Raw genomic sequence first — 115,343 nt, forward strand, 5'->3', positions numbered from 1 at the left:
CAGGAAATTCCACCACCCTCTGCCCTACTCTAGCTTGCCAGTTTTGGATGCAGTTCCCAGGTTGAGCCCGGGGATTTCACATCCAACTTAACAAACCACCTACGCGCGCTTTACGCCCAGTAATTCCGATTAACGCTTGCACCCTCTGTATTACCGCGGCTGCTGGCACAGAGTTAGCCGGTGCTTATTCTGTCGGTAACGTCAAAATCGTCACGTATTAGGTAACGACCCTTCCTCCCAACTTAAAGTGCTTTACAATCCGAAGACCTTCTTCACACACGCGGCATGGCTGGATCAGGCTTTCGCCCATTGTCCAATATTCCCCACTGCTGCCTCCCGTAGGAGTCTGGACCGTGTCTCAGTTCCAGTGTGACTGATCATCCTCTCAGACCAGTTACGGATCGTCGCCTTGGTGAGCCTTTACCCCACCAACTAGCTAATCCGACCTAGGCTCATCTGATAGCGTGAGGTCCGAAGAGCCCCCACTTTCTCCCGTAGGACGTATGCGGTATTAGCGTCCGTTTCCGGACGTTATCCCCCACTATCAGGCAGATTCCTAGGCATTACTCACCCGTCCGCCGCTCTCAAGAGAAGCAAGCTTCTCTCTACCGCTCGACTTGCATGTGTTAGGCCTGCCGCCAGCGTTCAATCTGAGCCATGATCAAACTCTTCAGTTCAATACTGCTTGGGTTTTGAGAAAACCCTAAACTTGGCTCAGCAATCTCAAATGACTATGTGATTTCTCGCATGGCCACTTACGTTGCTGATAATCTGTTGACTCTCAGTCTGACAGCGCAAGCACCCACACGAATTGCTTGATTCAATTGTTAAAGAGCGGTTGGTTGAGCCTTTCGCTTCAACCGAGGCGCGCATTCTACGCTAACCTCTTGTTCTGTCAAGCATTTATTTTCAGAAGTTTCAAACTCATTCAAAACTTCGAAACGCTAGAACCGAACAGCGTGCCGAGCATCTTTCGACTAACTCGTCAGCGGGAGGCGAATCTTACAGCATCCTAAGTTGCTGTCAACTGCCTTTTTCACCGCCGGAGCCAGGAGGCTCGCACCGCCTCCAACCCTTTCTGAACTCCTAACTCGTTGATTACCAAGGAGTTTCTCGTTCATTCCGCGTTGGAAGTGGTGCGCATTATAAGGACATCTGAAACCCCGTCAACCGTTAATTCCATTTTGTTTCAAAATTAAATAACTGCGCATTATATTGCGCACTTCTGCATTGTTACGCATCATGCTCATCAGTGATCCATCCTTATCCTGTTCGAGCCTGTCATGACCACTTCATCCCGTAGCCTCGCCCCCCTACTCTTCCCGCTGGGATTGCTGTTGATCGCGATGGCTTCGATCCAGACCGGCGCATCCCTGGCCAAGAGTCTTTTTCCTGCTGTAGGCGCACAAGGCACAACGACTCTACGCCTGATATTCGCCGCCATCATCATGATCCTGGTGCTGCGCCCCTGGCGTGCGCGTCTTACCGCCCAGTCCATTCCGGCCATTATTCTTTATGGCGTGGCGCTGGGCGGAATGAACCTGCTCTTCTATATGTCGTTGCGCAGCGTACCGTTAGGCATTGCCGTGGCACTGGAACTTACCGGCCCGCTAACTGTGGCGCTGCTCGCTTCGCGCAAGCTGGTCGACTTTCTCTGGATCGGCCTGGCGATTCTTGGCTTGCTGCTGCTTATACCGGGTAGCGAGTCAGCCGCCAGCCTTGATCCATTCGGCGCCGCCTGCGCACTGGGTGCCGGCGCCTGCTGGGCAGCTTATATCGTGTTCGGCCAGAAGGCCGGTGAGCATAACGGCGTGCAGACTGCCGCACTTGGGGTAATTGTGGCCGCGATGTTCGTTGCCCCGTTCGGTATCGCGCATGCCGGCTCTGCATTACTGGATATTTCACTACTGCCTGCGGCCATCGGAGTGGCCATCCTCTCCACAGCCCTTCCTTATAGTCTGGAGATGGTCGCTCTGACCCGCATGTCGGCGCGAACCTTTGGCACCCTGGCCAGTCTGGAGCCGGTATTTGCCGCACTTTCCGGCATGGTCTTTCTCCATGAGCAATTGTCACTGCTGCAATGGTTGGCCATCGGCGCCATTATCCTGGCTTCTATAGGCGTCACGCTGTCGACGGCCCCGGACCAGCCCAAACTGGTACCGGCTGACTGAGTGCCGAGCATGCAGGGCTAGTATTTATCTCGCACATGAGACATGTTTAGGCCATCTCTGGTACGGTTTATTCATATGGATGAACTGACCACGGTGAAAGCCATCGAATGTCCACGCCAGCTTCAATGCAGGCTCAACCAGGTGACCGGTTAAGGAGCGGGATGAAATACATCGTTATCGTACTGGCGCTCGTGGCCGTGGCAGGCTGCGCAGCCACCAGCGCACCGGTCAAGAAGACCAAACGCGGCATTCATATCAATTGCTCGGGCCTGTCGTCCTCTTGGGACAGGTGCTACGAACAAGCGACCAATGTCTGCGAGTCGACCGAGTACCGGGTCATCGCCAAGTCTGGCGATGCCGTCGAAGATCCAGGCGATTACCCCTTCGGCCTCAATCCCGCCGGCTACACCAGCCGCAGCATGATCATCATCTGCAAGAAACCCCGCCTTTAGTCTGGCGGTGCCGCTGTCTCAGACAGCGGCAGTACGCGCCCTCAACCATGCCAGCCCAGCCCCCTGCAGCAAGGGGCTCAGCCGCTCGTTAACGTGAGCATGGTAGGCATTGAGCCAGCCTTTTTCTTCAGCGCTGAGCATACCCAGGTCCAGGCAACGGGTGTCGATCGGGCACAGGGTCAGGGTTTCAAAACGCAGGAACTCGCCAAACTCGCTTTGCCCCGCCGGCTGATTAATCACCAGATTCTCGATTCTCACGCCCCACCGCCCCGGCCGATAAGTACCAGGTTCAATGGACGTAATCATGCCCGGCAGCATGGCGGTCTGCGGCGTCGCCGGTGCCTGGTAGGCGATCACTTGCGGCCCTTCATGAACGTTCAGGAAGTACCCGACCCCGTGCCCGGTTCCATGACCATAGTTCACCTCATCAGCCCAGATGGGCGCCCGCGCAATCGCGTCCAGCAAAGGCGACAGGATGCCTTTGGGAAAATGCGCCCGTGACAGGGCAATCACGCCCTTGAGTACTCGACTGCAATCGCGCTTCTGTTCGGCACTCAGCCGACCGACAGGAACCATCCGGGTAATGTCGGTGGTGCCCCCCAGGTACTGACCACCCGAGTCGATCAGCAACAGGCCATCGCCTTCGATCTGCGCAAACGCCGCCTCGCTGGCGCGGTAATGCGGCATGGCCCCATTGCCATTGAATCCGGCAATCGTGGCGAAGCTGGGGCAGATGTAACCAGGACGACGCTTACGGGCCAGACTCAGTTGCTCATCGATATCAAGCTCACTGACCGGCTCACGCCCCAGCGCCCCGTCCAGCCAGGCAAAGAATTCGCACAGTGCTGCGCCGTCCTGCTCCATGACTCGACGAATATGCCGCGTGTCCTCAGCGTTCTTCTGCGCCTTGAACAGGGTGGTCGGGTTCAGCGCTTCGACCAGACTGACTTGTGCATCCAGATAGTCGAGCAGACCGCAGGTCACCTTCGCAGGGTCCAAAAGCAACCGCGCATCGCCCGGCACTTCACGCAAGGCCGCACCAATCTGGGTGTACTCCAGTAACGACACACCGTCGCGCTCCAGGCTTTCGCGCACAAACTTGCTGACCTTGTCGCCTGCGACAAACAGCGTGACGCTGTTCGGTCCGATCAGCGCAAAACAGATGAACACCGGGTTATAGGAGACATCCGAACCCCTCAGGTTAAACAGCCAGGCGATGTCATCCAGGGTCGCAATGAAATGCCAGTCGGCATCGCGTTCGAGCATGCTCTTGCGCAACCGCTCGATCTTGTCGCGACGGCTCTCGCTGGCCTGGGGCGGCAAATGCTCATACACCGGGTTGGCCGGCAGCGCCGGGCGATCCCGCCACAGCTCGTTGAGCAGGTCCATATCGGTACGCAGGCGGGCACCACGCTCATAGAGCTTGCTGGCCAACGCCCGCGAAGAGGCCACCGCCAGCACCGTACCGTCGACTGCTACCACACTGTCGGCGACCGCCTGATCAGCCAGCCACTCCAACGGGCCTTGCTGGCCGGGCAACAGCTTGACCAGTTCGACGCCACTGCCAGCCAGCTCCTTTTCGGCCTGCTCCCAGTAGCGACTGTCGACCCACAACCCGGCGAAATCATGGGTGATAACCAGCGTGCCAACCGAACCGTTGAATCCGCAAAGCCATTGCCGGCCTTGCCAGTAGCCCGGCAGGTATTCAGAGAGATGCGGATCAGCCGACGGCACCAACCACGCGTCGATTCCTTCACGACTCATCAACGCCCGCGCGCTGGCCAGACGTTGCGCCGCCACTCCCTTGGCATGGGTTTGTGTACTCATTGCTACTCCTGCTGACCCGTTCGATTCAGGTCAGATAATGGAGCAGGTCTTAGAGGGTGTCTACAAAATGGCTGCGCTCGCCGATTCTGTAGCCTCCCGCTCAGGCATGGGCAACCGCCCAGAACGGCGCCGGCCGCAACGCATCGCGAATCAGCCCGGCAACCCGTTCGATATCCGCCGCCTGGGTGAAACGCCCCAAGCTCAGGCGGATGGTCTGTGCAGCGCGCTGCGCATCGTATCCCAGCGCCGACAAGACATGGGACGGAGCGCTGCTGGCCGAATTGCACGCCGAGGTCGAAGAAAACGCCAACGATTGCCCCAGTGCGGCGACATCCAGGTCCAGATGAGTAAAGGTCAAGCTCAAGGTATGCGGTATACGTTGCTCGCGGCTGCCGTTAATGACCAGCCCGGGAACGTCTGCCAGCAATTCGCACAAGCGCCGGTTCAACTGCCATGTGTCGGCAATCTCCTGTTCCAGATGTTCGCCAGCCAGAGCGAAAGCGCTGCCCATTCCGGCAATCTGGTGGGTCGCCAGAGTACCGGAGCGCAAGCCCTGCTCATGGCCGCCACCGTGAATCTGCGCCAGTACCCGCTGCTCGGCACGCGGTCCGACATACAGCGCGCCGATACCTTTGGGCCCGTAAATCTTGTGCGCTGAAAACGACATCAGATCGACCTCCAGTACGCTCAGATCAATCGCCAACTTGCCCGCCGCCTGAGCCGCATCGACGTGCAGCAAGGCGCCATGGGCGCGCACCCGGCGACCGGTCTCGGCGATGTCATTGACCGTGCCCAGTTCATTGTTGACCAGCATCAGCGAGACCAGCAGCGTGTCTTCACGCAGCGCGGCGCTGACCGCCTCGGGAGTGATCAGCCCGTCCGCGTCAGGGACCAGGTAAGTCACCTCAAAGCCCTGCCCCTGAAGGTAATGGGCAGTATCGAGAATGGCTTTGTGCTCAATCTGGCTGGTGATGATATGCCCGCCGGCGCGACCCTGGCGCTGACACCAGGCTTGCGCTGCGCCCTTGAGTGCCAGATTGTTGGATTCGGTGGCCCCGGAGGTCCAGATGATCTGGCCGGCGCTGGCGCCCACCAGTGTCGCGACCTGTTGGCGGGCCATTTCGACCGTTTGCCGTGCTGCCTGCCCGAACCGGTGAGAACTGGAAGCCGGATTACCAAAGGTGCCTGATTGGCCCAGACACGAAACAATCACCTGAATGACCCGCTCGTCCACAGGCGTGGTGGCGGCATAATCGAAATACAGTGCGTTATCGCTCATGAACATCCCTCTAGAATGCACGATCTGGCTCGGCAGATCGTTTCCAGGGCCGGCTCACGTTACAGAGGTTGCGTGATACCCGACCCATCTAACCATGGGCTCATGATGCACCAGACCAAATAGAACTAAAAATTATTAATTTGAATTAATTAATAACCAAATCACATATAAAAATACTCATTATCCCGCCAACTTGATCAACAGACCGATTCAAGGCGTACCGCAAGACTGTCAAGTCATCAATAAAACCGGCAGTAAACCGGACAGTTAAAAGTCGACACAGGGGCGCCAAAAAAACAACACATGTTTTTTGACACCTTTAAAATCAATCGGTTACCTGAAAGTCATGTTTTTTATCAGAAACAAAACAGGATTTTGACGAAATAATTTGACAGATCCTCAGACGGCCCCAATATATAGGTCTGTCTGACCACACCTGGCTTGTATGCCAATGCCACAGAGCATTGCATTGATGTGGTCGTATTGACCCCTACATGGTTGTATTCCCGTATTCCGGTTGTTTCCAGGGTGCTATTGGCGCCACTGGATGTCTGTCAACTCGCATACCCCTTATTGAACTGCTGACTCTGTTCGGTGTGGCGGTAGCTTTGCCTGGAGTTTTCCCATTGCTCGGACATTTCTGAGCGATTGACAAGGACTGGTTACACCTATTCACGCCTCCCCCCGAAGCATTGAGCTTCGGGCGGTAGCGTGCCCAGACAAATGCTCGATGAACCAGGCCATGGCGCCAATGTATTTGGTTTTTCGCCTCCTCCTACCCAGAGGTGTGAACGAATGCCGTCTACTTTTGCAGCTGTTTCTGAACCGATCAGACAATTGGCCCGCAGCATTGATACTCAGGGCTACGCCTGTATCGAGAGTCTGTTGAGCCACGATGACCTGACACAACTGCGCGCCTTTACCGACCAGCAGGCCCAGCGGCATGCCGGGGAGTATTTCGCCTGTCATGGAGAACAGGCACTGGCAGGTTGTTCACTGCTGCAGATGTGCTCCAGCCCGACCCTGCAACAATTGCTCGCCGACCTTTACTGCCTGGCTGCCGGCCAGCAAAGCGTAGGCCAGAGCATCTTTCCGGTCTTGCGTTGCGTGCAAGGCAACCAAGGGCGTCGGGAGTCGAACTGCTTTCACTTCGATGCCAGCCTGGTCACGGTGCTCATCCCCATCTACATCCCGGATGAAGGCCAGCAGCGTGGCGACCTGATGATGTTTCCCAACCTGCGCAGCGCCTCGCGTTCGTTGCTGGTCAATGTGCTGCACAAGATGCTGCTGCAAAACGCCATAACCCGCAGCTTGCTGGCATGGGCAATCCGCCTGGGCTGGCTCAAGCCGCTGATCGTGCAATTGGTCCCCGGCAGCATTTACCTGTTCTGGGGCTACCGATCGCTGCATGCCAACCAGCCGTGCAGCCCCGGCGTTATCCGCGCCACCGCCATTTTGCACTTCGGCGACCCGCACCACGGCAGCCTCATTACCCGTCTGATCCGGCGCATTACCGAACGCCGGGCCATGCGGGTCAGCGCTCAGGCCCTCAGGCCTGACGCTTCTTCAGCCCGACAACACGGAGGTTCAGATGATTAACGTGACCAAGACGTACCTTGGCGACATCGACAAGTTCAAGCGCTACGTCGAAGGGATCTACAGCCGTGGCTGGCTGACCAATCACGGGCCACTGCTGATGGAACTGCAAGCCCGGCTGCGCGACTACCTGGGCGTGCGTCACGTGATCCTCACCAACAACGGCACCCTGGCCTTGCAAATCGCCTACCGCGCACTGAACCTGACCGGCAGTGCCGTCACCACCCCGTTCAGCTTCGTCGCCACCACCAGCTCATTACAGTGGGAAGGCATCCGCCCGTTATTCTCCGATATCGACCCACAGACCTGGAACCTCTCCCCGGCGCACATCGAACAAGCCATCGAAGCCGACACCAGCGCCATCGTTGCCACCCATGTGTTTGGCAACCCGTGTGACGTCGAGGCGATTGACAGCATTGCCCGCCGGCGCAACCTGAAAGTCATCTACGACGGTGCTCATGCCTTCGCGGTGCGCCACGCCGGGCAATCGGTGTACCGCTGGGGTGACATCAGCACCTTGAGTTTTCATGCCACCAAGCTGTTTCACACCATCGAAGGCGGCGCCATCGTCACTGACGATGACGAGGTGGCGCGGCGGGTCATGCTGCTGTGCAACTTCGGCATCGCCAATGTCGACCGCATCGAGGGCATCGGCATCAATGCCAAGCTCAACGAATTCTCCGCCGCCATGGGCCTGTGCATCCTCGACGATATCGACAACATCCTTGAAGCCCGTGCCGAAATCGCCTGGCGCTATAACAGCCGCTTGCGCGACTACATGGACCTGCAGAGCGCCCAGGCCGACAGCCAGTTGAACAACAGCTACTTCCCGGTGGCCCTGCGCGACGAGCAGCAACTGCTCAAGGCGCGTACGGCGCTCAACGCCAACGGCATCAATCCGCGCCGTTACTTCTACCCCAGCCTCGACACGCTGGAATATCTCCAGCCACAAGCCGGCCAACCCATCGCCCGCGCCCTGAGCGAGCGGGTGCTATGCCTGCCGATCTACCCAGGCCTGCACCCGCAAGAGCAGCAACAAGTGATCCAGACCCTGCTCGAAACCTGCAGTCCAGAGGCTGCCGGCTCCGCCGTGGCCCAGGTCGGGTGACAGCCATGTCGGTCATGCGCAATACGCTGTTCAACTATGCCGGGCAAGCCTACGTGCTGCTGGTCGGCATTGCTGTAATGCCGTTCTACCTGGCGCATCTGGGGGCAGAGGCCTATGGCCTGATCGGCTTCTTCACGGTGTTGCAAGCCTGGTTGCAATTGCTGGACGCCGGCCTGTCACCGAGCCTGGTACGCGCCGTTACCCAACAACCGGCAGACGCAGCCGGTCGCCAGGCAAGCGGGCGGCTGCTGCGCTCGTTCGAGCTGCTGTTCGTGCCGCTGACCGTCGCTTGCGCGCTGGCCGTGCACCTGGCCAGTGCGTGGCTGGCCAGCCAATGGCTGAACGCACAAGTGCTCTCGGCGCAGACTGTCAGCGACTGCATTAGCCTGATGGGCGTGATTATCGCGCTGCGCCTGTACGCGACCCTGTATCGCAGCGGGCTACAGGGCCTGGAACAGCACGCCTGGCTGAACGCCGCCAATGTGCTGGTCGCGACCCTGCGTTATTTCGGTGCCCTGCTGCTGGTCAGCCTGTGGTCGCAAGAGGTACGCGATTTTTTCCTGTTCCAGGTACTGGTCAGCCTGCTGGAAAGCTTGCTGTTCGCGGTGCGAGCCTGGCGGCAAATGCCTGCCGGCCTGGCCGGTTTCGATGCCGCGCTGGTCAGGCCGCTCATGCCGTTCGCCGCCAGCCTGTCGTTCACCGCGATCCTGTGGATCGTGCTGACCCAACTGGACAAGGTGTTGTTGGCCGAGCGCCTGCCGCTCGATGAATACGGCTACTTCGCGCTGATCGCACTGATCGCCACCGGCCTGCTGACCCTGACCAACCCGCTGGTGCAGACCCTGCTGCCGCGCCTGGCACGGTTGATGGCCGAGAACCGCGAAGCGGACATGCACCGGCTGTTTCTTGATGCCCACCGGTTTGTCTGCACCCTGCTGTTTCCTCTGGCCGGGATCATCGCCCTGCATGGCCAGGCGCTGATCTATGCCTGGACCGGCGACCTGCAGGCCGCCCGCTGGAGCCAGCCGGTGCTGGGCTGGTACGTGCTGGGCAGCGCGATCATGGCCATCAGCGGCTTTCAGTTTTACCTGCAATACGCCTACGGGCAGATCCGCCTGCACGTCACCTACAGCCTGGTTTGCGCCGTCATCAGCGTGCCGCTGACGGTCTGGGCCATCCATGAACTGGGCGTGCTCGGTGCAGCGCTGAGCTGGGCCGGCCTGCGTCTGGTGTCACTGGCGATCTGGCCGCTGATCGTCCACCGCCGCCTGGCGCCTGCCCTGCATGGGCCGTGGCTGCGCGACCTGCTGCGGATCAGCCTGATGACCTTGCTCGGCCTGACGCTGAGTGCGCCGCTGTTCAAACTGATTGCCGGCCCTGATCGTTTCAGCGTGGTCCTTGCGCTGGCGCTCTGCGGTTTGCTGACCCTGTTGCCGGTGACCCTCAGTCATCGCCCGCTGCTGCACAAGATCTATCTAACGTTGAGCAAACCGAGTACCTGAGCCATGGATGCCATTGCCCGTCATACGCGCCACGAATCGTCCCAGCCACCGTTGTTGAGCATTGTCTGCCCGACCTATAACCAGGAAGCGTTCATCGCCCAGACCCTGGATGGATTTCTGGCGCAGCAGACCGATTTCAACTTCGAGATCCTCATCAACGACGATGCCTCGACTGACAACACCGCGCGGATCATCGCGCAATACGCCGAGCGCTATGCGCACATCATCCGGCCGTTTTATCAGAGCGAAAATCAGTTTCGGCTCGGCAAGCCCTGTGTGCCCGAATTGTTTGTCAAAGCGCGGGGCCGCTATATCGCGTTCTGTGAAGGTGATGACTACTGGACCGACCCGCGCAAACTGCAGTTGCAGGTGGATTTTCTGGAGCGCCACCCCGACTACGTGATCACCTACCACGACGCGATTGCCTTCGATGACAAGGGCCAGTACGGCGTGCAACTGCAAGGTAAATTGCGCGGCGATGCCACTGCGCTGGAGCTGCAAAAGGCCCGGCCCATATCGACCCTGACCACCTGTTTTCGCAATGTGCTGAGCAGCATGCCGCCAGAGTTGCAGATGCGCGTCGCACCGCTCAACGACCTGTGCTGGTGGTCGCTGCTCGGCGCCTATGGCAAAGGCAAGTTCATGGCGCAAATCAAACCGGCGGCCTACCGCCTGCACCCTGGCGGGATCTTTTCGATGCGTAGCGACAAGCGCAAGTTGCACATGAGCCTGCAGACCAGCTCAAGCCTGGCCAACTACTACCACCGCCTCGGCAACCAGGCGCTGTATGAGCACTTCCTGATCCAGAGTGTCTGCCTGTCGCTGTCTGCCTTGTCGCCGCGCCACAAGGTCCAGGCCCTGCTGCGGGTGGCACGCAACTTCGTTGTCAACCTTGGCCGGCGCCTGCGTCCACAACCGGCCAAAGCCCATGTTCAGTGAACTGCTGGTGGTCTGCGTCGGCAACATCTGCCGCAGCCCCATGGCCGAGGCCATTCTGCGTGACCGGCTGGCAGACCGGCCGATCTCGATCCGCTCGGCCGGCCTGCACGCGCTGACCGGCGCACCGATCGATGGCCTGGCCAGGGAAGTACTGGACCTTCACGGCCTTGAGTTGCCCGGCCATCGCTCGCAGCAGGTGGACCGGCAAATGTTGCGCCGTGCCGACCTGATCCTGTCGATGGAGCAACCGCACCTGGCCAGTCTGTTTCGTCTGGCCCCGGAGGTGCGCGGCAAGACCTTCCTGATCGGCCAGTGGCAGCACGCGGCAGAAATCGTCGACCCCTATAAGCGCCCCAGAGCGGCGTTCGAACAGACCTACACGCATCTGTCGCGCTGCGTCGATGACTGGCTTCCTTATATTCAGTCAGGAGATCCGAACCAATGACTGTCATGAACCGCTCCACCCTGGACCACTACCAGGACACCCGGATCGACCTGACCACCCTGTTACACCTGTTGCTCGACCACAAGCGCCTGATTTTCTGGCTGACCGGCATGTTCTTCGTGCTCGGCGTACTGTACGTGGTGCTCGCCACACCGGTGTACCAGGCCTCGGCGATGATCCAGATCGAACCGCGCAAGGTTGGTATCGAAGGCGTGCCGGAGGTCAGCAACAAACCGATGTCGGCCTCCCAGGCCACCACCGAGATCGAGCTGATCAAATCCCGCGCGCTGCTGGTCAAGGTGGTCGATGACCTGCGCCTGAACATCGAGGCAACCCCCGACCACGTGCCGGTCATCGGCGCCTGGCTGGCGCGTAATTTCCAGCCCCAGTACCAAGGGCAACTGGCCGAACCGCTGTTTGGCCTCGATAGCTATGCATGGGGCGGGGAGAAGCTCGATATTTTCCAGCTCACAGTGCCCGAGGCGTTGCTGGGTGAGGCATTGAAACTGGTGGCCGGCAAAACCGGTGAGTACAGCCTGTATGACGCCGACGGCAATCTGCTGCTCAATGGCGCGGTACGACGCACCAGCCTGGGCCATGGTGTGATCATGCAGGTCGCCGAACTCAACGCCCGTCCCGGCACCGAGTTCAGCGTGTCGCGTCAGCGCACCCTGAGCAGCGCGCTGCTCTGGCAGGATCGCCTGAAGATCATCGAGGCCGGCAAGGACTCGGGCATCATCTACCTCTCTCTGCAGGACCCGGACGCCGAGAAAGCCAACCGCATTCTCAACGAGGTCAGCCGCCTGTATGTGCGCCAGAATGTCGAGCGCAGTTCGGCCGAAGCCGCGCAGCGGCTGGAGTTTCTTCGCTCGCAATTGCCGATGGTGCGCAAGCAACTCGAAGAAGCCGAGACCGCTCTGCAGAAATTCCAGACCAGCGCCCGCTCGGTGGACCTGTCCATTGAAACCAAAGGCGTGCTCGATCAGGTCGTGGAGATGGACAACCGGCTCTCGGAGCTCAAGCTCAAACGCGTCGAGCTGGAGCGCCTTTACACCCGCGAGCACCCCACCTACCGCAGCTTGATGAGCCAGATCGGCCAACTGGAAGGCCAGAAGCAGATCCTGCTGAAAAAGATCGACAGCCTGCCCCAGTCGCAGCAAGAACTGTTGCGCCTGACCCGCGACATGCAGGTCATCAGTCAGACCTACACCCTGATGCTCAACAAGAGCCAGGAACAGGACATCCTGCGCGCCGGCAGCATCGGCAACGTACGCATCATCGACAATGCCGACACCAACATCGAGAAACCCGTCAAGCCAATGAAGAAACTGCTGGTGCTGGTCGCCACCCTGTGTGGCGCCCTGCTGGCGGTGATCATCATTTTTATCCGCCAGGCGTTCTATCGCGGCATCGAAAACCCCGATCTGATCGAAAACCTCGGCATGCCGGTGTACGCCTCGCTGCCGTTCTCGCGCCAGCAAGAGCGTCTGGATAAAACCGCCAACGCGGCGGGCTTGCCCCGCGAGTCGCGCCTGCTCAGCACCCGCGCCCCGGAAGAACTGGCCCTGGAATCCTTGCGCAGCCTGCGCACCAGCCTGCATTTTGCGATGCTCGAAGCGCGCAACAATGTGCTGATGATCACCAGCCCCCTGCCCGGCGCCGGCAAGTCGTTCGTCTCCGCCAACCTGGCGGTGATCATTGCCCAGACCGGCAAGCGGGTCCTGCTGATCGACGCCGACATGCGCAGGGGCTACCTGCACAAGGTACTGGGCCTGCAACCGCGCCACGGGTTGTCTGACACCCTGGCAGCAAGGCTCAAGTACACCGAGGTCATTCATCACACCGAAGTCCGTCACCTGGACTTCATTTCCTGTGGCTTCGCGGCGCCCAACCCGTCGGAATTGCTGATGCACGACAACTTCAACCGAATGCTCGGCGAGCTATCGCCGCAGTACGACCTGATCATCATCGACACCCCGCCGATCCTCGCCGTGACCGACGGCACCCTGGTCGGCCGCCAGGCCGGCACTTGCCTGCTGGTGGCACGTTTCGGCCTGACCACCACCCGCGAACTGGAAGCCTGCAAACGCCGCCTCAACCAGAACGGCATCGTCATCAAGGGCGCGATTTTCAACGCAGTGGTGCGCAAGGCCTCCACCGCCGAATACGACTGCACGACCTACGGCTACAGCTACCACCCGGTTCAAAAATAAACCGGCCTGCGACGAACAAGGAGCTTTACCATGACCAGGACCATCGCAATGATGCAGCCGTACCTGTTTCCCTATCTGGGCTATTTCCAGCTCATCGCCACCGCCGATGTATTCGTACTGGGCGATGACCTGCAATACATCCGCGCCGGCTGGGTCAACCGTAACCGTATCCTCTGCGAAGGCCAGCCACGGCTGATGACTTTTGCAGTCAAAAAGGACCGCTTCGAGCTGCCCATCATGCAGCGCCAACTGGCCGACAGTTTTTTCGAGAACGACGCGCCGCGGCTGGTCAACCTGCTCGTTCACAGCTACCGCAAGGCACCTTACTTCAGTGAGGTCATGCCGCTGCTGGAGCGGCTGATCCGCTTCCCCCAACACAATCTGGCCCTGTATGCAGAAAACGCCCTGCGTGAAATCTGCGCTTACCTACAGATCAGCACGCCGATCCTGCGCGGCTCAAACCTCACCCTTAGCGCCTGCACGGACAAGCAGGAGCGGGTCATCAACATCGCCCACACCTTTTCGGCAGGCACCTTCCTCAATCCGATTGGCGGCCTTGAGCTGTACGACCGTGAGCGCTTCGCCCGCAACGGCCTGCAACTGCGCTTCTTCACCATGAACCCGATCAGCTATGCACAGCTCAAGCATGAGTTCGTGCCCAACCTGTCGATCATCGATGTGCTGATGTTCAACAGCGTCGAGCAGGTGCAGGCGCTGCTCGGCAACTTCAGTGTGAGTGAGGGCGGTGCTGCTAACGACCCGTGCATGGACGCCGATATCGTGCCGTTCAGCTCACAGCTTGCCGGGGAGTGATTGCATGACGACTCTCGCCGTCCCCGCCCGCTGGTACCTGATCCAGACCCGCCCACGCCAGGAAGCCCGTGCCCTGGAGCATCTGCAGCGCCAGCAGTTCGAGTGCTATCAGCCGCTGACCAATAACACGGCCCGCCCCGAAACCCTGTTTCCCGGCTATCTGTTCATCCGCATGGACCAGATGCAGGACAACTGGTACCCGATTCGCTCCACCCGTGGCGTGTCGCGAATCGTGACGTTCGGTAGCCAGCCGACCCCGGTAAGCGATGAACTGATCGAACAGATCCGCCAGCGCCTGGCCGGTCAGACACCGCACTCAAGCTTCAACCAAGGTGACCCGGTGCTGATCCGCAGCCGCAGCTTCTGTGACGTGGAAGCCATTTTTCTGGCCTTCGACGGCACCGAACGGGCCGTGATCCTGCTTAACCTGATGCAGCGCCAGCACCGGGTCGTCCTGCCGCTCAACGAGTTGGCGCGTGTACCGGCCTGAAGCCTCTGGTTTTGCCGGCTGGATTGCTTCTCTGTAGGAGCGGCCTTGGTCGCGAATGCTATTGGCCAGGCGCCACAAATGTCGTGACTGCAATTGCCTCTTCGCGAGCAAGCTCGCTCCTACAGGCAAATCACCACTCTCGCCTTTACAACGGAATGTCCCATGTCCAAGCAGACCACGCTGGTGACCCTGACCTACGGGGATCGCTACAGCTATTTGCATACGCTGATCAGCCGCTCGCTGGCAAACCCCTTGATCGAGCGGGTCATTGTGGTCAGTAACGCCTCGACGGCGCCGCTGCACAAACTGACCGAACAGTGGCCCGAGCAGGTCCGGGTGATCCACCTTGAGCACAACACCGGCTCGGCCAACGGCTATGCCATAGGGATTCAGGCCGCGCTGCAGGCCGGTGGCGAGTACCTGTGGTTGATGGACGACGACAATGCGCCGACGCCCAATGCCGTGGAAGTGCTGCATGACCGGCTACAACGCCTGATCCAGGCGCACGACGCCGACAACACCGCAGTGCTCGGCTTTCGCCCTACCCATCAGGCCGACATTGCCACCGGCGTGCCGCAGCGTTTTGCCCTGCAGAAGCGCTCAAGCTTTCTGGGTTTTCATGTCGCTCAGGTGCCGTACAAACTCTGGCGGCGCTTGCCGTGGGGACGACCACGGCTCAGTGCTGGCCTGCCTTCGCTGGTGCAACTGCCGTTTGCCACGTACGGCGGTCTGCTGGCCCATCACAGCCTGTACCGCAAGATCGGCCTGCCGCTCGATGCCTTGAAGCTGTACGCCGACGACAACGAATACACCTGGCGCATCACCGCCAATGGCGGACGCTTGTTTCTGGTGCCCGAAGCGCTGCTCGACGACCTGGAGCATTCCTGGAACATCAAGCAACGCACCAGCAATGTCTACGAGAGTTACCTGCTCGGCGATTCCGACCTGCGCGCCTACTACGGTGCACGTAATCAGGCCTGGTTTGACAAGAACATCTGGGTCAGTTCGCCGTTGCTCTACCAGCTCAATCGCTGGTTGTTCCTGCGCCTGCTGCGGGTCTTCGCCCGCCGCTGCGATGCCGGCCCGCGTCTGAAACTGCTCGAACAGGCGATTGCCGATGGCGAGTCGGGGCTGTTGGGCCTGAACCGGTCCTATCCGCTATGAAGCTTCTGTTTCTCAGCAGCCTGTATGCCCCGGACATTGGCGGCGGTGCAGAAATCATCCTGCAACGCACTGTCGAAGGGTTGCAGGCGCGCGGCCATAACGTACGGGTGCTGGTCACGGGTGCCAAAGCCGGCCTGTATCAGGAAGAGGTCAATCAGGTCAGGGTCTACCGCGCCGGCCTGCGCAATTTCTACTGGCACTTCACTCAGCGCCGTCCAGGTCGGCTGGCACGCCTTGGCTGGCACCTGCGTGACCGCTACAACAGCGGCATGCGCGAGCACCTCAAGCGGGTCATCAAGCTCGAACAACCCGACCTGGTGGTCTGCCATAACCTCACCGGCTGGTCGGTCTCGGCCTGGGATGAAATCAGCCATAACAACCTGCCCATCGTTCAGGTGTTACATGACCTGTACCTGCTGTGCCCGAGCAGCACCATGTTCAAGCAAGGCCGTGACTGCCAGCAGCGCTGTGGAATGTGCGTGCAGTTTCGCAAGGGGCACGCCGAACGCTCGACGCAGGTCGACAGCGTGGTCGCGGTCAGCCGCTTCATGCTCGACCGGCTGCGTAACCATGGCTACTTCAAGGGCGCGAGCTGTCAGGTGATCTATAACGCCAGCCCGTTTCCAGCGCCCTTGCCGGCCTGGTCGCCGAGCCGCAGTGCGCAAGCACCGCTGCGCTTCGGTTATCTGGGCACGCTGTCAGAGCCCAAGGGCGTGGGCTGGCTGATCGAGCAGTTCAAGCGCCTGCCGTTCGACGCCACGCTCGATATCGCCGGGCGCGGCCAAGTGGCCGATGAACAGCGCTTCAAGGCCATGGCCGGCAATAGCGAGAGGATCCGTTTTGTCGGCTATCAGCAACCGGAACGGTTCTACGCCGGAATCGATGTGGCGGTGGTGCCTTCGACCTGGAGCGAGCCATTCGGCATGGTCGCCGTAGAAGCCTGCGCTCATTCGCGGCCGGTGATCGCCAGTCGTATGGGCGGCCTGACGGAGATCATCCAGGACCAGCTCAACGGCCTGCTGTGCAGCCCGGACGACCCCGACTCACTGGGCCTGGCGATGCTTAAACTGCACCAGCAACCGCAACTACTGGCCCGCCTCAGCGCTCAGGCGCGCAGCAGCGTTGCCGCGCTACTCGACCTGGAGTTGATGCTCGACAGCTACGAACGCCTGTTCATCCAGACCCTGCAAGGGCGCATGGCCCTGCCCCAGCCACATCCGATCTGACGCCCGCGACACAGCCCGTCAAGGCTCTGACATTCATCCGCTTCATCACTTTGCAGGCCCCTGCGATGATCGTTATCAATGCCCGTTTTCTGACTCAGGACACCTGCGGTGTGCAACGCTACGCCGAGCAGATCTGCCTGGCGCTGCGCCAACTGCGCGACGATCTGGTCTTCGTCGCCCCGCACGGTATCAAAAACCACGCCAGCGCCCAGGCCTTGCAGGTGCAGTGCATCGGCCGCCACCAAGGCCATTTGTGGGAACAGCTTGACCTGCCGCTGTACCTGCGGCGCAACGGCAATCCGCTGCTGCTGTCACTGAGCAACAGCAACCCGATGTTCTACCGCAATCAGGTTGCCACCCACCACGACATCACCTACGTTCGCCATCCGCAAAGCTATAGCTGGCGCTATCGCGCAGCCTACCGGACGATCATGCCGATCCTGCTGTCGCGGGTCCGTGCACTGGTCACCAACAGCGAGTTCTCCAAAAGTGAAATAGCCGGATTTTACCGGCTGCCCAAAGAGCGCATCCTGATTCTGTCAGCCGCCGTCAGCGAGCAGTTCATGCCCGCCGCCAGCCAACCGGAACAGCCTTACCTGCTGGCGGTCTCCTCACCCAATCTGCACAAGAACTTCAGGCGCATGATCCAGGCGTTCCTGAGCCTGCGCGGCCAGCCAGACCTGCAACTGCACATCGTCGGCAGCGCCAACAGCCTGTTCGCTGACCCGGACCTGCAACAACTGGCCTGCCGCGACCCACGCATCCGTTTTCTCGGCCGCCTCGAAGATGCCGAGCTGATCGCCCAGTACCAGGGTGCCACGGCATTCGTGTTTCCTTCACTGTACGAAGGTTTCGGCATCCCGCCACTTGAGGCCCAGGCCTGTGGCTGCCCGGTGCTGGCGTCCAGCGCCGCGTCGATTCCGGAAGTGCTGCGCGACAGCGCGCTGTACTTCGACCCGCTGGATGTCCAACAGATGGCCGCCGCTATGCAGCGGCTGCTCAATGAGGCGGATCTGCGCCAGTTCCTGCGCCGCAAGGGCTTGGCCAACGTTGCGCGCTTCAGTTGGCGCCACTCAGCGCTGCGGCTGTCGCAACGGCTCGACCAGCTCCCCGAACCTGGCGTGCAACGCAGCAGCCTGCCGCGCACCTGACCCCAAGCCCTGAGATCCGGCTGCACGCTGTTCGCATCGCCGCTCACTCGCCACCGCTCAAGGAAGACCCATGAAAATCGCAATCGTCCACGACTGGCTGGTGACCTACGCCGGCGCCGAACGCGTATTGGCCTCGCTGCTCAAGGTCTGGCCGCAAGCCGATCTGTTTGCCGTGATCGACTTCCTCAGCGACCGGGACCGTGCCCAACTGGGCGGCAAAGTCGCCACCACCAGCTTCATCCAGGAACTGCCCGGTGCACGCAAGCACTACCAGCGCTATCTGCCGCTGATGCCGATGGCCATCGAGCAACTGGACCTGTCAGGCTACGATCTGGTGATCAGCAGCAGCCATGCGGTCGCCAAAGGGGTGTTGACCGGCCCGGATCAGTTGCACGTCAGCTATGTGCATTCACCGATTCGTTATGCCTGGGACCTGCAACACCAATACCTGCGTGAGTCAGGCCTCGACAAGGGGTTCAAGGGCACTCTGGCGCGGATGGTCCTGCACTACATCCGCATGTGGGACCAGCGCAGCGCTGCCGGGGTCGATGAGTTCGTTGCAAACTCGGCGTTCATCGGCGCGCGCATCGACAAAGCCTACCGGCGCTCGTCCACTGTGATTTATCCGCCTGTGGACACTCTGCACTACACCCCGCTGGGGCTGCGCGATGACTACTATTTCACCGCCTCGCGCATGGTGCCTTACAAGCGCCTGCCGATGATCGTCGAGGCATTCGCCAACATGCCGGACAAACGTCTGGTGGTGGTCGGCGACGGTCCGGAAATGCCCCGCTGCCAGGCCATCAACGCCCCCAACGTCACGCTGCTCGGCTACCAGCCGACGGCGGTAATGCTGGAGCACATGCGCGCCGCCAAAGCCTTTGTGTTTGCCGCCGAAGAAGACTTCGGCATCAGCCCGGTCGAGGCCCAGGCCTGCGGCACCCCGGTGATCGCCTACGGCAAGGGCGGGGTGCTGGAAACCGTGCTGGGGCTGGACCATCCAACCCCGACCGGGGTGCTGTATGACCGCCAGGACGCCGCGTCATTGATAGCCGCCGTTGGCCAGTTCGAAAGCACTCAGGGGCGGATCAGCGCCAGCGCCTGCCGCTTCAATGCCGAGCGTTTTTCCACGGAGCGCTTTGAACAGCAGATCAAGGCCCTGGTTGACGCCCGCCTGGCCAGTGCCCGGCAACAGCGCCCCAACCTGCTGGACTGGCGCGCAGCTTCGCCTGACAGCGAGCTGGCCGCCCGCGTCGTACCGATCAAATCGGTCTGAGGGTGAACCATGGACACTCCGCTTCGCGGCATCTTACATGCCCATCAATCGCTGCTGTCAGTCGCCCACCGCCTGCTGGATCTGCTGGTCATCGTGCTGATCGGCTATTGGCAACACCAGCAGCAAGCGTTGTTTGGGCCTACCGAAAGCTGGCTGCAGATTCTTATGGCGGTGCTGGGCTTTCACTGGCTCAGCGAATTTCACCAGTTGTACGGATCCTGGCGTGGCGAGCGTATTTTCGGCGAACTGGCCAAGGTCTTCACCTGGTGGTCACTGAGCTTTGTCAGCTTGCTCTCGATGGATTACCTGTTGCTCGACGGCCAGGCATTGCCAACGCCCCAACAGATGACCTGGTTCGCCTTGGTGCTGGCGACCCTGTGCGGTTATCGGGTGCTGATTCGTCAAGTGCTGCACGCCTTGCGCCGACACGGTTTCAATACCCGCCGGGTGGCCATCGTCGGCACCGGCCAGGTCGGTGCCAGCCTGGCCCGCTCGATTGCCGATGCGCCGTGGATGGGCCTGAAACTGCTGGGCTTCTATGACAGCCACCCGCAGCAGATGGACCTCGACAGCAAGGGTTCGCGGCTGCTGGTGCTGGGTGACCTTGAGCAATTGATCATTGATGCCCGTCAGGGCCGCATCGACAAGGTCTACATCACCCAGGCCGAACCCCACCTGCGCGAGCTGATTACCGGGCTGTCCGACACCACCGTCTCGGTGTACCTGATCCCGGATGTGTTCACGTTCGAGCTGTTGCATGCGCGCAGCGAGAGTATCAACGGCCTGCCCACCATCAGCATTTTCGACTCGCCCATGGAGGGAGCGCTGGGCCTGGTCAAACGTGCCGAAGACGTGATCCTGGCCAGCCTGATCCTGCTGCTGATCGCGCTGCCGCTGCTGGTCATCGCCGCTGCGATCAAGCTCACCTCCAAAGGCCCGGTGCTGTTTCGCCAGCGCCGCTACGGGCTGGACGGCCGGCCGATCATGGTCTGGAAATTTCGCAGCATGACCGTCCAGGAAAACGGCGACGAGGTCCGCCAGGCAACCCGCAATGACGCCCGTGTCACGCCGCTGGGCGGCTTTCTGCGGCGCACTTCGCTGGATGAACTGCCGCAGTTTTTCAACGTCCTGCGCGGTGACATGTCCATCGTCGGGCCGCGTCCCCACGCCGTGGCGCACAACGAGCAATACCGCAAGCAGGTCAGCCGTTACATGTTGCGCCACAAGGTCAAGCCGGGCATCACCGGCTGGGCTCAGGTCAATGGCTGGCGCGGTGAAACCGACACCCTGGACAAGATGCGCAAGCGCGTCGAGTTCGACCTGCAGTACATCCAGCAGTGGTCGCTGTGGCTGGACCTGAAAATCATCCTGCTGACCCTGTTCAAGGGCTTTCTCAACAAGAACGCCTTCTGACCCCACCCCACCGCGTATTCTCAGGAAGGAAACCTCCCTATGTATCGATCGCCCGTCGCCGCACTGCTGTTTGCCCTGCTCCTGCAAGGTTGCGCATTCGCCCCCGGCCAGCATATGAGCCTCAGTGATGTCGAAGCCGATGACCCTGACGGCCCCAAGGCCAGACTGGTCAACATCACCCCGCAGAGCCTGGCGCAGCAGCAACAGGTCGCCCTGGCCAATGGCAAGCCGCTACCGGCGCAGCTGTTGAACTACACCACCCCGGAGTATCTGGTGGGGCCGGGCGATACCTTGCTGGTGACCGTGTTCGAACATCCGGAACTGACCGCGCCGGGCTCGCAGGACCAGCTCGATGCCAATACCCGTGAAGTCCAGGGCGACGGTACTCTGTACTTCCCGTATGTCGGGCGTATCCAGGCAGCCGGCAGATCCGTGCGGCAGATCCGCGATCAACTGCGCATGGGCCTGTCGCCGCAGTACACCGAGGTCAAGGTCGATGTGAAGGTGCTGCGCTACAACAGCCAGCGGGTGCTGCTGTCCGGCTCGTTTCGCAATCCCGGGCAACAGTCGATCACTAACATTCCATTGAGCCTGGTGCAGGCGGTCAGTACCGCAGGCATCGACAGCAGCGATGCCGACCTGGCCAGCCTGACCCTGCGCCGTGACGGCACCGATTATCAGATCGACATCGACGCGCTCAACCGCAAGGGCTCGCAACTGGGGCGCATCTATCTCAAAGACGGCGATCATCTGCACCTGAACAGCAACTCGAAAAACCGCATCTATGTGCTGGGTGAGGTGCGCAACCCGCAGGTGCTGTCATTCGGCACCACCCAGGTGACCTTGCTGGAAGCCTTGGGCAACTCCGGCGGCCTGAGCCCGGACAGCGCCGACGGTGATGCGGTGTATGTGATTCGCGGCGTGGACAATCAGGCCAATGCCGAATCGACGGTCTACCACCTCAACGCCAAGAAGCCTACCGCGTACCTGCTGGCCCGCCAGTTCGAACTCAAGGCCCAGGATGTGGTGTTCGTAGGCCCGGCGAACATTACCCGCTGGAGCCGCTTCATCAGCCAGTTGCTCGGCTCGGCGAGTGTCGTGCAGACCGGCGCGGCGTTTCGTAACTGACCGGGCATTGCGTTAGGCGCAAGTGTTGCTGAGGCAACAGTGCTTCGACACTGCTGTGTTGCTCCAGCACCAATCCAGCCTGCAAACAACCCTCCAGCGGTCATGAAATGCCTTGTGTCAGCTCAGTGGCAATGAGTCTCGCAAGCTGGCACACAAGCTGCTTTGCGTATGGACGCTTATTGCAAGGAATCTCTCGATGTTGGTTGTTTCACTCTCAGGCAGTCCCTCTCCTACTTCGCGTTCGGGCGTGGTACTGGCACATGCCGGTAACTGGCTCAAAGCCCACGGCGTGGATGTCACCACCGTACGGGTGCGTGACTTCAATGCTGAAGATCTACTGTGGGCGCGCTTTGACAGCCCGCCAGTGCAGGCCTTTATCGAGGCCGTGCGCCAAGCGGACGGGTTGTTGATTGCCACCCCGGTGTACAAGGCATCGTTTGCCGGAGCCTTGAAGACGCTGCTGGATCTGTTGCCGGAGCGGGCGCTGTTGGGCAAGGTGGTGTTGCCGCTGGCGACCGGTGGCAGTATTGCCCATATGCTGGCGGTTGATTACGCGCTCAAGCCGGTGTTGTCAGCGCTCAAGTCCCAGGAGGTCCTGCACGGGATCTTCGCGATCGACAGCCAGATCAGCTACGGCGATGTGCCTGAGGGCGGCGTGCTGGATGAGGTGCTGACCGGGCGACTCCATGAAGGGCTGGAGCATTTTCTACGCGGCTTGCAGCATCGGTTGCATACGCGCAAAAAGGCGGTTGGCGCGCATTTGCAGCTGGCGCTTTGATTTACAAGAACTCTTTCGATCGATGGAAAATCCTTTATCGCGGTGGCTGGGCTGCAGGTTTCGCCCTGCTGGGCGAGTTCCTTTGTCTTGGCAAAGGAACCAAACCGCTTGCTCCGGTCTTGGCCCCGCCCTTGAGGGCGGGGTTCCCTCGCTCCGGCGCCCCATCACCGGTACGCGCTGATGTGCCCTCCATGGCACAGCAGCGCTTGCCAGGCATCCATGCCTGGCACCCGGTTCTGCGACACCTGCGCTCGGCCAGCGCCAATCGTCGCGTTCGGCGTCGTCTGTGCCATCTCGACTCAAAGATCAACAGCAACAGCAACGAGCTAAAGCCAGGCGTGGATCATCTGAAATGCAATCTCACAGACGCCGCCGAACGCGACGATTGGCGCAGGCCGAACGGAGGTGTCGATTTGGTGGGAAAGCCGGCAGGGAAGCCGCTGCTCTTTCTATAAGAAGCAGGTGCGCTGGGCAGGACGCCCATCGCGCCGACCGCCAAATCGGCCAAAGGGCGGGGCCAAGGCAGGAGCAAACGGTTTTGGTTACTTGCCACCAAGACAAAAGTGACCCGCTGTAAAAGCGGAAAAGTGACTCAAACCCAACGCCCCTGCGGCGAATGCACGCCACTCAAACCGCCAAACCGCCAAACGATCAGTGTTGTACCACCAGCGGATACAACGATAACACCAGTAGCAACGCCATCACGCCATTGAACACCCGCACCCGACGCGGGTCGCGCAATACGTTGCGCAGCAGGCTGCCAAACCCCGCCCAGATCCCCACCCCCGGCAGGTTGATCAAACCAAACACCGCCGTGATCACCAACACATTGGTGAAATACCCCTGCATCGGCGTATAGGTCGTGATTGCCCCCACCGCCATCACCCAGGCCTTGGGGTTGACCCACTGAAACAGCGCAGCGGCAAAAAACGTCATGGGCTCGCCGCGTGACGGCCCGTTGTCACCCACCGGCCCGGACGTCGCGATCTTCCAGGCCAGGTACAACAGATACGCACCGCCGACATACCGCAGCAAGGTATAAAACCATGGCCAGCTCTGGAACACACTGCCCAGGCCCAGGCCTACCGCCAGCACCAACACCATAAAGCCGATACTGATACCGAACATATGCGGCACCGTGCGGCGCAAACCGAAGTTCACCCCCGAGGCCAGCAGCATCATGTTATTGGGGCCCGGCGTGATCGAGGAGACCAGCGCAAACAGGGCAAATGCCAGAAGCAGATCGAAAGACATACGGCAATCCGTGCAAACCAGTGAGACAGGTCGCTCACCCTACCCAGACGGCGTCTGGAAACACACGGACAGCTAGAAGAAAGTTTTACCGGTACAGTTTTCGCAAATCAGAAAATCAGTGGAACTGTCAGAGTCGCATTAGCCCTGACGATCCCGGCTGACGACACCCGCGTCAACATTGACTTCGGCGCTGTGGTCAAACTCGCGCACTTGCTGCAGCTGCGGGTTGGCCAGCAACCGGGCCTTGCGAGCGTGATATTCGTCGAACGACAGGCCGCGACGATTAAGGTCTTCCAGCGCCAGTTGCAGGGTTTCTTCAGCGCTGTAAGGGCGTTGCTCGACGGCATGGTGGGTCGAGCAGCCGCTGATCACGGCAACAGAGAACAACAGGGCAAGAGCAGTAAAACGGTGCATGGTGACCTCCTTGGAAGGTTCGATTCGGGAATGAACAAAGGTTAATCCCGCCCCGCTTCCAGCAGAAATCACCGCAACTGATAGTGACTATCGGTGCATTGATGCCTGTTCGATCAACACCTCACGCAGGGCCTGGGCCGCCACCGACAATTGCTGGTCGGCCAAGGTCATCAGGCCAATGCGCCGCTCGATGCGTGGCCCCACCAGCGGGATGCAGCAGGCGCCCAGTTCGTGCATCTGCTCGATACACAGTGCCGGCACGGCGCTGACGCCCAGACCACTGGCAACCATCCGTCCCACTGTCGCCAACTGATGACTCTCGAAGGCCACCGCCAGCCGTCCATGCTGCGCAGCCACCGATTGCTCCAGCAGCAGGCGCACCGCCGAAGGTCTTTGCAAGGCGATGAAGTCCTCTTTGAGCAATTCACTCCAGTGCAACTCGGTACCTCCGGCCAGGGGGGAATCGGCAGGCACCACGGCAACGAAACGGTCTACGCAGAACGGCGTGAAATGCAGTGAGTGGCCAGGCTCCGGTTCGAAACCGATGCCCAGTTCGACCCGCCGTTGGCGGACCATCTCCAGCACCTCTTCGTTGATCACATCGTGCACCGCGATATTGACCCGCGGGTAACGTTCACGGAACACCTTCAAGGCCCCCGGCAAACGGTTGCCGGCATACGAAGGCATCGCCGCCAATGAAACCTTGCCCATTTGCAGGGTAAAACGCTGGTGCAGCAATTCTTCGGTGTTGTCCCAGTCAGCCAGCAACTGGCGAGCCAGCGGCAGCAGGGTTTCGCCTTCCGGAGTGAGGTTGACGCTGCGTGTGGTGCGAATCAGCAACTGCCCCCCCAGCGACTCTTCAAGCCCCTTGATCGTCAGGCTCAGGGCCGGTTGTGACAGGTGCAGGCGCTCACCGGCCTGGGCAAAGCTCAGGCATTCGGCAACCGCCACGAAGGCGCGCAGGTGTTTGACGTTCATTGTTTTGTCTTTCTTATCAAACCATCAGAAAAACAAAATTAACAAATCATTCGCCAAGACAGAAGATGTCAACAACGCGATTCAGTGACAGAGCAACTAGCCTGTTCATTGCAGCGACAACGACAACAACAATGACCAGAGGCCGACATCATGGCTGGACTCGACAAACGAGTGGCGACCTACGAGCAAGCCCTCGAAGGGCTGACCGACAACATGACCGTGCTGTGTGGCGGCTTCGGGCTGTGCGGCATACCGGAAAACCTGATTGCCCAGATCAAGCGCATGGGCACCCGTGGCCTGACCGTTGTGTCCAATAACTGCGGGGTCGACGGGTTTGGCCTGGGCATCCTGCTCGAAGACCGGCAGATCCGCAAAATGATCTCTTCCTACGTCGGTGAGAACGCGCTGTTCGAGCAACAGTTGCTCAGTGGCGCGCTGGAAGTCGACCTCACCCCGCAGGGCACCCTGGCCGAGAAACTGCGTGCCGGCGGTGCCGGGATTCCGGCCTTCTACACCGCCACCGGCTTCGGCACGCCGGTGGCCGAGGGCAAGCAAAGCCGTCAGTTCAACGGCCGCGATTACATTCTTGAAGAAGCCATCACCGGTGATTTTGCCCTGGTCAAAGGCTGGAAGGCCGACCACTTCGGCAATGTGATCTACCGGCATACCGCGCAGAACTTCAACCCACTGGTGGCCACCGCCGGGAAAATCACGGTGGTGGAGGTCGAAGAAATCGTCGAGCCCGGCGAACTCGACCCGGCGCATATCCACACCCCGGGTATCTACGTCGACCGGCTGATCCTCGGCAGCTTCGAGAAACGCATCGAAAAGCGCACCCTCAAGGCCTGAGAAAGGAGTTGCACCATGGCACTTTCCCGCGAACAAATGGCACAACGGGTCGCCCGCGAACTCAAGGACGGCTACTACGTCAATCTGGGCATCGGCATCCCGACCCTGGTCGCCAACTACGTACCAGACGGCATTGACGTGATGCTGCAATCGGAAAACGGCCTGCTGGGCATGGGCGAGTTTCCCACCGAGCAGACCGTCGACGCCGACATGATCAATGCCGGCAAACAGACCGTCACAGCCCGCCGCGGCGCATCGATTTTCCACTCCGCCGACTCGTTCGCGATGATTCGCGGCGGGCATGTCGACCTTACGGTGCTGGGCGCATTCGAAGTCGATGTGCAGGGCAACATCGCCTCCTGGATGATCCCCGGCAAGCTGGTCAAAGGCATGGGCGGTGCCATGGACCTGGTCGCCGGTGCCGAGAACATCATCGTCACCATGACCCACGCCTCCAAGGACGGCGAGTCGAAACTGCTGGATCGTTGCGAACTGCCGCTGACCGGCGCCGGGTGCATTCGCCGGGTGCTGACCGACCTGGCTTATCTGGAGATCGACAACGGTGCCTTCATCCTGCGCGAACGTGCGCCGGGCATCAGCGTCGAGGAAATCGTCGCCAAGACCGCCGGCCGGCTGATCGTGCCCGACGATGTGATTGAAATGCGTTTCTGAATCATCGAGGCCCCGTCAGGGGCCTCGAACGTTGTGCCTTCAAAAAAACAATAAAGAGGTATTGCTATGTCGTCCGCTTCCCTCCAGGAAAGCCGCTCCGCGCGCTTTGCCCTGCGCTGCTCGGCCTGGGCCGAGCGCTGGTTTCCCGATGCCTGGGTATTCGCCGCCCTGGCCGTACTGATCGTCACGCTTGCGGTGCTGGGCATGGGCGCCAAGCCTGCCGACACCGCCAAGGCATTTGGCGATGGCTTCTGGAGCCTGATTCCCTTCACCCTGCAAATGGCGTTCGTGGTGATCAGCGGCTACGTGGTCGCCAGCTCGCCACCGGCGGTGCGTCTGATCGACCGCCTGGCACGCCTGCCGTCCAATGGCCGCAGTGCGGTGGCCTGGGTAGCGCTGATCTCGATGCTCGCCTCCTTGCTCAACTGGGGCCTGTCGCTGGTGTTCGGCGGCCTGCTGGTACGCGCACTGGCACGGCGCAAGGATCTGAAAATGGACTACCGCGCCGCCGGTGCCGCCGCCTATCTGGGCCTGGGCGCAGTGTGGGCGCTGGGCATTTCGTCGTCGGCTGCGCAATTGCAGGCCAACCCCGGCAGCCTGCCGCCGTCGATCCTGGCCATCACCGGGGTCATCCCGTTCACCGAAACCATCTTCCTCTGGCAGTCCGGGGTGATCCTGCTGGTGCTGATTGTACTGTCGATCATCGTCGCCTACGCCACCGCGCCAGGCCCGGCCAATGCCCGCAGTGCCGAGGACTGTGGCGTTGACCCGGCTTTCAACCTGCCACCGCTGGCGCCACGCACCCGTCCTGGCGAGTGGCTGGAATACAGCCCGCTGCTGATCATCGTGATGGTGGCGCTGGGAGTCGGCTGGCTGATCAACGAGTTCAGCAGCAAACCGGCGATCACCGCCATCTCGGGCCTGAACACCTACAACTTCCTGTTCATCATGCTCGGTGCCCTGCTGCACTGGCGCCCGCGCAGCTTCCTTGATGCGGTGGCGCGTGCCGTGCCGACCACCACCGGGGTGCTGATTCAGTTCCCGTTGTACGGCTCGATCGCCGCGCTGATGACCACCGTCAAAGGCAGCGATGCGCAGACCCTGGCGCACCATATCTCGCTGTTCTTCACCAGCATCGCCACCCACGATACCTATGCGGTGCTGATGGGCGTCTACTCGGCCGTGCTGGGCTTCTTCATCCCCTCCGGTGGCGGCAAGTGGATCATCGAAGCACCCTACGTGATGCAGGTGGCCAATGAACTGCAGTACCACCTGGGCTGGGCGGTGCAGATCTACAACGCCGCCGAGGCATTGCCGAACCTGATCAACCCGTTCTACATGCTGCCGCTGCTCGGCGTACTGGGTCTCAAGGCCCGGGAGCTGATTGGCTTCTCGTTCGTGCAGTTGCTGGTGCACGCGCCGGTTGTGCTGTTTCTGCTCTGGGCGCTGGGCACAACCTTGAGCTACACCCCACCGGTCATGCCTTAAGGGCAGTTGCAAGCGATAAGCGTCACGCTCCAGGCTATGCGGTGTTGCCCTCAGTCTGCCGAAACCGGGGTCAACACCGGCTGGCCGGCAAAGAACGCCTGCAGGTTATCGCGTACCAATTGCACAGAGTCATGCGAAGCCTCTGGCGACAGGCCCGCCACGTGGGGGGTAAGCACCACATTGGCGAGGCTCTTGAACGCATCCGGCACGTTCGGCTCGTCATCGAATACGTCCAGCGCAGCGCCGGCGATGCGCTGTTCGCGCAAGGCGCCGAGCAGTTCCTGGGTATCGACCACGCTGGCCCGGGCGATATTCACCAGATAACCCTGCGGGCCAAGCGCCTGGAGCACTTCGTCATCGACCAGATGGCGGGTATTGGCGCCACCCGGCGTGGCCAGAACCAACACGTCGGAGGCCTCGGCCAGCTCGCGCACCGAGCGATACCAGACATAATCCACATCACTGCGTGCGCGCCGATTGTGATAAGCGATGGGCATGTCAAAGGCGGCTGCGCGCCGGGCGATGGCCTGGCCCACTGCGCCCAGGCCAAGGATGCCCAGGCGTTTGCCAGCCAGCGAGGGGCGCATCGCCTTGCGCCACTCGCCACGACGTACCGACGCATCGGCCTGGGGGATGTCGCGCATCACCGCCAACAGCAGGGCCATGGCATGGTCGGCCACGGTCGATGCATTGACGCCGGCACCGTTGGTGACCACGATGCCACGGGCCTGGGCGGCCGCCACATCGACCTTTTCATAACCCGCCCCGCTGACGCAGATGATCCGCAGGTTCGGCAGGGCGTCCATTTCTTCGGCAAACAGCCCCAGCGGCCCACGGGTCACTACGGCCTGGATTTCGTCGCCATGTCGGGCGATCGCCTCGGCACGCAGCTCGGGGGTCTGCGCACGGATCAACCGAAAACCGCTGTCTTCAAGTATCGGCAGATAGTCGTTGAGGTTTTCGACCAGTACCAGCAGGGTCGTCATGGAAATCAGTCCTCGGTCCAGAGAAAACACTGACAGTAACCCGAGAGGCTCTGCCTGCACAGTAACGGATCGCTAGCCCGGACGCCGATTGCGCTTTTTCGCGGCATACATGGCTTGATCTGCATGCCGAAACAACTGCGCCAGATCACTGGCATCATCAGGGTAGCGGGCGATGCCGATGCTTGATGAGATACGCCAGCTCTGCCCTTCCAGCAGGACCGGAGCCTTCAGCGCACGATCAATGACTTGCGCCACCTGATCGGCGTCAGCATCGTCATGAATGCGCTCAAGAAGCACCACAAACTCGTCGCCACCGATCCGCGCAACGGTGTCAATGGCCCGGACACAGGCTTTCAGGCGCCGGGCGACTTCCTGCAGCAAGGCGTCGCCGGCCGCATGCCCGAGCGTGTCGTTGACCTGTTTGAACTTGTCCAGATCCAGATACAGCACCGCCAACCGGTCACCGTGCCGGTCTGCCTGCTGCACCGCATGCTGCAAACGCTCGTTGAGCAAGGTGCGGTTGGCCAGCTGGGTGAGCGGGTCATAGCGGGCCATCGCATGCAGCCGTTCATAGAGCTGCTGACGCTCGATGGCGGTGGCCACGTGGCTGGACACCAGTTGCAACAAGTCCAGATCACGCGGGGTGTAAAGCGGCGCATCGAGCTCGCCCTTGATCAGCAGCGCGCCGATAATTCCGCTGGCGGTTTGCAGGGGTACGCCGAGCCGGTCGCAGCGCAGCACCGGCCGACCGCGGCTGAAAACCTCCGTGGCCAGGGCGCGGGCAGCGTCATGCGGTTCATCGTCGGGGTAGACAAGCGAGTAGCGTGCGGGCTCGCCTTGGCACAGAACAATCGACAGATAGCGAGCGCCGAGCAAACCTGCGAGGATCTTATGAATCCGCTCGAACAGGCAGGCAAGGTCGGTACTGCCATTGGCCGCCTCGGAAATTTCCAGCAGCGTGGCGCGCAGGCTGTCGGCGCGCTTGAGTTCAGTGATATCCCGGGCCACAGCGATACGCAGGTGGTCCGACGGCGACCAGCACGCCGACCACATCACATGCACGACATGACCGCTCTTGTGCAGGTAGCGATTTTCAAAGTGTAACTGGGGATTGCCGGCCATGATGTCGGCGGCGGCCTCAAGGGTCCGCGCCCGATCATCGGGATGCACCAGATCAAGCATCTGGGCACCGATCAGTTCCTGAGGGTGGTAGCCGAAAATCCGCTCGAATGCCGCGCTGATGTAGACATAGCGTCCCTCTGTGTCCACTACGCAAATCGCATCCATGAGCCTGTCGACGAACCCCTCCAGTACCTGGTTGGCGATATTTACCATAGGGAAATACCCGCAGATGTGGGACGGTCATACCCGCGACGCATTTGCTGCCCAGACTGACAGCCGATATTGTTCTGTTTCAGTCCAATAGTGCCCAACTAAAAGGCTTTTTGCCATCAGCCGCCTGCGAGGGTGACGGACGGCGAGTTACCGATAAGGAATCGCGTGCATGAGTTCATTTGCTTCGTTGAGCAGGTTACTGACGGTTACCACCCTGACCGGTACCATGCTGCTGTCAGCATCCGCCATGGCTTCTGGATCCCCCGGCAAAGCGCTGAGCGAAAAGGCCGGCCTGCCCTGGCCGGCAGTGATTGCCCATCGCGGCGCCTCATTCGATGCCCCCGAAGAAACCCTGCCGGCCTTTATCCTGGCCCGCGAGTTGGGTGCCGACTACCTGGAACTGGACCTGCAACGCAGCAAGGACGGGGTCCTGCTTGCCCTGCACGACGACAGCCTGGTACGTACCACCAACATCGCCGAGGTGTTCCCGGCCCGTGCCCAAGAGCCGGTAAGCAGCTTTACCCTGGCTGAGCTCAAGCAACTGGATGCCGGCTCGTGGTTCAACAAGGCCTACCCGGCGCGGGCGCGGGACAGTTATGCGGGCCTGAAGATCCTGACTCTGGATGAGGTGATCGACATCGCCGAAGGTGGCGCCAACAAGCCCGGCCTGTACATCGAAACCAAACAGCCGCAGCAATTTCCCGGCATCGAAGCCGACCTCAAGCAAGCGCTGGAGAAACGCGGCTGGCTGCGTGAGCGCCCTGCGGCTGCGCCCGGTCAGGTCAACGTCGCGCAGTTGCCCGGCCGGGTCGTGCTGCAAACCTTCGACAAAACCAGCCTGCAACTGCTGCACAAGGAAATGCCTCAGGTGCCCAAGGTCTTGCTGCTATGGATAGGCCAGGGTGCCATCGCGCCAAAATCCAGCGTGGCGTTCAAAGACTCGGGGTTCAAGGACAAAGCGGCCTGGTACGCCAGCCAGGAAGTCAAATCAGAAGCCGAGTTTGCCGCCTGGATCGACTGGGCAAAGGCCAATGGTGCAATCGGCACCGGCCCTGCGAGCCGGCTGGCCGACGGCGGTGAGCAGAGCTACATGGATCTGGTCAAACCGTGGATGAACACCATGACCCACGCCAAGGGGCTGATCATTCATCCTTATACCGTGGACAATGCTGTGGACTTCAACGCTATCAGCGCTGCCGGCGTCGATGGCTTTTTCACCAATCGCCCGGCGCAACTGCTGGAGTTCTACGCACGCCCGGCCAAAGAGACGGTCGATAGCCTACTCAAACGCAACGGCTATTGAGTCACTGTCCCGCAGGCCGGGTAGTCTGCCTGCCGCAATCGGCAGGTGGACACTGGCTTGCCCAACCATCACACAGCTTTTTTTAACCCAGCGACTTTTCATGGCAAGCCTGGTGTAAGCTCGCAGGTCGTCGCCAACCGAACGAGAGGCTTATGCAGTCCCCCTTCAGACGCTCGACCCTTGCCACGCTGTGCGGATTCGCCTTGCAAGACCAGGCAATCACTCTGTTGCCCACGGCCGCCGACTATCGTCGTTGCCTGCTGGAGAAAATCGCCTCGGCTACCCGGCGCATCTATATCATCGCCCTGTATCTGCAACAGGATGAAGCCGGTCAGGAAATCCTCGATGCCCTGTATGCGGCCAAGGTCGCCCGCCCCGGTCTTGAAGTGCGGGTCCTGGTCGACTGGTTCCGTGCCCAGCGCGGGCTGATCGGTGCCGGTCGCCAGCCGGGTAACAGCACCTGGTATCAGGCGCAGCATCTGGAATACGACGTCGAAGTTCCGGTCTATGGTGTACCGGTGCAGACCCGCGAGCTGTTCGGCGTACTGCACCTCAAGGGCAGCGTCATCGATGACGAGGTGCTCTACACCGGCGCCAGCATCAATAACGTCTATCTGCACAAGCTGGACAAGTACCGGCTGGACCGCTACCACCTGATCCACAACGCGCCATTGGCAGACAGTTTTGTCATGCTGGTACAGCAGGAGATCATCGGCTCGCCGGCAGTGCACCGCCTGGACCTGCCGCAACCGCCCAGCTCAAAGAGCCTGCGCGGTGAGATCCGCGCCTTGCGCAGCCAGCTCAAACGCGCCAGCTACAACACCGATGCAGGCAGCCTGGAAAATGGCGAAATGCGCGTCATCCCGCTATTGGGTGTCGGCCCGCGCAACCGCCTGAACCGCACCATCTGCGATCTGATCGCCAGCAGCCAGAGCCAGCTGACCATCTGCACGCCGTACTTCAATCTGCCGGTCGCTGTGACCCGTGAAATCAACCGCGCACTCAAGCGTGGCGTGGTGGTCGACATCATCGTCGGCGACAAGACCGCCAACGACTTCTTCATTGCACCTGAAGAGCCGTTCAAGGTGATCTCTGCCCTGCCCTATCTTTACGAAATCAGCCTGCGCCGTTTTGCCCGCAAGCACCAGACGGCAATCGCCCGGGGGCGGCTGAATCTGCACCTGTGGAAGCATGGCGACAACACCTACCACCTCAAGGGCATGTGGGTCGATCAACGTTATACCCTGCTGACCGGCAACAACCTCAACCCACGTGCGTTCAATCTGGATCTTGAAAACGGCCTGCTGATCGATGACCCCAAGGGGCAATGGCTCGCCCCGCGCGCAGCCGAGCTGGCCAGCCTGATGCAACATACCCGGCGGGTCGACAATTTCGAGCAATTGCAGACCCTGGCCGAGTATCCCGAAGGCGTGCACAAGTTCCTGCGCCGGGTCAGCCGGGTGAAGATCGAGCGGTTGCTGTACCGGATTCTCTAAAGAACCCGGTACGACTTGCCCGACGCACTCTGCAAGAGCGGCTTTAGCCGCGAAAAACGGTGCCGAGCATCGCGGCTGAAGCCGCTCCTACAGCAGCCCTGCGCTACGCAGCGCCTGTAGCGCTTGCAGCCAGCGTGGCTGGCTGCGGTAGTCGGTGCTGGCATGGCTCTGGCCACGCATGCGCGCCAGCCGGGGCGAGGGCTTGACCTTGAGGCGCTGCGCGGCGCTCAGGGCAAGTTCAGCGCTGGCGCGATCGTTGCACACCAGCCCCATGTCACAACCGGCGCTCAGCGCGGCTTCGATACGGCTGGCAGCGTCGCCCACCACATGGGCGCCAGCCATCGACAGGTCATCACTGAAAATCACCCCATCGAAGCCCAGCTCACCGCGCAGAATGTCTTGCAGCCAGCGCCGGGAAAAGCCCGCCGGCTGGTTGTCGACCTGCGGATAAATCACATGGGCAGGCATCACCGCGGCCAATTTCTGGCTCAGGCGGGCAAAAGGCACCAGGTCCTGGGCACGGATACTGTCCAGGCTGCGTTCATCGTTGGGGATCGCGACGTGCGAGTCCGCCTCAGCCCAACCATGCCCCGGAAAATGCTTGCCGGTCGCCGCCATACCGGCTTCATTCATACCCCGGATGAAGGCACCTGCCAGTTGCGCGGCACGTTCCGGATCACCTTCGAACGAGCGGGTGCCGACCACCGCACTGCGCTCATGATCCAGATCCAGAACTGGGGCGAAGCTCAGGTCCAGGCCCACCGCCAGCACCTCGGTCGCCATCAGCCAGCCGCAATGGGCTGCCAGCGCCTCGGCATCCGGACAGGCAGAAATGGCGCGCATGGCCGGCAGACGCACGAACCCTTGACGCAGACGCTGAACGCGTCCGCCTTCCTGATCCACCGCCAGCAGCAGGTCCGGACGCACAGCGCGAATCGACGCACTCAGTTCACGAACCTGGCGTGGATGCTCGATATTGCGGGCAAAAACAATCAGGCCACCGATTTGCGGTTGGCGCAGTAGATGACGGTCTTCAGCAGTCAGCCAGGTACCGGCGACATCGACCATCAAGGAGCCTTGCAGGCCAGAACTCATAGAAAACACCATTACCTTGGATCAAGCCGGCATGGTGCTTGATCCTGCAGCCCGGTGCAACGCAGCCGTACTCAGGCCTTGACCGCGGCGGTGTTGGTTACCGCAGCGACCTTGCTGCGCGGCCTGAGCTGGGCGGCGATCATCTGCGGATCAGTGACGCCGGTTTGCGCACGCATGCCGGCAGCCAGAAACGGCACCATCAGGCGCATGACCTGCTCGATCGAGGTATTGATGCCGAAGTCATTCTCGGAAATGGCCCGCAGCGCCTTGATGCCCGACATGCTGAATGCCGCAGCACCGAGCATGAAGTGCACGCGCCAGAACAGCTCGATCGGTGGAATGCATGGCGCGGCCTCATTGACCAGCACCATATACCGGCGAAACACCTTGCCGTACATGTCTTCAAGGTAACGCCGCAGATGCCCCTGGCTCTGGCTGAACGCCAGGCCCAGCAGGCGCATGAAGATCGACAGGTCGTTACCGCTGCGCGGCTGCACCGCCATGGCCTGCTCGACCAGGATACCCAGCAGTTCCTCAAGGTCAGGCTTGTGCTCCGGCTGGGCCTGACGGCGCTCCAGCTCACGCTCAAGGCTCGCGCAGAACGGCCCGAGAAAGCGCGAGAACACTGCCTGGATCAAGGCTTTTTTGGAGCCGAAATGATAATTGACCGCTGCGAGGTTGACCGACGCCTTGCTGGTGATCAGGCGCAAGGACGTCTCGGCGAAGCCCTTCTCGGCGAACAACTGTTCGGCAGCATCAAGAATACGTTCTACGGTTTCCGACTGGGCCATGGCTCTCTGCCTGACAAAACAATCGTTTGAAACATACGTTTCAGGCAGGCGGTTTGTCAAGCGGGCGGTTCATTTTGTGGCTGAACAGTCACGCATTCAAGCCACGCCGACGAGCGATCCATCCAGCCATGCGCCTGGCCGTTCGGCACAAAGATTCAAAAGCATGATTGCCAAGCCGCCTTCACTGTATATAATCCCAGGCACTGTACAAAAAGACAGAGCGCACGACATGATCAAACTGACGCCCCGCCAGGCCGAAATCCTGGACTTCATCAAACGTTGCCTCGAAGACAACGGCTACCCGCCAACCCGGGCGGAGATAGCCCAGAAGCTCGGCTTCAAATCACCGAATGCCGCTGAAGAACACCTCAAGGCCCTGGCCCGCAAAGGCGCCATCGAGATGACGCCGGGCGCCTCGCGAGGCATCCGCATCCCAGGTTTCGAAGCCCGCCAGGCCGACGACAGCAGCCTGCCGATCATCGGCCGGGTTGCCGCCGGCGCACCGATCCTCGCCCAGCAGCACATCGAGGAGTCATGCAACATCAACCCGACCTTCTTTCATCCAAGCGCCGACTACCTGTTGCGCGTCCACGGCATGAGCATGAAAGACGTCGGCATCCTCGACGGCGACCTGCTGGCAGTACACACCACTCGCGAAGCACGCAACGGGCAGATCGTGGTAGCCCGGATCGGTGACGAAGTCACAGTCAAGCGCTTCAAACGCGAAGGCAACAAGGTCTGGCTGATTGCTGAAAACCCTGAGTTCGCGCCTATCGAGGTCGATCTCAAGGAGCAGGAACTGGTCATCGAAGGCTTGAGCGTCGGCGTGCTGCGCCGCTAAGGGAGAACACCATGCAGTTTCATCCGGCCCCTCACACCCAATTACCACTGTTCGAAGCATTCCTGGCCCAGCCCATCGCCCCTTCCCTGCAGGAGCTGCCCCAGGCATTCCGGGAGACGGCACCGCAGGTGTTCAGCGAAGTGTCATTGCGTGGAGCGGCCGGAAGCTGCCTGAGCCTGCTGGCGCCAATTCTTAGAGATTTGAGTGAGGAGCAGGATCCACGCTGGCTCAGCCTGATCGCTCCGCCTGCCAGCCTGACCCAGGCATGGCTACGTGAGGCGGGCCTGAACCGGGAGAGAATCCTGATTCTGCAGCCCCGCGGCACACAAACCGCTCTGGCACTTGCTCGCGAGGCATTACGGCTGGGGCGCAGTCACACAGTGGTGAGCTGGCTCAATCCCCTCAGCGCAGCTGCACGGCAACAGCTGACGGCTGCGGCCCGTATCGGTGAAGCGCAAAGCCTGAATATCCGATTGGGCTGATCGCCCGACGGGCCTCAATGCAGAACCCGGGGTCCGTCTTCTTCTTTTTCCAGCACACCTTCGGCCAGACGGCCGGCCATCTGCACGCCGACGCTCAACATGGCTTTGGCGACTTCAACGTGCTGACCTTGCAGAAACACCTTGGCGTCCTCCGAAAAGTTCAGAGTGACCAGCGAGCCCTCATCCTCGGCACGACGCAGCTCGATACGGCCGTCAGGAAGCTCGACAATTTCAAGAAAAGAGGTAGGCATCAGTACAAATACTCCGCGAAAGGCGGGCAGTGTAACAGCCTGCACTGATGCGTACATCAAGCTTGTATCAGAACTCGTTCATCCCCTGGCGAAAACGCACCGCCAGTGACTTGATCGATTGCCGCCAGCTTTCCAGCTCGTCACGGGTCAAGCCCTGCTCCGGCTCTGGCTCATCATCCAGATTCACTGCCTGGATGATCGGCTGGGTGACATCGCCCTTGGGCTTGACCGGCGCACGTGGCGGCTCGAACAACGCTGCATAGGCCGCCAACAATTGACCCAGCCAGGTATGCCGGTTCTGCGCCAGCTCGATCAACTCGCCCAGCTCAGGGATGGCAACGCTTTCCAGCACCTCAGGCGCCAGCAACAGTTCGGCGCGTGGTGCCCCGGCTTGCGGCAGGCGGTAGTAACCGGCGATCTCGTGACACAGGCCCAGCAAAGCGCCGTACAGATGAAACAACACAGTTTCACGGCCAGCCTGGATCTGCGCCTGGGCATTCATGGCCTGGCCTTGCTCAGCCTTGCCCAGGGTTTCCAGAGCCAGGCCGGCGAAGAAAATCTTCTGATTGGTGCGGGTGTAAAGTTCTTGGGCCATGTCAAAACCTCCCTTGCAGCGTTGGCGAAAAACCGATCAAAGCAAAAAACCCCTTGCCTGGCTGGCAAGGGGATTTCAATCAACGCTTGTCTTCGACCTTCCAGGCGTTGCCATCGTGGAACGCGCGCCAGCCAGTCGGCTTGCCGTCCACTTCGGTCTGGACATACTGCTCCTTGGTCTTGCGGCTGTAGCGCACAACCGCCGGGCGGCCATCAGGGTCCTTGACCGGCGCATCACACAGGAAATGATACTTCGGATCGATTTCCTGTTTATGCGGCACCAGTTCCAGCACCAATGGCGCACGGGTTTCGCGATTTTTCGGGAACTGGCTGGCAGCCAGGAACAGACCTGAAGCACCGTCGCGCAAGATGTAGGTGTCGTCGACCTTCTCGCACTTGAGCTCCGGCATCTTCACCGGGTCCATCTTCGGCGGCGCCGCCTCGCCGCTCTTGAGCAGCTTGCGGGTGTTCTTACACTCGGCGTTGGTGCAACCGAAAAACTTGCCGAAGCGACCGGTCTTGAGCTGCATTTCACTGCCGCACTTGTCGCATTCCAGGCTCGGGCCTTCGTAGCCCTTGATCCGGTAAGTGCCCTCTTCGATTTCATAGCCGGTGCAATCTGGGTTGTTACCGCAAATGTGCAACTTGTGCTTTTCATCGAGCAGGTAGGCATCCATCGCCGTGCTGCAGATCGGGCAACGGTGCTTGCCGCGCAGTACCCGCGACTCCGATTCACCCTCATCGTCATCGGCAATCTCGTCGCCCGGCGTCAGGTTGACGGTTGCCTTGCAGCGTTCCTTAGGCGGCAGGCTGTAGCCCGAACAGCCAAGAAACACGCCGGTGGACGCAGTGCGGATCTGCATCGGGCGGCCACAAGTCTTGCAAGGGATATCAGTCATCACCGGCTGGTTGGCACGCATGCCGCCCTCAGGCGCCTCGGCGACTTTCAGCTTGGTCTGGAAGTCCTCGTAGAACTCGTCCAGCACGTTTTTCCAGTCCCGCTCACCCTGGGCAACGTCGTCGAGATTCTCTTCCATACCGGCGGTAAAGCCGTAGTCCATCAGATTGGAAAAGCTTTCGCTCAGGCGCTCGGTGACGATATCGCCCATCTTTTCGGAATAGAAACGCCGGTTGTGCAGGGTCACATAGCCGCGATCCTGAATGGTCGAGATGATCGCCGCATAAGTCGATGGACGACCGATACCGCGCTTTTCCATCTCCTTGACCAGGCTGGCTTCAGAGAAGCGCGCTGGCGGCTTGGTAAAGTGCTGGCTGGGGTCGATACCCAGCAAGTCGAGCTTCTCGCCCTCACCCATGTCAGGCAGCACACCGTCGTCACCCGGCTTGGCGATCTGCGGCAAGACCTTGGTGTAACCGTCGAACTTGAGAATACGCCCCTTGGCCCGCAGCTCGAAGCTACCTGCAGTCACGCTGACAGTGGTCGACAGGTATTGCGCCGGTGGCATCTGGCAGGCCACGAACTGGCGCCAGATCAGCTCATACAGGCGCTCGGCGTCACGCTCCATGCCCGACAGCTTGCTGGGGTGGGTGTTGACGTCCGAAGGACGGATCGCTTCGTGCGCCTCCTGGGCGCCTTCCTTGCTGCTGTAGACATTCGGCGCATCAGGCAGGTATTTCTTGCCGAACTCGCTCTCGATGTAGCTGCGCGCCATGCTCACCGCATCGGCCGACAGGTTGGTCGAGTCGGTACGCATATAGGTGATGTAGCCCGCTTCGTAAAGACGCTGGGCCATCATCATGGTCTTCTTCACGCCGAAACCCAGGCGGTTGCTGGCAGCCTGCTGCAGGGTCGAGGTGATGAATGGCGCAGAAGGCTTGCTGCTGGTTGGCTTGTCTTCGCGCTTGGCAATGCTGTAGCTGGAGGCCTTGAGCGTCTCCAGTGCCGCCATGGCCTGGGCTTCGTTAAGCGGTTTGAAAGCCTCGCCGTTCTCGCGGGCCACCTCAAAGCGCACTTTGGCGCCCTTGGCGGTGCCCAGGTCGGCATGCACTTCCCAATACTCTTCCGGGTTGAAGGCGCGGATTTCGCGCTCACGCTCAACCACCAGTTTTACCGCTACCGACTGGACCCGACCGGCCGACAGGCCGCGAGCAACCTTGGCCCAGAGCAGCGGCGAAACCATGTAACCAACGACACGGTCGAGAAAGCGACGCGCCTGCTGGGCATTGACCCGGGCGATATCCAGTTCGCCAGGCTCGGAGAAGGCTTCCTGGATGGCTTTTTTGGTGATCTCGTTGAACACCACGCGCTTGTAGCGCTCATCATCACCACCGATGGCCTCGCGCAGGTGCCAGGCAATGGCTTCCCCTTCGCGGTCCAAGTCCGTTGCCAGGTAAATGGTGTCGGCATCCTTGGCCAGCTTGCGCAGCTCTTCGATGACCTTTTCCTTGCCCGGCAGAATCTCGTACTTGGCTTTCCAGCCCTGATCGGGATCAACGCCCATTCGCGCCACCAGCTGGCGACGGGCCTTTTCCTTGGGGCTCAGCGCCGGAGCCTCGCCGGCAACCGCCTTGCCACGCTTGGCAGCAGGCTCCTTGGAGGCACTGGCCGAACCGCTGGTGGGCAGGTCACGGATATGGCCGATACTCGACTTCACCACGTACTGGTTGCCCAAATACTTGTTGATGGTCTTGGCCTTAGCCGGGGATTCCACGATGACCAGCGATTTGCCCATGGATCAGAAAATTCCTGAATACGATAAATGAAAGACAGACGCGAGCCTGTAAAGGCATCGCTATATATAGTGGCTACAGAGTGAGGTCAAGCCGCGCCAATGGTAGCGTTGCGCCTCACGGCCTGGAAAAAAGACTTTCTTCGGCCTGGACCAAAGCAAAGCGCGGCACGCGCTCGCCGTCAACCTCGACAGTTTCCTGAAACATTGTCAGAGGTCTTACCCACATACCGTAGTCCCCGTACAGCGCTTGATAAAAGACCACGTACTCTTCGGTCTCAGAGTGCCGCGCGACGCTGAAAACGCGGTACTGCGGCCCTTTGTAATGACGATAAAGTCCTGGTTGCAAGTGCATGCGGTAATCCCCGGAAAAAAATTACATATTTTGAAAAAAATGCCGTCGATAAAACGCAAAAGCCGGGGCACAAGGCCCCGGCCAATGCAATCAGGATGAATCAGACCCGCTCAAAGACGGTGGAAATACCCTGACCCAGACCAATACACATGGTTGCCACACCCAAGCGGCCGCCATTTTGTTTCATGACGTTGAGCAAGGTGCCCGAGATCCGCGCACCGGAACAACCGAACGGGTGACCCAAAGCAATCGCGCCGCCATGCAGGTTAACCTTCTCGTTCATCTTGTCGAGCACTTTCAGGTCCTTGAGCACCGGCAGCGCCTGCGCCGCGAACGCTTCGTTGAGCTCGAAGAAGTCGATATCAGCAATCGACAGGCCGGCACGCTTGAGCGCCTTCTGCGTCGCAGGTACAGGTCCGTAGCCCATGATCGCGGGGTCTACGCCGGCCACCGCCATCGAACGGATCACCGCCAACGGCTCCAGCCCCAAGTCTTTGGCACGCTGGGCAGACATTACGATCATGCATGACGCGCCGTCAGTAATCTGCGAACTGGTACCGGCGGTCACGGTGCCGCCCTTGGGGTTGAAGGCTGGCTTCAAGGCTGCCAGGCCTTCCAGAGTGGTCTCGGGACGAATGGTTTCATCCTGAGCAAACACCTTGAGGAAACCGTCTTCGTCATAGCCCTGCATCGGAATGATCTCGTCCTTGAAACGCCCCTCCACAGTGGCCTTGTGGGCCAGTTGGTGAGAGCGCAGGGCGAATGCATCCTGCTGCTCGCGGCTGATGCCATGCATCTTGCCCAGCAACTCGGCAGTCAGCCCCATCATCCCCGAAGCCTTGGCAGCATAGAGCGACAGGTGCGGGTTAGGGTCCACCCCGTGCATCATCCCCACATGGCCCATGTGCTCGACACCGCCGACCACGAAAACATCACCGTTGCCGGTCATGATTGCCTGGGCGGCCGTGTGCAGCGCGCTCATCGACGAGCCGCACAGACGGCTGACCGTCTGGGCTGCCGAGGTATGCGGAATCTGGGTCAGCAGCGAGGCCATGCGGGCGATGTTCCAGCCCTGCTCCAGGGTCTGGTTGACGCAGCCCCAGATCACGTCTTCGACTTCTGCAGGATCGACCTTGTCGTTACGCTCCAGCAGCTTGCTGATCAGGTGCGCCGACATGTCCTCGGCGCGGGTATTGCGGTGCATGCCGCCCTTGGAGCGGCCCATGGGTGTGCGCGCGAAGTCGACGATCACCACATCTCTTGGATTCAGACTCATGGGTTGTTACTCCTTGACTGGCGCTTGACCGAAGAAACGCTGGCCGGTACGGGCCATCTCACGCAGTTTCGCGGTCGGTTCATACAGGGCGCCCAGTTCGGCATAGCGGTCAGCCAGGGCCACGAATTCAGCTACGCCAATCGAATCGATGTAACGCAGTGCCCCACCACGGAACGGAGGGAAGCCAATGCCGTAGATCAGCCCCATGTCAGCCTCGGCGGCCGTCTCGACGATACCGTCTTCAAGGCAGCGGACAGTCTCCAGGCACAGCGGGATCATCATCCAGTTGATGATGTCCTCATCGCTCAGCTCGCGCTGCTCGTAGACAATCGGCTTGAGCACGTCGAGCACCTCAGGGTCGGTGACCTTCTTCGGCTTGCCCTTCTTGTCGGTTTCATACGCATAGAAACCCTTGCCGTTCTTCTGCCCAAGACGCTTGGCGTCATACAGGACATCGATAGCCGAGCGGCGGTCGTCTTTCATCCGATCCGGGAAGCCTTCAGCCATCACGTCGCGACCATGGTGGCCGGTGTCGATACCGACCACGTCCATCAGGTACGCCGGGCCCATCGGCCAGCCGAATTTTTCCATGATCTTGTCAATGCGCACGAAGTCGACACCGGCACTGACCAGCCGGGCAAAACCGCCAAAATACGGGAATAGCACCCGGTTGACCAAAAAGCCCGGGCAGTCATTGACCACAATCGGGTTCTTGCCCATTTTCTTGGCATAGGCAACGGTGGTTGCCACGGCTTGTTCGCTGGACTTCTCGCCACGGATCACTTCCACCAGCGGCATCATGTGCACCGGGTTGAAGAAGTGCATGCCGACGAAGTTTTCCGGGTGTTTGAGCGCCTTGGCCAACAGGTTGATGGAGATGGTCGAGGTGTTCGACGCCAGGATGGTGTTTTCGCCAACCTGTTCTTCCACCTCAGCCAGCACCGCCTGCTTGACCTTGGGATTCTCCACCACAGCTTCGACCACCAGATCGACGTGGCCGAAGTCGCCGTAAGACAGGGTCGGACGAATGGCATTGAGCGCTTCGGCCATTTTTGCCGGCGTCAGGCGGCCTTTCTCGACCCGGTTACCAAGCAGCTTGGACGCTTCGTTGAGACCCAGCTGGATGGCCTCTTCGCGGATGTCCTTCATCAGGATCGGCGTGCCTTTGACCGCTGACTGGTAGGCGATGCCGCCGCCCATGATGCCCGCGCCCAGCACCGCAGCCTGCTTGACCTCGCGGGCTTGCGCATCATAGGCCTTGGCCTTGCGCTTGAGCTCCTGATCGTTAAGGAACAGGCCAATCAGGCTCTGCGCGGCAGAGGTCTTGGCCATTTTGACGAAGCCTGCGGCCTCGACTTCAAGTGCCTTGTCACGACCGAAACTGGCAGCTTTCTGAATGGTCTTGATCGCTTCGACCGGCGCCGGGTAGTTAGGGCCGGCTTGACCGGCGACAAAGCCCTTGGCTGTCTCGAAGGCCATCATCTGCTCGATCGCATTGAGCTTGAGCTTTTCGAGCTTGGGCTGGCGCCTGGCCTTGTAATCGAACTCGCCGCTGATCGCGCGCTTGATCAGATCCAGCGCCGCTGCGCGGAGCTTGTCGGCCTCGACCACGGCATCGACTGCACCGACTTTCAGCGCATCTTCGGCGGTGTTTTCCTTACCCGAAGCAATCCATTCGATGGCGTTGTCGGCACCGATCAGACGTGGCAGGCGCACTGTGCCGCCAAACCCGGGGTAGATGCCCAGCTTGACTTCCGGCAGGCCGACTTTGGCACCGCTGGCCATGACTCGGTAGTCGGCCGCCAGGCACATTTCCAGGCCACCGCCCAGTGCAATGCCATTGATCGCGGCCACAGTCGGCACACCCAGGTCTTCAAAGTCGCTGAAGATCCGGTTGGCCTGCAGGTTGCCGGCGATCAGCTCGGCGTCGGGCAACTGGAAATTGTCGACGAACTCGGTGATATCGGCGCCGACAATGAAGACATCCTTACCGCTGGTGACGATCACCCCGGTGACCGACGCATCGGCCTTGAGGGTATCGACCACCTGACGCAACTCGTCGAGGGTAAGGCGATTGAACTTGTTGACGGACTCACCCTTGAGATCGAAATTCAATTCGACGATGCCACCTTCAAGAGCCGTAACCGTGATGGCTTTACCTTCGTAAATCATCAACTGATCTCCACGATATGGAAGCTGAACAATACACACCGGGCCTTACAGCCCGACGAGACCACGACGTCGCCGTCAATGAACACACCAGATCACAGGCTCACCGCCGACGTGGCAGTCCGAATTCTGTAAGAGCCGTCTGACACCAAACGCTCAATTCATACGCCCGTTTGACTTGGGTACGCACACCTTCATGCAAAACCGGTTAATTGTCAATTCGCCGCCCCGGTCATCAATACCGTGCTTCCGCCAGATGCCAGCCTTGCCTGGAAAACAGAATAGTCGCTGCCAGCCGCATTCCCCTGTTCGAGGGGCGGCGCGACGAAGTATGGGTCAAAGTTCATCCCTTGCCCGTGCACCGTCATGGTTCACTGCAATAAATAGTAAGGAAAGAAAGCGACAAAACAGAGCAAAGCGGCTAGAGTTCAGCCAGCGCTGAAGCGATGACCGTTAGAGGCACTGCAACCACGGCATTGCACCGTCAGCCCACTGAATTACCGGCCTGCCTGGCCACCCCCGGCCCGATATGACTATCGGGCTTTTTTATGGGCGCTGATCAGAGCCGGGCGAGCGCCTTCATCGCCTCATTAATATGCTGCAACACTTGAGCATCGCCACGCTCCCCCCAGTACAGGGAGAGCATCCGGGCATCCACCTCGACCTTGTAGACATCGCCCGGCAACCCTTGCAAATGGGCCATGACCCGCTCATCCACGCAAGGCTCACGCCAGCGATTGACCCACGTCCCCGGCTCGGTTTGCCAGTATTGCCATTGGCCAGGTTCTGCCGACCGGCGCGGGCAGTGATACTGCGCGCAGGAACCAGGCGGCTCGCGCAGCAACCAGTGCGGCCACTCTTCCCGTGCCAGTTGCATACCCAGCCCCAGGCGCCGTGCTTCAAGGCGCAGCGCCATTCTTGTGCTCTGTCTGCGTGATGGCAGCATCCACACCAGCGGGCTGAGCATCACACAAATGATTGACAGAATGATCCAGCCCGTCATATTTCTTGCCCCCGCGCTATCCAGACCAGATAACAATCATTAATAAAACGGCCGCTAGAAGGCCTGCCCAGACGGGCGCGAAAAGGCCATACTGGCTTCAACGCATTGTTCCGGAGGTTACTCTCATGCCGTATCAACACATTTTGGTCGCCATAGACCTGACCGACGAATGCGACCCGGTCATCAAGCGCGCTCGCCTGCTGGCCCAGGCCAGCGGTGCCACGCTATCTTTCGTGCATATCGTCGAACCCATGGCCATGGCCTTTGGTGGCGACGTGCCGATGGACCTGTCCCAGTTGCAGCAGCAGCAATTTGACCAGGCCCAGGCGAAGCTGGACCTTATCAAACAGAAATACCCGGAAGTTCTGGTCGGCAAAAGCCACCTGACCTATGGCCAGCCACGCCAGGAAATCCACAAACTGGCCAAGGAGCACGGCTGCGACCTGATCGTCGTTGGCAGCCACGGCCGCCACGGCCTGGCCCTGTTGCTGGGTTCTACAGCCAATGACGTGCTGCACGGTGCGCCTTGTGATGTGCTTGCAGTACGTTTGAACAAGCAGGACTGATACGACGTAGCCAGGCAGGTGCGCGCCCTGTGGCGCGCCCTGCCCGTCTGTCAGTCGTCCAGTTCAGCCCAGCGCTCCAACAGCGCATCCAGCTCAGCCTGGACCGTCTCGATCTGGGCCAGTACCGCCGTGACCTCGGTAGACGGCCGCTGATAGAACGCCGGTTGGGTGATTTGCTCGTTCAACGCCGCCAATCGGGTTTCAGTTTCGTCGATCCGGCCAGGCAAGGCCTCCAGTTCGCGCTGCTCCTTGTAGCCGAGCTTTTTCTTCGCCACTGGCGCGGCCTGCACCGGTGCAGCGTTTGCTGCCGGCTTGGGTGCGACCACGGCACTATTGAGTTCCGATTTGCCCGACTTGCTGTCAGTCACCCCCAACAGACGTGGCGAGCCGCCCTGACGCAACCAGTCCTGGTAGCCACCGACGTACTCACGGACCTTGCCACCGCCCTCGAAAACCAGGGTACTGGTGACCACGTTGTCCAAGAAGGCCCGGTCGTGGCTGACCATCAACACGGTGCCTTTGTAGTTCGACAGAACCTCTTCGAGCAACTCCAGGGTTTCAACGTCCAGGTCGTTGGTAGGCTCGTCAAGCACCAGCAGGTTGGCCGGCTTGCTGAACAGCTTGGCCAGCAACAGCCGCGCCCGCTCACCACCGGACAGCGCCTTGACCGGAGTGCGGGCACGCTGCGGGCTGAACAGGAAATCGCCCAGGTAACTCAGTACGTGGCGATTCTGGCCGTCGATCTCGATAAAGTCGCGACCTTCGGAAATGTTGTCGATGACGGTCTTTTCCAGATCCAGCTGATGGCGCAACTGGTCAAAGTAAGCGACCTCAAGCTTGGTGCCTGTCTGCACGTCACCGCCGGTCGCTTGCAGATCGCCCAGCATCAGTTTGAGCAGGGTGGTCTTGCCGGTACCGTTGGCACCCAGCAGGCCGATACGGTCCTCACGCTGCAGGACCATAGAGAAGTCCTTGACCAGCTCAGGACCGCCCGGATGGGCGAAGCTGACATTTTCCAGCACGATGACCTGCTTGCCGGATTTCTCCGCCGACTCGATCAGAATATTGGCCTTGCCGGTCCGCTCACGACGCTCACTGCGCTCGACACGCAACGCCTTGAGCGCACGCACACGACCCTCGTTACGGGTGCGCCGCGCCTTGATCCCCTGGCGAATCCAGACTTCTTCCTGGGCCAGACGCTTGTCGAACAGCGCATTGGCGGTTTCTTCGGCGGCCAGCATGGCTTCCTTGTGCACCAGAAAACTTGCGTAGTCGCCGTTCCAGTCGATCAGCCCGCCGCGATCGAGCTCCAGAATGCGGGTCGCCAGGCTCTGCAGGAAGGCCCGGTCGTGGGTGATGAACAAGACCGCGCCCTGGAAGTCCTTGAGTGCCTCTTCGAGCCAGGCAATCGCACCAATATCCAGGTGGTTGGTCGGTTCGTCGAGCAACAGCAGGTCAGGCTCGCAGACCAGCGCCTGGGCCAGCAGCACCCGACGGCGCCAGCCACCGGACAACTCGGCCAGGGTCTTGTCAGCCGGCAACTGCAGGCGGCTCAGGGTGCTGTCAACCACCTGCTGCAGGCGCCAGCCATCACGGGCTTCCAGCTCCTGCTGAACATGCATGAGTTTGTTCAGGTCGTCTTCGGTGACGCAGTTCTGGGCCAGATGGTGATATTCGGCCAGCAGTGAGCCAACCCCGTCCAGACCTTCGGCGACCACATCGAACACGGTGCGGTCATCAGCCGCCGGCAGCTCCTGGGGCAACTCGCCAATCTTCAGGCCAGGTGCGCGCCAGATACTGCCGTCGTCGGGCTTCTGGACGCCCTTGACCAGCTTGAGCATGCTGGATTTGCCTGTGCCGTTACGGCCGATGATGCACACCCGCTCACCGCGGGCGATCTGCCAGGAGACCTTGTCCAGCAACGGCATGGCGCCGAATGCAAGGGACACTTCGCTGAATTTGAGCAGGGTCATGAGCTTCTCCAAAAACCGGGCGCGCATTCTACCCGAGATAGAGCCCCGCTGTCGGCAGCAGGACGAAATGACTCGCTTACACCCCCGGTAATTATTTCCGGACACGTCACAGGCAGTCGCGCCACTTTCAACCCAAGCAGGCAAAAGGCTAAAGTAACGGCACTTTTCACGACTCAACAGCCCGGAAGTCCCATGCGCGGTCGTTTGTTCAGCCTAGTATCCTGTCTGCTTCTTTCCGCAACCGCCGCCATGCAGGTCCAGGCAGCGGATATCACCCAACAGCGCAAACTCTATGACGAGGCCAAGAGAGCCCTGGCCAAAGGCGACACCGGCCCCTACATGCGCTCTACAGCAGCGCTGGCCGACTACCCGTTGCAACCGTATCTGGAATACGACGAACTGACCGCCCGTCTGAAGAGCGCCAGCAACGCCGAAATAGAAAAGTTTCTCGCCGAGCACGGCGACCTGCCCCAGGCCAACTGGATGAAACTGCGCTGGCTGCGCTGGCTGGCCGAGCGCGGCGACTGGCAGACCTTCGTCAAGTATTACGATGAAAAGATGAATTTCACCGAGCTGGACTGTCTGTATGGCCAGTACCAGATCAACAATGGCCAGCGCGCCGAAGCCTACGCCAGCGCAGAAAAACTGTGGATGACCAGCAAGAGCCTGCCAGGCTCGTGCGATACGCTGTTCGCCCAGTGGGCCGCTGCCGGGCAATTGACCGAGCAGAAGCGTTGGCAGCGCGCCAAGCTGGCCGCCCAGGCACGCAACTACAGCCTGGCAACCACACTGGTCAACAGCCTCAATTCGCTGGCACCGCAGGGCAAGCTGCTGCTGGCCGTGGCGCAGAAACCGGACATGCTCGACAACCCGGCGCAGTTCAGGCCGGTGGACGAAGCCATGTCGGACGTGGTCGGACTCGGTCTGCGGCGCCTGGCCCGCCAGGATCCGCCGAAAACCCTGGCGATGCTCGACAGCTACGCCACCACAATGCACTTCTCCAAAGAAGAAAAGGTCGAGATTGCCAAAGAGATCGGCCTGACCCTGGCGCGTCGTTATGACGACCGGGCACTGGAGATCATGAGCCGCTACGACCCTGACCTGCACGATGACACCGTCAGCGAATGGCGCATGCGCCTGCTGCTGCGTCTGGGGCGCTGGCAAGAAGCCTATGACCTGGCACGCCGCCTGCCGGCCGACCTGGCCGACACCAACCGCTGGCGCTACTGGGAAGCGCGTGCGCTGGAGCTGGCGCAACCGGGCAACCCGCAAATTCCGGCCTTGTACAAACAAGTCGCGCAAGAACGGGACTTCTATGGTTTTCTGGCCGCCGACCGCACCCAGAGCCCGTACCAGTTGAACAACAAACCGCTGGTTCTTAGCCAGGCCACGATCAACAAGGTGCGCAACACCCCCGGCATTCGCCGTGCGCTGGAATTTCACAATCGCGGCGAGATCGTCGATGGCCGCCGCGAGTGGTATCACGTCAGCCGGCATTTCAACCGCGACGAAATGGTTGCCCAGGCCAAACTGGCCTATGACCTGAAATGGTACTTCCCGGCAATCCGTACCATTAGCCAGGCCAAATATTGGGATGATCTGGATATCCGCTTCCCGATGGCTTACCGCGACACGCTGGTGCGCGAAGCCAAAGTGCGGGGCCTGCATTCGAGCTGGGTATTTGCTATCACCCGTCAGGAAAGTGCGTTCATGGACGACGCCCGTTCCGGCGTGGGCGCCAGTGGCCTGATGCAGTTGATGCCGGCCACGGCCAAAGAGACCGCAAAACGCTTCAATATTCCGCTGGCCTCACCGCAACAGGTGTTTAACCCCGATACCAATATTCAGCTGGGCGCGGCGTTTCTGAGCCAGGTGCACGGGCAGTTCAACGGCAACCGGGTATTGGCGTCGGCGGCCTACAACGCAGGTCCAGGACGGGTGCGTCAGTGGCTCAAGGGTGCCAACCACCTGGCATTCGATGTCTGGGTGGAAAGCATCCCGTTCGACGAGACGCGCCAGTATGTGCAGAACGTGTTGTCGTACTCGGTGATCTACGGCCAGAAGCTGAATAACCCACAGCCGCTGGTGGACTGGCACGAGCGGTTCTTTGACGATCTGTAGGACCGGCCGGGCTGTCGTGCTGCAAACACGGCACCTCGCAGGAGCCGCTTTAGCTGCGAAGCCTTTCGCGGCCAAAGCGGATCACCGCCCGGCCGCTGCTACAAGATAACCATTAAAAATCAATTGGTTGTAATTTGTGTGATGAAAGCGGCGGTCCCCCAAACGGCCCCGATCCTACTCCAGAACTTCCACCCGCATCCCCACCTCCAGCCGCCCTTCGCCATCGCTGACCAGGTTTTGCCCGAACAGGATTTCGTTTTCGATCAGACGGTAGCTCTTGAGGGTATTGAGCGGTTCGCGGTCGGGACTGCGCTGGCCGGTGGCGGGGTCGATGGTGGTCAGGACACAGCGCGAGCAGGCCTTGAGTACCCGCAACTCCAGTTCACCGATGCGGATGCGCTTCCAGCTGTCTTCGGCATAAGGCTCAGCGCCGCTGATCACCAGATTGGGCCGAAAGCGCAGCATTTCCTGCGGCCGGCCGATACGCGCAGAGAGATCGTCCAGAGACCCCTGACCAATCAGCAACAGCGGAAAACCATCAGCGAACCCGACTTTGTCGTCGATCGTACCGTAACCATCGGGCAGCCAGCGTGCACGGGCCTGAGGGACATGCACCACCCGCACTGGTTTGCCAATGAAGGCACTGGCCCACTCGGCCGCCTCGTCACCGGCGTCCGGCACCTGCAAGCTGTCACGCCATACGGTGACACCGCGCAGGTTATCGGCCCGGTCTTCAGGCAACGCCACATCAAGCGCCGTGAAGCCTGGCGCTGAGAATGTCACGCCGCCAGAGGCATTCCACAGCACCGACAACTGCGACATGTGCGGCAATGCACGCTGGGTGAGAAAACGCCCGGTAGCGGCATCGACCAGCATCCAGCGCCGGTCGCCAACCAGCCCCAAGGCATCGAAAGCGGCGCTGTCGAGCACCTCGGGTTTGCACGACTTCAAGGGATAGCGGTAAAGCGCACTCAGTTGCAACATGGCCTGTTCCTGGTGGAGTTCAGGCCACAGATTACACTGGCCTCAGCCGTACACCATCACCAACCGTTCACGAACAACGTCGACCAGCTTGTCCGGCTGGAACTTGGACAGGAAGTTATCGCAACCGACTTTCTTGACCATCGATTCGTTGAAGCTGCCCGACAGCGAAGTGTGCAACACCACATACAAGCCCTTGAGCCGTGGGTCGTTGCGAATCTCGGTGGTCAGTCGGTATCCGTCCATTTCCGGCATCTCTGCGTCGGTGAACACCATCAGCAGCTTCTCGTTCATGTCCTGGCCGGTGTCGGCCCAGGCTTTGAGCATGTTCAGCCCCTTGAGACCATTGCTGGCGGTATGCAGCTTGATGCCGAGCTGCGACAAGGTATCGCGCAACTGGTTGAGTGCGACCTTGGAATCATCCACCAACAGAATTTCCAGACCCTTGGCGCGTTCCAGAATCGGATCCTCAAGCTTTTCGGTCGACACCCGGGCGTTGTAGGGCACGATCTCGGCCAGCACCTTCTCGACATCGATGACTTCCACCAACTGGTCGTCGACCTTACTGATTGCCGTCAGGTAGTGCTGGCGACCGGCGCTGGCCGGCGGCGGCATGATGGCATCCCAATTCATGTTGATGATGCGGTCCACGCCGCCCACCAGGAACGCCTGCACCGAGCGGTTGTATTCAGTGACGATAATCGTGCTGTTCGGGCCCGGCACCAGCGGCCGCATGCCGATCGCTTGTGACAAATCGATAACCGGCAGGGTCTGGCCGCGCAGGTTGACCACGCCACAGACGAACGAATGGCGTTGTGGCATGAGCGTCAGCTTGGGCAGCTGCAGCACTTCCTGAACCTTGAAGACGTTGATCGCAAACAACTGGCGGCCCGCCAGCCGGAACATGAGGATTTCCAGGCGGTTCTCGCCCACCAACTGGGTACGCTGATCCACTGTGTCGAGAATGCCAGCCATGTAGAACTCCTGAAGCGTTAATGACGATACGTCTGCCCGGTGTATCGGCCGAAGCCGCTCAGACCTTAGCCTGTACTCCCGGGCTTTATCGCGAAATGGCAACCCACTGACTCAACCCGACACCTGATCAGACAACCGCCGGCGATCATTGATATCATATTAGCATCATGCTTTACTGGCTTTACCTTGCCAACTGCCTTGACGATATATATGTCGTTACGGGTCAGATCTTTTTTCAAGTATCAAAGAATTTGATGCTAGGGGTAACCCTGAGTCCAACTCAGGGCAAACCTGATATTCGCCTTATTCAATAGATATTATTGTGACACCATTCTCAATACATGAATGGAGTCAGGCTGTTGTTGTGCGTGCAGGCTCAAGCCCTGCCCCATGCGCGGCCGCCAAGGGGCAATGAAGCAAGCCTGCGCATCAAGGATCAAGTCGACGGCTGAGATTTTCGGCACTGGCTGGCTAATGCGTGCCGATAGACATCATATAGCCACCGCCGAACAATATTCAGAATCCCCCTACAGACTTTCAGCTGAAATGGACATTAACTGTCTGGCATTCCCCGCGAGCGCTCTGTCTACGCGATCGATGAAGTACGGAGACCCAGAATGCTGAACAGTAATCAATGGCAGCAGCGACATGACCAGGTGCTGGATGAATGCCTGAGGTTGCTGGACCGCTCCGAAGACTGCCTGGCGCATCTGGAGATGATCGCCAACGACAAGGACGCTATCAAAGGCCTGCAAAGCACCTTGCGCTCACTCACCGAGAAAGCCGTCGGCGCAGCACTGCACAGTACCGCCAGCTTTGCTGGCCAGTTGCAGCAACAACTCGAAGGCCTGGGTGATGACATGTTGCAGCACGAAGCCCTGCGCACACTCAGAGACTGCCTGGGCCTGCTGGCCTGGCAACTGGAACTGATTGACCCGCAGACCGGCGAGCTGGGCATGGATGACAGCGAACAACACGAACTGCTCAACCGTCTTGCCGACCAGACCCGCGCAGCACCCAGGGCCGGTTGTTGATGCGGGGCAGACAAAAATATCCACACGCAACAAGCAAGCCTTACGCTATCAATCAGCACAAACGCATTGCCGATGGTTTCGATATCAGGCATATCTTCGTTCATCAATACGGTTAAGTATTGCATTGCGATAACAGTTTGCTTGTCTGTAGCGCCCCCATTGGGTCGCTGTCGCCGTGGACCACCAGCCAAGACTTTTCAATGATCGCCTTAATACCCCTGCGCAACCTGATCTCTCGCTTGCGCCCTACGGGCAACCGTTATGCCCTGATACTGACAGCCGCACTCGGGACAATCGCCATCCTCGTCAACATGCTGGTTTATTGGCGTACGCAGACAATGCCCGGCGCGTTGTTGCTGTTCAATCTGGTGACCTTCATCATACTCTGGCTGCCACGGCTGGGCGCACGCCAGGACGTTTGCCTGACCCCCGTTGAACTGGCCGAACACATGCTGCAGGTGCAAAAGACCGAGCGCCAACGACTCAGCCGCGAACTGCACGACGATATCGGCCAGATGCTCACTGCCGCCCGCCTGCAACTCGACTGGTTGCAACGGCGCCTGCCGGACGATTGTCACGAACAGGGACGATTGCTCAATCACACACTGCAAGAGACGCTGGACAAAATCCGCGACCTGTCGAGCATCCTCAATCCGCGCCAGCTCTCAAGTCTGGGGCTGGAAGCGAGCCTGCGCTCGCATCTGGTACGCACCCTGGCCGACAGCGAGGTACGCTGGACCTTCGACTGCCCGCAACCGCTCAATGGCATTGCAGAAGAGATCGCCGTTGCCGCCTTCCGGATTACCCAGGAAGCGGTAACCAACATGCTGCGCCATGCTCAGGCACGCAACCTGGTGGTGCGCCTGCAACGTCTGCCCCACGGCTTGTCGCTGTTCATTCAGGACGATGGCCAGGGTTTCGAGCCAGCCTTGAGCCCCGCCCAGGAAAACCAGCGCGGTATCGCCGGCATGAGCGAACGGGCGTGCCTGCTCGGCGGCGCCTGGTCGCTGCACAGCGAACCAGGCGTCGGCACTCGTATTGAAGCCGTTTTCCCGTGGGCCCCACGCAACCAGCAACGGGCCCGCCCGCACAAGACCTGATCATGACCTGCACACTCTTACTGATCGACGACCACTCCCTGATCCGTGCCGGCATCCGCGCCATGGTTGCCGACATTCCCGGCTTCAGCGTGATCGGCGAAGCCGCTGACGGTGACCACCTGCCCGAACTGGCCCTGAGCCTGGACCCGGATATCGTCCTGCTGGACATCTCGATGAAGCAGACCAGTGGCCTGGATGCCCTGCAACAGCTATTGCGGGCAAGACCGCACAGCAAAGTGCTGATCATCTCGATGCATACCGAACCGGCACTGATCATGCGCGCCTTGCAGACCGGCGCCCACGGCTACCTGCTCAAAGACACCACCGCAACCGAGCTGCAGCACGCGCTCCTGGCGCTGGCAGCGGGCGAGCGCTATCTCAGCCCGGCGATTGCCCACACCGTCATCAATCAGGCGTTGCTCGGGACGCCGAGCCTGCCTCTGAACACCCAGGACAGCCTCAACCTGACGGCCCGGCAACTGGAAATCCTGCGCCTGATCGTGCGCGGCAAATCCACCCGGGAAATTGCCTCGGGCCTGGGCCTGTCGGTCAAAACCGTCGAGACCCACCGCGCGCAAATCATGAAGCGCTTGCAGATCTACGACATCGCAGGCCTGGTGCTGTACTGCGTACGCGAACGAATCATCAGTCTGGACGACTGAGCCACGGCGTCTCACTGTCGCCCAACAGCGCCGAACCGGCTGGCAAATGCACCATCAAGGCAGCATGACGCGCCTCGAAACGCAGGTGCTGGCAGTTGAGGGGTTCGCCATCGAGGTTGATATCCAGCCCGTGGACTGACTTGAGCTCGATCCAGGGCAGGCGGGCCCGGACGAACATGTTCTCGATACCCAAGCCGCCGGCCAGCAAACCTTTCAGGGTGCCGACCAGTTCCTGTGGGGCCGGCAGGATACTGATGTCCAGCAAGCCATCGTCGGCCAGCGCATTGGGGCATAGCACATGACCGCCGCCGGCCTGTCGACCGTTACCGATGCCCAATGCCAGCAAGTCTCCGGCCCAGTGAAAGTCTGGACCGCTCAGTTCGCCATAGGCCGCATGCAGCTCACTGAAACGGGTCAGCCCAGTAAACAGGTATGCAGCGCCGCCGAGCACCTTTTTCAGGTCTTCGGAGGTATTGGCCGTCACCTGGCTGCCAAAGCCGCCGGTGGCCATGTTCAGAAACAGTCGCCCATCGACCTCGCCCAGATCGACGGCGCGCGCCGGCACGTCCAGCAGATCAAGTGCTGCATCGACCTCAAGCGGTACACCAGCGGCGTGGGCAAAATCGTTGGCAGTGCCCAGCGGCAGAATCACCAGGCTCACAGGCTGATCAGCCGTACGACTGAGCGCCAGCGCTTCGGCGATATCGCGCAGGGTGCCGTCGCCGCCTCCGGCGATCACCTGTCGATGACCGGCGGCCAAGGCTTCGGCAACCAGCCGCTGCGCATCACCGGCTTCCCAGGTCAGACGCACATCAAGCTCCCACCCCTGCTCGCGCTTGCGGGCAACCGCATCGCGGACCTGCTCGTTGAGCGACTGCTTGCCATGAAGAATCAGAATCGCTCTGCGTTGTGCCATGACACTCCCCTGTGTTTGATCAAAGGTTGCTGTCTATCCCGCGACTCTTGGTTCGGTGCATGACAGGTCTGCTTATGACCCCGGACGAAGTGAAAGCGCTCGCGGCTTCGAAGATTTTTTTATCCGGGCGCCATGGCCTCGTTGCCCCGTATTTATTGAGCCATATTGCCATCAGGCGCCTTGACACGCTCTAGCGCCGGCAAAACCCGGACGAGAAACTCCACGTTTTCTGTTGCATGAGCTTTACTGTCAAAAAAGCTGCTCAAGGAGGTTTGCGCTATGAATCAAGGACTCATCCCGCAACACAACGGTAATACGCCTACCGACCGTGCCCGGGCCAATGCCCGCATGACCTCCTCCTGCAGCCAGACCGCCACATCCTTGACAGACGCCAGACCAACCTCGACTTATTGACCCACACCGCTACTGATCAGCCATGGATCGATACCCAACCAAAGGATTAATAGCAGTGAGTGAGCGCTATGCGTTTACAACCCGTTGACAGTCTTTCCCTGACCCGTACCAGCCTGGTCGAATACTTCCTGTTTGGTATCCGTCTGGCCCATGGTCTGGCCTGCATTCTGCCAGGGCTGGTGATTCTGGCCCTCGACCCCGGAGCACCCGCAGATGCCGCCAAAGGGCAACTGGGCATGCTGCTGGTGTTCGGCATCCTCAGCGTGGTGGTATTCCAGGCCTTGGGGGTGTATTCCGAAGCGCTGTTCAGCAACTCGGTGCGCCTGCGCATGATCGTGTTTGCCTGGACCGCCGCATTCGGTCTGCTGCTGATCATGCACCACATGATGGATGTGCTCGAAGCGGTCGATCAGGACCAGCTGTTGCTCTGGTATCTGGCGACTCTGGGATTGCTGAGCATCGTGCGGCTGATGCTGCTGGTGCTGTTCCGTCAACAAATGAAAAAGGGCGTATTCCTGCAGACGGCGGTGATTCTCGGCGCGACGGAGAACGGCCTGCGGCTGGCCGAGTATCTGGTCGAACATCAGGACATCCGTTCCGGGGTCATCGGTTTTATCGACGATCGCATCGGGCGCATGCCCAAGACGGTCGCCAACCTGCCTTTGCTGGGCAACACCGGCGACCTGGAGCGGCTGATCCGCGAAGACAAGGTCACTCAGGTGCTGGTGGCGCTGCCATGGACTGCAGAAAACCGCATGGACTACATCATTCGCGAACTGCGTCGCCTGCCGGTCAATGTGTTGCTGGTGCCAGACATGATTGCCTTCCGGCACACCCACAACCGCATCACGGAAGTGGCCAGCCTGCCGATGTTCAACGCCTCCGATGTGCCGCTCAGTGGCTGGTCGCCGTTCATCAAGCGTGCCGAGGATATCGTTCTGTCGTCGCTGGCCATCCTGGCCCTGTCGCCACTGATGCTGCTTATCGCTGTCGCGATCAAACTCGACTCCAAAGGGCCGGTGCTGTTCCGCCAGAAACGCTACGGCTACAACAACCGCCTCATCGAGGTATTCAAGTTTCGCTCCATGCATCAGCACCAGGCTGATGCCTCAGCGGAAAAACAGACCACCCGCAACGACGCCAGGGTTACGCGGGTCGGGCGCTTCATCCGCAAGACCAGCCTGGATGAGCTGCCACAGCTGTTCAATGTAGTGGCCGGCAGCATGTCAATGGTGGGCCCGCGCCCCCATGCCACAGCCACCAAGGCGGCCGGCATTCTCTTCGAGCAAGCGGTGAAGGAGTACACCTCGCGCCACCGGGTCAAACCTGGCATTACCGGCCTGGCGCAGATCAAGGGCTACCGGGGTGAGACAGATACCGTCGAGAAAATCGAGAAGCGCGTCGAACTTGATCTTGAGTACATCGAAAACTGGTCCGTCTGGTTCGATCTCTACATCCTTCTGCGCACTGTTCCGGCAGTGCTACTCAACCGAGAGGTCTATTGATGAGCACCCTCATCCCCTGCATCGTCGCCGGTGGTTCCGGCACCCGACTCTGGCCGGTCTCTCGCGAAGCCATGCCCAAGCCGTTCATGCGCCTTCCCGATGGCGAAAGCCTGCTCCAGAAAACGTTCAACCGCGCCACCCACCTGCCGGGTGTCGAGCGCCTGCTGACCGTCACCAACCGTGAGGTGTACTTCCGCACGGTGGACGACTACCGCCCGTTGAACAAACAGCGGGCAAAACTGGACTTCATCCTGGAACCTGCCGGGCGCAACACGGCCCCGGCGATTGCCGCCGCGGCCTTGCATGTATCGACACTTTACGGGGCCCAAAGCCAGTTGCTGATTCTGCCGGCCGATCACCTGATCGCTGACGTGCCAGCGTTCGAGGCGGCGGTGGCCCGCGCCCGTGAGCTGGCCGAGCAAGGCTGGCTGGTGACCTTCGGTATTCTGCCCGACAAGCCGGAAACCGGCTTTGGCTACATCGAAAAGGGCCAGGCGCTCAACGGCGCCGGTTATCAGGTCGCGCGCTTCGTTGAAAAACCTGATGCCGCTACTGCCAAGGCCTGGGTCGATGGCGGTCTGCATCTGTGGAACGCCGGGATGTTCTGCCTGCGTGTCGATGTGCTGCTGGCAGAGCTGCAAGCCCATGCCCCCGACGTACTGGAAGCGGTGCAAGCGTGCCTGGACAAGAGCACCAGCAAGCAAGGCAGCAATGAATTGCAGCTCGAACTGGACGCTGAGCTGTTCGCTCAGGTGCCGGATATATCCATTGACTATGCGCTGATGGAGCGTTCGGCCAAGGTCGCGGTAGTGCCCTGCCAACTGGGCTGGAGCGATATCGGTTCGTGGCAGGCGCTGCGCGAGCTGACCCCGGCCGACGCCAATGGCAACCAGTTCAATGGCGAGACTGTTCTGCACGACGTGCATAACTGCTACATCGACTCGCCCAAGCGGCTGGTCGGTGCGGTGGGGCTGGAAAACCTGATCATCATCGACACCCCCGATGCGCTACTGGTCGCCGATGGCAACCGCACCCAGGATGTGAAACTGATCGCCCAGCAACTCAAGCGTCAGAACCACGAGGCCTACCGCCTGCACCGCACAGTGACCCGGCCATGGGGCACCTACACCGTGCTGGAGGAAGGCAAACGCTTCAAGATCAAGCGCATCGTGGTTCACCCGCAGGCTTCGCTGTCACTCCAGATGCATCATCACCGCAGTGAACACTGGATCGTGGTCAGCGGCATGGCTACCGTCACCAATGGCGAACGCGAATTCATGCTCGACACCAACGAGTCGACCTTCATCAAACCCGGCCACACCCACCGGCTGGTCAACCCCGGTGTCATTGACCTGGTGATGATCGAAGTACAAAGCGGTGAGTACCTGGGCGAGGACGATATCGTGCGCTTTACCGACATTTATGGACGAGTGCCGGCCCAGGCCAACAAGGCCTGACCCTGGCGAAATGCAGAATTGCCCGCACCACCCGGCGTGGGCAACCGGACAGCGTTGCATCCTGGAATCGGCAGACAGGGATTGTTGAGGTTTCACCAAGGCGATATTGAAACAGCAACAGCCCCGATGTCGACATGACTGTTTTTCCCCGTCAGGGAGCTGTATTCATGCATCAGAAACGTTCACGGCTCTTGCAGAGCTTGCTGGTGGCAACCAGCGTACTGGCACTGAGTGCCTGTAATACTCCGGCCAGGGTTGGCCTGCCGGAGGACCAGGCCGTGATCGAGGCTGCGCAGAATGCCGGCCGCGAACTGGCCGGCAAGCCGCTGCCGGCCCAGAAGATTCGCTCTGGTGACACCCTGCGGATCGTCCGCAACACCGGTGAACCACCGACCATCTCGGCGTTCACCGCCAACTCGATTTACGAGCTGACCCTGTTTCAGGTGCTCACCGATGGCACCTTCTCGTACCCCTATATCGGTACTGTGCAGGCCGCCGGCCTGACCGTGCCGGAACTGACCCGACAATTGCAGAGCCGTCTGGAGAGCGTGTACCGCGAGACGGCGCTGACCATTAATATTTCGCAAGCGCCGGGCAACACCGTGTTCGTCGGTGGTGCGGTGCGCAACTCGGCGTCACTGCCGGTGACCGTGGCCACCACTCTGGACCAGGCGATTGTTGGCGCCGGCGGCGTGGCACCCGACGCCGATGCCCGTCAGGTGGCGCTGCTGCGCCTGGAGGATAACGGCCTGTACAAGACTTACCTGTTCGATTACAGCAAGTTCCTCTGGGCCTCCGCCGAAGCCCCGCGAGGGCCTGTGTGGCTGCAACGCGGTGATGTGGTGTTCGTTCCCAAGTCCTCGGTCGGCAACAAGGTCGACGGTGTCAACCTGTACTTCAACCAGTTGATCCCTTTCGCCAAATCGATCGGTCTGGGCCTGAACTACGAGTTGCGTAGTCAAAATTAATCGTCAGGGAATCAGACATGATCAGTATCCGTTCCTTTCGCGACCTGCTGCGCCTGTTCTTTATTTTCCGGCGAGAGGTCCAGACCACCGTCCTGGTGAGCTTCATCATCGTCGTGCTGGGCGCTTTCATTCTGCCCAACCGTTATGAGTCCACTGCCCTGCTGCTGGTCAAGCCGGGCCGCGACAGCAGCACGGTGCCGATCGAATTGTCCAACCGCCAGGCCATCGTGGTGCCCAGCGCCATGCGCGACCCACTACTCGATGAAGAGCGCATGCTGACCGGTCGACCCATCACCCGCACGGTGGCCGAGCAATACCTGGCGAAAATGTCCGAAGCCCGGCAGGACGCGGGCTTCATGACCTCGGTGAAGAACCTGCTCAAGGACTCGGTGTATGCCGTGGTCGATACCGGCCACAAGTTTCTGGAACTGATCGGTCTGGTCGAGCGGCGCTCCCAGATCGAGCGGCTCGCCGAGTCCCTCGAAAAAGGCTTCAAGGTTCGCCACGATCCGGGCTCTTCGGTGATGGAACTGACCTTCACCTGGGATGATCCGGCCGTGGCCCAGGACGTGCTGCGCCACTGGATCGAGGAGTATCAGGTACAACGCACCAAGACCTTGGGCCGGGTCAGCCTGTATGCCTTCTTCGACACCGAGGTCAAGGAAACCGGCGCCAACATCATCGCCTACAAGCAACAGATCCAGGCCTACCTGAACCAGCTCAGTGCGGTGAGCATCGCCCAGCGTCTGGCCGACACCTCTCAGGGTCTGAACGATCTGCGCACCGAGCGTAACAACACCATCCGCGCCATCGCCTCGACCAAGGCCGGCCTCGACACCCTGAGCAAACAACTGGCCAGCCAGCCCAAGACCGTCTCGGCCGGCCGCGAGCTGTCACTCAACCCCAACCGCCAGGACCTGCAAAACCGGATCAACGCCAAGGAAGTCGAGCGCCAGGAACTGCGTCGTTCGTTCCGCGACACGGCGCCGCCGGTCAGGGCTATCAACGAGGAAATCGACAACCTCAAGCAACTGCTCAAAGAGCAGGACGCGACCATCCAGCGTTCGGAAAGCATCACTCCCAACCCGATCTACAACCGCATGCAGAACGTCTACGCCGACCAGCAGACCAGCTACGCAAGGCTGCAGACGCAACTGGCCCAGCAAGACGCGCAACTGGCGCAGCTGGAAAAGGACCGGCTGCTGGCCTTGAGCCTGGAGCCGGAGCTGTCACGCCTGCAGAACGAGCTGGATGCCGCCGAAAAAAGCTACGCGCTGTACAGCGACAGCCTGGAAAAGGCGCGCATCGACCGCGAGCTGGATAACAGCCAGATCAGCAACATCGCGTTGATCGAAGAAGCCACCTTCAACCCCAGCCGGGTCTTCCCCAAGAGCCTGCTGATGCTGGTGCTGGCCTTGCCGCTGAGCTTGCTGGTGGGTCTGCTGGCGCTGTACTTCTTCTACCTGCTCGACCAGCGCATCCACGATGGCGAAAAAATCGAGAGCCGCTTTGGCGTGCCGGTGTGGACCAGCCTGCCAGACCTGGAGCGCGCCCAGGAACGCAGCGCGGCGTTCACCTCGCACCTGCACCGGGTCTACGGCATCCTGCCGCTGGGCCAGGTCAAGGAGCGCGGCCTGGCGATCGGCTTTACCTCTGAACACAAGGGCGAAGGGGTGAGGTTCGTCATCGAGCGGCTTGCCGCCATGCTGGCCGAACATGGCCATACCGTGCGCACCGAAGGACCAGGGCCGGCCAGCCCCGGCGAGATCGTGCTGATCAATGCCTCGGGCCTGTATGGCAACGACAAGACCTTCGTACTGCTGCGTGAAGCCGACCTGATTGTGCTGATCGTGCGCGCAGAACAGACCACCGTGCCGATGCTCGAAGACGCGCTGACCACCCTGAACACCGCCTTCAAGCGGGTCGACGGCATCATCCTCAACCGCCGCCGCTTCGAAGTCCCGGAGAAAGTACTGAAGTTTTTCAAACGCATCGGGAGTCGTGGCTGATGCGCGTGGCCCTGATCGCCCCATTGCCGCCCGAGCAGAACGGCATCGCCGACTATGCCGGCCATTTGCGCAACGCCCTGCAGGCGCTGGACGTGGAGGTGGTCACGCCGTTGCAAGGCGTGGGCAACGATCCGCGCCAAGCCCGCCAACGCATCGCCGACAGCAATTGGCAAGGCATTGACCTGGTGCATGCCGAAATCGGCGGCGGACGGCTGGCCGAGTTCCGCGCCTTGCAGGCGCTGCGCGAGCGTTTCGCCCAACTGCCGTTGACCGCCACAGTGCATGACCCGGAACGGCTGGTGTGGCGCCTGGAAAAGCTGCCCTGGCCGCTGTCACTGGCCGAACACCTGCCCTCGCCCGTCCCTCAGGCAGCCACCCTGCTGGCTGACCCGTTGTGCCTGCGCGAGGAACGCCAGCTGGCGCGCAGCATGACCCGTCTGGTGACGCTGACCCGCGCCGGCAGCCAGAGCCTGCGCCAGCGCATGGGCTTGCACGAGCAACAAATGGTGGTGATCAACCACGGCAATCTGGCCATCGAGCCACAGCCGCTGCCGCCGCTCCAGCCGCTGCGGCTGTTGTACTTCGGTTTTATCTATCGCGGCAAAGGCATCGAAGACTTGCTCGACGCGCTGGCCAGCCTTTTTGTCAGCCAGCCGGCCTTGCGCGCCAAAGTGCGTCTGACCCTGGCCGGTGGCAGCGAGCCGGAAATGGCCTTCGCCAGCAAGGGCAGCTACCTCGAGGAGCTGCGCCTGCGCATTCGTCAGTTGGGCTTGAGCGACCTGATCGACTGGCAACTGGACCTGCCTGGCGACCAGATTGCCCCGCTGATCCAGGCCCATCATCTGATGGTGCTGCCGTACCGCGAATCCAGCAAGCTCAGGCTGCTGGGCGAATTGCGCGGCACCAGCGGCGCACTGTCGTGGGCAGTGGCATGCGGCCGCGGGGTGATCACCTCCGACGCCCGCTCGTTTGCCGAAGAGGTGTCGCACGGCAACGGCACGATCTACCCGCAAGGTGATGTGCAGGCGTTAAGCAAGGCCCTGGCGCAAGTTTGCAGCGCCCCTCAGTTGGCTGCGCAGTGGGCTGCCAGCGCTGCGCAACTGGGCCAGGCGCGGCAGTGGCAGCACACCGCCGAACGTTTCCGCGACATGTTCCGCCAGGCCTGCGGGCAGAGGTGAACCATGCTGAATGGCACATGCAAAAAATGGCTGTACTGCGCATTGCTGGCGGCAAGCCTGGCGCCGTCTGCGGCACTCAAGGCCGAAACGATCCTCAAGGCCTCGCGGCCGGTGGAGTGGCAGGATTTTCTCGGTGTCAATGTGCAGTTCCCGTACTTCACCCCGGACATCTACCAGCAACAGATGAATCGCCTCGACGCGCTGGGCCTGAACTGGGTGCGCCTGACCCTGCACTGGCCGCTGATCGAGCCACGCAAGGATCAACTGGAACTGGGCACCGTGGACGCCGCAATGAGCGCGATGCACGAGCGCGGTTACAACGTGCTGGCGTATCTGGTCGGCTCGGCGCCGTTTGCCAGCAGCGCACCGGCCAATGCCGAAGGCCGCGACCAGTTTCCGCCAACCGACTTCGGTCTGTTCGCCACCCGCATGGCCAGCCTCGCCCAGCGCTATCCACAGGTGAACACCTGGCAGGTGTGGAACGAGCCCAATATTGTCTGGCGCCCCAAGGAAGACCCGGTGGCTTATGCCCGTCTGCTGGCCGTCAGCACCGAGGCGATTCGCAAGGCCGTACCCGGCAAGCAGGTGGCCACCGCCGGCATGGCCTATTACAGCCAGATGCACAGTACCCCCGGCTACATGTTGCAGACCCTGGTCGAGGGCGGGCTGGGTCAGCAGAACGTGGTCGCGGCCTATCACCCCTACTCCGAATACCCTGAAGGCGACTCGCCAGCCGACCGGGATTTTCTGGTGCGCGGCAACGCCATGAACCAGTTGCTGCACAGCAATGGCGTGCAACAGGTGTGGGCCACCGAATGGGGCTGGTCGAGCTACGCAGGACCGGTGGAAATGCAGGCGCTTATCGGTTTGCGTGGCCAGGCCGACTACACCCTGCGGCGCCTGGCACTGATGAGCACGATGGACTACCAGCGCATTTTCCTGTTCAACCTCAGCGACCTGGACGAACGCGCCACCGCCCGTGACCAAGGCTATGGACTGGTGGACCTGCAAGGCAATCCGAAACCTGTGTACCTGGCGCTGCAGAACTTCCTGAAAATCACCGGCCCGCGCTTGTTGCCCGCCGACCCGCCGGCGGTCAGCAGCGTGCCCCGCGACCTGTACGCCGTGTCATGGAGCCGCCCGGACGGCAGCCAGTTACTGATGACGTGGAGCGCTTCGGCCGCCTCGCTGAGCTTCCCAAGGATTTTCGATGCGGTGCTGCACGACCCGCTGGACGGCACCCGCACCTCACTGGCCAACCGCCAGGGCATTACCCTGACGCTCAAGCCGTCCCTGCAGATTCTGGAGTGGAAGCCCTGACCATGCGCATCCTCTGGACCCTGCCCTATCTGCCGTGGCCGACCACCAGTGGCGGCAAGACCCGGGAATATCACCTGCTGCGCAACCTGGCTGCGCGCGGTCACCGGATTACCTTGCTGGTGCAATCCAAGACCGCCCTGGAGCAAGACTGCCGACAGGCCATGGAACCCTGGCTGGAACGCCTGATCGTGCTGCCGCGTCGACCGCTGCGCAGCCTGCGCACGCTGCTGGCCGTCGGCCTGGCGCCGGTGCCGATGCTGGCCAGCGTCAACGGCTACGCGCCGCAACTGGAGCAGGCGTTCGAAACCCTGCTGGAGGAACACTGGGACGTGATCCAGATTCAACACACCTACGCCTTCCAGCCGTTCGAAGCCGCGCTCAAGCGCAGCGGCAAGCCGTTCATTCTCACCGAACACAATGTCGAATCGGCGCTCGGTGCAGCCAGCTACGACAAACTGCCCGGCTGGCTGGCGCCCTTCACCTGGTACGACCGCTGGCGTTACCGGCGCTGGGAAACCCGGGTGTTCCGGCAGGCCAGCGAGTTGATCTCGGTGACCGAAGCTGACGCCAAGGCGCTGTCCAGGCTCAGTGGCAAACCGGTGTCGATCGTGGTCAACAGTGTCGATTGCGGCTACTACGCCAGCGTGCATCCCGACCGCGAGGGCAGCAACCTGCTGTTTATCGGCAACTATGAATATGCGCCGAACGTCGACGCCGTGCATTGGGCGCTGGACACCATCATGCCCCGGGTATGGGCGCTCAAGCCCGACGTGCGGCTGACCATCGCAGGCTTCGCCCTGCCCGCTGCATGGCGCGAACAATGGCCTGACCCGCGCCTTGAATGGCTGGGCTACGTTCCTGACCTGCGCGCCCTGCAAAGCCGCTCGACGCTGTTCTTCGCGCCGCTGCGCCAGGGCGGCGGCTCGAAGTTGAAAATCCTCGAAGCCATGGCCGCCGGCCTGCCGGTGGTGACCACTGCCCAAGGTGTCTCGGGCCTGGCGGTCAGGCACCAGGAACATTATCTGGGCAGTGAAGACCCCCAAATGCTGGCGCAACTGATCGCCGACTACCTCGACACGCCGCTGCGCCTGGCACAGATCGGCGAGGCCGGCCGCGACTATGTGCGCTCGCGGCACGACTGGTCGGTTTCAGCAGCCCAGCTCGAAGGGATTTACACCCGGCTTACGCCCCCGACGCCAGGAGTGCGCCCATGCGTATAGGACTCGATTATCGCGCCGCTGCGGGTTATCCCGTCAGCGGCATCGGCCGCCAGAATTTCGCTCTGGAAGATGCGCTGCGCAGCCATCCCGGCTCCAGCCTGCAACTGTTCGGCGTGGCGCCAAGCGACCACCCGGTGCGTCGGCGCCTGCATGCCCCGCGCTGGTCAACGCCAATCGACTCGGTGCATCGCCTGCCTGAGCGGTTCAAGTTCGAAGGGCTGTTTCTGCCTGGCGCGCTGCGCGACGCCGAGGTGCAGCTGTATGTCGCCAATATCAACATGGGCCTGCCGCTGGGCCGCAAGCCGCCAGGCTTGAAGTATGTGCTGCAATTGCACGACCTGTTCCAGTTAACCGAGAACAACCACCACGGCTCACAACTGAAGGCGCGGGTCTACCGGTTCACCGACCGGCTTTCGATCATCCACTCATTAAAGGTTGCCGATCAGGTCTGGGTGCCGTCGCAGTATACCGCCAACGAGACCCTGCGATTGTTCCCATGGGTGGCAGGCAAGCTGCGGGTATTGCCGCACCTGGTTGAGGGTTTTGCCGGGGAGCCGGCAGATATCAGCGCCTTGCAGTTACCCGAGCGCTATTGGCTATGCGTCGGTACCCGCGAGCCGCGCAAGAATATGGCCTGGTTTGTCGAAGCCTGGCAGACCGCCCGGCGGCGCTACCCGAACATCCCCGAGCTGGTGCTGGTCGGCGGTGATGACGCCCTGCATCCCAATCAGCGCAGCCTGGCCGGCCTGCATGTGCTGCGCGGGATTGGTGACGACCAGTTGCATGCCGTGTATCAGCAGGCCGAACGCCTGTGGCACCCATCGCGGGCTGAAGGCTTCGGCCTGCCGGTGATCGAGGCGCTGAGGGTCGGCACGCCGGTGGCGGTGGCCAGCGGCAGTTCGCTGGATGAAATCACTCCGCCCGACAGCCCGCGCTTTGCGCCCGCTGACTCTGACGCACTGATTCGGCTGATGGGCGTGCTCGCCAGTGCCGCCAGCGAAGACTCGCAGCCGCTCAAGGACTGGGCTGGGCGCTATGGCCGCGAGGCATTCAGGCAGCGGATTCACGCGGCCCTGGAGGAGTTGCGCTAATGCCCATTGCCCTGCCCGTCGGGCTGATCCTGGCGCTATTCATCGGTCTGCTGATCTGGCTGGCACCGGTGCCGATGGTGCTGTTGGTGCTGGCCGGGCTGGCCTCGGTCGTCACGGTGATCCGCCGCCCGACCCTGGGCCTGCTGCTGTTTTGTGTGCTGGGCACTTTCATCCCCTACTCCACCATCCAGATCGGCGTGCGGACCACGGTTTCCGAAGCGATGATCATGCTGACCTGGGCCAGCTACCTGTTGCAGGCGATGTTCTTCGACCAGCCCAAGCGCCCGCCCATGCAGCGCACTGAGCGGCTGCTGCTGATGCTGATGCTGTTCAGCGCCTTTCCGTTTCTGGTCGGTCAGGTTTCAGTGGTGGCCGAGGGCAATGGGCCGATCAACTGGGTGCGCTGGCTGTTCAATCTGTCGATCCTGTTTCTGGTGCCGCGGCTGCTGCTCGAGCGCCAGACTCTGGAGCAACTGATCATGTGCCTGATGCTCGGCACCCTGGCGATGTTGCTGATGTCGATTCCGGTGTTTCTTGCCGAGCGCAGTGCCACAGCGATGATCCCGATCCTCGGCGTACTGGGCTACAGCGGCGTGGATGTACTCAATAGCAGCCTGTTGGCGCTGGCTGACCGGATGGGCTCACCCTGGATGCACCCTAACGTGGCCGGCGGCGCTCTGGCAATGCTGTTGCCGCTGGCGTTCTGCTACGGCCTGAGCCGCAGCGGCGGCCCGCGCAGCATCGCCCTCGCCGTTGCCGTACTCGGCGTGATCGGGCTGCTGCTGACCGGCTCGCGGGGGGCGTTGATCAGCCTGGTCGCGGTGATGCTGTGGATGGCCCGCCGACGCATCCCGCACCTGGGGCGCATCCTGCTCGGCGGGGTGTTTGCCGGCACTGCATTGCTGCTGCTCTATCCACCGCTGCAAGACCGGATCATGAGCCTGTTCTCCGACGATGACGTCAGTACCGCGATCCGTTTTCTGGAGTACAGCCACTTCCCTGATGCCGTGGCCATGTTTCCGTTCGGCATCGGCTTCAAGGTCGACCCGCCGGTACTCAACTACACCGAATTCGGGATTTCCAACCTGTGGCTGAACTTCGTCTACAAACTCGGCCTGCCGGGCATGCTGCTGTTCATTGCCATCACCACAAGCTGGTGGAAGCAGGTGCGGCCGGCCAAGGGCCCTATCGTGCTGACCGCTGACAACTGCATTGCGCTGGGCACCACCTGCGGCGTGCTGGCGGCGCTGTTCAGCGGCCTGTTCGACCACTATTTCAGCTTCACACCGGTCCTGAGTGCGCTGTTCTGGCTGTTCGTCGGCATCAGCCTGCACGAGAACCGGCGCCTGCACCAACAGGCCATCGCCTCATTCAAATCCCACGTTGCCAGACCCGAACAGGGAGAGCGCCCATGAAACATCGCCTGATGCACTCGCACAATCTGCGACAGGCCCTGCCCGAATACGCCGAGAAAATGGGCGTCAGCCTTGATGATCTGCAAGCGGCTTATGAATGGATGCTGGCCAACGAGGTGTGTTTCGAGACCCAGGTCAAAGACACCACGCTGTCGTTCATCTGCTACCTGAATATCGAGCCGCGCATCGAGCATCCGTTGGCACGGCGGTTCTATCGCCTGCTGGCCAGTGAGATGCACGGCGCATTGATTCCGCTGTACGGCATCAACTGGCCGACCCTGCGCGACCGCATGCTGCGGGTCTGGGAGCAGCTCTACAACATGCTCATCTGCAAGCTGCCCAGCCATCATCTGCGCCTGGCCTGGTTGCGCCTGGGTGGCGCCAAGATCGGCAAGGGCTCCACCGTGTGGCGCAACACCGAAATTCTCGGCGTGGACAGCTTGCGCATCGGTAATGACAGCACCGTGGGCTGGCACTGTCAGCTGGATGCCCGCGGCGGGCTGATCATCGGTGACCACGTCACCATCGCCTCTCATGTGCTGATCATCGCCGGCGGTCATGACCTGAAAGAGCCGGAGTTCTGGGCGGTCGGCGGGCCGGTATGGATTGGCGACTACGCCTGGATCTGCAGCCGCGCACTGCTTTCGTTCGGCGCTGACATCGGGGAAGGTGCGGTGGTGGGCGGGGCCAGCGTGGTCTCCAAACCGATCCCGCCCTACGCCATCGTCAGCGGGCCGAATGCCGAGATCAAAGGCGAGCGCGCCCGCAACCTCAATTACAAGGTGGGCGGCAAAGGCCTGTTCACCTTGTTCCACTGACCCGCCGCAATGCTCGGTTCGACCCTGTGGCTGACCCTGGCCACCCTGACCGGCCTGGCGGCAGGTTTTGCCCGCGAGTGGCTGTTGGTGGCGGCCTGGGGGGCTGGCAGCCAGAGCGATGCATTTCTGGTGTCGATGTTCCTGCCCGAAGCCCTGCGCATGTCACTGGCCGGCGGCCTGCTCAGCGCCGCCGCCCTGCCGCTCTATCAACAGCGTGACGACCAGCAGCAACGCCGTTGGCTGGCAGCGCTGACTACCCACCTGCTGTTGGCCGCGTTGCTACTGAGTGGTTTGCTGAGTCTGGGTGCCGGGTTGTGGGTGCGTTTGATCGGGCCGGGCCTGGACACCGGAGCCTATGACCAGGCAGCCGGCAGCCTGCACTGGCTGGCCTGGTGCGCACCGGGTTTTGTCCTGCATGGATTGCTGTGCGTGCCGTTGCAGGCCAGCGCAAGGTTTGTCCTGGCCGGGCTGGGTTCGCTGTTGTTCAACCTGCCGCCGGTGGTGTATCTGGCGATCATGGGCCAGGCGGCAACGCCCGATGGCGTGGCGGGCGCCTGCCTGCTGGGCAGTCTGCTGATGCCCGGGGTGTTGCTGCCCAGCCTGTATCGCCTGGGCTGGCGACCGTGGCGCGGCGACGCAGAGCCCGGCGCACTGCGCGAGTTACTGCAACGGATGGGGCCGTTGCTGGGCAGCAACCTGGCCAGTCAGGGCCTGGCGTTACTGGAGCGGATGGTCGCCTCGCTGCTGGGCGAAGGTGCAGTGACCTGGATCAACCTGGCGCGCAAGTTGATCAACCTGCCGTTGATTGCGCTGATGAGCCTGAACCAGGTGCTGCTGGGGCTGATGAGTGGCAGCGCCGGTCAACAACGCCTGGCGCTGCTGCGCCGCGGGCTGGCCAGCGCCACCTTGCTGACCTTGCCGGCCGTGGCCGGGTTGATCGGCGCAGCCGGCGCGCTGGTGGTGTTGTTGCTGCCGCAACAGACCCACGCGGCGCCATTACCGGAACTACTGGCCTGGTTTGCCACGCCGCTGTTGTTCAACGCCTGGAATGCCTTGCTGGCGCGCTATGCCTACGCAGGCGGCGATACCCGTCTGCCGCTCGGTTGCGAGTTGGCCGGCAGCCTGTGCAACGCGCTGCTGCTGGGGCTGTTGCCGTGGTGGTTGGGCGTTGAGGGAATTGCTTTGGCTGCCTTGGGCGGCGCACTGCTGACCGGGATCTTGCTGTTACGCCGCCAAGGGCTTGGCCAGGTCGCGCCATGGCGCAGCCACTGGCCGCTGGCAGCGCTGGCGATGGGCGTTGCCGCGCTGCTGTTACATCCCTTGCAGTCGGTGCCGCTGCAACTGGGGCTCAGTACCTTGTATGGATTTTTGTTGCTGACGGGTATGGCACTGTGGCTTAAACCCTGGCGGGCGGATCTTGGTTAAAACCGGTTGCAGAGCAATCAGGTTTGCACGCGGCGCGCCTTCGGGCGATGGAAAATCCTTCATCGCGGTAACTGATCGGCATCCATGCCTCGCACCCAATTCTGCGGCGCCTCCATTCGGCCAGCGCCAATCGTCGCGTTCGGCGGCGTCTGTGCCATCTCGGCTCAAAGATCAACGGCAACGGCAACGGCAACGGCAACGGCAATGGGGAGCCTGTTCCCTAAACTGATCGGCATTACCCCGCAGAATCAGTCGCTTCTATTTTTCCCGCAGCGGCTACCGGCTTGCCCTGATACCCCGAACAGATCTGCTTCAATGTCTGGCGCAGCCAACGATGGGCCGGGTCTTTATCGAACCGTGGATGCCAGGCCTGGATGACCACCACTTGTTCCAGCTCCAGCGGCAGTTCGAAGGCGCGCATGCGCAGGCCCATGGTTTGCAGGCCCCAGATCACCGGCTCCGGCAACGGCAACAACAGATCGGAGTCAGCAATACCAAAGATCGCCGAGTGAAAATGCGGGGTGATCAATGCCACCCGCCGTTGCAGGCCCAACGCCGCCAGGGCCGTATCGATCGGACCACGGGCACGGCCGCGGCGTGACACGCTGACATGGTCGTAGGCAGCCAGGCTTTGCGGGGTAATAGAACCTGCAAAGATCGGATGCTCTTCGCGCGCCAGGCCGCAAAACCTCGAAGTGAACAGGTTCTGAACCTTGATTTCGGGACCGAAGTTACGCCGTGAGGCGATATACAGATCGATACGCCCTTCCCTCAAGGCATCGTCGTCATCGGCCCCCTCGGGCACAAAGCGCAAGGTGCAGCCTGGCGCGTCTTCACGCAGGGCATCCATCAGGCGGGCACCGAACGAGCCGAAAAATACGTCGTTCGAGCGCACGTTGAAGCAGCGCTCCAGAGTGCTCATGTCGACCTCGTCGCGGGCCTGGAACACTTGCGCAGCCTGTTCGACCAGTTCGCGGACCTGGGCTTGCAAGGCCAGCGCCCTGGGCGTGGGCACCAGCCCACGGCCGGCGCGCACCAGCACCGGATCGCCCAGCGCCTCGCGAATGCGCGTCAGGGTACGGCTCATCGCCGCCGGGCTCAGGTGCATGCGCCGCGCCGCACCGACCACGCTGCCCTCCTCGAGCAAGGCATCAAGTGCGATCAAAAGATTAAGATCCGGGAGCAGCATGGCATCATCCGTTGTCAGAGGCGGTGATGATAACGCGAAGCACAAGCCAGACGGGTCGCTCCCGCCACGCAAATCGCGCATCATGTGCAGTGTGCTGAATGGAGAACGTCATGCGCTTGATATCCACTGTAGTGCCGCTTGCGGCGTTGTCTTTGAGCCTGTCGTTCAGCGCCATGGCCAACGCCGGCGAAGAAACCCGCCTGCTGGAGGCGATCAACAGCTACCGCAGCCAGGTTCAGCCTTGTGGTAATCAGGCCTCGGCCGAGCTACCGCCGCTGGCGGCCGACCCGCGTCTGATCATGCCGGTGAGCAACACCAGCGATCTGCAGCAAGCCATGACCCGCGCCTCTTACCCGATGGTCACTGTACAGGCCATCACCCTGTCCGGCCCGCGGGATGCCGATGCCGCCATGCAGGCGGTGCGCGAGAGTTTCTGCCAGGTGGTACTTGATCCGCAGTTTGTCGATATAGGCGTGAGCCGTGAAGGTCGCGACTGGCGCATTGTTCTGGCTCGGCCACTGCTGACCGCACGGTTGCGCGACTGGCAGAGTGAAGGACAGGCCTTGTTGAGCTTCGTCAACACCGCTCGCAGCCAGCCCCGCCAGTGCGGTACCCAGGCCTTCGATGCAGCCCAGCCGCTGGCCTGGAATGCCAGCCTGGCCGGTGCCGCAGAGGGCCATAGCCGCGCCATGGCCAACAATAATTTTTTCGATCACAAAGGCCGTAATGGCGATACCCCGGGCGACCGGGTCGAGCTGGCGGGCTATCAGGCCCAGCAAGTGGGAGAAAACATCGCCGCAGGCCAGGATAATGCACGCAAGGTGGTCGACGGCTGGTTGGCCAGCCCCGGCCATTGCGCAACCCTGATGAATCCGGCTTATCGCGAAGTCGGCGCGGCCTACGCCGCCGATCCGAAAAGCGATGCCGGCATCTACTGGACCGCGCTGTTCGGCACGCCTTCGGGTAACGTCAGCGAATAATCTGGAAGGCCGTTGAAAAACGTAGGCGAGGCAGCCAGTGCAAGGCAAAAACAGGCGAGCAAGCGCAGTTTACGGGTTGTAAATGAGCATTTGACCGGGCTGGCGTTCCAGCCTGTTTTTAACGCAGCAATGGCGCGCGTAGCGCCGTCGGCGCCCAGCCAGCAGGTAGTTTTTCAACAGCCTGTTAGCGCCGCACCGCCATACTCTGCGGAGCCAGAAACGCCTCATTGAAATACGTGCGCACCACCTGCATCACCGGGCTCAATTCCCGTTCGCGGTGCCAGGCCAGGCCGACACTCATCGGCGGCACCCCGTCGCTGACCGTCCGGGTCTCGATGCGCTTGCCCTCCAGCGACCATGGGCGGTGCACCAGGTCCGAGAGAATCGCCACCCCGCTGCCATTGGCGACCATGCTGCGCACCGCCTCCACTGAGCTGGTCCGCACCCGCACATCGGGTTGTTGCCGGGCCTGGCGCCAATAACGCATGGCACTCTCTTCAGCCTCATCGACGGTCAGCAAGATAAACGGCTCGTGGGCGATATCGGCCAGGCTCACCAGCGGCTGCTCGCACAACCGATGACGGCTCGGCACCCACAGTCGGCGCTCGGAGTTGAACAGGGTTTCGGAAACGATATCGGGGTGCGTAAGGTTGGCGGTCAGCACCACAGCCATGTCGAAACAGCCGTCGAGCAGCCCGTGTTCGATGGCTTGACGCTCGCGCTCATGCACTTTGATCTGTACGGCCGGGTGCAGCTGTTCCAGACGTTGCAGGTGGTGGGGCAAAAAGTAACCGATCACCGTGTAACTGGCAGCCAGATTCAACACCCCCTTGGCACAGGCATTGGGCATCGGGCTGCTCAACGCATCATCGACACTGCGCAGAATCACGTAGGCATGATTGAGAAAGTGCCGGCCGGCGTCGGTCAGGCTCATGCCCTGGGCCGAGCGCTGGAACAGCAAGGTGCCGAGCATGCTTTCCAGTTCCTTGATCGCCGTGGTGACCGCCGACTGGGAAATATTCAAGTGTATGGCGGCCTGGGAAATCTGCCCGATTTCTGCGGTAGCGACGAAGTAACGCACCTGGCGCAAGGTCAGAGACATTCAGCCTCCCGGCATTAGCTATCTGTTTTTCAGATGACACCCCCTCTATTAATAAATCTTCCCAAGGGGGCGCTGCAAAATCTAACGTGCCAGCCATGCACTCACAAGGACAGGGAGCAATTTGTATGCAGTCAGTGGACTTCAATTCGGACATGGGTGAGAGCTTCGGCCCGTGGACCATTGGCGATGGGGTCGATAACGAACTCATGGCACTGATCAGTTCCGCCAATATCGCCACCGGTTTTCACGCTGGCGACCCCGGCACCATGCGCCGTACGGTCGAGCGGGCGAAAAGCCTCGGCGTGGGCATCGGCGCCCATCCGGGCTTCAGAGACCTGGTGGGTTTCGGCCGCCGCCACATCAATGCCCCGGCTCAGGAACTGGTCGACGACATGCTCTATCAGTTGGGCGCACTGCGGGAAATCGCCCGCGCTCAGGGCGTCGGCCTGCAGCACATAAAGCCGCATGGCGCGCTGTTCATGCACCTGGCCCGCGACGAGGAGGCCGCACGGTTGTTGGTCGAAAACCTGCAGCGCCTCGAACCTCAATTGCTGCTGTATTGCCTGCCCGGCTCGGTGATTCATCGGGTCGCGCAAGAGCTCGGCCAGCCAGTGGTGCGCGAATTCTATGCCGACCGAGAATATGATCTGAGCGGCTCGATCGTATTCACCCGCAACGTGCGTGCGTTTGATCCGGCGGTGGTTGCCGCACGGGTGCTGCGCGCCTGCCAGCAAGGTCTGGTGCGCACCGTCGAAGGTCAAGACCTGGCGGTTTCGTTTGATTCGGTCTGCCTGCACAGCGATACGCCCGGCGCGCTGGACCTGGCTGAAGCCATCCGGCAGATGCTCGATGAGGCAGGCATACAGGTAAGATCACCGCGCTGAACCGGCACGCTGGCAGATATCCAGATCTGGCATGCGACCTTGCGCTCAATCATTCCAGGAGGAACATGCATGGACCAACCGATCCGCTATAGCTTTGGTGCCGACGAGCACCTGTTTGCGGAAGTCAGCGAGAGCATGTCGCTCGAAGCGTTTTTCAAGGGCATGGCAATTACCCGTGCGGTGGAACGTCTGGAGCTGGACGGCGTACTCGACGTCTGTCTGGCCAACGCCTCGTTTCAGATCCGCTTCGACCCGGACCGGATTGCCCCACACACCCTGCTCGACGCCGTCAAAGGTGCCGAAGCCGGTGCCGTGGCCGAGCGCAGTCTGCACACGCGAATCATCGAAATTCCGGTGCTGTACAACGACCCGTGGACCCATGAAACGCTGATGCGCTTTCGTGACCGCCACCAGGACCCGGATGCCACCGACCTTGAGTACGCGGCACGCATCAACAACCTGGCCGATACCGAGGCGTTTATCGCGGCCCACAGCGGCGCGCCCTGGTTCGTCTCGATGGTCGGCTTCGTCGCCGGTCTGCCGTTCATGTTCCAGATGGTTGAACGCCAACGCCAGCTCCAGGTGCCCAAGTACCTGCGCCCCCGCACCGACACACCGAAACTGACCCTTGGTCACGGCGGCTGCTTTGCCTGCATTTATTCGGTGCGCGGGGCGGGCGGTTACCAGATGTTTGGCGTGACCCCGGCGCCGATCTACGATCCACAACAGCAATTGCCGTACTTGCAAGAGCACATGGTGTTCTTCCGCCCCGGTGACATCGTGCAGTTCAAACCCATTGACCGGCAGACCTACGATCAGGCGGTGGCCGATGTCGAGGCCGGGCATTTCGATCTGCGTATTCGCCCGGTGGAGTTTTCACTGGACGCCTTTCTCGCCGACCCGACCGGCTACCCACAGACGCTGCTGGAGGTGCAGGCATGATCAAGGTCCTCAAACCCGGCCTGGCCACTTCCGTGCAAGACCTCGGCCGCGAGGGTTACTACCATTTGGGTATCCCGCCCTCCGGCGCATTGGACCAGTATGCCCTGAGCGCTGCCAACCGGCTGGTCGGCAACCCGGCCAATAGCGCCGGGCTGGAGTGCACCCTGGTCGGACCGGAACTGCAATTCGAGCGCGATGCATTGGTGGCGGTGTGTGGCGCGCAGATGATGCCGCGTCTTGATGGCCAGCCCATGCATCCCGATACCGCTTTTGCGGTCAAGGCCGGTCAGGTGCTGCGTTTCGACTTTCCCACCGCCGGCGCACGGGCTTACCTGGCGGTTTCAGGTGGCATCGATGTGCCGGTGGTGCTGGGCAGCCGCGCCACCTATACCCTGGGCGCACTGGGCGGTTTCGCCGGGCGTTGCCTGATGGCTGGCGACCGCCTGGCACTGGGTGCGGAGCACGGCAAGGGCCGACCTGGCGCCAGCTTGCCCATGGCGCTGCGCCAGACCTTGGGCGGTGAAGTGGTGCTGCGCGTGGTACCGGGCCTGTATTACCACCGGCTGAGCAAAACCGCCGCCAGAGATTTCTTTGCCGACTCCTGGACCGTCGGCTCCGAAGCCGACCGTATCGGTTATCGCTTCAAAGGCAGCAGTGCACTGAGCTTCGAGCCTCGCGAACAACCGTTTGGCGCCGGTTCCGATCCGTCGAACATTGTCGACAGCTGCTACCCCATCGGGTCGATCCAGGTGCCGGCCGGGCTGGAACCGATCATCCTGCACCGCGATGCGGTGTCCGGTGGCGGCTACGCGATGATCGGCACGGTCATCAGCGCCGACCTGGACCTGGTGGGCCAGATGCAACCGAACCAGAAGGCGCGCTTTGTCGAGGTGACTCTGGAGCAGGCATTGGAGGCGCGGCGCTCGTGGAAAAAACGCCTGGCCTGTCTGGAGCAACTCTTCCCATCCTGAGCCCCGGCAACGACTGCGCGGGTGTCAGGCACTCTGCCGACGTCCCACGCATCGTCCGCGACAGTCCTGACTGCGTGCCGAAGCCTCAGGCATTTGTGCCTGGGGCTGCGCGGCCTCATCGACTTCCAGCCACCAGGTATCACCACGACTGGGGTATTGCAGGTAAAACGGCTGGCCCATCATGGGGGTGGTGATGTTGACGTTGTTCTCCCAGGCCAGCGCCAGAATCCGGTCGAAAGGCTCGTGCCAGGTGTGCATCGACAAATCAAAGGTGCCGTTATGGATCGGCAGCAGCCAGCGCCCGCGCAAGTCCTTGTGCGCCTGCAAGGTTTCTTCGGGCTGCATGTGCACCATCGGCCACTCGACGTTGTAGGCGCCGGTTTCCATCAGGGTCAGATCGAACGGCCCATACTGCTCGCCGATGCGTTTGAAACCCTCGAAGTAACCACTGTCGCCACTGAAGAAGATGCGTTGCTCGCCGTTGAGAATGCTCCAGGAACACCACAGGCTGCGGTTGCCATCCCACAGACTGCGCCCGGAAAAGTGCTGCGACGGCGTGGCGACGAACTCGATGCCGGCCACTTGCGTGGACTGCCACCAGTCCAGTTGCCGAACCTTGCTGGCCGGCACCCCCCACTCCACCAGGGTATCGCCCACACCTAACGGTGCCAGGAAATACTCAGTCTTTTCCTGCAAAGCCCTGATGCTCATGCGGTCGAGGTGGTCGTAATGGTTGTGCGAAAGGATCACAGCCTTGAGCGGCGGCAGATCCTGCAGGCTGATCGGCGGCTGGTGAAAGCGTTCGGGGCCGGCCCATTGCACGGGCGAGGCGCGGTCGGCAAACACCGGGTCGGTGAGCCAGAACTGGTTGCGCAGTTTCAGCAACACCGTGGAGTGACCCAGCCGATAGACACTGTTGTCCGGTGCCGCCAGCAGTTGCTGGCGCGACAGCGGCTGGAGCGGAATCTGCCCGGCAGGCCGGGTGCCGGCCGGTTTGTTGAACGCCTGATCCCAGAACACCCGCAGCGTACGTAGCAGGCTGAGCGGTTTCATCGGCGCATGGTTGCGGTAGCGTCCCTGTTCGCGAGACAGAATGGGCAAGCTGGAGACGTCCGGGTTTCGGTGGGTCTTGGCCATGATGCGCGGGCTCCTGGAAGCAGGTTTCACGTGACAATTACACTACACGGTGTAGTTTTAAGCTTGCAGGAATGATGCAGACAAGTAAACTGCCGAGTGTAATTTTCTCTAAACGCACGTTTGAAGCCGACCTATGACCGCCCCCGTACGCCTCACCGACCAGAAACGCGAAGCCATTACCCTGGCGGCGATCGCCGAGTTTCGCGACCGGGGCTTCGAGGTCACGAGTATGGACCGGATCGCGGCGCGAGCGGAGGTGTCCAAGCGTACGGTCTACAACCACTTCCCGAGCAAGGAAGAACTGTTCGCCGAAATTCTCCGGCGCCTGTGGAGTTGCGCAGCACCGGCACCGGACGCCAGCTACAGCAGCGAGCGCGGCCTGCGCGAGCAGTTGCGCGATCTTTTAAAGGGCAAGATGGCGACCCTCAATGACCCGCACTTTCTGGATCTGGCGCGGGTGGCGTTTGGCGCCACCATTCATTCACCGGATCGCGCCCAGACCTGGGTCAATCGCCTCAACGAGCGTGAAGAGGCGTTCACGGTGTGGATTCGTGCCGCCCAGCAGGACGGGCGGCTGAAGCCGCTGGAGCCGGAGTTCGCGGCTACCCAGATCCATGCCCTGCTCAAGTCGTTCGCTTTCTGGCCGCAGATCACTCTCAATGCGCCGCTGCTCAGTGCCGACAAACAACACGAGGTGGTGGAGTCGGCGCTGGATATGTTTCTGGGCTGGTATGAGCTGCGGGGCCAGGTTTTGTAGGAGCGGCCGGGCGGCGATCCGCTTTAGCCGCGAATTGGCCTTTAGAGCGATGGAAAATCCTTCATCGAGTTGCCTGAGCTGCAGGTTTCGCCCTGCTGGGCGAGTTCTTTTTGTCTTGGTGTATGGACCGGACACATGGTTGACGGGTGTACGGAGACATGGGCACCCCTGCCCAGCGCACCTGCCCTTCATATCAAGAGCAGCGACATCCATGTCGGTTTCTCCCCCGAATCGACGCCTACCCTCGGCCTGCACCCAAGTCGCGATTTGCGTCGTCTGTGCCAGTTCGGCTCGAAGATCAAAAGCAACGGCAACGGCAAATTAAGGCCGGACACTGCTGCTCTTGAAATGCGGTCTTGCAGGCGCCGACGATCGCGACGTTTGGTGCAGGCCGAATGCAAGCGCCGCGTAGGGGGAAATAAGGGCCATGGACGGCCCTTCGTGGCGGCCCCCGAAGCGGTGCTGGAATGAGGGTACCCCGCCCCAAGGCGGGGCCAAACCTGTCGCAATGGTTTCCCCCCTTTGCCGAAACAAAGGGGGTCGTCCGCCAGGACGAAACACGGCGGCCGATCAAGCACCATCAACCTTCAGGAATGCATCGCGACTAACGCCGCGACGATGCAAGTCGAAAGATTAGTGCCCGCCGCCCCCCGGCGGCGCAGCCTTGGCAGTGAACGGTGGTCTGGCGAACCAGACCAGCAGGATCAAGCCCATGAAGATCCACGCCAGCAGGTAGAAGTAGTCCACCGTGGACATCATGTAGGCCTGGCTGCTCAGGGTCTGTTCCATTTGCGCGTAGGCCTGTGGCCCGGCGCCGCCGAGGCTGTCGAGGGTCTGGCGGGTGACCGGGTCGTAGTTGCTGATATTTTCGCTCAGGTACGCATGATGCTGATCAGCGCGGCGGATCCAGATCCAGGTGGTCAGCGACGCGGCGAAGCTGCCGCCCAGGGTGCGCAGGAAGGTCGCCAGCCCCGAGCCATCGGCGATCTGCTGCGGCGGCAGGTCCGAGAGCAGGATGCTTAAGGTAGGCATGAAGAACAACGCCACGCCAATACCCATGAACATCTGCACCAGCGCAATGTGCTGGAAATCCACTTCGTGGGTGAACCCTGCACGCATGAAGCACGACAGCCCCATGGCAAGGAACGCCAGCCCGGCCAGCAGACGCAGGTCGAAGCGATGCGCGTATTTGCCCACCAACGGTGACAGCAACACAGGCAGGATGCCGATCGGCGCCACGGCCAGGCCGGCCCAGGTGGCGGTATACCCCATCTGGGTCTGCAACCACTGCGGCAAGATCAGGTTGATGCCGAAAAACCCGGAATAGCCGCATACCAGTACCAGGGTGCCGATGCGAAAGTTGCGGTAAGCAAACAGCCGCAGGTTGACGATGGGGTGGCGGTCGGTCATTTCCCAGATCACGAACACCGCCAGGGCGACCAGCGAGATCAATGAACCAATGACGATAAAGCCCGACTCGAACCAGTCCAGGTCGTTGCCCTTGTCGAGCACCACTTGCAAAGCGCCCACACCAATGATCAAGGTAATCAGGCCGACATAATCCATCGGCTGGCGGCTGGTGTTGACCGGCCGCCTGGCCATCTGGGTTTTGACCACAAAGGCGGCGAACAAACCGATAGGAATGTTGATAAAGAAGATCCACGGCCAGCTGTAGCTGTCGGTGATCCAGCCGCCCAGAATGGGTCCGGCAATCGGCGCCACTACCGTGACCATCGCCAGCAGCGCCAGGGCCATGCCGCGCCTGGCCGGCGGGTAGATGGCAATCAGCAGGGTCTGGCTCATCGGGTACAGCGGGCCGGCCACCACCCCCTGCAATACCCGAAAGCCCACCAGCTCGGGCATCGACTGCGAGATACCGCACAAGAACGAGGCCAGCACGAACAGCAACGTTGCCCAGATGAACAGCTTGACCTCGCCAAACCGTCGGCTCAGCCAGCCGGTCAGCGGCAAGGCGATGGCGTTGCTCACCGCAAACGAGGTGATCACCCAGGTGCCTTGTTCGGAGCTGACCCCCAGGTTGCCGGAAATGGTCGGCAGCGCGACGTTGGCGATGGTGGTGTCGAGCACCTGCATGAAGGTCGCCAGCGACAGACCGATGGTACTGAGCAACAGGCTCGGCGGGGTGAATGAAGCGGGAGCGTTCTGACTCATCGCGAATCCCTTGACACATGAACGGTGCCCCGGCCGGCTGGCCGGGGCATGGGGATCTTTCGATCAGCGCTGCGCGGTGGCTTTGCTGGCCGCAGCGCTGTTGTCGTGGATCAGTTGGGCGATTCGCGCATCGGCATCGGCCAGTTGCCGGTCATACACCTGGGTGCTGAAGCTCGGCTGCTTGGGCGGCTGCTGGGCCAGGACCGGGCCGTTCTGGTCATGCAGGTTGACCTCAACGGTGGTCGACAGCCCAATGCGCAGCGGGTGTTCGGCCAGTTCCTGAGGATTGATATGAATGCGCACCGGCACCCGCTGGACGATCTTGATCCAGTTGCCGGTGGCGTTCTGCGCCGGCAGCAAGGCGAAGGCACTGCCGGTACCGGCACCCAGGCTGTCAATGGTGCCGCTATAGGTCACGTCGCTGCCGTACAGGTCGGCGCGAATCTCTACCGGCTGGCCGATACGCATCTTGCCCAGTTGGGTTTCCTTGAAATTGGCATCAATCCATAGCTGGTCGAGGGGAATCACCGCCATCGTTGCGGTGCCGGGCTGAATACGCTGGCCCAATTGCACATTGCGCTTGGCCACATAACCGGTGACCGGCGCCACCAGCGTGGTACGTGCATTGGCCAGCCAGGCCTGGCGCAACTGCGCGGCGGCGGCCTTGACGTCAGGGTGCGAAGAAACGTGCGTATCGTCGACCAGCGCCACGCTGCTGGCCAGTTGTTGCTGCACGTTGTTCAGAGCACTTTGCGCGCTGATCAGATCATCCTTGGCATGCGACAGCTCTTCTTGAGAAATCGCCCCGCTGCTCGCCAGGCTGCGCCGCCGGTTGTAATTGTCCTGGGCCTTCTGCACCGCTGCACGCTGGGCTGCCAGTTGCGCCTTCATGCCATCGACATTGCTGTACAGTCCCCGCACCTGACGTACCACGCGGGCCAGATTGGCCTCGGCGCTCTGCAGGCCGACCTCGGCATCGCTGGGGTCGAAGCTGAGCAGCACCTGCCCTTCACGCACCAGGTCACCGTCATCGGCGCCGATGCTGATCACCGTGCCGGTGGTCTGCGGAGTAATGGACACCACATTGCCGTTGACGTAGGCATCGTCGGTGCTTTCCTGCCAACGACCATAGAGTTCATGCCAGGCCCAGACACCCAGGCCGCCGGCGACCACCAGGGCCGCCAGCCCCAGCAGCAACACTTTACGCTTGCCGGAAGCCTGATCCTTGGTGGTGGCAGTGGATGAAGATTCAGCAGCGGGAGTCGCCATGATGGTTACCTTGTCAGCAAAACAGTTAAAGGCCGGGGGCTCTGGCGCAAACCATGAGCGTTGCGCGGCAGGTCACGGTCCGGGTGCGGACTTGAAACTCAGGCGCGTCAGGGTGATGTGGTCATCGGCGGCCACCAGCAGCTTGGTGAGGATGCGCTGCAGGGTGTCGACTTCGTCCTTGTCCAGTGCCGCAAAGGTGTCATTCATCGCGTCGGCGGCGATGCTCGGCAGCAGGTCGGCCAATTGCTGGCCCTTGTCACTGAGCACCAGCCGTACCTGACGCCGGTCGCTGGCGCAGCGACTGCGCACCACCAGCCCCTTGTGCTCCAGACGGTCGAGCATGCGGGTCATCGAGCCGCTGTCCAGCGACAGGTGCCGACACAACTCGACCGGTGTGTCAGAGCTGAACTGGGCAATGATGATCAACACCTTGTATTGCGCGAATGTCACGTCATGAGGCAGCAGGTACTTGTCGAGCATCCGGTCTTTGAGAGCGTTAGTACGCCCGACCAGCAAGCCGATAAGACTGGAATCGAAGTTGTCCGCCGAGAAATGTTTCAAAGGATCACCCTAAAAGCTGCCTAGGCAGTTATTTCAAAATATTACTGCCTGAGCAGCTAATGTCAAACTATTCGTTAGCTTGCTTATCAACGCCCGAAAAAAAACGACCGGTTGTCAGCCGGTCGTTCTGTGAGGGGGGTGCCTGACGCGTCAGGCCGCGACGGGCACGCCGCTGTGAAAACGGAAATCTTCGTCCGGGCTTTCAATCAGGTCTTTTTCGGCCAGGCGGACCTCTTCGATCTTGGCATCGACATCGTCCTTGTCGCCGTACAGGTAGGCCAGCTTCAGATAGTCCTGAAAATGCCGCGCCTCGGATTTGAGCAGGCTGGCGTAGAACTTGCCGAGCTCCTCATCCAAATGCGGCACCAGCGCCGCAAAACGCTCGCAGGAGCGCGCCTCGACGATGCCGCCGACAATCAGCGCATCGGTCAGGCGATAGGGGTTGTGGTTACGCACCAGCTTGCGCAACGCGCCGGCATAGCGCGCCGAACTGACGTTAGCCATGGGGATGCCGCGTTTGCGGATCAGGCTGATGACCTGTTCGAAGTGACGCAGCTCTTCTCGGGCCAGGCGCGACATCTTGGCCTGCAGGTCAAACTTGTCGTTGTACTGGAACATGAACTGAAACGCAGCGCCCGCTGCCTTTTTCTCGTTGTTGGCGTGATCGATCAGCAGGATATCCAGATTGCGCGTGGCCGCTTGCACCCAGGCATCAGGGGTACGACACAACAGGAACGCTTCGATTTCAGGGATCGGGTACATAGGCTCACGAGGACGACGGGACAAAGCCGGGCATTATACGAGCGCCTGTTTCATGCACGCCAGCCCGCAGCCAAGTACAGGCGGACTATAGTCATGGCAGTGGTTGTGTTTGAACCGTCGTGATTGAGGAGCAAAACCTCATGCAATCGATCCGTAGCATTCTGGTGGTGATCGACCCCGAGCGTCCCGATAACCTGGCACTCAACCGTGCCCGCCAGATTTCCGGGGTCACCCAGGCTCATCTGCACGTGCTGATCTGCGACAGCAAGCACCCGCATACCCAGCAGCTCAACGAGCTGATGCGCGACCTGCACGCCGAAGGGTTCACCGCCAGCGCCCAGCAGGACTGGCAAGGGTCGACCTACAAGACCATCATCAAGGCGCAACAGGCTGAAGGCTGCGGACTGGTGATCAAACGCCACTGGCCCGACAACCCGCTGAAAAAGGCCCTGCTCACCCCCGATGACTGGAAACTGCTGCGTTATTGCCCAAGCCCGGTGCTGATGGTCAAGAGTGAGCGCCCCTGGAGCGGCGCGGTGGTGCTGGCCGCCGTGGATGTCGGCAACGCAGACGAGCCACACAAAGCCCTGCACGAGTCGATTGTCGACCACGGTTACGCCATCGCCAGCCTGGCCAAAGGCGAGCTGCACGTCATCAGCTCATACCCGGCGCCATCCTTGTCAGCAGCCGACCCGGCCAATCAGGGCGACGGCAGCCTGCAAGCGCGCTACCGCGAACAATGCGTCGACTTTGAGCAGCGCTTCGACATTGCCGACGAACGGCTGCACATTACCGAAGGCCCTGCCGATGTGCAGATTCCGCATCTGGCGCATCGGCTCGGCGCCGCCGTGACGGTGATCGGCACCGTGGCCCGCACCGGCATTGCCGGCGCGTTGATCGGTAACACCGCCGAGGTGGTACTCGATGCGCTGGAAAGTGATGTGCTGGTGCTCAAGACCGAAGCCATCGTCGAGCATCTGGAGGCGTTGCTGGCCCAGACCTGAGAGCATCAGAATAATCAGGCGCCGAGCGCGTCGCGCAGAAAAGACGGGGCGATGTAGCGCTCGTAATGAGCATCGGACAACAGAAAGAACTCGCGGTCGATGGCATCGCGCAGGTCCGGCAGGGTCCAGTAGCGGAACTCCGGCAACAGCACGAAACCGTAGGCTTCAACGTTGGTGATGACCCGTGCACCGCGGGCAATCAGTTGATAGGCCCAGCAATATTCGGACTGATTGGCAACAAAGCGGATCTTGCGCTGGGTCAGTTGCCAGCGCAGTTTGTCAGCATCGAAGACTTCGAGCTTGGCGGTCATGACCTGGACCAGCAACTGCTCAAGACGCAGCCATACGGCGCGCTTCTCGGCTTCGCCGTAGCTGTTCCAATTGACGATCTCGTGATGAAAGCGCTTGCAGCCCCGGCATACCCGGTCACCGAACACGGTGGAGCAAAGGCCGACGCAGGGCGTCTTGATGATCTGATCGGGCATGACGGGCAACGACTGGTGGAACGAGCGGCCATGTTAGCCCTTTGTCTAACAGGGGTCACCCCTCAAGATGTAGGGCCTAACTTACACTGTGCGAAGTTTTGCCGTAGAATCACCGGGCCTTTTAAAGGCGCAATGTCCGTCGGAAGCTGTTTTCAAAGCGTCACGAGCACAGTCAAGTTTTCCCGCAGCCCGGTGTCGTCTGGCCATTCCCTCATCACGAATGGCCGCCCGACCGCCCCACCCAGCCGGTCTGCAGGCGTAAAACTTTGAAAACAGCTTCGTAAGGAATTGCCGTTACCCTTGGCCAAAGTGCTCAAAAAGCATCGGCGCGCAGGGTGCGGATGATTTCTGGATGAGCGTCCCGGACACCCCAAGATGGGACCACTGATGAGGGTAATACTGTGCTTGAAGCCTACCGTAAACACATCGAAGAGCGTGCCGCCCAAGGCATCGTGCCTCAGCCGCTTAACGCCGAACAAACCGCAGGCCTGGTCGAGCTGCTGAAGAATCCCCCGGCTGGCGAAGAAGAAGTCCTCGTTGACCTGCTCACCAACCGCGTTCCACCAGGCGTTGACGAAGCGGCCTACGTCAAAGCCGGTTTCCTGTCTGCCATCGTCAAGGGCGAAGCCAGTTCCCCGCTGATCGACCGCAAGCGTGCCACCGAACTGCTGGGCACCATGCAGGGCGGCTACAACATTGCCACCCTGGTCGACCTGCTGGATGATGCCGAACTGGGCGCAGTGGCTGCCGAGCAGCTCAAGTTCACCCTGCTGATGTTCGACGCCTTCCACGACGTATCCGAGAAAGCCAAGGCTGGCAACGTCCACGCCAAGGCCGTTCTGGAATCCTGGGCGGCCGGTGAGTGGTTCACCAACAAGCCAGCCATCGCCGAGAAGTACAGCCTGGCGGTGTTCAAGGTCCCGGGCGAAACCAACACCGACGACCTGTCCCCTGCCCCGGACGCCTGGTCACGCCCTGACATCCCGCTGCACGCCCTGGCCATGCTGAAAATGGCCCGTGACGGCATCGTGCCTGAGCAACAAGGCGCCATCGGCCCACTCAAGCAGATCGAAGAAGTCAAAGCCAAAGGCTTCCCTGTCGCCTACGTCGGTGACGTGGTCGGTACCGGTTCGTCGCGTAAGTCGGCAACCAACTCAGTGCTGTGGTTCTTCGGTGACGACATCCCTTACGTGCCGAACAAGCGCGCTGGCGGTTTCTGCTTCGGCACCAAGATCGCTCCGATCTTCTACAACACCATGGAAGACGCCGGCGCTCTGCCAATCGAATTCGATTGCACCGACCTGGCCATGGGCGACGTCATCGACGTTTACCCATACAAAGGTGAAGTGCGCCGTCACGGCAGCGACGAGCTGGTGACCACCTTCGAACTGAAAACCCCTGTGCTGCTGGACGAAGTCCGCGCCGGTGGTCGTATTCCGCTGATCGTTGGCCGTGGCCTGACCGAAAAAGCCCGCGCCGAACTGGGCCTGGGTCCAACCGACCTGTTCAAGCTGCCGGAAGCGCCGGTCGACACTGGCAAGGGCTTCACCCTGGCACAGAAAATGGTCGGCAAGGCCTGCGGTCTGCCAGAAGGCAAAGGCGTACGTCCTGGCACCTACTGCGAACCGAAGATGACCACCGTCGGTTCCCAGGACACCACTGGCCCGATGACCCGCGACGAGCTCAAAGACCTGGCGTGCCTGGGCTTCTCCGCCGACCTGGTCATGCAGTCGTTCTGCCACACCGCGGCTTATCCGAAGCCGATCGACGTCACCACCCACCACACCCTGCCGGATTTCATCCGCACCCGTGGCGGCGTGTCCCTGCGTCCTGGCGATGGCATCATCCACAGCTGGCTGAACCGCATGCTGCTGCCTGACACCGTCGGCACCGGCGGTGACTCGCACACCCGCTTCCCGATCGGCATCTCGTTCCCGGCCGGTTCCGGCCTGGTCGCCTTCGCCGCTGCCACCGGCGTCATGCCGCTGGACATGCCTGAGTCGGTTCTGGTGCGCTTCAAGGGCAAACTGCAACCGGGCATCACCCTGCGTGACCTGGTACACGCCATCCCTTACTACGCGATCCAGAAGGGCCTGCTGACCGTCGAGAAGAAAGGCAAGAAGAACATCTTCTCCGGCCGCATCCTCGAAATCGAAGGCCTGGACGAGCTGACTGTCGAGCAGGCATTCGAACTGTCCGACGCCTCGGCCGAACGTTCGGCTGCCGGTTGCTCGATCAAGCTGCCTGAGAAGCCGATCGCCGAATACCTGCAATCCAACGTCACCCTGCTGCGCTGGATGATCAGCGAAGGCTACGGTGACCCACGCACCCTGGAGCGCCGTGCCCAGGCGATGGAAGCGTGGATTGCCAATCCTGTGCTGCTGGCGGCTGACCCGGACGCCGAGTACGCCGAGATCATCGAAATCGACCTGGCCGACGTCAAAGAGCCTGTCCTCTGCGCGCCGAACGACCCGGACGATGCCCGTCTGCTGTCTTCGGTACAGGGCGAGAAGATCGACGAAGTGTTCATCGGTTCGTGCATGACCAACATCGGCCACTTCCGCGCTGCCGGCAAGCTGCTCGAGAAGGTCAAGGGTGGCATTCCTACCCGTCTGTGGCTGTCGCCGCCGACCAAGATGGACGCTCACCAACTGACCGAAGAAGGCTACTACGGCATCTACGGCAAGGCCGGTGCACGCATGGAAATGCCAGGCTGCTCGCTGTGCATGGGTAACCAGGCACGGGTACAGACCGGCTCGACCGTGGTTTCCACCTCGACCCGTAACTTCCCGAACCGTCTGGGCGATGCGACCAACGTGTACCTGTCCTCGGCCGAACTGGCTGCGGTCGCTTCGATTCTCGGCAAGCTGCCGACCGTCGAGGAGTACATGACCTACGCGAAAGACATCGACAGCATGTCTGCCGACGTTTACCGCTACCTGAGCTTCGACCAGATCGCCGAGTTCCGTGAAGCGGCGGCAAGCGCCAACATTCCGGTTGTTCAGGCTTGATGGTGTAAACCTGCGTTAAAAAGAAACCCCGCCTTGTGCGGGGTTTTTTTATGCTCTTTTATTGCGGACGACCGCGTAACTCTGTAGGAGCGGCTTTAGCCGCGAATTGGTTTTTAGATCCCTGGAAAATCCTTCATCGCGGTGACTGAACTGCAGGTTTCGCCCTGCGGGCGAACTTCCCTCCGTCCGGCACCCAAGTCGCGATTGGCGTCGTCTGTGCCATCTCGATTCGAAGAGCAAAAGTAACGGGCATAGCAAATCTCGCTTTCCGCTTTCCGCTTGCAGCTTGCAGCTTGCAGCTTGCAGCTGGCAGCCAAAAAAAAACGCCTCTCACGAGGCGTTTTTTTCATCACATCAACTCATCAAACCGTACTGCCCTGCCCGCTCAGGGCCAGGTCCAGCAGCTCGCGGTTGGCAACCGCGTACATGGCGTAGTCGGTGCCGCTGGCGGCACGCAGTTCGACCAGCATGGCGCGCCAGCGCTCGACCATTGCCGCGTGCTGTTCCAGCCACAACGCCAGGCGTTCTTCGATATCCTCCGGCGCCTCCTGCATCTGCAGAACCGAGATAGTGATCGCCCGTTGCTGCCAGTCGATATCATCACGGAACGCTTCGCGAGCCAGTGCCTGCCAGTTGTTTTCCACTGGCAGGTTGCTGATTTGCTGCAAGTACCAGGTGATTTCCAGGGCGCTGCCCACGGCGAAGAAGGTCTTGGCGACGTCAGCGGCGTTGTGGCCGGTCACGTCAGAGGCTTCGATGATCGGCAGCAGGGTATACAGGTGGGTAGTACCTGCCACCATCCGCGCCAGCAGCTCAGGTACGCCTGACTCGACGTAAGCCTCGTAGCGTTCCTGCCAGACCGAACGGGTGCGACCTTCGAGCAGCTCGTCGAGCTTCAGGCCCAGGGCCGCGATGTGCGGACCGAAGTGCGCAACGTCACGACCGGCATCCAGTTCATTGCGACGGCTGCGCAGGAACCAGCGCGTGGCACGACGCCCCAGACGCATCAGTTCATCCATCAGGGTCAGCTGGATCTCGGCCGGAACCTTGTAGTCCAGCGCCTCGATCTGCCGGAACCAGTGCGGCAGGTGGAAGATGTCACGCACGATGACATAGGCACCGGCGACCGCCGCCGCGCTCATGCCGGTGGACTCCTTCAGGCGCTGTACGAAGGTGATGCCCATGTGGTTGACCAGATCGTTGGCGATCTGGGTGCTGACGATCTCGCGCTTGAGCCGGTGGCCGCGCATCGCTGCCGAGTAATCAGCACCCAGCGACGACGGGAACGCGGTTTCCATGTCCCGGGCCAGGTAGTCATCATCCGGCACACGGGACTCAAGCAGCGCTTCCTTGAGGTCGATCTTGCTGTAGGAGATCAGCACCGACAGCTCGGCACGGGTCAGGCCATGACCACTGGCAACCCGTTCGGCGATCTGCTCTTCGGATGGCAGGAACTCAATGACCCGGTCCAGTTTGCCGCGCGCTTCGAGGTCGTTCATCAGGCGCTTGTATTCGGCAATCCGGTCGTAAGCCCGGCGCGCCGCCAGCGACAGTGCCTGGGTCTGCTTGTAGTTGTTGCCCAACACCAGATGGCCCACTTCGTCGGTCATGCTTTCGAGCAGCTGGTTGCGCTGCTTTTGGGTCATGTCACCGGCCTGGACCACTTCGTTGATCAGGATCTTGATGTTCACTTCGTGGTCGGAACAGTCCACACCACCGGCGTTGTCGATGAAGTCGGTGTTGGTGGCGCCACCATGCAGGCCGAACTCGACCCGGCCGAGCTGGGTCATGCCCAGGTTGCCGCCCTCACCCACCACCTTGCAGCGCAGCTCATCACCATTGACCCGCAGCGCATCGTTGGCCTTGTCGCCAACATCGGCGTGGCTTTCTTCACTGGATTTGACGTAGGTGCCGATACCGCCGTTCCACAGCAGGTCGACCGGCGCCTTGAGCAAGGCGTGCATCAGCTCGGTCGGCGTCAGCTTGTCAGCCTTGATATCGAAGCGTTCTTTCATCTGCTCGGAGATCGCAATGCTCTTGGCGCTGCGCGGGAAGATGCCGCCGCCGGCAGAGATCAGGCTGGCATCGTAATCGGTCCACGCCGAACGCGGCAGGTCGAACAACCGCTGACGCTCGGCGAAACTGCTGGCCGGCTCCGGATTGGGGTCGATGAAGATATGCAGGTGGTTGAAGGCCGCGACCAGCTTGAGTTTGTCAGACATCAGCAAGCCGTTGCCGAACACGTCGCCAGCCATGTCACCGATGCCGATCACGGTGATGCTGTCTTGCTGGACGTTGATGTCACGCTCACGGAAGTGGCGCTGGACACCCACCCAGGCACCCTTGGCGGTGATGCCCATTTTCTTGTGGTCGTAACCTGCCGAACCACCCGACGCGAAAGCGTCACCGAGCCAGAAGCCGTAGTCGATGGCGATGCCGTTGGCGATGTCGGAGAACGTCGCGGTGCCCTTGTCGGCCGCCACCACCAGGTACGGATCGTCATCATCGTGACGCACCACATTGGTCGGCGGCACCAGCACGCCTTCCTTGAGGTTGTCGGTAATGTCCAGCAGGCCGGAAATGAAGATCCGGTAGCAGGCAATCGCCTCGGCCTGGACTTCATCACGACCACCGGAAGTCGGCAGCCGACGCGGTACGAAGCCGCCCTTGGCCCCGACCGGCACGATCACCGAGTTCTTCACCTGCTGGGCTTTTACCAGGCCCAGCACTTCAGTGCGGAAGTCTTCTTCGCGGTCCGACCAGCGCAGGCCGCCACGCGCCACGTTGCCGAAGCGCAGATGCACACCTTCGACACGCGGCGAGTACACGAAGATCTCAAACTTCGGCACCGGCTTGGGCAGCTCGGGGATCAGGCGCGGGTTGAACTTGAAGCTGAAGTAGCCCTTGTTCTGACCATTGGCGTCGGTCTGGTAGAAGTTGGTACGCAGCGTGGCCTTGATCAGGTCCAGGTAACGACGCAGGATGCGGTCTTCGTTGAGGACCTGAACATCATCGAGCGCGGTGAGAATCGCCTGCTCCAGGCGCAGTTGCTTGTCGTCCAGATCGTCCGAGCCCAGCTTGCGCGCCAGGTAGAAACGGGTCTTGAACAACCGGGTCAGTTCACGGGCGATATCGGTGTGGTTGTTCAGGGTGCTGGCGATATAACCCAGGTCGAAGCCCAGGCGGATCTGTTTCAAGTAGCGGGCATAGGCCCGCAGCAGCGCCACATCGCGCCATGGCAGGCCGGCCGTCAGCACCAGACGGTTGAACGCATCGTTCTCGGCGTCGCCGCGCACGATATGCACGAAGGCATCCTGCAGCACGTCGTTCAGCTGCTGGATATCCAGGTCCAGACCTTCAGCGTAAGTGAACGCGAAGTCATGAATCCAGAATTCACGGCCATCGACATGCTGCAGGCGATAAGGGAACTCGCCCAGCACACGCAGGCCAAGGTTCTCCAGGATCGGCAAGACATCGGACAGCGCCAGCGGGGTATCGGCGTGGTACAGCTTGCAATGCAATTGCTGACGACGCCCGGCCAGTGGCTGATAGAAACTCATCACCAGCGGATTGTCCTGCGACAGGCTCAGCACATGCTGCATGTCGACCACTGCCGAATGCGCGGCAAAGCGCTCGCGATAGCCGGCGGGGAAGCCTTTCGGGAAGTCTTCCAGAACGTTGGTGCCGTGGGCTTCGCCGAAGCTCTCGATGACCAGGCTGGCATAATCGTCTTTCCACGAGCGACAGGCCTGGATGACTTCGTTTTCCAGCTGGACCGGGTCGATATCCAGCGTGACTTTCGGGTCAACCCGCAGGATCAGTTGCACGCGGGCCAGGACCGACTCGGAGAAGAACGTCCAGAACTCGCAATCGCTGGCCTTCAGGCGCTCCATGAGCACCTGCTGGATCTTCTGCCGCACCTCGGTGGAATACACGTCACGCGGCACGTAGGCCAGGCAGTAGCAGAAACGCCCGTACGGGTCCTTGCGCAGGAACACCCGAATCTTGTTGCGCTCCTGAATCTGGACGATCGACATCACGGTGCCGAACAGTTCGTCCACCGGGGTCTGGAACAGGTCGTCACGCGGCAACACTTCGATGACCTGGGCCAGCTCCTTGCCCAGGTGCGCCTTGGCGTCGAAGCCGGAGCGACGCTCGACTTCCGCGACCTTGCGGCGAATGTAAGGAATGCGATGCACGTTCTCGCCATACACCGACGAGGTGTACAGGCCCATGAAACGACATTCCTTGACCACGCTGCCCGAGGCATCGATCAGGCGGATCGACACGTAGTCCGGATAAGCCGGACGGTGCACCCGGCTGGGCAGCGCGGCCTTGGCGAACGATAGCAGGGTCGGTTCCTGCAGGTATTGCACCGCATAGTCTTCGATATGCAGGTCTTCGTCACTGAGCCCGGCACGCAGCAAACGGGTCAGGCCCAGCAGGGACGAGGGGTCGTATTCGATGTGACCGCCATCGGCTTCACTGCGCACCGTGAACTCTTCATAGCCCAGGAAGGTGAAGTGGTTGTCCACCAGCCACTGCAGGAACACCTTGACCTCGGCCTTTTCGTCCGGATCGACGGCGTATTCACTGGAATCAATGGCCGCCAGTACATCGTTGACCCGGGCCTTCATCGGCTCGAAGTCTTCAACCGCCACCCGCACCTCGCCCAGCACCTGTTCCAGCTCACGGGCCAGGGCACTCAACTCGCTGGCATTGGAGCAGCGGTCGATTTCCAGGTACATCAGCGACTCTTGCAGCACGCCCTCGCCACTGGTGCCCTTGGGCAGCAGTTCGAGCAGCTCGCCCTGTGGGCCACGGCGTACGCTCAGAACGGTGGTCTGCAAGGTATGGATGCTGTAGCTGCGGCGATTGAGTTCGGTGCGTACCGAGTCGACCAGAAACGGCAGGTCGTGATGCAGCACTTCGACCACGGTATGGGTCGACTGCCAGCCATGGCGCTCGTAGTCAGGGTTGTAGACGCGTACTTGCGGAGTATCGTGTTCGAAGCGTTCCAGCAGTCGCCAGGCCGACAGCGTACAACCGGCCAGATCGGACAGGCGGCGCTGAGTCAGTTCATCCAGAGAAATGATGCCGAAAAATTGCTCGGCGAACAGGGCCACTTGTGGCAAGGCCTGATCGCTGATGTGCTGCGCCAGGGCCGCTTGCAGTTGATGCTGGAAGTCGGCCTTGCTGGCTGCGGTGAAGAACGCCATCGATGATACTCCGCTTTGGCTTTTTTAGAGGGCTGAGCAGCTTGTCGTGATCCGGTCGTCGACAGGATCGAGTGTAGAGCGAAATAGACACAACCTCGGGCAACGACACAATCGGTTGCCCATTTCCGGAAGTACGTCAGAAAAAGCCACGAACCGGCAACACGCCAGCACACAACCGTTCATCGCCTTTTTCCAGCTTAACGACAGCAGCGCGGCAACGGCTTACAGGGCTGCGACATATTCGGTCATCGACCAACAGGTACGATAACCACCCGACCGGCGCCAACCCGCCGCACCAGCAAAGTTCATCAGGTGCTGGCACAATTGCGCCCCGCCAGTAGCCCGGACCAGGAATCTCACATGCTGATCAACACCCTCTGCCTCATTGCCAATCCCTGCGACGACGAATACGACGACATGGCCATGCTCTGCTGCCATGGCGATAATGGCGATCTGTTTTCGCTGGGCCGCTTCCCGGATGAAGATCAGGTCGAGATCAGCCTGGGCGACGATAAAAGCCTGGAAGTCAGTAGCCTGAAGGTCACCCTTGAAACCGGCCGACTGCTGATCGAGCTTGAGCCAGCCGATGCCGCGCGCCTTGAAGGCCATGCGCGCTTTGAAATCCACTACGACAGTCAGGTCAGTGACCTGGCCGAAATCGACCAGACCCTGCGCATTATTCTGAGCAACAATGTCGGTACATATGTCAGCCAGATCAGCTGAGCTGAGCGGGTAAAGTCATGCGCCATCGCCCAGGAGGCCGCCATGACCACGCCACGTTTCGACGCTCATTGCCATATCTTCAACCCGCGCTATTCGCTCAAGGTCTGTAACCGGCCGGTGCCCGGCCCCTTCACCGTCGCCGACTACCAGGCCAGCGTCGCGCCACTGGGTTTTACCGGTGGCGCGGTAATTTCCAGCACCGCCCAGGGTTTTCACCAGGGCCACCTGCTTGACGCGCTGCGCTGGCTGGGTCCTGGCTACGTCGGCGTCACCCGCCTGCCAGCCACGGTCGCCGACGCCGAACTCGACACCTTGAACGGCTTCGGGGTACGCGGCCTGCGCCTGGCGCTTAAAACCGGCGAGCCGCTATTGCAGGAGCAGATACTGGCGATGGGCCGGCGGGTACACCGCCATGTGGGCTGGCATGTCGAGCTGGCAGTGGACGCCCGCGAACTGGCCGACCTTGAAGACTGCTTGTCGCAGCTGCCAGCGCTGTGCCTGGACCACCGGGTACTGAGCCGCAACGGTCTGCCGACCTTGCTGCGCCTTGCCGAACAGGGCGCGCACGTCAAGATCTGCGGCATTAGCGGCTTCAATACCACTTCCGTCGGGATGCTCAAGGACATCCATGCAGCCAACCCCAACGCACTGATGCTCGGCACCGGCCTGCCGTTGATCAACGCAACACCGGGCACCTTGCTGCGCGACCTTGAAATGCTCTTCGAAACCCTCGGCGACTCGGCAGTCCAGCGCGTGCTATGGAACAACGCGGCCAGTTTCTATCGACTGCAAACCAGTTGAGGCGGTAACCGCCGAAAAATACCCGTCGCCATTAGTCGCCAGGGGTCCGGATAGATTAAAGTAGCGCCCCCAGCCCAGGGTTCTGTTTTGCAGGCCGACTCCCGGTATCCGGTTCACCGGACTACTTGCAGGGCCTGACTCGCGACACTCGGGGCCGCCATTGCACAGCGGTACCACCTTGCCAGGAACCATCATCGATGGAACATCGTGAAGCGCTGATTGCGCTGCGCAGCTTTCTTTCAACCCAGATCCTCGGTCAGGAAAAGCTGGTCGACCGGCTGCTGATCGCACTGCTCGCCGATGGCCACATGCTGGTCGAGGGTGCGCCGGGGCTGGCCAAGACCAAGGCCATCAAAGAACTGGCCGAAGGGGTCGAAGCCCAGTTTCATCGTATCCAGTTCACCCCTGACCTGTTGCCGGCGGACATCACCGGCACCGAAATCTACCGCCCTGAAACCGGCAGCTTCGTGTTCCAGCAGGGGCCGATCTTCCACAACCTGGTGTTGGCCGACGAAATCAACCGCGCCCCGGCCAAGGTCCAGTCAGCCCTGCTCGAAGCCATGGCTGAGCGCCAGGTCAGTGTCGGGCGCAGCACCTACGACCTGTCGCCGCTGTTTCTGGTCATGGCCACCCAGAACCCTATCGAGCAGGAAGGCACTTACCCGCTGCCCGAAGCCCAGCTCGACCGTTTTCTGATGCACGTCAAGATCGGCTTCCCGGACGCGGCCGTAGAACGCAAGATTCTCCAGCAGGCACGCGGCGAGGCCTTGAACGGTGAAACCAAGCCCGAGCGTCGGGTCAGCCAGCAAGCGATCTTTGCCGCACGCAAGGAAATCCTCGGCCTGTACATGGCCGATGCCGTGGAGGAATACCTGGTGCAATTGGTAATGGCCACCCGCACGCCCGCCAAGTTCGACCCGGAACTGGCCGAGTGGATCGGCTACGGCGCCAGCCCGCGCGGCTCGATTGCCCTGGACCGCTGCGCACGGGCGCACGCGTGGCTGGCCGGGCGCGACTTTGTCAGCCCCGAAGACATCCAGGCGGTGCTGTTCGACGTGTTGCGTCACCGCATCATCCTGTCGTTCGAAGCCGAAGCGGCCGGTATCGATCAGGACCGGGTGACCCAGCGCATCCTCGACGTCGTCGCCGTCGCCTGACGCCATGCCAGCAGACCTGATTTCTCAACCGGGCATCCGGGTCAGCCTGCGCGAACTGATCGAGATGCGCCATCGCGTTCGTGAGGTGCAGCTGTTCTCCACGCCGAACCGGCGCAGCCCGCTGATCGGCCTGCACCATTCGAAGTTGCGCGGGCGTGGCGTGGACTTCGATCAGGTGCGGGTCTACCAGGCCGGCGACGATGTGCGCAACATCGACTGGCGAGTCACCGCCCGCACCCAGGAACCACATACCAAGCTGTTTCACGAAGAGCGCGAACGGCCGATTTTCATCATGGTCGAGCAAAGCCGCCGGCTGTTCTTCGGCTCAGGGCTGACCTTCAAATCGGTGCTGGCGGCTCAAGCGGCCGCCTTGATCGGCTGGGCCGCCCTGGAACACAACGACCGGGTCGGCGGCCTGGTGTTCGGTGACCGGGAACACTACGAAATCAAACCGCGACGCAGCAAGCAGAGCCTGCTGCAACTGCTCAATCGTCTGGTGCGGGTCAACCAGTCGCTGCACACCGAAATCGCCGCCGATCGCGACGCGTTCGGCACCGCATTGCGCCGCGCCCGCGAAGTGCTACGCCCCGGCAGCCTGGTGATCGTACTGTGTGACGAGCGCGCGCTCAGCGATGCGGCCGAGCAGCAGCTGAGCCTGTTGTCGCGACACTGCGACCTGCTCCTGCTGCCGCTCTCCGATCCGCTGGACCGCGCCCTGCCCGCCGCCGGGCTGCTGCGCTTTGCCGAACGAGGCGCCGAGCTCGAGCTCGATACCTTGAATGTCGAACTGCGCAAAAACTACCGGGCGCTGGGCGAAGCCCGCTGCGCACGTTGGGAACGTCTGGCGCAAAAGCTGCGGGTGTTGCTGATGCCCTTGAGTACCCAGATCGAACTGGTCGAGCAGCTGCGTGAGTTCCTCAAGGCCCAGCGTCCGGTGAAGCAGCCATGAACCCACTGGACCAGCTACAGCCATTGATCGCACCCGCGCCGCCGGGGCTGTGGCCGCCCGCGCCGGGCTGGTGGCTGCTGATCGCCCTATTGCCGCTGGCCGGCTGGGGATTATGGCGAGCCTACCGGCTGCTGCGGGCGCGCAACCCGTTGCCACGCGCCGAGCAACCGCTGGACCCGGTACGGGTGGCGGCACTCGCAGAGCTGGCCAGCCTGGCCAAGCCCTATGACGGTGCGCCGGCCGGTGCCTGGCTGCAGCAAATCAACGGTTTGCTCAAACGCCTGTGCCGCAACCACTATCCGTACAGCCAGAGCCACACCCTCAATGGCCGTAAATGGCTGGCGTTTCTCGATAACCGCTGCCCGGCCGCTGGCCTGACGCGCTGGATGGTGTTGGTCGAAGGCGCCTACAAACCCGAATGCAAACTGGACGACAAAGCGATCAACGGCCTGACCCAGTCGGTCGAAACCTGGATCCGCAAACATGTTTGAGTTCGCCTGGCCGTGGATCTTCGCCCTGCTGCCGCTGCCCTGGCTGATGCGCTGGCTGCTGCCGGTGGCCGACAACGGCGAGGCGGCGCTCAAGGTCAGCTTCATCAGTGAACTCGAAGGCCTCAAAGGCCGCCGCGCGAGAGCCAACCTGCCCGCCTGGCGGCAACGCGGCCCATTGCTGGTGATCTGGCTGTTGCTGTTGCTGGCCAGTGCCCGCCCGCAATGGCTCGGCGAGCCCTTGCCGATTGCCGCCAGCGGCCGGGACCTGCTGGTCGCGGTGGATGTCTCTGGCTCCATGGACTACCCCGACATGCAATGGCAGGGTGAAGAGCTCAGCCGTCTGGCCCTGGTGCAGCAGATGCTCGGCGACTTTCTTGAACACCGTGAAGGCGACCGGGTCGGCCTGATCCTGTTTGGCAGCCAGGCTTATGTGCAGGCACCCCTGACCTTCGACCGACGAACCGTGCGGGTCTGGCTGGACGAAGCACGGATCGGCATTGCCGGCAAGAACACCGCCATCGGTGATGCCATTGGCCTGGCCTTGAAGCGCCTGCGCCAACGGCCGGCCGAAAGCCGGGTACTGATTCTGGTCACCGATGGCGCCAACAATGGCGGGCAGATCGACCCGGTGACCGCTGCCCGACTGGCGGCCGATGAGGGGGTGAAGATCTACCCGATCGGCATCGGTGCGGACCCGGATAGCACCGGCATCCAGAGCCTTCTGGGCCTCAACCCGAGCCTGGACCTCGACGAGCCGACACTCAAGCGTATCGCCGAGCTCAGCGGCGGCCAATATTTCCGTGCCCGCGACGGCGACCAACTGGAGAACATCCGCAGCATCCTCGATGCTCTGGAGCCGGTCGCCCAGCAACCGACCCAGGCCCGCCCGGCCCTGCCGCTCTATGCCTGGCCACTGGCGCTGGCGCTGCTGCTCAGTGTGCTATGGGTGATTGTCGAGCTCTGGCCTGACAACGCACTGGAGCGCCTGCGCCAGGCCGCAGTCGAGCGACTGAACGCCCTGCGCCAGCGCCTGAAAAAGACCGGAGCCCGCAAATGAGCGCATTCTGGCCTTACTGGCTACGCCCGCTGTGGCTGCTGGTCATCCCCTTGCTGGTCTGGTTGCTGTACAAGCTCTGGCACCGCCAGAAACGCGCCGGGCGCTGGCAACTGCTGATACCGCCCGCGTTTCACGCAGCACTGCTCAACGGCGGTAACGGCCGGGGCAGCAAACAACCCTGGGTGGTGCTGGGTCTGGCCTGGCTGCTTGCCGTACTGGCCCTGATCGGTCCCAGTTGGCAACGCATCGAACAACATGGTCAGAAGCCGGTTGATCCATTGGTGGTGGTGCTTGAGCTCACCCCGCAGATGCTCGCCACCGACACCCCGCCCAGCCGTCTGGAGCAGGCCCGGCGCAAACTGCGCGACCTGTTGCAGGCGCGCAGCGATACCCAGACCGCGGTCGTCGTGTACGCCGGCAGCGCCCACACGCTGGTGCCACTGTCTGACGACCTGGCCACCAGCTACAACCTGATCGACGCCATCAAGCCGTCGATCATGCCGGCCGCCGGGCAGCGCGCCGACCTGGCGCTGGGCAAGGCTCTGGAGCTGCTGCGCCAAGCCGACCTGGGCCAGGGCCGGGTGCTGCTGATGACCTCTGCACTCAATGAACAGGAACGTCAGGGCATCCGCCAGCGGCTGGGCAACCAGAGCCCGTCGCTGAGCATCCTTGGCCTGGGCAGCAATGATGGCGTACCGGTGACCCAGGAGAATGGCGGTCTGCTACGCGATGAACACGGCGCAATCATGGTCGCCCGGCTCGACAGTCAGGGGCTCGCTGATTTCGCAGCACAGGTCGGGGGCAACTACCGTCAGGCGCGTCCTGGCCTTGACGATCTGCGCAGCCTGGGTCTGCTCGACAGCCCGCAGCAAATCAATCGCGATGGCCGCGTTCTGCGCCTGGACAGCCGCGCTGACCAAGGCTATTGGCTGCTCCTGCCACTGCTACTGCTGGCCGCCTGTGCGGCACGCCGGGGCTGGCTGTTCGTGCTGGCCCTGCTGTGTGTGCTGCCGCACAACGCCATGGCGTTTGAATTCCAGGACTTGTGGTTGCGCGCCGATCAACAGGGTCAGCGGCTGATGCAAAAAAAGCGCCCTGGCGAAGCAGCGCAACGCTTCACTGACCCGCGCTGGAAAGGCACGGCGCTCTACGCCGCCGGCGACTACGCCGCTGCGGCGCAACAATTTGCCGGCGGTGATACGCCCGCCGACCACTACAATCGTGGTAATGCCCTGGCCATGAGCGGTGAGCTGGAAGCGGCACTGGATGCCTATGAGCAGGCGCTGGAGCGCCAGCCTGACTTTCCTGCCGCACAGTTCAACCTGAGCCTTGTCCAACAGGCTCTGGATCAACTGCAACCCGCTGCAACCGACGAGCCGCAGCAGCCGCCAAGCGAAGAACAGGCGTCACCGGACGAAGCGGCTGACAGCGCTCAGCAGGCTGACACCAGCCAGCAACAAAGCCAGGCCCAGCACAGCGAACAAGACGAGCCACCGAGCCAGACCCGCGACGCGAGTAACATGAACTCAAGCGATGCCATCGACGAAGCCGACAACACCACTCGCCCGCCCGTGGCCCTGCCCGACGAGCCGTTCGATGGCGAGCGGCGCCAGTCGCTGGAGCACTGGCTCCGGCAGATCCCCGATGATCCGGGCGAACTGCTGCGACGCAAATTCCGTTATGAGCAGCAACATCAGGAAACCAGCCGATGAGCCGCGCCCCCCTTTTGTTGTCCGGCCTTCTGCTGTGGATGACCGCACTGTGTAGCCAGGCCGCCGAACTCACCGCGCAGGTCGACCGCACCCGGCTGGTCGCCGGTGAGACGGTCGAGCTGACCCTGGAAACCAACGACGTCACCCAGTTCGGCAAACCTGACCTGAGCGTGCTGGACGAAGCCTTCGAAGTGCGTGACACCCGCCAGGTCAACAGCCTGACCACCCTGGACGGCAACAGCCAGGCCAATACCCGCTGGCTGATCACCCTGTTGCCACGCCACACCGGCAGCGTCGAGATACCACCGGTGCAACTGGGCCAATCACGCACCCAACCGGTCTTGCTGCAGGTATTGCCCGGCGATGCCCAGGAACCGGGCAGCGAGCTGGCACCGGTGTTCATCGAGGCCAGCCTCGACCAGGACAGCGTCTATGTACAGGCCCAGGCGGTGCTGACCCTGCGTATCTATCACTCGGTGTCACTGTTCGACGACAGCAGCCTGAGCCCGCTGCAACTGCCCGAAGCCCGTATCGAGAAACTCGGTGACTCACGAACCTACGAGAAACTCATCAACGGTATCCGCCACGGGGTGATCGAGACCCGCTACGCCATCTATCCGCAACAAAGCGGGCTGCTGAAGATTCCGGCGCTGGTGTTCAGCGCCACCCAGGCCCAGAGCCCCTCGGCGGCCAGCCCCGGCCAGCAACAGGCGCCTAACCCCTATGGGCCGCAACCGGGCAAGGCGCTGCAGGTCAGCTCGGCGGAAATCAGCCTCAAGGTCAAGGCGCGCCCGGAGTTGTGGCCGGCCGATAAGCCATGGCTGCCGGCCAGCAGCGTGAATCTCGAAGAAAGCTGGAACCCGGACACCACCACCGTCCAGGCCGGGGATTCACTGACCCGAACCTTGACCCTCAAGGTCGAGGGCCTGTCGGCTTCGCAATTGCCGCCCCTGCAGATCCCCGACTTGCCGGGCGTACGCCGCTATCCGGACCAGCCACAACTGACCAATCAGCCAGGTGAGCGTGGCCTGACTGGCAGCCGCAAAGAAAGCGAAGCGCTGGTACCGGGCCGGGCCGCCAGCCTGGAACTGCCGGCAGTGGAAGTGACCTGGTGGAACACCCGCGAAGACCATATCGAACACACCAGCCTGCCGGCGCGTACCTTGCAGGTCAGCGTCAACCCTGGGCTGGCAGTCGACACCCCGGTATCCGGTGAGCACGGGCTGTCGCCATGGCTATGGATCTGGCAACTGAGCACGCTGTTTTTCGCCTGCACAACCCTGCTGGGCCTGTGGCTCTGGTGGCGGGCCCGCGGCCTGCCGGCGGTGGCGCGCGCCGCGCAGACCGGTCCCAACCCGCGCACGGTGCTCGATGACCTCAGGCGTGCCTGCCTGGCCAACGACCCGCAAAGTACCCGCCAGGCGCTCGACGCCTGGGCCCGTCAACAGCCCGAAACCCTGGCCGACATGGCCGCGCGCTTTGTGCCGCTGTCCGATGCGCTGGACGGTCTGAACGGGGCGCTGTACAGCGAAGCCGGGCCGTTCTGGCTCGGTGAAGAGTTGTGGCGGGCGATCCGCAGCCTGCCGACGGTAGAGCACATACAAGACAGCTCGGCAGACGCCGGGCTGCCGCCGCTGTATCCGAAATGAATTCACGGCCTTGCAGGAGCGCTGCCCGGCGGGTCCTGCGCGGTTCAATCACAAGGTAATGCAATGCGTCTGTTTCACACCTCCGACTGGCATTTGGGTCAGCACCTGCATGGTCAGGAACGCGATTTCGAGCATCAGGCTTTTCTGGGCTGGCTGTTGGCCCGACTGGCCGAGCGGCGACCCGACGTGCTGCTGATCGCTGGCGATATCTTCGATACAGTCAACCCGCCGGTCAGTGCCCAGGAGCGCCTGTACGAATTCATCGTCGACGCCCATGAGCAGCAGCCACACCTGACCATCGTGATGATTGCCGGCAACCACGACTCCGGCTCGCGTATCGAACTGCCCGCGCCGTTGATGCGCCGCCTGCGTACCCACGCGCTGGGGCGGGTGCTGTGGCTCGATGACGGCAGCCTGGATGCCGAGCGCCTGTTGCTGCCATTGCCCGATGCCAGTGGCTCGGTGCGGGGCTGGTGCCTGGCGTTGCCGTTCCTGCGCCCGGCGGAAGTCACTGGCGCGCAGGCGGGCGATAACTACCTGCACGGCATTGCCCAGGTGCATCGCCTGCTGATCGACGCCGCGCAACGCAAACGCGAGCCCGGCCAGGCACTGATCGCCATCAGCCATGCGCACATGGCCGGCGGCAGCGTGTCCGAAGACTCCGAACGCAGCCTGATCATCGGCAACGCCGAAGCCCTGCCAGCAGCCCTGTTCGGCCCGGAAATCACCTACGTGGCGCTTGGGCACCTGCATAAGCCACAGCAGGTCAACGGCGAGACACGCATCCGCTACAGCGGCTCGCCGATTCCGCTGTCATTCTCAGAGATTGGCTACAAGCACCAGATACTGGAAATCACCTGCGAGGGTGAACAACTGGTGAGCGTCGAACCGCTGCTGATTCCACGTGCCGTGCCCCTGCAACGCCTCGGTCCGGCGCTGCTCGACGACCTGTTGGTACAGCTCGGCGCACTGCCACAGGTCGACTTGCTTGATGAACCCCATCGCCAGCCATGGCTGGAGGTCCGGGTGCGTCTCGACCAGCCGCAGCCAGACCTGCGCAACCGTATCGAGGCGGCACTGCAAGGCAAGGCTGTACGCCTGGTACGCATCGCCGCCGAATATGCCGGGCGCAACGGCGACGCTGAAGACGCTGCCGCCAGCGAGCTGATCGACCTCGAACAGCTCACCCCCCATGAACTGTTCCGGCGGGCCTGGCAGGACAACTACGGTAATGAGGTCGACGACCAGACTCTCGATGATTTCGCCACGCTGCTGCGTGAAGTGCAGCAGGAGGCCGAACAATGAAGATTCTTGCCATCCGCCTGAAGAACCTGGCATCGCTGGCCGGCCCGTTCGAGGTCGACTTCAGCGCAGAACCGCTGGCCAGCGCCGGATTGTTCGCCATTACCGGCCCGACCGGAGCCGGCAAGAGCACCCTGCTCGACGCCCTGTGCCTGGCACTGTTCGGCGCCGTGCCACGTCTGAGCCGGGTCGGCCAGTCCAAGGTGCCGGACATCGACGGTGAGATCACCACCAGCGACCCGCGCACCCTGCTGCGCCGTGGGACCGGCAGCGGTTATGCCGAAGTGGACTTCATCGGCATTGATCAACGCCGCTACCGTGCCCGTTGGGAGACCAATCGCGCCCGCGACAATGCCAGCAAAAAACTGCAGGCCAGCCGGCAGATCCTGACTGATCTGGACAGCGAGCAGGTGCTCAGCAATCAGAGCAAACGCGAGTTCGAGCAACTGGTCGAACAACGCCTGGGCCTGAATTTCGAGCAGTTCACCCGTGCCGTGATGCTCGCCCAGAGCGAATTCAGCGCCTTTCTCAAAGCCGACGACAAAGAACGCAGCGAACTGCTGGAAAAACTCACCAATACGGCCATTTACAGCCAACTGGGCAAGCGCGCCTGGCTCAAGGCCAGCGACGCAAAAAAAGCGCTGGAAGACCTCAACCTGCTGGCCAGCGGCGTGGCCCCCATGCCCGCCCAGGCCCGTGCCGAGCTGGATGAGCAGTTGAGCCTGGCCCAGCAGCAGCTCAAGCTCGACCAGCAGCGCCTGCGCGAGCTGGAACAGCAACAGCAGTGGTTCGGCCAGTTACAACGGCTGGGCGCAGAGACCCAGGCCACTCGTCAAAGCCTGGCCTGCGCCGAGCAAGACTGGCAGGATCAAGCCGGCGAGCGAGACAAGCTCGGCCAACTGGAGCGCCTCGCACCGCAACGCCATCGCTTTGTCCGACGCGCCAGCCTGGATGCGCAACAGGCACCGTTGGCGCAGCACATCGCCCGGCAACAGGCCCGCCAGGGCGAACTGAGCGCCACCCACCAGCAGTTGCAAGCCAGCCGCGAAATGGCCCACACCACACTGCTTGCAGCCCAGCAACAGGCCAGCGAGTCACGAAGCCGGCTGCAACACGCCTTCGACACCCAAAACACCCTGAGTCATCAGGCCGACGCGCTGAGCAAAACCCGCGCCAGCCAGCAACAATATGAACACGACTGCCAACAGGCTCAGCAGCAACTGGACAGTTTGCTCGCCCAACAGCAACACGTCGCACAACGCCTGGCCGACATCACCGCGCAGCTCGACAACAGCAGTGCCCTGGCGCCCCTGACCCAGGCCTGGAGTGCCTGGCAAGGCCGGCTCAAGTCACTGACCCTGACCGCCAATCGCTGGCGCCACGGGCAACAGGAACTGCCGGCCCTGACCCGGCGTGCCAGCGACGCCGAACAGCAACTTGCCGAACAGCGCAACGCCCTGGAACTGCTGTACCGCGAAGCCGACTGCGAAGTCTCGGCGGTAACCGAACAGCTGCAATTGCTCGGCGGCCTGCTGCAAGACAACCGCAAGCAACAGCGTGCCAGCGAAGAACTTGAGCGGCTGTGGACCAGCCACCAGCAATTGGAGCAACAACGCCAAGGCATCACTGACCAGTTGCATAAAGCCGGCCAAGAGCGCGAACAACTGGCCGCCGATGGCAGTGCGGTCAACGAGCAGCTCAAAGTCGCCGAACAAACCCTCAGCGTCACCCGCGAACTGCTGGAGCGCCAGCGCCTGATGCGCAGCGCCGGGGTCGATGCGCTGCGCAACCAGTTGCAGGACGAGCAGCCTTGCCCGGTGTGCGGCAGCATCGAGCACCCTTGGCACCAACCCGAAGCGCTGTTGCAGGGGCTGGCCGAACACGATGAAAGCGAACAGGCCGGCGCCGAAAAGGCCGTCGAAGAGCTCAAGGAACGCCGCAGCCTGCTGCGCGAGCAATACGCGGTGCTTACCTCACGCATGAAAGACCTGCTGGGTCAGCAGGATCAGTTGCAAAGCCAGCAGCAAGCATTGGCAAAGCCGTTGCAGGAGCATCCTCAGGCAGCCGCCCTGCATGCAATTAACGAGGCAGAACGCGCGGCCTGGCTGCAACGCCAACAGCAGCAGCTCACCCAGGTCATTGAGCAGGACGAGCAGCGCCAGCAGGCGCTGCTCAAGCTGCAACAGGACGCCGGCCGGCTGCAGCAACAACTGCAAGAAGCCCAGCAAGCCAGCCAGAACGCCAACGCCCAGATTGAAGAGCAGCAACGTCAACTCAATAGCGACCATGCGCGTCTTGAAGAAGAACTTGGTGCGTTGCAGCCGATACTGCCAGGCGACTGGCTTGAGGCACTGCGCAACGAGACCTCGGCCAGTGTCATGCGGCTGGAGCAGCAAGTCGTTGAACGCCTGGCGCTGCTTGAGCAGCAACAGGAGCAACAGCAGGAACAGGCTGAGCGACACAAGCGTGTTGAACAGCAACAACTTGAACTCACCGCTCGCCAGCAACGTCAGGCTGAACTGCAACAACAGGTGCAAAGCCTCAGCGAACAACAGCAGGCCAGCCAGACGCTATTGGGCGAACTGCTTGGTGGCCATGCCAGCGCCGAACAATGGCAGCAAACGCTGGAACAGTCGATTGAACAGGCCCGCGCAGCCGAGCAACTGGCCGCCCAGGGGCTACAGGACAACCAGGCGCAGAGCATCCAGCTGGCCGCCGAACTCAAGGCCAGCGAACAACAGCAGCAGGCGTTGCAGGATGAGGCCGCCGGACTCGATGAGCAGATCAGCGCCTGGCGCAACAGCCATGCGCAACTGGACGATGCGACCCTCAATGCCTTACTGGAAGTCGACGACGCGCAGCTTGAAGAACTGCGTCAGCGCTTGCAGGCCGCCGAGAAAGCGCTGGAGCAGAACCGGGTCCTGCTGCACGAACGCGAACAGCGCCTGAGCGAACATCAGGCCCACTTTCCAGAGCTTACCGACGGCGCCGGGCTGGAACAGGCCGCACAGCAAAGCCGCGAGCAGTGCGCAGTGACCGAACAACAATGCGCTGATCTGCGTGCGCAGGTCAGCGAGGACCAGCGCCGCCAGCAAGCCAATGGTGAGCTGCAGGCGCGTATCGAGCAGGCTACGGCCGAACGCCTGCGCTGGGGCCGCCTGGCAGAATTGATTGGTTCAGCCGAAGGCGACCGTTTCCGCAAGATCGCTCAGGCTTACAACCTCGACCTGCTGGTCCATCACGCCAATGCCCAATTGCGCCAACTGGTGCGCCGCTACCGGCTCAAGCGTGGCGGCAGCCTGTTGGGCCTGCTGGTGATGGACACTGAAATGGGCGACGAACTGCGTTCGGTGCATTCACTGTCAGGCGGCGAAACCTTCCTGGTGTCGCTGGCCCTGGCGCTGGGCCTGGCCTCGATGGCCTCCAGCACCTTGCGCATTGAATCGCTGTTCATCGACGAAGGCTTCGGCAGTCTCGACCCTGAGTCACTGCAACTGGCCATGGACGCCCTCGACGGCCTGCAAGCTCAGGGGCGCAAGGTCGGGGTGATTTCCCACGTCCAGGAAATGCACGAGCGCATTGCCGTGCAGATTCGTGTCCGCCGCCAGGGTAACGGCCAAAGCACCCTGGAAGTGGGCGGCTGAGCAGGGTCAGGACGCGTGCTGAGGCAGCGGTTGTCCGGTGGCGGCGCTGTGCACGGCCACCGGCGCCTGAGCACTGCTGACCTGAGCGGCATTGATTTGCGGATTCATGCTGGTCACGGTCACCACGGCAATGAACACCACATACAGGGCAATGGCGATATACGCGCCCTGCTTGATCGAATGAAGTATGGCTGTGGCCATCGGTTTTGCTCCATCACGGGTTTCAGAACACTAGCATTACTGAAAACCGGGTCCATGAAAAAACATACCTCTATATATCAGGCATCAATGGTATTGATGCTTGCAGCCGCTGAAAGTTGAAGTTTTTTTACTGGCCAAAAACACCAATCCCCGTGAGCGCAATACTCACGGGGATCGTGCAGATACAAGGGCTTTCGCGAGCAGGCTTGCCGCCGGGTCTGCGTTGCCTAGCGCACGTTGGCTAGAGGTCGTCAGCTCGGGGTTGGCAAACAGGCTCGCGAAAGCCTCATGAAACTCGCGTCACTGGCCGGTCTTGTGATCCAGCGCAGCATAGAACTTGGCGCTCTGTTGCAGGTACTGCGGGGTATAGCTCTGGCTTTGGGCAACATGCAGTTTGTTTTCGGTCACTTCAGTGTTGGCGCTGGCAGGCAGAGCGGCAGTGGCAGAAATGGCGGATGCGGCAATGATCGAGAAGAGATTGAAGTTCATGATGCAAATCCTCGGAAGTGGTTTGGGTTCCGGGCCGTGAGGCCATGGATCAAACTTACTCCTGAGGATCGCGGGGAAAAAATCCTTTCTGGCACTAGCCTTTATCACTGCGATTAATAGTTCATTGTGCCGACGGCAAAAACAGCAGTGCCGACGGCGCCGGCATGTCCAGCGCCTGCACCACATCACCCAGCCGCCCGCTCTGTGGGTCACGCTTGAGGGTCACGATCTGGTTGCTCTTCTGGTTGGCGATCAGCAAGAACCTGCCGCTGGGGTCAATGCTGAACTCCCGCGGTTCACGGCCCTGTACGGAACGGCGCTGGAGCTCCTTGAGTGCCCCGCTGGCCGGATCGATGCTGAACACCAGCAGCTCGTTGGCATCGCCACGGTTGGCCACGTAGAGGAAACGGCCATCAGCAGAGGCATGCAAGCCGCTGGCACCGACCGCCTGGTGCTTGCCGGGCTGCTTGAGATCAACCAGTTGGGTCTGCCGGAACCGACCATTGTGATAGTCGAACACCGCGACCTGAGCGGTCATTTCCAGGGTCAGCCAGGCGTGCTTGCCATTGTCACTGAACAACAGATGCCGTGGGCCACTGCCCTTGGGCAGGCTTACCGTGGCCGCCTTGATCGGCTGCAATGGCTGCCCGAGTTGCACGTCGTACTGGTAGACAAACAGCTTGTCAGCCCCCAGATCCGCTGCCACTACGTACTTGCCATCCGGAGTCGGCAGCACCCCATGCACATGTGAAGAACTCTGGCGTTCGGCATTGACCTTGCTGGGCGGGTTGGGCCCAAGCACCTGAACCGCATTACCCAGGCGGCCAGCGCTGTCGACTGGCAAGACAGCCAGCGCCCCGCCCGGCTTGGCCTGCACCGCATAGTTGGCCACCAGCAGATAACGCTGATCAGGTGTGAGGCTTGAATGAGTCGGTTCATCGCTCTGACTGGCGACCTGATTGATCAAGCGTAGCTCGTGAGTCTGCGGGTCGATCATGTAACTACTGACCTTGCCCAGCCTGTCCGCCTGCCCTGGACCGTTTTCATTGACCACGAACAGATAACCGGCTTCGCGCGACAGGGTCAGCCAGGACGGATTTTCACTCACCACCACTTGCCGTGGCTGGGTGTCGATCAAGCCGGTCTGACTGTTAAAGCCCATCCGGTAAAGCCCCTGGCTGTCACCCTGGGTATAGGTGCCCACCAACAGATCGAGGTCGGCGTTGTCCTGAGCATGAGCGGGCAAAACACTGAAGATGCTGGCAAGCACCAGCCAGGGCAGCAATGGGCGGGACATGACGGCCTCCGTTGAGCACTCTTGGGAATTGTTATTCGCGCTTGATTCAGGACACCGCCTTTACTGCAAAGGTTCAGCTTTCTGGCTGGCGCAGATCTTTGGCACCGCCGTCCTCTAACGCCAATGGCATGACTGCCAGGCTTGGAATCAGCGACTCTGCCCATTGCCGGTAGTCAGGTCCGAACTGGCGAATCTGGGCCAGCGGATCCAGTGAAATGCCGGCCAGCAGCAGGGCCACGATCAAATGGCCGAGTGAGAAGGGTCGGCCGGTGGGTTTAAGGCTGCGTCTGATCACTGGCAGCAACAGCAGCAGACCAATCAGAAACCAGATCAACAGACGCGGCAGCAGTTGCTGACGATCCAGGCCGACTTCCCATAGTGCCCCGACGGTCCCCAGCGACAGGCATAACGTGAACAGCCACACCGCCATGTGCACAACCAGCATCAGCGACAGGCCGCACAGGGCAAAGCCGAGCCCGGAAAGGACGTAATAGTAGGAACCGCCCAGACTGACCAGCTTCAAGCCGGCACTGAATTTGACCAGGCCGAGCACCAGCAGCCCGGCGCCGAAAAAAGTTGGCAATAGCCGAGCACGACTCAACGCGCCTTGAGTAGACATGGAAATCTCCCTGATGAATGCTTCGCTCGCTTCCGTGGAGCGGATGACTGGCAATGGCCAGCAATTTGAAGGTCGTTACCCCGCAAGCGGAGCAAGAAAAGGCAAGCACATCCTTGTGTAGTGACCGATGCGCAAGCACCGGCACCCTACCATCCCGATGCCGGCCTCTGATTCAGAGGGCCGACACGCGCCTGCGAAGTTTAACGGCTGGCGCGCTCTAAAAGACTGATCTGGATCAATCCAGATCGGCCTCGTCATCATCGTTTGCACTGACGGCATCCATGCAGACGATCCGGTGATCCGCCTCACCGTCGTTGATCACCCAGCTCTGCAGGGATTCATCGAACGCGGCGGCCTGTACCTGCGCTGCGTTGAACGACCAGACCTTGCGCGCCCGGCCGTCCATGCATTCGACTTGCAGGCCATCATCCAGGCTGAATTCCCAGGCATGCAGGCCGTCGATTTCGAGCATGGTGGTGGTTTGCAGGGCTTGCAGGAAGGAAGTAGTAGTCATGTTCAGTCAGGTACCTGGGAAAAACGCCAATGATAGGGCAAAGCTGTGCGCCTTGCCCTGCCGCGTTTCAATGAGAAAACAACGAATGCCCCACCTGCCCGGCCATTTTCTCGGGTTTGATCAGAAAGCGTGCCAGTGCCGGCAACAGCCACAAGGCGCCAAACATGTTCCACAGCAGCATGAAGGTCAGCATCAGGCCCATGTCGGCCTGGAACTTGATGGCCGAGAAGATCCAGGTGCAGACACCAATCGCCAGGCACAGACCGGTGAACAGCACCGCCTTGCCGGTGGACTTGAGCGTCTGGTAATACGCCTCCTGCAACGGCAGGCCGGCGCGCAGGAAGCTTTCCAGACGGCTGTAGATGTAAATGCCGTAATCGACACCGATGCCCACCCCGAGCGCGATCACCGGCAGCGTCGCCACCTTCACGCCGATGCCCAGCAAGGCCATCAGCGCGTTACCCAGTACCGAGGTCAGCACCAGCGGCAAGACAATGCACAGGGTCGCAGCCCAGGAGCGGAAGGTGATCATGCACATGCCTGCCACACACAGGTAGACCAGCACCAGGATCAACAGCTCGGACTCTTTGATCACCTGGTTGGTCGCGGCCTCAATCCCGGCGTTACCGGCCGCCAGCAGAAATTGCAGATCGGGGCTGTTGTGTTGCGCAGCAAACTCCTCGACCGCCTTGACCGCCCGATCCAGGGTTTCGGCCTTGTGGTCGTTGAGGAAGATCATCAGTGGCGCCAGCGAGCAGTCGGTGTTGTACAGCCCTTCGGCACGGGCGATGGAGCTGTTGAGCACATCCTTGTTACGCGACAGGGTTTCCCACTTCAGGCTGCCTTCGTTCATGCCTTTGATCACCTGGCGTGAAACGTTGACCAGCGAAACCGTCGATTGCACGCCAGGGGTGTTGTCCATTTTCCAGGCCAGCTCACTGATCGCCGACATGGTCGAATACGCCGAGCAGCCTTCAGCCTGAGTCTTGACCATCACCACCAATACATCAGAACTGGTGGAGTAATGCTCGATGATAAAGGCGTTGTCCTGGTTGTAGCGTGAGTCAGGACGCAACTCTGGAGCGCCCTGGTCAAGGTCACCGATCTTCAGGTTCTGGCTGTACCAGAGCCCGCCGCCGAAGGCCAGCAACGCCAGCACCACCGACACCGGCGCCACTTTGGGGTTGGCAAACCCCGACAGCAGGCGCCAGAACGGATGCTCGCTGACCGCATCCTGCTTGCTGCGGGTGACCGCCCGCTTGCTGATGCCGACATAGGAAATCATCACCGGCAACAGAATCAGGTTGGTGAACACGATCACTGCCACACCGATGGACGCGCCGATGGCCAGCTCGCGGATCACGCCGATATCGATAATCAGCAGGGTAATGAAGCCCACGGCATCGGCCAGAATGGCGATCATCCCCGGCAGGAACAACTGACGGAAGGTCCGCCGTGCCGCGGTCAGGGCGTTATCGGCCTCGCTGGACTGCAAGGCAATGCCGTTGATCTTCTGTACGCCATGGGAAATGCCGATGGCAAAGATCAGGAACGGCACCAGCATCGAGTACGGATCGATGCCGAAGCCGACCACATGCATCAGGCCCAGTTGCCAGATCACCGCGATCAGCGTGGTGCAGAGCACGGCGATGGTGCTGCGCAGGCAGCGGGTGAACCAGATCAGCAGCACCAGCGTGATGACAAAGGCGATGCCGAAGAACGCCACCACCATGAACAAGCCGTCGATCAGGTCGCCGACCTTCTTGGCGAAGCCGACGATGTGCACTTTGATCTGCGGATTCTGCGCCTGGAACTTGTCGCGGATCTTTTCTTCGAGCTGATGGGAAAACTGCTGGTAATCAAGGGTCAGCAGCACGCTCTGGTCATTGGGGTCCGGATAAGCCTCCAGCAGCGGTATCTCGACGATGCTCGACCTGAAGTCGTTGGCCACCAGCCGACCGACCTGGCCAGACTTGAGCACGTTGTTGCGCAGGGTATCGAGGCTGTCCTGACCGCCATCGTAGCTCTTGGGAATCACCTCGCCGCCGGCAAAGCCTTCTTCGGTCACCTCGGTCCAGCGCACGCTGGGGCTCCACAGTGACTTCATGGCCGAGCGATCGACGCCTGGGATATAGAAGGCTTCGTCGTGAATCTGGCGCAGGGTCTCCATGTAGTCGCGCGAGAAGATGTCGCCGTCCAGCGACTCGACCGAGATGCGCACGCTATTGCCCAGATTGCCCAGGTCATTGCGGTGCGTAAGCATGTTCTGGATGAAGGGGTGCTGCAGCGGAATCATCTTCTCGAAGCTGGTCGAAGGTCGCACCTGCAAAGCCTGCCAGACCAGCACCAGGGTGGTCAGCAGACAGAGAATGATCACTGTGGGGCGATTGTTGAAGATCAACCGTTCAAGAAAGGTCGCTTGCTCGTCGGCGGGCGTGGCGCGCTGCTGAAGATCGTTCATGCATGGAGTCCTTGTGCTTATCGCTGACTGAGCGCTGCGCCATTGGCCGAGCCAAGACGTACACCGCCCTGCCCGACCAGAATCAGTTCACCGCGGGCATTGCCGGTCACCCCGGACAGGGCGATATGGTCGGCGCGGTTGAAAACCTTGAAGCTCTGCCCGTCATCACTGCTGCGCAATACGCTGCCGGCATTGCCGACCAGCACCAGCGTGCCGTCACTGAGCAGGCTGGCGCCAGCCAGGGTGGCCTGCAGCGGCCCCCGCTCGCCGGGCAGTTCGATGTGGGTCCAGGTGTCGCCAAAGTCAGTGGAGCGCAGCAAATTGCCGCGCAATCCGTAGGCCAGCAGCGTCTGCGCCTGGGAGGTGCCGATGACCCCGAACAGCGAGCCGTGATAGGGACTTTCGAGTTTTTCCCAGCTCAGGCCAACATCGCGGGAACGGAACATGCCGCCGGCTTCACCGACGATGAACAGCCCGCCTTGCGCCACATGGGCGATGGCATTGAGGTGATACTGGTCCTGGTTGTCCAGCCGCTCGCTGACGTCCTGCCAGTGCCGGCCGCCATCGGTGGTGGTCAACAGGGCACCGTAGGCGCCGATGGCAAAGCCGGTGCTCTGGTCCTGGAACCAGACATCCAGCAGCGGCGCTTCGCGGGTCAGGTCTTCGAACTGTTTGGTCCAGCTCTGGCCGCCGTCGCTGCTGGCCAGAATCTGGGCATCATGGCCGACGGCCCAGCCATGCTGCGCGTCGACAAAATAGACGGCGGTAAGCAACTGGCGGGTCGGCACTTTGGCCTGTTGCCAGTTATGGCCCTGGTCGTCGGAGTACAGGATATGGCCGTGGTCGCCCACCGCGACCAGACGCTGACCGGCATGCACGACGTCCAGTAACAGGCTGGTCGCGGCCTTGGGCGATTCGATGGCGTAGCTGTCTGCTGCGGTTGCTGCGACGGCGGAACTGACTGCTGTGAGGCCCAATAAGGCGGCCAGGCAGACAATGGACAGATGCATGCGTCTCTCCCGGTTTTATTGTTGTGCGAGGTGGCTGGATAAACCGGCCCTGCGCTTTTTTGGAGGCGGGGCCATGCTAGGCAGTAAAGCCTGTGCCTGACAATTGTCGTGACGTTATGTTTTGTTAAGCGCTACTGGCATTGAGGCAGTCTAGGCGATGATCTGGAGAGCATGGGTCGCGGCTTTAGCCGCGAAAAGGGCGTGATCTGCGGACCGATGGAAAATCCTTTTGCGCGGTGTCTGGACTGCAGGTTTCGCCCTGCCGGGCGAACGTCCCTCCGAACGGCGCCCAAGCCGCGATTTGCGTTGTCTGTGCCATCTCGGCTCGAAGATCAAGATCAACAGCGGCTGCGCACCTTCTTAATCAATCACCACATGCGGCAGAAACCGGCTGCTGTCTTTGGTGATCAGGCTGTCGTCTTCACGGATGCCGATCCCGGAGGCCAGGTCGCCGATCACCCAGGAGCCGATCAGGGTGTAGCTGTCGCCGAAACGCGGCAGCGGTGAGTATTGCTGGAGGATGTACGGCGCGTCGGTGTAGGGGCCGTCTTCGGCAATGGTTTCGTCGCCTGGGGTGCGGATTTCAATGTTGGCGCCTTCGCGGGAAAAGAAAGGCTTGCGCACCCAGCCTTTGGGTACCGGGCTAGCGGGGTATTGGTCGACGAACGATGGCAGCAGGTTGGGATGGCCTTCGTTGAACTGCCAGAGCAGCGGCAGGATGCCTTTGTTGCTGAGGATGGCTTTCCAGGCAGGTTCGACGAAACGGGTGCCACTGGCGGCGATGTGCGCACCGAACGGCTCGTGGAAGATGTGCTCCCAGGCATGCAGTTTGAACAACCGCTCGATACGCTGGCCGTGCAAATCGACGAAGCGTCCCTGTTGATCAAGGCCGATGTCCTCAATGTCGATATGCCGGGTCTCGATGCCTGCGTGAGCGGCCATGCGCCGCATGAATTCAGTGGTGCCGCGGTCTTCGGCCGAGCCGGACATGGCCGAAAAATAGAACGGCGCCGGTCCCCGGAACGGCTCGAAGGCCTTGATCAGGTCTTCGGCAATCGCGTTGAACTGGGTTGCCCTGGCCGGCAGCACCCCGCGTTCAATCTGCTCTTCCAGCCACAGCAATTGAAACGCCGCCGCTTCCATCAGGCTGGTGGGGGTGTCGGCGTTGATTTCATACATCTTCGCCGGCCCGTCGCCGTGGTAAGCGAAGTCGAAGCGTGCATACAGGTGCGCATGCCGCTGCTGCCAGGAGTCGCGAATCAGGTCGAAGTACGCTTGCGGGATTGCCAGTTGGCTGAGCAATGCCTCGTCATCGACCACCCGCGCCACCACATCCAGGCACATCTGGTGCAGCTCCTGGGTCGGTGCTTCAAGATCGCGAGTGATCTGCCGCTCGTTGAACTGGTAGTAGTGCCGCTCGTCCCAATAGCGCTCACCGTCGATGGTGTGAAAGTCGAAACCTTCACGTTCGGCAGTGGCGCGCCAGGCTGGGCGCTCTTCAATGCTGATCCGTTTCATCCAACAGATTCCTTAACCGCCGAAGCTGGAGCGGCTGCTGCTCTTGCCACTCCAGCCGCTGCGGGCACTGGCCTGGCTGCCGAAACCGCCACGCGACACGGTGGACGACACCGACGAGCCACTGCCAAGGCTGCGGCCCAGCGTGCTCTTGCTGTAGGTCTTATCGGTGCTGTAACGGGCCTGGGTCGAGCGGCTGAAGGTCTTGCCGCGGTCGATATGGGTATAGAGCGAAGAGTTGTAGTAACCGCCGCGATCATCGCGGCCCATGTACACCGGCTGCGCGTAATAGCGGCCACTGTTGCCGAAGCCGTTGCTGAGCAGGTTGCCAATCAGCAACCCGGTAAGGAAGTTGCTGGTCGCGCCGGGGTTGGACTGGATGATCTGCTGGTTGGTCTGGTCCAGCACCTCTTTGGGCACGTTGCCGGCGAACGACAGCTCGAAACCGCCGAGTTTTGGCGAGTATTTGCCGTCGCTGCCAACCTGGCAGTAGTCCGGCACGAAATCTGCTTCGCAGGAGGCCTGGTCGTCGTAGGTCGGGGCAATGCGCCGGTGATCGGTCAACGCCTCCATGAACGAGTTGGAACAGACCTCGATCGGCACCTTGGCGTCGGTGCATTCCTGCACGGTCTTGAAGGTGGTCTTGGTGGTGAAGTTCGGCTCATCATCCGATGACCCGCAGGCACTCAGGGCCAGCGGCAAGGTACTGACCAGCACGAGCTTGACTGAACTGCGTCTCATGATCGCTCCCCCGGCTCAGTTCGACGGTGTCATGCAGGCCGCGTTGAGCATGCCGACACTGACCGCGACACTGGCGGCGTAGATGGCCGCGGCCATCTCGCCCTTGGCAATGCGTGCCGACAGGC

The 115,343-nt window shown here is 61.4% G+C and carries 99 protein-coding genes and 1 rRNA gene (2 of these 100 running past the window's edge); 60 read left to right on the forward strand and 40 right to left on the reverse strand.

Features of this window, described 5'->3' with window-relative positions; translation table 11 throughout:
• Nucleotides 1-677 (reverse strand): 16S ribosomal RNA (locus tag NJC40_RS24795); it reaches 860 nt to the left of the window's first position.
• Between the two features lie 606 nt (nt 678-1,283).
• Here NJC40_RS24795 and rhtA point away from each other — a divergent pair.
• Nucleotides 1,284-2,171: a threonine/homoserine exporter RhtA gene (gene rhtA / locus NJC40_RS24800; protein WP_253117951.1), complete on the forward strand. Its 888-nt coding sequence runs from the start codon at nt 1,284-1,286 to the stop codon at nt 2,169-2,171.
• A 161-nt stretch (nt 2,172-2,332) separates the two neighbouring features.
• A complete protein-coding gene (locus tag NJC40_RS24805; protein ID WP_045493217.1) occupies nt 2,333-2,623 on the forward strand; it encodes a hypothetical protein in 291 nt (96 codons plus the stop codon).
• An 18-nt stretch (nt 2,624-2,641) separates the two neighbouring features.
• Here NJC40_RS24805 and NJC40_RS24810 read toward each other — a convergent pair whose 3' ends face one another.
• The gene (locus tag NJC40_RS24810) at nt 2,642-4,450 is read right to left on the reverse strand and encodes an aminopeptidase P family protein (RefSeq protein WP_253141367.1); all 1,809 of its coding nucleotides are present in this window, start codon (nt 4,448-4,450) and stop codon (nt 2,642-2,644) included.
• A 100-nt stretch (nt 4,451-4,550) separates the two neighbouring features.
• The gene (locus tag NJC40_RS24815; protein WP_253141369.1) at nt 4,551-5,729 is read right to left on the reverse strand and encodes a cysteine desulfurase family protein; all 1,179 of its coding nucleotides are present in this window, start codon (nt 5,727-5,729) and stop codon (nt 4,551-4,553) included.
• A 795-nt stretch (nt 5,730-6,524) separates the two neighbouring features.
• On the opposite strand from NJC40_RS24815, the gene NJC40_RS24820 reads away from it, so the two are divergent.
• The 16 genes from NJC40_RS24820 (at nt 6,525) to NJC40_RS24895 (ending at nt 23,426) form a co-directional block, all read left to right on the forward strand.
• Nucleotides 6,525-7,328 (forward strand): hypothetical protein, encoded by an 804-nt coding sequence (locus tag NJC40_RS24820; RefSeq protein WP_045493225.1) that lies wholly within the window; start codon nt 6,525-6,527, stop codon nt 7,326-7,328.
• Nucleotides 7,321-8,433, forward strand: coding sequence for a DegT/DnrJ/EryC1/StrS family aminotransferase (locus NJC40_RS24825; RefSeq protein ID WP_045493227.1), 1,113 nt, complete (start codon nt 7,321-7,323; stop codon nt 8,431-8,433). Before NJC40_RS24820 ends, NJC40_RS24825 begins: the two co-directional genes overlap by 8 nt.
• Before the next feature lie 5 nt (nt 8,434-8,438).
• Complete coding sequence (locus NJC40_RS24830) at nt 8,439-9,935, forward strand: lipopolysaccharide biosynthesis protein (protein WP_045493230.1); 1,497 nt, start codon at nt 8,439-8,441, stop codon at nt 9,933-9,935.
• Nucleotides 9,936-9,938: 3 nt separating this feature from the next.
• Nucleotides 9,939-10,874, forward strand: a complete 936-nt coding sequence (locus NJC40_RS24835) for a glycosyltransferase family 2 protein (protein ID WP_045493233.1) — start codon at nt 9,939-9,941, stop codon at nt 10,872-10,874.
• Entirely contained in the window at nt 10,864-11,319 is a 456-nt protein-coding gene (locus NJC40_RS24840) for a low molecular weight protein-tyrosine-phosphatase (protein WP_045493236.1), read from the forward strand. Before NJC40_RS24835 ends, NJC40_RS24840 begins: the two co-directional genes overlap by 11 nt.
• Nucleotides 11,316-13,532: a polysaccharide biosynthesis tyrosine autokinase gene (locus tag NJC40_RS24845; RefSeq protein ID WP_253141371.1), complete on the forward strand. Its 2,217-nt coding sequence runs from the start codon at nt 11,316-11,318 to the stop codon at nt 13,530-13,532. The genes NJC40_RS24840 and NJC40_RS24845 overlap by 4 nt, the downstream gene beginning before the upstream one ends.
• Nucleotides 13,533-13,562: 30 nt before the next feature.
• Complete coding sequence (locus NJC40_RS24850) at nt 13,563-14,345, forward strand: WbqC family protein (protein ID WP_045493242.1); 783 nt, start codon at nt 13,563-13,565, stop codon at nt 14,343-14,345.
• A gap of 4 nt (nt 14,346-14,349) precedes the next feature.
• Complete coding sequence (gene rfaH / locus NJC40_RS24855) at nt 14,350-14,835, forward strand: transcription/translation regulatory transformer protein RfaH (RefSeq protein ID WP_045493245.1); 486 nt, start codon at nt 14,350-14,352, stop codon at nt 14,833-14,835.
• A 162-nt stretch (nt 14,836-14,997) separates the two neighbouring features.
• Nucleotides 14,998-15,999: a glycosyltransferase gene (locus tag NJC40_RS24860; protein ID WP_253141372.1), complete on the forward strand. Its 1,002-nt coding sequence runs from the start codon at nt 14,998-15,000 to the stop codon at nt 15,997-15,999.
• Nucleotides 15,996-17,225 (forward strand): glycosyltransferase family 4 protein, encoded by a 1,230-nt coding sequence (locus NJC40_RS24865; protein ID WP_045493249.1) that lies wholly within the window; start codon nt 15,996-15,998, stop codon nt 17,223-17,225. Before NJC40_RS24860 ends, NJC40_RS24865 begins: the two co-directional genes overlap by 4 nt.
• 65 nt (nt 17,226-17,290) lie before the next feature.
• On the forward strand, nt 17,291-18,376 hold the full coding sequence (locus NJC40_RS24870) for a glycosyltransferase family 4 protein (RefSeq protein ID WP_045493251.1): 1,086 nt from the start codon (nt 17,291-17,293) through the stop codon (nt 18,374-18,376).
• Nucleotides 18,377-18,446: 70 nt separating this feature from the next.
• A complete protein-coding gene (locus tag NJC40_RS24875) occupies nt 18,447-19,652 on the forward strand; it encodes a glycosyltransferase family 4 protein (RefSeq protein ID WP_253141373.1) in 1,206 nt (401 codons plus the stop codon).
• Between the two features lie 9 nt (nt 19,653-19,661).
• Entirely contained in the window at nt 19,662-21,065 is a 1,404-nt protein-coding gene (locus NJC40_RS24880) for an undecaprenyl-phosphate glucose phosphotransferase (protein ID WP_045493255.1), read from the forward strand.
• A 39-nt stretch (nt 21,066-21,104) separates the two neighbouring features.
• Entirely contained in the window at nt 21,105-22,193 is a 1,089-nt protein-coding gene (locus NJC40_RS24885; protein WP_045493258.1) for a polysaccharide biosynthesis/export family protein, read from the forward strand.
• A gap of 196 nt (nt 22,194-22,389) precedes the next feature.
• Nucleotides 22,390-22,971, forward strand: coding sequence for an NADPH-dependent FMN reductase (gene ssuE / locus NJC40_RS24890; RefSeq protein ID WP_045493261.1), 582 nt, complete (start codon nt 22,390-22,392; stop codon nt 22,969-22,971).
• Between the two features lie 191 nt (nt 22,972-23,162).
• On the forward strand, nt 23,163-23,426 hold the full coding sequence (locus NJC40_RS24895; protein WP_492180417.1) for a hypothetical protein: 264 nt from the start codon (nt 23,163-23,165) through the stop codon (nt 23,424-23,426).
• A 196-nt stretch (nt 23,427-23,622) separates the two neighbouring features.
• Here the strand turns inward: NJC40_RS24895 and NJC40_RS24900 are convergent, their stop codons facing one another.
• From NJC40_RS24900 to NJC40_RS24910, 3 genes are all read right to left on the reverse strand, one after another.
• Complete coding sequence (locus NJC40_RS24900; protein WP_045493264.1) at nt 23,623-24,225, reverse strand: LysE family translocator; 603 nt, start codon at nt 24,223-24,225, stop codon at nt 23,623-23,625.
• Between the two features lie 138 nt (nt 24,226-24,363).
• Entirely contained in the window at nt 24,364-24,639 is a 276-nt protein-coding gene (locus tag NJC40_RS24905) for a hypothetical protein (RefSeq protein WP_253141374.1), read from the reverse strand.
• Between the two features lie 87 nt (nt 24,640-24,726).
• Nucleotides 24,727-25,617, reverse strand: coding sequence for a LysR family transcriptional regulator (locus NJC40_RS24910; RefSeq protein ID WP_253141375.1), 891 nt, complete (start codon nt 25,615-25,617; stop codon nt 24,727-24,729).
• Nucleotides 25,618-25,767: 150 nt separating this feature from the next.
• Here NJC40_RS24910 and NJC40_RS24915 point away from each other — a divergent pair, with 150 nt between their 5' ends.
• The 3 genes from NJC40_RS24915 (at nt 25,768) to NJC40_RS24925 (ending at nt 28,626) form a co-directional block, all read left to right on the forward strand.
• Nucleotides 25,768-26,466 carry a CoA transferase subunit A gene (locus tag NJC40_RS24915; RefSeq protein WP_045493272.1) on the forward strand — a complete coding sequence of 233 codons (699 nt, stop codon included), beginning with the start codon at nt 25,768-25,770 and terminating at the stop codon, nt 26,464-26,466.
• A gap of 15 nt (nt 26,467-26,481) precedes the next feature.
• Nucleotides 26,482-27,138, forward strand: a complete 657-nt coding sequence (locus NJC40_RS24920; protein WP_045493274.1) for a CoA transferase subunit B — start codon at nt 26,482-26,484, stop codon at nt 27,136-27,138.
• Between the two features lie 66 nt (nt 27,139-27,204).
• On the forward strand, nt 27,205-28,626 hold the full coding sequence (locus NJC40_RS24925) for a short-chain fatty acid transporter (RefSeq protein WP_253117935.1): 1,422 nt from the start codon (nt 27,205-27,207) through the stop codon (nt 28,624-28,626).
• A gap of 50 nt (nt 28,627-28,676) precedes the next feature.
• Here the strand turns inward: NJC40_RS24925 and NJC40_RS24930 are convergent, their stop codons facing one another.
• The gene (locus NJC40_RS24930) at nt 28,677-29,612 is read right to left on the reverse strand and encodes a 2-hydroxyacid dehydrogenase (protein WP_253141376.1); all 936 of its coding nucleotides are present in this window, start codon (nt 29,610-29,612) and stop codon (nt 28,677-28,679) included.
• 72 nt (nt 29,613-29,684) lie between these two features.
• Nucleotides 29,685-30,947, reverse strand: coding sequence for a diguanylate cyclase domain-containing protein (locus NJC40_RS24935; RefSeq protein ID WP_253141383.1), 1,263 nt, complete (start codon nt 30,945-30,947; stop codon nt 29,685-29,687).
• Between the two features lie 169 nt (nt 30,948-31,116).
• Between NJC40_RS24935 and NJC40_RS24940 the strand changes: the two genes are divergently transcribed.
• Together NJC40_RS24940 and pssA are read left to right on the forward strand one after the other, a co-directional pair.
• Nucleotides 31,117-32,250: a glycerophosphodiester phosphodiesterase gene (locus NJC40_RS24940; RefSeq protein WP_253141388.1), complete on the forward strand. Its 1,134-nt coding sequence runs from the start codon at nt 31,117-31,119 to the stop codon at nt 32,248-32,250.
• A 152-nt stretch (nt 32,251-32,402) separates the two neighbouring features.
• Nucleotides 32,403-33,746: a CDP-diacylglycerol--serine O-phosphatidyltransferase gene (gene pssA / locus NJC40_RS24945; RefSeq protein ID WP_253141392.1), complete on the forward strand. Its 1,344-nt coding sequence runs from the start codon at nt 32,403-32,405 to the stop codon at nt 33,744-33,746.
• An 87-nt stretch (nt 33,747-33,833) separates the two neighbouring features.
• Here pssA and nagZ read toward each other — a convergent pair whose 3' ends face one another.
• Together nagZ and NJC40_RS24955 are read right to left on the reverse strand one after the other, a co-directional pair.
• Nucleotides 33,834-34,829 (reverse strand): beta-N-acetylhexosaminidase, encoded by a 996-nt coding sequence (gene nagZ, locus NJC40_RS24950; protein WP_173426727.1) that lies wholly within the window; start codon nt 34,827-34,829, stop codon nt 33,834-33,836.
• A gap of 83 nt (nt 34,830-34,912) precedes the next feature.
• Nucleotides 34,913-35,632 carry a TetR/AcrR family transcriptional regulator gene (locus tag NJC40_RS24955; protein ID WP_045493293.1) on the reverse strand — a complete coding sequence of 240 codons (720 nt, stop codon included), beginning with the start codon at nt 35,630-35,632 and terminating at the stop codon, nt 34,913-34,915.
• Between the two features lie 229 nt (nt 35,633-35,861).
• Here NJC40_RS24955 and lexA point away from each other — a divergent pair, with 229 nt between their 5' ends.
• Entirely contained in the window at nt 35,862-36,473 is a 612-nt protein-coding gene (gene lexA / locus NJC40_RS24960) for a transcriptional repressor LexA (protein WP_045493296.1), read from the forward strand.
• 11 nt (nt 36,474-36,484) lie between these two features.
• Entirely contained in the window at nt 36,485-36,955 is a 471-nt protein-coding gene (gene sulA / locus NJC40_RS24965) for an SOS-induced cell division inhibitor SulA (protein WP_045493299.1), read from the forward strand.
• 14 nt (nt 36,956-36,969) lie between these two features.
• Here the strand turns inward: sulA and NJC40_RS24970 are convergent, their stop codons facing one another.
• From NJC40_RS24970 to NJC40_RS25000, 7 genes are all read right to left on the reverse strand, one after another.
• A complete protein-coding gene (locus NJC40_RS24970) occupies nt 36,970-37,206 on the reverse strand; it encodes a hypothetical protein (protein WP_045493302.1) in 237 nt (78 codons plus the stop codon).
• A gap of 67 nt (nt 37,207-37,273) precedes the next feature.
• Nucleotides 37,274-37,801: a DUF6586 family protein gene (locus tag NJC40_RS24975; protein ID WP_253141395.1), complete on the reverse strand. Its 528-nt coding sequence runs from the start codon at nt 37,799-37,801 to the stop codon at nt 37,274-37,276.
• 79 nt (nt 37,802-37,880) lie between these two features.
• Complete coding sequence (gene topA, locus NJC40_RS24980) at nt 37,881-40,493, reverse strand: type I DNA topoisomerase (protein ID WP_253141399.1); 2,613 nt, start codon at nt 40,491-40,493, stop codon at nt 37,881-37,883.
• A gap of 115 nt (nt 40,494-40,608) precedes the next feature.
• Entirely contained in the window at nt 40,609-40,845 is a 237-nt protein-coding gene (locus NJC40_RS24985; protein ID WP_045493310.1) for a DUF1653 domain-containing protein, read from the reverse strand.
• Between the two features lie 100 nt (nt 40,846-40,945).
• On the reverse strand, nt 40,946-42,121 hold the full coding sequence (fadA, locus tag NJC40_RS24990) for an acetyl-CoA C-acyltransferase FadA (RefSeq protein ID WP_045493312.1): 1,176 nt from the start codon (nt 42,119-42,121) through the stop codon (nt 40,946-40,948).
• Between the two features lie 6 nt (nt 42,122-42,127).
• A complete protein-coding gene (gene fadB / locus NJC40_RS24995) occupies nt 42,128-44,293 on the reverse strand; it encodes a fatty acid oxidation complex subunit alpha FadB (protein ID WP_253141420.1) in 2,166 nt (721 codons plus the stop codon).
• A gap of 556 nt (nt 44,294-44,849) precedes the next feature.
• The gene (locus NJC40_RS25000) at nt 44,850-45,293 is read right to left on the reverse strand and encodes a hypothetical protein (protein WP_253141423.1); all 444 of its coding nucleotides are present in this window, start codon (nt 45,291-45,293) and stop codon (nt 44,850-44,852) included.
• Nucleotides 45,294-45,418: 125 nt separating this feature from the next.
• On the opposite strand from NJC40_RS25000, the gene NJC40_RS25005 reads away from it, so the two are divergent.
• Nucleotides 45,419-45,859: a universal stress protein gene (locus NJC40_RS25005; protein WP_045493321.1), complete on the forward strand. Its 441-nt coding sequence runs from the start codon at nt 45,419-45,421 to the stop codon at nt 45,857-45,859.
• 50 nt (nt 45,860-45,909) lie between these two features.
• Here the strand turns inward: NJC40_RS25005 and NJC40_RS25010 are convergent, their stop codons facing one another.
• Nucleotides 45,910-47,832 (reverse strand): ATP-binding cassette domain-containing protein, encoded by a 1,923-nt coding sequence (locus NJC40_RS25010; protein WP_253141424.1) that lies wholly within the window; start codon nt 47,830-47,832, stop codon nt 45,910-45,912.
• A 192-nt stretch (nt 47,833-48,024) separates the two neighbouring features.
• On the opposite strand from NJC40_RS25010, the gene NJC40_RS25015 reads away from it, so the two are divergent.
• Nucleotides 48,025-49,953 (forward strand): transglycosylase SLT domain-containing protein, encoded by a 1,929-nt coding sequence (locus NJC40_RS25015; RefSeq protein WP_253141426.1) that lies wholly within the window; start codon nt 48,025-48,027, stop codon nt 49,951-49,953.
• Nucleotides 49,954-50,127: 174 nt separating this feature from the next.
• On the opposite strand, the gene NJC40_RS25020 is transcribed toward NJC40_RS25015, so the two are convergent.
• On the reverse strand, nt 50,128-50,937 hold the full coding sequence (locus NJC40_RS25020) for an MOSC domain-containing protein (protein ID WP_045493329.1): 810 nt from the start codon (nt 50,935-50,937) through the stop codon (nt 50,128-50,130).
• A 42-nt stretch (nt 50,938-50,979) separates the two neighbouring features.
• Nucleotides 50,980-51,909: a chemotaxis protein CheV gene (locus NJC40_RS25025; RefSeq protein ID WP_045493332.1), complete on the reverse strand. Its 930-nt coding sequence runs from the start codon at nt 51,907-51,909 to the stop codon at nt 50,980-50,982.
• Nucleotides 51,910-52,526: 617 nt separating this feature from the next.
• Between NJC40_RS25025 and NJC40_RS25030 the strand changes: the two genes are divergently transcribed.
• The 3 genes from NJC40_RS25030 to NJC40_RS25040 all read left to right on the forward strand — a co-directional run bounded on the left by NJC40_RS25030 (nt 52,527) and on the right by NJC40_RS25040 (nt 54,705).
• A complete protein-coding gene (locus NJC40_RS25030; protein ID WP_045493335.1) occupies nt 52,527-52,943 on the forward strand; it encodes a hypothetical protein in 417 nt (138 codons plus the stop codon).
• Nucleotides 52,944-53,143: 200 nt separating this feature from the next.
• A complete protein-coding gene (locus NJC40_RS25035) occupies nt 53,144-54,043 on the forward strand; it encodes a sensor histidine kinase (RefSeq protein ID WP_492180418.1) in 900 nt (299 codons plus the stop codon).
• A 2-nt stretch (nt 54,044-54,045) separates the two neighbouring features.
• On the forward strand, nt 54,046-54,705 hold the full coding sequence (locus tag NJC40_RS25040) for a response regulator (protein ID WP_045493341.1): 660 nt from the start codon (nt 54,046-54,048) through the stop codon (nt 54,703-54,705).
• Here the strand turns inward: NJC40_RS25040 and yegS are convergent.
• Entirely contained in the window at nt 54,689-55,621 is a 933-nt protein-coding gene (gene yegS, locus NJC40_RS25045) for a lipid kinase YegS (protein WP_045493344.1), read from the reverse strand. The genes NJC40_RS25040 and yegS overlap by 17 nt on opposite strands.
• Nucleotides 55,622-55,900: 279 nt before the next feature.
• Here yegS and NJC40_RS25050 point away from each other — a divergent pair, with 279 nt between their 5' ends.
• From NJC40_RS25050 to NJC40_RS25105, 12 genes are all read left to right on the forward strand, one after another.
• Nucleotides 55,901-56,035, forward strand: a complete 135-nt coding sequence (locus NJC40_RS25050) for a hypothetical protein (protein WP_257106889.1) — start codon at nt 55,901-55,903, stop codon at nt 56,033-56,035.
• A 68-nt stretch (nt 56,036-56,103) separates the two neighbouring features.
• Entirely contained in the window at nt 56,104-57,540 is a 1,437-nt protein-coding gene (locus NJC40_RS25055; protein WP_253141428.1) for an undecaprenyl-phosphate glucose phosphotransferase, read from the forward strand.
• Complete coding sequence (locus NJC40_RS25060) at nt 57,540-58,997, forward strand: mannose-1-phosphate guanylyltransferase/mannose-6-phosphate isomerase (protein ID WP_045493350.1); 1,458 nt, start codon at nt 57,540-57,542, stop codon at nt 58,995-58,997. Before NJC40_RS25055 ends, NJC40_RS25060 begins: the two co-directional genes overlap by 1 nt.
• 167 nt (nt 58,998-59,164) lie before the next feature.
• A complete protein-coding gene (locus NJC40_RS25065; protein ID WP_373568494.1) occupies nt 59,165-59,965 on the forward strand; it encodes a polysaccharide biosynthesis/export family protein in 801 nt (266 codons plus the stop codon).
• A 17-nt stretch (nt 59,966-59,982) separates the two neighbouring features.
• Nucleotides 59,983-61,974 (forward strand): exopolysaccharide transport family protein, encoded by a 1,992-nt coding sequence (locus NJC40_RS25070; protein ID WP_045493352.1) that lies wholly within the window; start codon nt 59,983-59,985, stop codon nt 61,972-61,974.
• A complete protein-coding gene (locus tag NJC40_RS25075) occupies nt 61,974-63,152 on the forward strand; it encodes a glycosyltransferase (protein WP_253141430.1) in 1,179 nt (392 codons plus the stop codon). Before NJC40_RS25070 ends, NJC40_RS25075 begins: the two co-directional genes overlap by 1 nt.
• Before the next feature lie 3 nt (nt 63,153-63,155).
• Nucleotides 63,156-64,472, forward strand: coding sequence for a cellulase family glycosylhydrolase (locus tag NJC40_RS25080; RefSeq protein WP_253141432.1), 1,317 nt, complete (start codon nt 63,156-63,158; stop codon nt 64,470-64,472).
• Between the two features lie 2 nt (nt 64,473-64,474).
• Entirely contained in the window at nt 64,475-65,692 is a 1,218-nt protein-coding gene (locus NJC40_RS25085; protein WP_253141435.1) for a glycosyltransferase family 4 protein, read from the forward strand.
• Complete coding sequence (locus NJC40_RS25090) at nt 65,683-66,783, forward strand: glycosyltransferase family 4 protein (protein ID WP_045493358.1); 1,101 nt, start codon at nt 65,683-65,685, stop codon at nt 66,781-66,783. Before NJC40_RS25085 ends, NJC40_RS25090 begins: the two co-directional genes overlap by 10 nt.
• Nucleotides 66,783-68,198 carry an O-antigen ligase family protein gene (locus tag NJC40_RS25095; protein ID WP_045493360.1) on the forward strand — a complete coding sequence of 472 codons (1,416 nt, stop codon included), beginning with the start codon at nt 66,783-66,785 and terminating at the stop codon, nt 68,196-68,198. The genes NJC40_RS25090 and NJC40_RS25095 overlap by 1 nt, the downstream gene beginning before the upstream one ends.
• Nucleotides 68,195-69,016, forward strand: coding sequence for an acyltransferase (locus tag NJC40_RS25100; RefSeq protein WP_045493363.1), 822 nt, complete (start codon nt 68,195-68,197; stop codon nt 69,014-69,016). The genes NJC40_RS25095 and NJC40_RS25100 overlap by 4 nt, the downstream gene beginning before the upstream one ends.
• A gap of 9 nt (nt 69,017-69,025) precedes the next feature.
• A complete protein-coding gene (locus NJC40_RS25105; protein ID WP_253141439.1) occupies nt 69,026-70,441 on the forward strand; it encodes a lipid II flippase MurJ in 1,416 nt (471 codons plus the stop codon).
• 235 nt (nt 70,442-70,676) lie between these two features.
• Here the strand turns inward: NJC40_RS25105 and NJC40_RS25110 are convergent, their stop codons facing one another.
• The gene (locus NJC40_RS25110) at nt 70,677-71,630 is read right to left on the reverse strand and encodes a LysR family transcriptional regulator (protein WP_253141449.1); all 954 of its coding nucleotides are present in this window, start codon (nt 71,628-71,630) and stop codon (nt 70,677-70,679) included.
• Between the two features lie 110 nt (nt 71,631-71,740).
• On the opposite strand from NJC40_RS25110, the gene NJC40_RS25115 reads away from it, so the two are divergent.
• Nucleotides 71,741-72,610 (forward strand): CAP domain-containing protein, encoded by an 870-nt coding sequence (locus NJC40_RS25115; RefSeq protein ID WP_045493372.1) that lies wholly within the window; start codon nt 71,741-71,743, stop codon nt 72,608-72,610.
• Nucleotides 72,611-72,794: 184 nt separating this feature from the next.
• On the opposite strand, the gene NJC40_RS25120 is transcribed toward NJC40_RS25115, so the two are convergent.
• Nucleotides 72,795-73,712 (reverse strand): LysR family transcriptional regulator, encoded by a 918-nt coding sequence (locus NJC40_RS25120; protein WP_253141457.1) that lies wholly within the window; start codon nt 73,710-73,712, stop codon nt 72,795-72,797.
• Nucleotides 73,713-73,837: 125 nt separating this feature from the next.
• Here NJC40_RS25120 and NJC40_RS25125 point away from each other — a divergent pair, with 125 nt between their 5' ends.
• The 3 genes from NJC40_RS25125 to NJC40_RS25135 all read left to right on the forward strand — a co-directional run bounded on the left by NJC40_RS25125 (nt 73,838) and on the right by NJC40_RS25135 (nt 76,509).
• Nucleotides 73,838-74,596, forward strand: coding sequence for a 5-oxoprolinase subunit PxpA (locus tag NJC40_RS25125; RefSeq protein ID WP_045493378.1), 759 nt, complete (start codon nt 73,838-73,840; stop codon nt 74,594-74,596).
• 69 nt (nt 74,597-74,665) lie between these two features.
• Nucleotides 74,666-75,538 (forward strand): 5-oxoprolinase subunit B family protein, encoded by an 873-nt coding sequence (locus tag NJC40_RS25130; RefSeq protein ID WP_253141460.1) that lies wholly within the window; start codon nt 74,666-74,668, stop codon nt 75,536-75,538.
• Entirely contained in the window at nt 75,535-76,509 is a 975-nt protein-coding gene (locus NJC40_RS25135) for a 5-oxoprolinase subunit C family protein (RefSeq protein ID WP_253141463.1), read from the forward strand. The genes NJC40_RS25130 and NJC40_RS25135 overlap by 4 nt, the downstream gene beginning before the upstream one ends.
• A gap of 24 nt (nt 76,510-76,533) precedes the next feature.
• Here the strand turns inward: NJC40_RS25135 and NJC40_RS25140 are convergent, their stop codons facing one another.
• Nucleotides 76,534-77,646 carry an MBL fold metallo-hydrolase gene (locus tag NJC40_RS25140; RefSeq protein WP_253141465.1) on the reverse strand — a complete coding sequence of 371 codons (1,113 nt, stop codon included), beginning with the start codon at nt 77,644-77,646 and terminating at the stop codon, nt 76,534-76,536.
• Nucleotides 77,647-77,779: 133 nt separating this feature from the next.
• Between NJC40_RS25140 and NJC40_RS25145 the strand changes: the two genes are divergently transcribed.
• The gene (locus NJC40_RS25145; protein ID WP_045493389.1) at nt 77,780-78,403 is read left to right on the forward strand and encodes a TetR/AcrR family transcriptional regulator; all 624 of its coding nucleotides are present in this window, start codon (nt 77,780-77,782) and stop codon (nt 78,401-78,403) included.
• Nucleotides 78,404-79,036: 633 nt separating this feature from the next.
• On the opposite strand, the gene NJC40_RS25150 is transcribed toward NJC40_RS25145, so the two are convergent.
• The 4 genes from NJC40_RS25150 to NJC40_RS25165 form a co-directional block, all read right to left on the reverse strand.
• Nucleotides 79,037-80,575, reverse strand: a complete 1,539-nt coding sequence (locus NJC40_RS25150) for a DHA2 family efflux MFS transporter permease subunit (RefSeq protein ID WP_253141470.1) — start codon at nt 80,573-80,575, stop codon at nt 79,037-79,039.
• A gap of 63 nt (nt 80,576-80,638) precedes the next feature.
• Nucleotides 80,639-81,844, reverse strand: a complete 1,206-nt coding sequence (locus tag NJC40_RS25155; RefSeq protein ID WP_045493395.1) for an HlyD family secretion protein — start codon at nt 81,842-81,844, stop codon at nt 80,639-80,641.
• A gap of 72 nt (nt 81,845-81,916) precedes the next feature.
• A complete protein-coding gene (locus NJC40_RS25160) occupies nt 81,917-82,405 on the reverse strand; it encodes a MarR family winged helix-turn-helix transcriptional regulator (RefSeq protein WP_253141472.1) in 489 nt (162 codons plus the stop codon).
• A gap of 150 nt (nt 82,406-82,555) precedes the next feature.
• Entirely contained in the window at nt 82,556-83,167 is a 612-nt protein-coding gene (locus NJC40_RS25165; RefSeq protein ID WP_045493401.1) for a MiaE family protein, read from the reverse strand.
• A 140-nt stretch (nt 83,168-83,307) separates the two neighbouring features.
• Here NJC40_RS25165 and NJC40_RS25170 point away from each other — a divergent pair, with 140 nt between their 5' ends.
• Nucleotides 83,308-84,171 carry a universal stress protein gene (locus tag NJC40_RS25170; protein WP_253141475.1) on the forward strand — a complete coding sequence of 288 codons (864 nt, stop codon included), beginning with the start codon at nt 83,308-83,310 and terminating at the stop codon, nt 84,169-84,171.
• Between the two features lie 14 nt (nt 84,172-84,185).
• Here NJC40_RS25170 and NJC40_RS25175 read toward each other — a convergent pair whose 3' ends face one another.
• Complete coding sequence (locus NJC40_RS25175) at nt 84,186-84,656, reverse strand: DUF1289 domain-containing protein (protein ID WP_253141478.1); 471 nt, start codon at nt 84,654-84,656, stop codon at nt 84,186-84,188.
• 401 nt (nt 84,657-85,057) lie between these two features.
• Here NJC40_RS25175 and acnB point away from each other — a divergent pair, with 401 nt between their 5' ends.
• Nucleotides 85,058-87,667, forward strand: a complete 2,610-nt coding sequence (acnB, locus tag NJC40_RS25180) for a bifunctional aconitate hydratase 2/2-methylisocitrate dehydratase (protein ID WP_253141481.1) — start codon at nt 85,058-85,060, stop codon at nt 87,665-87,667.
• A gap of 362 nt (nt 87,668-88,029) precedes the next feature.
• On the opposite strand, the gene NJC40_RS25185 is transcribed toward acnB, so the two are convergent.
• Nucleotides 88,030-92,886 (reverse strand): NAD-glutamate dehydrogenase, encoded by a 4,857-nt coding sequence (locus NJC40_RS25185; RefSeq protein ID WP_253141484.1) that lies wholly within the window; start codon nt 92,884-92,886, stop codon nt 88,030-88,032.
• Nucleotides 92,887-93,246: 360 nt separating this feature from the next.
• Between NJC40_RS25185 and NJC40_RS25190 the strand changes: the two genes are divergently transcribed.
• From NJC40_RS25190 to NJC40_RS25235, 10 genes are all read left to right on the forward strand, one after another.
• Entirely contained in the window at nt 93,247-93,609 is a 363-nt protein-coding gene (locus tag NJC40_RS25190; protein ID WP_253141485.1) for a hypothetical protein, read from the forward strand.
• 42 nt (nt 93,610-93,651) lie between these two features.
• Nucleotides 93,652-94,410, forward strand: coding sequence for an amidohydrolase family protein (locus NJC40_RS25195; protein ID WP_253141487.1), 759 nt, complete (start codon nt 93,652-93,654; stop codon nt 94,408-94,410).
• Between the two features lie 197 nt (nt 94,411-94,607).
• The gene (locus NJC40_RS25200; protein ID WP_045493422.1) at nt 94,608-95,567 is read left to right on the forward strand and encodes an AAA family ATPase; all 960 of its coding nucleotides are present in this window, start codon (nt 94,608-94,610) and stop codon (nt 95,565-95,567) included.
• 4 nt (nt 95,568-95,571) lie between these two features.
• Nucleotides 95,572-96,516 (forward strand): DUF58 domain-containing protein, encoded by a 945-nt coding sequence (locus NJC40_RS25205; RefSeq protein ID WP_045493425.1) that lies wholly within the window; start codon nt 95,572-95,574, stop codon nt 96,514-96,516.
• A complete protein-coding gene (locus NJC40_RS25210; RefSeq protein ID WP_253117268.1) occupies nt 96,513-97,007 on the forward strand; it encodes a DUF4381 domain-containing protein in 495 nt (164 codons plus the stop codon). The genes NJC40_RS25205 and NJC40_RS25210 overlap by 4 nt, the downstream gene beginning before the upstream one ends.
• The gene (locus NJC40_RS25215) at nt 97,000-98,064 is read left to right on the forward strand and encodes a vWA domain-containing protein (protein WP_253141490.1); all 1,065 of its coding nucleotides are present in this window, start codon (nt 97,000-97,002) and stop codon (nt 98,062-98,064) included. The genes NJC40_RS25210 and NJC40_RS25215 overlap by 8 nt, the downstream gene beginning before the upstream one ends.
• Nucleotides 98,061-99,776 carry a VWA domain-containing protein gene (locus NJC40_RS25220; RefSeq protein ID WP_045493434.1) on the forward strand — a complete coding sequence of 572 codons (1,716 nt, stop codon included), beginning with the start codon at nt 98,061-98,063 and terminating at the stop codon, nt 99,774-99,776. The genes NJC40_RS25215 and NJC40_RS25220 overlap by 4 nt, the downstream gene beginning before the upstream one ends.
• Entirely contained in the window at nt 99,773-101,425 is a 1,653-nt protein-coding gene (locus tag NJC40_RS25225; RefSeq protein WP_253141492.1) for a BatD family protein, read from the forward strand. Before NJC40_RS25220 ends, NJC40_RS25225 begins: the two co-directional genes overlap by 4 nt.
• A 63-nt stretch (nt 101,426-101,488) precedes the next feature.
• Entirely contained in the window at nt 101,489-102,730 is a 1,242-nt protein-coding gene (locus NJC40_RS25230) for an exonuclease SbcCD subunit D C-terminal domain-containing protein (RefSeq protein ID WP_045493438.1), read from the forward strand.
• Nucleotides 102,727-106,371, forward strand: a complete 3,645-nt coding sequence (locus NJC40_RS25235) for an AAA family ATPase (RefSeq protein WP_253141494.1) — start codon at nt 102,727-102,729, stop codon at nt 106,369-106,371. The genes NJC40_RS25230 and NJC40_RS25235 overlap by 4 nt, the downstream gene beginning before the upstream one ends.
• Before the next feature lie 6 nt (nt 106,372-106,377).
• On the opposite strand, the gene NJC40_RS25240 is transcribed toward NJC40_RS25235, so the two are convergent.
• The 4 genes from NJC40_RS25240 to NJC40_RS25255 form a co-directional block, all read right to left on the reverse strand.
• Nucleotides 106,378-106,572 carry a hypothetical protein gene (locus NJC40_RS25240; protein WP_045493442.1) on the reverse strand — a complete coding sequence of 65 codons (195 nt, stop codon included), beginning with the start codon at nt 106,570-106,572 and terminating at the stop codon, nt 106,378-106,380.
• Between the two features lie 300 nt (nt 106,573-106,872).
• The gene (locus NJC40_RS25245; protein WP_253141496.1) at nt 106,873-107,061 is read right to left on the reverse strand and encodes a hypothetical protein; all 189 of its coding nucleotides are present in this window, start codon (nt 107,059-107,061) and stop codon (nt 106,873-106,875) included.
• Between the two features lie 121 nt (nt 107,062-107,182).
• Complete coding sequence (locus NJC40_RS25250) at nt 107,183-108,358, reverse strand: lactonase family protein (protein ID WP_253141498.1); 1,176 nt, start codon at nt 108,356-108,358, stop codon at nt 107,183-107,185.
• A gap of 73 nt (nt 108,359-108,431) precedes the next feature.
• Nucleotides 108,432-108,977, reverse strand: coding sequence for a hypothetical protein (locus NJC40_RS25255; protein WP_144403354.1), 546 nt, complete (start codon nt 108,975-108,977; stop codon nt 108,432-108,434).
• Here NJC40_RS25255 and NJC40_RS25260 point away from each other — a divergent pair.
• Nucleotides 108,976-109,098 (forward strand): hypothetical protein, encoded by a 123-nt coding sequence (locus NJC40_RS25260; RefSeq protein ID WP_257106902.1) that lies wholly within the window; start codon nt 108,976-108,978, stop codon nt 109,096-109,098. The genes NJC40_RS25255 and NJC40_RS25260 overlap by 2 nt on opposite strands.
• 114 nt (nt 109,099-109,212) lie before the next feature.
• Here NJC40_RS25260 and NJC40_RS25265 read toward each other — a convergent pair whose 3' ends face one another.
• From NJC40_RS25265 to NJC40_RS25290, 6 genes are all read right to left on the reverse strand, one after another.
• On the reverse strand, nt 109,213-109,491 hold the full coding sequence (locus NJC40_RS25265) for a DUF5629 family protein (protein ID WP_492180419.1): 279 nt from the start codon (nt 109,489-109,491) through the stop codon (nt 109,213-109,215).
• Between the two features lie 67 nt (nt 109,492-109,558).
• Nucleotides 109,559-111,952, reverse strand: coding sequence for an efflux RND transporter permease subunit (locus tag NJC40_RS25270; protein ID WP_045493453.1), 2,394 nt, complete (start codon nt 111,950-111,952; stop codon nt 109,559-109,561).
• A 17-nt stretch (nt 111,953-111,969) separates the two neighbouring features.
• On the reverse strand, nt 111,970-112,962 hold the full coding sequence (locus NJC40_RS25275) for a WD40/YVTN/BNR-like repeat-containing protein (RefSeq protein WP_045493455.1): 993 nt from the start codon (nt 112,960-112,962) through the stop codon (nt 111,970-111,972).
• Nucleotides 112,963-113,322: 360 nt separating this feature from the next.
• On the reverse strand, nt 113,323-114,480 hold the full coding sequence (locus tag NJC40_RS25280) for a glutathionylspermidine synthase family protein (RefSeq protein WP_253141500.1): 1,158 nt from the start codon (nt 114,478-114,480) through the stop codon (nt 113,323-113,325).
• 12 nt (nt 114,481-114,492) lie between these two features.
• Complete coding sequence (locus NJC40_RS25285) at nt 114,493-115,218, reverse strand: DUF1190 domain-containing protein (protein ID WP_045493458.1); 726 nt, start codon at nt 115,216-115,218, stop codon at nt 114,493-114,495.
• Between the two features lie 15 nt (nt 115,219-115,233).
• Nucleotides 115,234-115,343 carry the final stretch of a DUF350 domain-containing protein gene (locus NJC40_RS25290; protein WP_045493460.1) on the reverse strand. 316 nt of this gene lie beyond the right edge of the window, so only the last 110 of its 426 coding nucleotides appear in the window; its start codon lies off the right edge, out of view; it ends in the stop codon at nt 115,234-115,236.

It is taken from the genome of Pseudomonas sp. 21LCFQ02 (assembly GCF_024129895.2).
In the GTDB taxonomy this organism is placed as follows: Bacteria; Pseudomonadota; Gammaproteobacteria; order Pseudomonadales; family Pseudomonadaceae; genus Aquipseudomonas.

Excerpts from the sequence above, each read along its gene's own strand:
- NJC40_RS24805 (WP_045493217.1), top strand. The coding sequence starts at position 2,333 with ATGAAATACATCGTTATCGTACTGGCGCTCGTGGCCGTGGCAGGCTGC.
- NJC40_RS25240 (WP_045493442.1), bottom strand. The coding sequence starts at position 106,572 with ATGGCCACAGCCATACTTCATTCGATCAAGCAGGGCGCGTATATCGCC.
- NJC40_RS24940 (WP_253141388.1), top strand. The coding sequence starts at position 31,117 with ATGAGTTCATTTGCTTCGTTGAGCAGGTTACTGACGGTTACCACCCTG.
- NJC40_RS25220 (WP_045493434.1), top strand. The coding sequence starts at position 98,061 with ATGAGCGCATTCTGGCCTTACTGGCTACGCCCGCTGTGGCTGCTGGTC.
- NJC40_RS25035 (WP_492180418.1), top strand. The coding sequence starts at position 53,144 with ATGATCGCCTTAATACCCCTGCGCAACCTGATCTCTCGCTTGCGCCCT.
- NJC40_RS25285 (WP_045493458.1), bottom strand. The coding sequence starts at position 115,218 with ATGAGACGCAGTTCAGTCAAGCTCGTGCTGGTCAGTACCTTGCCGCTG.
- NJC40_RS25190 (WP_253141485.1), top strand. The coding sequence starts at position 93,247 with ATGCTGATCAACACCCTCTGCCTCATTGCCAATCCCTGCGACGACGAA.
- rhtA (WP_253117951.1), top strand. The coding sequence starts at position 1,284 with ATGACCACTTCATCCCGTAGCCTCGCCCCCCTACTCTTCCCGCTGGGA.
- NJC40_RS24925 (WP_253117935.1), top strand. The coding sequence starts at position 27,205 with ATGTCGTCCGCTTCCCTCCAGGAAAGCCGCTCCGCGCGCTTTGCCCTG.
- NJC40_RS24910 (WP_253141375.1), bottom strand. The coding sequence starts at position 25,617 with ATGAACGTCAAACACCTGCGCGCCTTCGTGGCGGTTGCCGAATGCCTG.
- NJC40_RS24905 (WP_253141374.1), bottom strand. The coding sequence starts at position 24,639 with ATGCACCGTTTTACTGCTCTTGCCCTGTTGTTCTCTGTTGCCGTGATC.
- NJC40_RS25265 (WP_492180419.1), bottom strand. The coding sequence starts at position 109,491 with ATGACTACTACTTCCTTCCTGCAAGCCCTGCAAACCACCACCATGCTC.
- NJC40_RS25175 (WP_253141478.1), bottom strand. The coding sequence starts at position 84,656 with ATGCCCGATCAGATCATCAAGACGCCCTGCGTCGGCCTTTGCTCCACC.
- NJC40_RS25060 (WP_045493350.1), top strand. The coding sequence starts at position 57,540 with ATGAGCACCCTCATCCCCTGCATCGTCGCCGGTGGTTCCGGCACCCGA.
- NJC40_RS25085 (WP_253141435.1), top strand. The coding sequence starts at position 64,475 with ATGCGCATCCTCTGGACCCTGCCCTATCTGCCGTGGCCGACCACCAGT.
- NJC40_RS25235 (WP_253141494.1), top strand. The coding sequence starts at position 102,727 with ATGAAGATTCTTGCCATCCGCCTGAAGAACCTGGCATCGCTGGCCGGC.
- fadA (WP_045493312.1), bottom strand. The coding sequence starts at position 42,121 with ATGAGTCTGAATCCAAGAGATGTGGTGATCGTCGACTTCGCGCGCACA.
- NJC40_RS25270 (WP_045493453.1), bottom strand. The coding sequence starts at position 111,952 with ATGAACGATCTTCAGCAGCGCGCCACGCCCGCCGACGAGCAAGCGACC.
- NJC40_RS24810 (WP_253141367.1), bottom strand. The coding sequence starts at position 4,450 with ATGAGTACACAAACCCATGCCAAGGGAGTGGCGGCGCAACGTCTGGCC.
- NJC40_RS25125 (WP_045493378.1), top strand. The coding sequence starts at position 73,838 with ATGCAGTCAGTGGACTTCAATTCGGACATGGGTGAGAGCTTCGGCCCG.
- NJC40_RS25010 (WP_253141424.1), bottom strand. The coding sequence starts at position 47,832 with ATGACCCTGCTCAAATTCAGCGAAGTGTCCCTTGCATTCGGCGCCATG.
- NJC40_RS24870 (WP_045493251.1), top strand. The coding sequence starts at position 17,291 with ATGATCGTTATCAATGCCCGTTTTCTGACTCAGGACACCTGCGGTGTG.
- NJC40_RS25255 (WP_144403354.1), bottom strand. The coding sequence starts at position 108,977 with ATGTCTACTCAAGGCGCGTTGAGTCGTGCTCGGCTATTGCCAACTTTT.
- NJC40_RS25100 (WP_045493363.1), top strand. The coding sequence starts at position 68,195 with ATGAAACATCGCCTGATGCACTCGCACAATCTGCGACAGGCCCTGCCC.
- NJC40_RS24935 (WP_253141383.1), bottom strand. The coding sequence starts at position 30,947 with ATGGTAAATATCGCCAACCAGGTACTGGAGGGGTTCGTCGACAGGCTC.
- NJC40_RS25070 (WP_045493352.1), top strand. The coding sequence starts at position 59,983 with ATGATCAGTATCCGTTCCTTTCGCGACCTGCTGCGCCTGTTCTTTATT.
- NJC40_RS25205 (WP_045493425.1), top strand. The coding sequence starts at position 95,572 with ATGCCAGCAGACCTGATTTCTCAACCGGGCATCCGGGTCAGCCTGCGC.
- NJC40_RS24815 (WP_253141369.1), bottom strand. The coding sequence starts at position 5,729 with ATGAGCGATAACGCACTGTATTTCGATTATGCCGCCACCACGCCTGTG.
- NJC40_RS25130 (WP_253141460.1), top strand. The coding sequence starts at position 74,666 with ATGGACCAACCGATCCGCTATAGCTTTGGTGCCGACGAGCACCTGTTT.
- NJC40_RS25215 (WP_253141490.1), top strand. The coding sequence starts at position 97,000 with ATGTTTGAGTTCGCCTGGCCGTGGATCTTCGCCCTGCTGCCGCTGCCC.
- NJC40_RS24875 (WP_253141373.1), top strand. The coding sequence starts at position 18,447 with ATGAAAATCGCAATCGTCCACGACTGGCTGGTGACCTACGCCGGCGCC.
- NJC40_RS24880 (WP_045493255.1), top strand. The coding sequence starts at position 19,662 with ATGGACACTCCGCTTCGCGGCATCTTACATGCCCATCAATCGCTGCTG.
- NJC40_RS25115 (WP_045493372.1), top strand. The coding sequence starts at position 71,741 with ATGCGCTTGATATCCACTGTAGTGCCGCTTGCGGCGTTGTCTTTGAGC.
- NJC40_RS24985 (WP_045493310.1), bottom strand. The coding sequence starts at position 40,845 with ATGCACTTGCAACCAGGACTTTATCGTCATTACAAAGGGCCGCAGTAC.
- NJC40_RS24930 (WP_253141376.1), bottom strand. The coding sequence starts at position 29,612 with ATGACGACCCTGCTGGTACTGGTCGAAAACCTCAACGACTATCTGCCG.
- NJC40_RS24845 (WP_253141371.1), top strand. The coding sequence starts at position 11,316 with ATGACTGTCATGAACCGCTCCACCCTGGACCACTACCAGGACACCCGG.
- NJC40_RS24835 (WP_045493233.1), top strand. The coding sequence starts at position 9,939 with ATGGATGCCATTGCCCGTCATACGCGCCACGAATCGTCCCAGCCACCG.
- NJC40_RS25055 (WP_253141428.1), top strand. The coding sequence starts at position 56,104 with ATGCGTTTACAACCCGTTGACAGTCTTTCCCTGACCCGTACCAGCCTG.
- NJC40_RS25080 (WP_253141432.1), top strand. The coding sequence starts at position 63,156 with ATGCTGAATGGCACATGCAAAAAATGGCTGTACTGCGCATTGCTGGCG.
- NJC40_RS25040 (WP_045493341.1), top strand. The coding sequence starts at position 54,046 with ATGACCTGCACACTCTTACTGATCGACGACCACTCCCTGATCCGTGCC.
- NJC40_RS25275 (WP_045493455.1), bottom strand. The coding sequence starts at position 112,962 with ATGCATCTGTCCATTGTCTGCCTGGCCGCCTTATTGGGCCTCACAGCA.
- NJC40_RS25050 (WP_257106889.1), top strand. The coding sequence starts at position 55,901 with ATGAATCAAGGACTCATCCCGCAACACAACGGTAATACGCCTACCGAC.
- topA (WP_253141399.1), bottom strand. The coding sequence starts at position 40,493 with ATGGGCAAATCGCTGGTCATCGTGGAATCCCCGGCTAAGGCCAAGACC.
- NJC40_RS24955 (WP_045493293.1), bottom strand. The coding sequence starts at position 35,632 with ATGGCCCAGTCGGAAACCGTAGAACGTATTCTTGATGCTGCCGAACAG.
- NJC40_RS24830 (WP_045493230.1), top strand. The coding sequence starts at position 8,439 with ATGTCGGTCATGCGCAATACGCTGTTCAACTATGCCGGGCAAGCCTAC.
- NJC40_RS24850 (WP_045493242.1), top strand. The coding sequence starts at position 13,563 with ATGACCAGGACCATCGCAATGATGCAGCCGTACCTGTTTCCCTATCTG.
- NJC40_RS25195 (WP_253141487.1), top strand. The coding sequence starts at position 93,652 with ATGACCACGCCACGTTTCGACGCTCATTGCCATATCTTCAACCCGCGC.
- NJC40_RS24825 (WP_045493227.1), top strand. The coding sequence starts at position 7,321 with ATGATTAACGTGACCAAGACGTACCTTGGCGACATCGACAAGTTCAAG.
- NJC40_RS25015 (WP_253141426.1), top strand. The coding sequence starts at position 48,025 with ATGCGCGGTCGTTTGTTCAGCCTAGTATCCTGTCTGCTTCTTTCCGCA.
- rfaH (WP_045493245.1), top strand. The coding sequence starts at position 14,350 with ATGACGACTCTCGCCGTCCCCGCCCGCTGGTACCTGATCCAGACCCGC.
- NJC40_RS25075 (WP_253141430.1), top strand. The coding sequence starts at position 61,974 with ATGCGCGTGGCCCTGATCGCCCCATTGCCGCCCGAGCAGAACGGCATC.
- NJC40_RS24970 (WP_045493302.1), bottom strand. The coding sequence starts at position 37,206 with ATGCCTACCTCTTTTCTTGAAATTGTCGAGCTTCCTGACGGCCGTATC.
- NJC40_RS25020 (WP_045493329.1), bottom strand. The coding sequence starts at position 50,937 with ATGTTGCAACTGAGTGCGCTTTACCGCTATCCCTTGAAGTCGTGCAAA.
- NJC40_RS25260 (WP_257106902.1), top strand. The coding sequence starts at position 108,976 with ATGGAAATCTCCCTGATGAATGCTTCGCTCGCTTCCGTGGAGCGGATG.
- NJC40_RS25105 (WP_253141439.1), top strand. The coding sequence starts at position 69,026 with ATGCTCGGTTCGACCCTGTGGCTGACCCTGGCCACCCTGACCGGCCTG.
- NJC40_RS25250 (WP_253141498.1), bottom strand. The coding sequence starts at position 108,358 with ATGTCCCGCCCATTGCTGCCCTGGCTGGTGCTTGCCAGCATCTTCAGT.
- NJC40_RS25165 (WP_045493401.1), bottom strand. The coding sequence starts at position 83,167 with ATGTACCCGATCCCTGAAATCGAAGCGTTCCTGTTGTGTCGTACCCCT.
- NJC40_RS25030 (WP_045493335.1), top strand. The coding sequence starts at position 52,527 with ATGCTGAACAGTAATCAATGGCAGCAGCGACATGACCAGGTGCTGGAT.
- NJC40_RS25000 (WP_253141423.1), bottom strand. The coding sequence starts at position 45,293 with ATGACGGGCTGGATCATTCTGTCAATCATTTGTGTGATGCTCAGCCCG.
- NJC40_RS25135 (WP_253141463.1), top strand. The coding sequence starts at position 75,535 with ATGATCAAGGTCCTCAAACCCGGCCTGGCCACTTCCGTGCAAGACCTC.
- NJC40_RS25200 (WP_045493422.1), top strand. The coding sequence starts at position 94,608 with ATGGAACATCGTGAAGCGCTGATTGCGCTGCGCAGCTTTCTTTCAACC.
- lexA (WP_045493296.1), top strand. The coding sequence starts at position 35,862 with ATGATCAAACTGACGCCCCGCCAGGCCGAAATCCTGGACTTCATCAAA.
- NJC40_RS25210 (WP_253117268.1), top strand. The coding sequence starts at position 96,513 with ATGAACCCACTGGACCAGCTACAGCCATTGATCGCACCCGCGCCGCCG.
- NJC40_RS24820 (WP_045493225.1), top strand. The coding sequence starts at position 6,525 with ATGCCGTCTACTTTTGCAGCTGTTTCTGAACCGATCAGACAATTGGCC.
- NJC40_RS25090 (WP_045493358.1), top strand. The coding sequence starts at position 65,683 with ATGCGTATAGGACTCGATTATCGCGCCGCTGCGGGTTATCCCGTCAGC.
- NJC40_RS24920 (WP_045493274.1), top strand. The coding sequence starts at position 26,482 with ATGGCACTTTCCCGCGAACAAATGGCACAACGGGTCGCCCGCGAACTC.
- yegS (WP_045493344.1), bottom strand. The coding sequence starts at position 55,621 with ATGGCACAACGCAGAGCGATTCTGATTCTTCATGGCAAGCAGTCGCTC.
- NJC40_RS25245 (WP_253141496.1), bottom strand. The coding sequence starts at position 107,061 with ATGAACTTCAATCTCTTCTCGATCATTGCCGCATCCGCCATTTCTGCC.
- NJC40_RS24975 (WP_253141395.1), bottom strand. The coding sequence starts at position 37,801 with ATGGCCCAAGAACTTTACACCCGCACCAATCAGAAGATTTTCTTCGCC.
- NJC40_RS24895 (WP_492180417.1), top strand. The coding sequence starts at position 23,163 with ATGGCACAGCAGCGCTTGCCAGGCATCCATGCCTGGCACCCGGTTCTG.
- sulA (WP_045493299.1), top strand. The coding sequence starts at position 36,485 with ATGCAGTTTCATCCGGCCCCTCACACCCAATTACCACTGTTCGAAGCA.
- NJC40_RS25280 (WP_253141500.1), bottom strand. The coding sequence starts at position 114,480 with ATGAAACGGATCAGCATTGAAGAGCGCCCAGCCTGGCGCGCCACTGCC.
- NJC40_RS24885 (WP_045493258.1), top strand. The coding sequence starts at position 21,105 with ATGTATCGATCGCCCGTCGCCGCACTGCTGTTTGCCCTGCTCCTGCAA.
- NJC40_RS25225 (WP_253141492.1), top strand. The coding sequence starts at position 99,773 with ATGAGCCGCGCCCCCCTTTTGTTGTCCGGCCTTCTGCTGTGGATGACC.
- NJC40_RS25110 (WP_253141449.1), bottom strand. The coding sequence starts at position 71,630 with ATGCTGCTCCCGGATCTTAATCTTTTGATCGCACTTGATGCCTTGCTC.
- NJC40_RS24915 (WP_045493272.1), top strand. The coding sequence starts at position 25,768 with ATGGCTGGACTCGACAAACGAGTGGCGACCTACGAGCAAGCCCTCGAA.
- pssA (WP_253141392.1), top strand. The coding sequence starts at position 32,403 with ATGCAGTCCCCCTTCAGACGCTCGACCCTTGCCACGCTGTGCGGATTC.
- NJC40_RS25230 (WP_045493438.1), top strand. The coding sequence starts at position 101,489 with ATGCGTCTGTTTCACACCTCCGACTGGCATTTGGGTCAGCACCTGCAT.
- NJC40_RS25025 (WP_045493332.1), bottom strand. The coding sequence starts at position 51,909 with ATGGCTGGCATTCTCGACACAGTGGATCAGCGTACCCAGTTGGTGGGC.
- ssuE (WP_045493261.1), top strand. The coding sequence starts at position 22,390 with ATGTTGGTTGTTTCACTCTCAGGCAGTCCCTCTCCTACTTCGCGTTCG.
- fadB (WP_253141420.1), bottom strand. The coding sequence starts at position 44,293 with ATGATTTACGAAGGTAAAGCCATCACGGTTACGGCTCTTGAAGGTGGC.
- NJC40_RS24865 (WP_045493249.1), top strand. The coding sequence starts at position 15,996 with ATGAAGCTTCTGTTTCTCAGCAGCCTGTATGCCCCGGACATTGGCGGC.
- NJC40_RS25170 (WP_253141475.1), top strand. The coding sequence starts at position 83,308 with ATGCAATCGATCCGTAGCATTCTGGTGGTGATCGACCCCGAGCGTCCC.
- NJC40_RS25140 (WP_253141465.1), bottom strand. The coding sequence starts at position 77,646 with ATGGCCAAGACCCACCGAAACCCGGACGTCTCCAGCTTGCCCATTCTG.
- NJC40_RS25065 (WP_373568494.1), top strand. The coding sequence starts at position 59,165 with ATGCATCAGAAACGTTCACGGCTCTTGCAGAGCTTGCTGGTGGCAACC.
- NJC40_RS24900 (WP_045493264.1), bottom strand. The coding sequence starts at position 24,225 with ATGTCTTTCGATCTGCTTCTGGCATTTGCCCTGTTTGCGCTGGTCTCC.
- NJC40_RS25005 (WP_045493321.1), top strand. The coding sequence starts at position 45,419 with ATGCCGTATCAACACATTTTGGTCGCCATAGACCTGACCGACGAATGC.
- NJC40_RS24840 (WP_045493236.1), top strand. The coding sequence starts at position 10,864 with ATGTTCAGTGAACTGCTGGTGGTCTGCGTCGGCAACATCTGCCGCAGC.
- NJC40_RS25095 (WP_045493360.1), top strand. The coding sequence starts at position 66,783 with ATGCCCATTGCCCTGCCCGTCGGGCTGATCCTGGCGCTATTCATCGGT.
- NJC40_RS25120 (WP_253141457.1), bottom strand. The coding sequence starts at position 73,712 with ATGTCTCTGACCTTGCGCCAGGTGCGTTACTTCGTCGCTACCGCAGAA.
- NJC40_RS25155 (WP_045493395.1), bottom strand. The coding sequence starts at position 81,844 with ATGGCGACTCCCGCTGCTGAATCTTCATCCACTGCCACCACCAAGGAT.
- NJC40_RS25145 (WP_045493389.1), top strand. The coding sequence starts at position 77,780 with ATGACCGCCCCCGTACGCCTCACCGACCAGAAACGCGAAGCCATTACC.
- NJC40_RS25185 (WP_253141484.1), bottom strand. The coding sequence starts at position 92,886 with ATGGCGTTCTTCACCGCAGCCAGCAAGGCCGACTTCCAGCATCAACTG.
- NJC40_RS24860 (WP_253141372.1), top strand. The coding sequence starts at position 14,998 with ATGTCCAAGCAGACCACGCTGGTGACCCTGACCTACGGGGATCGCTAC.
- NJC40_RS25150 (WP_253141470.1), bottom strand. The coding sequence starts at position 80,575 with ATGAGTCAGAACGCTCCCGCTTCATTCACCCCGCCGAGCCTGTTGCTC.